Genomic DNA, 113018 nt, shown 5'->3' with positions numbered 1-113018 from the left:
TACATCGCGAGCCGGCGGAGCGGCTCGATCACCTGCTGGTAGCGGTCGAGCTGCGAGTTGAGCTTCGCGTAGACGGGCCGCGCGCGGAAGGCGATCTCGATGCTGAGCCAGACCGGCACCGCCATGCCGGCGAAGCCGACGAGGAACATGACCGCGAGCGCGATCCACTGGGTCGTGAGCACGGGGAGGAAGCCGAGCTGGTCGAACCAGAGCACATCCGTGTACAGGCTCGCGAAGGTGAAGAAGAGGATCACCACCACGGCGAGGATCGCAGCGGAGATGGCGAAGGTCGCCCTCGTCCGGTTGCGCGCGGGGGTGGGTGAGGTGGACGTCACGTGGGAACTCCGGGCTGTGTCGGCTCCGCCGCCGTGCTGAGCGGCACACCCCAATCCTAGGCGGGCCTTCCGGTCAGCCGCCTGGGAGGCGCCCGATCAGCCGGCGCCGCAGCTCGGGAGGGCGTCGAGCCCCTTCCCCGAGGCGACCGCCTCGACGGCCGCGATGGCGTCGTCGAGCGTCTCGACCGCGAAGACCCGGATGCCGTCGGGCACCGCCCCGACGACCTCGTCGCAGTTCGCGGCCGGCGCGAGGAACCAGTCGGCCCCCGCGTCCCGCGCGCCGTGCATCTTCTGGCGGATGCCGCCGATCGGGCCGACGGTGCCGTCCGCGGCGATCGTCCCGGTGCCCGCGATCGACTCGCCGCCCGTCATCTCGCCGGGGGTGAGCTTGTCGATGATCCCGAGCGCGAACATCATGCCGGCGCTCGGGCCGCCGACGTCCTCGAGCTGGATGCGGACGTCGACGGGGAAGTCGTAGTCGGCCGCCGTGTAGACCCCGATCACCGGGGTCCGCCCGTCGTCGTCGCTCGCGACCGGGGTGATCTCCAGCTCCCGCTCGCGGCCGTCGCGGCGGATGCCGAGCACGAGCGGTGTGCCGGCGCCGGACTCGGCGATGAGCTCGCGGAGCCGCGTCACATCCTCGATCGGGGTGCCGCCGACCGAGAGGATCTCGTCGTCCGGCTCGAGGAGCCCCACCGCGGGCGTGTCCTCGACGATGCCCGCGACGCGCACGATGCCCGTGTACTCGTAGTCGAGCTCGCGCAGGGCGGCGGCGACCGCCTCCTGCTGCGAGTTCCGCATCTCGACGGCGCTCTGCTCGGTCGACTGCTCCTCGGTGACGCCCTCCGGGAAGACGGTCTCGACCGCGACGACGGCGCGCGCCGGGTCGAACCAGGAGCTCGCGATCTCGAGCCAGCTGGGCGGGTTCTCGCGCGAGCCGAGGATGTTGACCGTGAGGAGATCGAGCGTGCCGCTCGTCTCGTAGGTCTGCTCGCCGGGGATGTCGATGAGCGGCACCTCCTCGCCGCCCGCCGTCACCTCCCCGAGGGTGTCGAACACCGGCCCCGGCCGCTCGATGACGTACGGCGCCGGCATGAAGCCGAGCACGAGCGTGCCGACGACGCCGAGGCCGAGCAGCGACCAGCCGACGGCCATCCGGCGAGCCTCCCGGCGGTCGAGGTCGCGCCGCCCGGCATCGGGATCGCCGGCGGGCCCGGTCTCGGGCTCGGCGGCGCGCTCGAACAGGGTCACGGTGCTCCTCGGATGTGCGGGTCGGCGGCTCGCGCCGGCGCTGTTCGCTCGCGGCGCACCGTGAGCGGGCTGGAACGGCGTCCTCGGCCGACATGGCCGGCGCCGCTCGGTCTAGCGTAGACAGCATGGCTGAGGATCCCCGGGAGGACCGGGAGAACGAGGACCCGGAGTCGGAGCTGCGCGACATGCTCCGCGGCTTCCTGGAGGGGCGCGGCGACATCGATCCCGCGCAGCTCGCGAGCGCGGCGGGGCTCGGCGCCGACCCCGCGATGGTCCAGGCGCTGATGGCGCAGCTGCAGCAGGCCTTCCAGCGCTCGGAGGACGGCATCGACTGGAGCGCCGCCGGCCAGCAGGCGCAGGCGCTCGCGAGCCGCACCGCGATCCCCTCGACGCCCGGCGAGCGCAGCGCGCTCGAGCAGGCGCTCCACGTCGCGGCCCTCTGGCTCGACGAGGTGACGGAGGTCGCCGCCCTCACGAGCGAGCCGGAGCTCATGACGCGTTCCGAGTGGGCGGTCGCGAGCATGCCGGTCTGGACCCAGCTCGCCGAGCCGGTCGCGTCCTCCTTCTCCGACATGTTCACGCGGGCGCTCGAAGAGCAGCTCGGCGAGCCGGACGAGGCCTCGCGCGGCATGGTCGAGGGCGCCGGCCGCCTGATGCGGAACATGGGCGGCACGATGTACGCCATGCAGCTCGGCCAGGTCGTCGGCCAGCTCGCCGGCGAGGCCGTCTCGGGCGGCGACATCGGCATCCCCCTCCTCGACGGCGAGCGCCACCAGGCCGCCCTCGTCACCCAGAACGTGCGCGACTTCGGGGCCGACCTCGACATCCCCGCCGACCAGGTGGCGATCTACCTCGCGGTGCGCGAGCTCGCGCACGCGCGGCTCTTCCGCCACGCGAAGTGGCTGCGGCTGCACCTGCTCTCGCAGATCACCGAGTCGGCGCGGGGGCTCGGCCTCGACCTCGGCAAGGTCGAGGAGATGGTGGCGGGCCTCGACCCCTCCTCCGACATGCGCGAGCTGCAGGAGGCGCTGCAGCGCGGCGACTTCATCACCGAGAAGAGCGAGGAGCAGCTCGCGGCCCTCGGACGGCTCGAGACGATGCTCGCGCTCATCGAGGGCTGGGTCGACACCGTGACGGCGGCGGCGACGACCCGCCTGCCGAAGGCGGATGCGATCGCGGAGACGGTGCGACGGCGGCGCGCCTCGGGCGGGCCGGCCGAGTCGGCCTTCGCGAAGCTCGTCGGCCTCGAGCTGCGCCCGCGACGGCTCCGCGAGGCGGCGGCCATGTGGCAGGCGGTGACGGATGCCGTCGGCGGCGCCGGCCGGGACGCGCTCTGGGCGCATCCCGACATCGTGCCGACCGCGGCGGACGTCGACGACCCCGGCTTCCTCGTGACGCGGCTCACCGCGGGCGAGGCGCCCCAGGACGACATCGACCGGGCGCTCGAGGAGCTGCTCGGCGACGACTCGGGGGAGCGCCCGAGCGGCTCCTGACATCCGCGGCGCGCGCCGTGAGCTGTGCAGAACTCGCGCGCGCTCGCGGCGATCCACGGCAGGATCCCGGTCATGCTGCTCCGGATCGATCCACGGCTCCCCCGCGTCTGGCGCTCCCCGAGCGCACTCCAGCTCGGCGTCGACCCGCCCCGGGTGGTCCTCGAGCCCCTGACGACGTCGGAGGAGCGGGTCGTCCACGCGCTGCGCATCGGCCTGCCGCCGGCGGCCTTCCCCGCGGCGGCCGAGGCGGCCGGCCTCGAGCAGGAGGGCGCAGGACGTCTGCTCGACGCCGTGGCGCCGGCGCTCGAGCGCGAGCCGGCGCCGGAGACCCGCCGGGTCGCGGTCCGGGGCCGGTCTCCCCTCGCGCGCGCACTCGCGGCCGCGCTCACGGCGCCCGTCGATCACGGCGCCGAGGATGCCGCCGGCGACGCCGTCGAGGCGTCCGCGCCCCAGCTCGTCGTCCTCGTCGCCGACTGGGTCCTGCCGCCGGCGGAGGCGGGTGCCTGGCTGCGCCGCGAGGTGCCGCACCTCCCGGTCGTCGTCGCCGACGGCGCCGTGCGGGTCGGGCCCGTCATCCGCGCCGGCTCCGGCCCCTGCGCGCACTGCCTCGAGCTCGCGCGACGGGATGCCGACCCGGCCTGGCCGATGATCGCCGGCCAGCTCCTCGACCGCGCGGGCGCGGGGCTGCCGCCCTGGGCGGTCCCGGCCGTCGTCGGGATCGTCGGCGAGCTCGTCCACGGAGAGGCGGGGCACCAGGCCGAGGAGCTCCGCCTCGACCTCGCGGATCGGCGGCTCAGCCGGCGTCGCCCCGACGCGCATCCCGAGTGCCGCTGCGGAGCTCGTCGAGGAAGCGGCTGGGCTGACGTCGCTGTCCTCGCAGCCCCTCGCCCGACCACGTCAGCGAGAGCGATCTCCGAGCTCGCGTGATGCCGACGTAGAGCAGTCGCCGCTCCTCGTCGATCGCCTCCAGCCCGCGCGCGTGGCTGATGGGCAGGAGCCCCTCGTTGAGCCCGAGGATGTGGACCGAGTCCCACTCGAGGCCCTTCGAGCTGTGGAGCGTCGAGAGCACGACCGCGGAGACGGAGGGCTCGTGCTGGGACGACTTCCGGGCGAAGAGCTCGTCGGCGAAGGCGCGCAGCGTCGCGCCCTCGGGGGCGCGGTCGGCGAGCTCGACGAGCGCCGTGAGCACCTCCCACCGCTCGCGCTCGGCGCCGGCGCCGGCCGGCGGCTCGAGCGTCCACCCCGCCTGGCGGAGCACATCGCTCACGACCTGGAAGAGCGGCCCGCGCTGCGGCGCCCCCGCGAGGCTGTGGAGCTCGAGCATCGCGCGCTGCACCGCCGGGTGCTCGAAGAAGCGGGCCGACCCGAGCACGCGGGTCGAGATCCCCTTCCGCGCGAAGGCCTGCTCGACGAGCGCGAGCTGCGCGTTGACGCGGCAGAGCACCGCGATCTGCTCGGGGGCCGTGCCCTCGCGCAGCTGCGCCGCGACCGCATCCGCCACGGCATCCGCCTCGCCCGCGTCGTCCGGGTGCCCGGCGCTCGTCGGCTGCGGGCCGGGTGCGGGCGCGGCGGGCCGGAGCTCGAGCGCGCCCGGTCGGCCGCGCATGAGCCGGTTCGCGAGATCGAGGACGGGCTGCGTCGAGCGGTGGTTGCGCTCGAGGCGCACGACCGTCGCATCCTCGTAGCGGGAGCCGAAGCCGAGCAGGTACTCGCTCGTCGCGCCCGTGAAGGAGTAGATGGTCTGGCTGGCGTCGCCGACGACGCAGAGCTCCGAGCGCGACCCCAGCCACAGGTCGAGGAGCCGCTGCTGCAGCGGCGAGACGTCCTGGTACTCGTCGACGACGAAGAAGCGGTAGCTCTCGTGCACCTGCTCCGCGACCCGCGGCTCGGCCTCGATCATGCCCGCCGTGACGAGGAGGACGTCCTCGAAGTCGAGCTGCCGCCGCTCGTCCTTGAGCGACTCGTAGGCGCGATGCAGCTCCACCATCGCCTCGACGCCGAGTCCGCCCGGGAGGGTCCGGGTGCGGGCGGTGCGCTCGTAGGCGTCCATCCCGAGCGCGGTGACCTTCCGCCACTCGATCTCGCCCGCGACATCCCGCAGCGCCGCCGTGTCGAGTCGGAGGCGGAGGCCCTCCGCGGCCTGTGCGAGCGTCGCCGCCTTGCCGGGCAGGACGCGCGGCAGCGGCCCCCCGACGAGCTGCGGCCAGAAGTAGGAGAGCTGCGCGAGCGCCGCCGAGTGGAAGGTCCGCGCCGAGACGCCGCCCGCGCCGAGCTCCCGGAGCCGGGACCGGAGCTCGCCCGCGGCGCGCGTCGTGAAGGTGAGGGCCATGACCCGCTCGGCCGTGTACACGCCGCTCGTCACGCCGTGCGCGATGCGGTGGGTGATGGTCCGCGTCTTGCCGGAGCCGGCGCCGGCGAGCACGCAGACCGGACCGAGGAGGGTCTCGGCCGCGACGCGCTGCTCGGCGTCGAGCCCGTCGAGGATCGACCCGCTCCCGCCGCTCACCGTGAGGGCGCGCCCGCGTCGGGATCCCCGCCGTACCACTCCTCGATGATGGCGCGCGCGATCGAGGTCGGGCCGGGCAGGATGACGTCGTCGGCGGCCACCGCCGCCCGCAGCTCCTCGCGGGAGAACCACCGGAGGTCGAGGATCTCCTCGCCGTCGGGCGTCGGCTCGGTGGTCGTGCCGGGCGCGACCCGGGCCGTGAAGCCGAGCATGAGCGACGCCGGGAAGGGCCAGGGCTGCGAGCCGAGATAGTGCGGCGCCGTGACGCGGATGCCCGACTCCTCGTGCACCTCGCGCACCACCGCGGCCTCGAGGGACTCCCCGGGCTCGACGAAGCCGGCGAGCAGCGAGAAGCGCCGCGACTCCCACATCGCGTTCGAGCCGAGCAGGATGCGGTCCTCCTCGTCGAGGACGCCGACGATGATCGCGGGATCGGTGCGGGGGAAGTGCTCGGTGCCCGACTCCTCGCGGCGGACCCAGCCGGACTGCTCGACCGCCGTCGCGATGCCGGACCGCGGCGAGAACCCGGCGACGCGGTGCCAGTTCGCGAGCGCGAGCGCGGAGGTGAAGAGCCCGGCGTCGATCGGATCGAGCTCGTGGCCGAGGCGGCGGAGGTCGATCCACTCCGTGCCCGGCTCGCGCACGAGCGACTCGGCCGCGGCGTCGTCGAGGATCGCGGCGACGACCGGCGCACCGGCCGGGCTCGAGCCGCGCGGCTCGGCGAGTCGGCCGAGATACAGCACGAGCTCGATGCCGTCGGCGCCCGCCGGGTCGAGGAGCGCGAGGGGGCCGTGCGCCGTCTCGGCGAGCGCGAGACCGTCGTGGAGCGCGAGGACCACGGCGCCCGGCTCGGCGAGCAGGGCGGGGATGCCGGCGGCGCGGCCGAGGTGGTCGCGGTCGATCGCGTGGCGCGAGAGGACGAGCCGCTCGGGGAAGGGTGCGCGCATTCGTGGGTCCGATCGGGGATGTCCGTGCGGGGCGTGGCGTCCGTGTCCGGGGGCGTGCTCGGACCTACCCTGTCGGCATGGCCAGCTCCCCCCTCACTCTAGCCGCGCTGGCGACCGCGGCCGTCCCCGGACTCCGGGTGGCCTCCGCCGGCTCGCTCGACGCCGGCGGCCCCGAGGTCGATGCGGCGCTGCTCGCCGACCGCGACGGCACGTGGCACGTCGTCCGGGTCCCCCGCTCGGATGCGGCGCGCGCGCGCATCACGGCCGATCTCGCGGCGCTCCGGGCGCTCAGCCAGGGCGTGCGTGCACGTCTCCCCTTCCACGTGACCTCGCTCGGCGGGCAGCAGGACGGCCCCTCGGGCCGCGTGGTCGTGACCGAGCACATCGCGGGCGACCGGACGCCGCTGTCCGCCGTCACGACCGAGCTCGGCGCCTCGCTCGGCCGCGCGATCGCCGCCATCCACCTCCTCCCGACCTCGGTCGCGACCGACGCCGGCCTCCCGGCTCTGAGCTCGGTCCACGCCCTCCAGGAGACGAGCGCCCTCATCGACCGGACGCTCGCGACCGGCGTCGTCCCGGCCGCGATCCGCGAGCGCTGGGAGCACGCCCTCGAGGACATGCGGCTCTGGCAGTTCCAGCCGACCGTCGTGCACGGCGAGCTCGGGCCCGACTCGATCCGCAGCCACGCGGGCGAGGTCGTCGGCGTGCTCGACTGGCAGTCGCTCCGCGTCGCGGATCCGGCGCGCGACCTCTCCTGGCTCATCGGGGGGCGCCCCTCGGCGATCGCGGATGCGGTGTTCCAGGCCTACGCGGACACCCGCGGCTCGGTCGACGGGCACCTGCGCTCGCGAGCGTCGCTCTACGCGGAGCTCGAGATCGCGAGATGGCTGCTCCACGGGACCGAGACGCGCAGCACCGACATCGTCGACGACGCGGTGCGGATGCTGCACGGACTCGTCGACGATGTCCACAACGACGTCATGGGGCCGCTCGGGCCGCGCACCGCGCCGGTGCTGGCCGTGCACGAGGTCGAGGCGATGCTCGACCGCGTCGAGCGCGCCGGCTAGCTCGTCGGCCGTCCGGCCGACGGCGAGCTCCCGCCGCGCCAGCGCGCGAGCAGCGCCGCCTCGTCGTCGAGCCGCGCAGGCCGGATGACGCGGTCCTCGGCGACGAAGTAGAACGCGGCGTCGATGCGCTCGAGCTCGAGCCCCGACCAGCGCGCGTAGGCGAGCCGGTAGAGCGCGAGCTGGAGCTGCTTCTCGTCGAGATCCTCGGGGCTGGAGGGCGCCCGGCCGGTCTTCCAGTCGACGATCTCGACCCGGCCGCCGTCGAGCTCGTAGACGGCGTCGATCTTGCACACGACGATCCGCCCGTCGAAGGGGAGGTGGATCTCCCGCTCGACCTCGACGGGCTTCAGCCGGCCCCACGGCGAGGCCTCGAAGGTCGCGCGGAGCCGGGCGAAGGCCTCCGCCTCCTCCCCCGCGCCGAGCCCGTCGGCACCGAACCCGTCGGCACCGAGCCCGTCGGCACCGAGCAGGTCGTCGGCGCCGAGGTCCAGCTCGCTCGCGAGCAGGTCCAGCTCGTCGGCGGGGGCCGCCTGGAGCCCGCGCTGCTCGACCCAGGCGTGGAACAGCGTGCCGAGCCGGGTCGCCCGGTAGGGCCGCTCGGGCATCGGCCGCCGGAGCTCGGCGACGACCGCGCGGCGATCGCGCACGAAGTCCTTGAAGCGGGAGGCTGGGATGCGGGAGGGCAGCTCCGCCTCGACCGCGCGGAGGCGCTCGTCCCGCTCGCGCAGGAGGAGCTCGAGGTCGCGCGCCCACGGTCCCTCGGCGGCGCGCGCGGCGTCGGCGGCCGTGACCGCGGCGGCCGCGGCGAGCACGCGCTCGCGGCGCGCGCCGAGCGGATCGCGAGGCCAGGGCGTCGGATCCGGGTCGAGATCCTCGGGTCGCTCCCCCGCCTCCGTCGGCAGCTCGGCGACGACGCCGGCCGCCTCGAGCTCGCGGAGGAAGGCGCTCGGCTCACGGGCGCTGGCCTGGTGCGACCAGAACGATCCCGTGAGCAGCAGCCGGTGGCGCGCGCGGGTCACGGCGACGTAGGCGAGCCGGCGGTCCTCGCCGAGCTGCCGTGCGCGCATCGCCTCGGCGAAGGCCTTCTTCGCGTCGTCGAACTCCTTGCGGTCGGCGACCTCGCGCCACGGCAGGACGGGGAGCGCGTCGGCGTCGCCGCGGAACTCGAAGGGCAGCTCGCCGAAGCTCAGCCAGCCGCTCGTCTCGCGCGATCGCCCCGGGAGCTCGTCCTTGACGAGCCGCGGCACCGCGACGAGATCCCATTCGAGGCCCTTCGCGCCGTGGATCGTGATGATCTGCACGCAGCCGGGCTCCGCGGGCTCGCTCCGCGGCGCGAGGCGCTCCTTCTCCTGCGCGGCGCGCAGCCACCTGAGGAAGGCGCCGAGGCTCGGCCGGCCCGCGCCGAGCTCGCCGAGCTGCAGGAAGCCGCTCAGCGCATCCCGGAAGGCCTCGATCGCCCGCCAGGCACCGGGACGCGCATCGTTGGCGGCGAGCTCGAGATCGAGGTGGAGCGCCTCCATCACCACCGTCACGAGGTCGAGGAGGTCGAGCCGGCCGCGCGTGCGGAGCTCGGCGAAGAGGCGCCCGGCCTCGCGGAGCCGCGCGAGCCCTTCCTCGCTGAAGCGCTCGAGCCGGCTGTGCCCCTCGCGCGCGGAGCTGAGGAAGTCGAGCGCGTCGACGAGCGAGGCGCCGTCCTCCTCGTCGACGGAGCGGCGGAGCGAGCGGCGGACCTCGTCGTCGAGGCGCTGCTGCGCGAGGTCGCGCTCGTCGAGCCAGCGGCCGAGCTCGCGGAGCTCGACGAGATCGGCCGTGCCGATGCGGAAGCGCGCCCCGACGAGCAGCCGCACGAGCTCGGATCCCGCGGACGGGTCGTCGACGACCGCGAGCGCCGCGACGAGGTCGGCGATGACGGGCTCGGCGAGCAGCTGGTCGACGCCGAGGACGTGCACCGGGACGCCGGCCGCGTCGAGCGCCTCCGCGAAGACCCGGAGGGTCGAGCGCGAGCGCATGATGAGGGCCGCGCTCGGCGGCTCGGGCGGCGCGCCCTCGGCGGGGGCGGACCAGCGGCGGCGATCGGCGAGGTGCTCGCGGAACCAGGCCGCCACCTGGGCGGCCTCTTCGCGGATCGTCGCGGGGTAGCGCAGCTCCACCGGCTCGGCGTCGGCGCCGGGGCGCGGGCCGAGGGGCTCGACCCGGACGCCCGAGCCGCCCGCGAGGGGCTCGATGAGCGCGTTCGCGGCGCGCAGGATCTCGGTGCCGTTGCGCCAGCTCGTCGAGAGCGCGAACTCGGTCGTGCCGGGGAACCAGCGGCCGAACTGGCCGAGGTTCGAGGCGCTCGCCCCGCGCCAGCCGTAGATCGCCTGGTTCGGGTCGCCGACCGCCATGACGGGATGCCCGCGGAAGAGCGTCGCGAGCAGTCGGCTCTGGACGACGCTCGTGTCCTGGTACTCGTCGAGGATGACGATCCGCACGCGCTCGCGCAGCTCCTCGCCGACACGGGGATGCCGCTCCACGATCCGGAGCGCGAGGGCGACCTGGTCGCTGAACTCGATGAAGCCGCGCTCGGCCTTCGCGGCGCGGAAGCGCTCCGCGAGCTCCACAAGCACGGGCAGCGCCCCGACCTTCGCGGCCGCGTCGACGACGCTCTCGCGGGGGAAGCGGTCGGGCGACTCGAGCTCCCGCAGGCGAGCGAACTCGGCCGCCATCGCCGAGACGGCCTCGCCGTCGGCGAGGTTGTCGGCGAGCTTGCCGCTCAGCTCGAGCACGGCGCCCGCGATGGCGTCGACCGAGCGGTCGAGGTCGACGAGGCGGGGATCGGCGGCCGCCGTCGCGATGGAGCGCGCGAGCAGGAAGGCGCCCGCCTCGCCGAGCACCACGGCATCCGCGTCGTAGCCGATGAGGCTGGCGTGGTCGCGGAAGATCGACCCCGCGAAGGCGTTGTAGGTGGAGACGGCGGGCACGTCGAGGAGTGCCTCGCCGTGATCGGCCTGGCCGTCGGCCTCGACGAGCTCCGGCACGAGTCCCGCGGCGCGGAGCTGGGCGATGCGGCGCTGCATGCGCTCCGCCAGCTCGCCCGCGGCCTTGCGCGTGAAGGTCAGCCCGAGGATCTGGGAGGGCCGCGCGTGGCCGTTCGCGACGAGCCAGAGCACGCGCGAGGCCATCGTCTCGGTCTTGCCGCTGCCCGCCCCCGCGACCACGAGCGCCGGCTCGACGGCGGAGGACTCGATCACGGCCTGCTGCTGCGGCGTGGGCGGCGGCATCCCGAGGGCGGCGGCGATCTCGAGGGCGCTCACGCGGCGGGCGGGCTCAGCCATTCGTGATCTCCTCCGGGAGGTGGACGGAGCGCGCCTCCGCGCCGGCGCGACCGCGCGGATCGCTCGTGCCCGGGATCGGGAAGCCCGGCCCCGCCATGCCGCGGGCGGCCTCGCGCACCTGCTCGCGGAAGTCCTCGAGCCGGTCCGGGTCGAGGGGCGGCTGGAGGCGGAGCGTGTAGGGCTCCCCCTGCTTCGCGGTGCGGCGCGAGAACAGCAGCGCCGCGCCGCCCGGCCGATGCCCCTCGGGGAGGTCGGGGATCGCTCCGTCGGCATAGGCGACCTGGTAGGCGGAGAGCTGGGGATGATCGAGCGCGTCCTTCGCGCTCGTCACGGCGCGCCCGGTCTTGAGGTCGACGATGACGACGGCCCCGGCCTCCGACTCGACGCGGTCGATCGTGCCGGCGAGGACCGCGGGCGGGAGGTCGAGCTCGAAGCCGCCCTCCGCCGACAGCAGCTCGACGCCCGCGGCGGCCCGGCCGCGGAGGTAGGCGGCGATCGCCTCGATCGCGTGGCGGGCGTCGCGCAGCTCGCGCTCGCCCTCCCATGCGGACTCCCACCGCAGCTGCGGCCAGCGCTCGAGGAGCGCCGACCAGAGCGACTCGACGTCGGCGTCCTCGGCCTCCTCGAGCACGGCATGGAGCAGCGTGCCCTTCCCCGCGGCGAGCCCCGAGGACCCGGCGACGGTCGCCACGAACCACTCCATGGGCGAGCGCTGGAACTCCTCGAGCCGCGAGGGCGAGACGCGGACGCGGGCCTCCGGGTCCGCGAGGTCGTGGAGCGGCGCGGTCGTGCTCGGCTCGCGGAGCCCCGACCACTCCGCGGGATCCGCGCCCGGCACCCCCGCCGCGGCGAGCGCGGCGAGCGCGGCCGCCGCCTCGCCGTCGGATCGCCCGTGCCGGGCGGCGGCCGCGAGTCGGCGCCGCAGCCAGCCCGTCATGCCGCGGAGCGTCAGGGGCGCCGGCGAGGGCGCGAGCGGCTCGGCGCCCGCGATCGACGGCTCCGCGAGGAGCCGGTGGAAGACGCTCGGCTGCTCGTCCTCGCCGGCGAGGGCCGCGAGCACGACGCCGGTCCGGGCGCGGGAGACCGCGAGCGCGAGGAGGCGGAGCTCATCCGCGAGGACCGCGCGGCGGGGGTCGCCCGACTCGGGCACGCCGCCGACGATCTCGAGCAGCCGCTGCCCGCCGAGGAGCGAGCCGCGGGGTCGCAGGTTCGGCCAGCGCCCCTCCTGGAGCCCCGTGAGGACGACCGTGTCGAACTCGGCGCCCACGACGCCGGCCGGGGTCGTGACGAGCACGGCCTCGCCGACGGAGGCGGGCGCGAGCGTGTCCTCGGGGACCTGCGCATCGAGGACGGCGGCGAGGAACTCGCCCGCCGGCTCGCCGGGCGCCCGCTCGGCGCGCCGACGGGCCGCCGCGAAGAGCGCGACGACGCCGTCGAGCGCGCGGTTCGCCTCCTCCGCCTCGAGGCCGGCGCCGAGCGCCCGGGCGCGCCACGGCTCCGCGACGCCGCTGCCGTCCCAGGCGGCCCAGAGGAGCTCCTCGGCCGTGCCGCCCGCGGCATCCGCGGCGCGGAGCGCGGCGAGGATCCCGGCGAGTCGGCGGGCGTCGCGCCCGACCCGGTGGTCGATGCTCGCGAGGTGTGCGGGGTCGGCGAGCGCCTCCACCAGCAGCTCGTCGACGACACGGTCGACGCCGCCCGCGAGCGACTCGGCGCGCAGCTCGCGCGCGAGCCGGCGCAGGCCCACCCGGTCGAGCCCGCCGAAGGGGCCGGTCAGGAGCTCGCGCGCGGCCGCGCCGTCGAGCGGATCGCGGCCGATGCCCACCGACACGAGGCGGAGGAGCGCGGCGGCCGCCGGCTCGTCGCGCACCGCGACCCCGCCCGAGAGCGTGCGGCACGGGACCTGCGCCGAGGCGAGGGCGCGGAGGACCGGCGCGACGGCGGCGCCGCTGCGCACGACGACCGCGAGCGCCGACCAGGGCACGCCCTCGAGCAGGTGCCGCTCCCGGAGCGCCCGCGCGATGCCCGCGTGGAGCACCGCCGGACTCTCGGCCTCGTGGATGCGGACCGGCGGCACGGCGCCGTCCGCGAGCGCGCTCTCGGCACGGCGCTGGGTGCCGGCGCGCGCCGCGCCGATGCGGCCCGTGATCTCGACGACCGCCCGCCGCAGTCCCGGCCCGTGGCGGTGCACGCGGTCGAGCACGAGTCGGCGCACCGGGCCGACCCGCTCGATCGCCTCGAGGCGCTCGACGGTCTGCGCCACCGCATCCGCCTCCCCGCCCCGGAAGCTGTTGCTCGCGATGTCGGGATCGCCGAAGCCGACGACGGCGGCGCCCCGGCGCGCGAAGGCCGCGACGAGCGCGAGCGCCCCCTCGGTCGCCTCCTGCAGGTCGTCGACGAGCAGGAGGCGGACCCGGGAGAGCCGCTCCCCCGCCTCGCCCTCCTCGACGGCGCGCACCGCGAAGGCGAGCAGCTCGGCCGGGTCGAGCGCGCCCTCGTGCAGCTCGGGAGCGGCGATGATGTCGCGGTAGCGGTCCACGAACTCGGCCGCCGCCCGCCATTCGGGCCGGGACTCGCGCTCGCCGAGCCGGCGCAGCTCGCCCGTGCCGATGCCGAGCTCGGTCAGGCGCGCGATGAGCTCGCGGAGCTCGCCGCGGAAGACCGGGAGCGCGCGGACGCCGGGGTCGAGGTGCGCCGGCCAGTCGGGACCGGGCGCGCCCTCCGCCTGCCCGTCGAGCAGCTCCCGGATGACGAGATCCTGCTCGGCGCCGCTGAGGAGCCGGGGCGCGGGCGCCTCGGCGAGCAGCGCGCTCGAGGCGACCGCCTCGAAGGCCACCGAGGATGCCGTGCGTGCGAGGTCGCCCGTGGTCACCTGCCCGAGGCGGATCGCGAGCCGCTCGCGCATGGCGGCGGCGGCCCGGCGGCTCGAGGCGATCGCGAGGATCTCGTCGGCGGCGAGGTCGCCGGACGCGACCCGCTCCGCCGCGAGCGCCTCGAGCACGGCCGTCTTGCCGCTGCCGGGCGCGCCCAGCACGACGGCCGAGGCGCCCGCGGGCAGCTCGAGGACGGCGCGCTGCGACAGGTCGAGATCCACGCGCTCACGCTATCGGGCGGCCCCGACAACGGCGCCGCCCGCCGGTTCTGCCCAGGGTGAACGCGGACGCGCGCCGGTCGCCGCTGGAATATGTTGTGTTCGTGGACATTCGCATCGGCATCGCCAACTCCGCCCGTGAAATCGCCTTCGAGACCTCGCAGCCCGCGGCCGAGGTCGAGAAGACCGTGTCCGAGGCCCTCGACTCGGACGCGAAGTTCATCAAGCTCTCCGACGACAAGGGACGCGTCTACATCGTCCCGACGGCGAGCTTCACCTACCTCGAGGTCGGCGGCGACCAGTCGCGCCGCGTCGGCTTCGTCGCCTAGGCTCCCCGACATGCAGGGCCTCGAGCTGATCTACGTGACCGTCATCGGGGCCGCCATCGCGGCGCTCGTGCGCTACCTGCTCCCGGGCCGGGGCACCTACGGCGTGCTCCTGCTCCCCGCCGTCGGCGGCGCGGTCACGAGCGCCGTCTGGGTCGGCCTCCTCTGGCTCGGCTGGACGATCGACGGCACCTGGATCTGGGTCGCCTCGCTGGGTGCGGCGGGCGTCGCCGCGATCGCGCTCGCCCTCGTCCTGGCGCGGGTCCGCCCCGCGGCCGACGCGCGGCGGCTCGCGCAGCTCAGCAGCGGCCGCGCCTAGCCCGGCGGGCGCGTCCAGGACGACGGCCGCGTCTCAGGCGGTCAGCCCGAGCGCATCCATCCGGCGCGTGTGCTCGGCCATGAGGCCCGTGAACACGGGCTCGATGCGCTCCTCGCCCGTCGGAGCGCCGTCGATGGCGAGCGCCGCACGCGCGACGAGCATGGTGTCGCCGACGAGCCGTCGACCCCACATCGCGAGCCGGGAGGCGAGCCGGGGGCTGCCGTCGAGCGCCTCGCGCAGCTCGCGCACGAGCACCTCCGAGCCGTCGTCGACCTCGAGGAGGTCGGTCACGCGCTCGCGCAGCTCCTCGGGCAGGCCGCCCGCGAGCGCGTCGAAGAAGTCGACGAGGAAGCCCTGCGTGATGTAGCAGGTCGTGAGGATCTCGTACCAGTCCTGCCCGGCCGTGCGCCGGTGGAACTCGTCGATGTCGCGGCTGAAGGGCTCCATCGCCTCGCTCGGGGTGCGACCGCGCTCGCGCAGCAGGGCGACCATGCCCTCGTGCGCCGCGATCAGCGGCGACGCGACGCCGCTGAGGGCCGTCTTCGCCTCCGTCGTCGGGGCGGCCGCGATCGCGCGGCCCACGTTCTCGAAGAGCGCGAGCACGAGGTAGGCGCAGCGGCCGAGGTAGGCGTCGGGGTCGGGTCGCAGGTCGCCGAGCTCGACGCGGGCGACCTGCACGGCCGCCGGGCGGGCGACGCGGGCGGCCGTCGCGGAGCGCGCGCGGCGGCGTCGGAACCAGGAGGGCACGGTCTCGAGTGTAGGGCCAGGCCCGCGCGTCGACGGCCCCCGGCGTGCACCCCGGTAGGATGGCCGGACCGACATCAGACAGGTTTCACTTCGTGACGTTCAGCGATCTCAACATCGATCAGGACATGGTCGACGCGCTCGGTGCCAAGGGCATCCTCGAGCCGTTCCCCATCCAGTCCCAGACCATCCCCCTCGGCCTCGCCCGCCAGGACATCATCGGCCAGGCGAAGACGGGCACGGGCAAGACCTTCGGCTTCGGCCTCCCCGTCATCCAGCGCCTCGGCCTCGAGCCGGAGCCGGGCGTGCAGGCGCTCGTCGTCGTGCCGACCCGCGAGCTGTGCGTGCAGGTCGCCGAGGACCTCGAGCTCGCGGCCTCGAACCGCGACACCAAGGTCGTCGCGATCTACGGCGGCAAGGCCTACGAGGGCCAGGTCGAGCAGCTCAAGGCCGGCGCGCAGATCGTCGTCGGCACGCCGGGGCGCCTCCTCGACCTCGCGGGCCAGCGGCTGCTGAGCCTCGCGAACGTCAAGGTCATGGTGCTCGACGAGGCCGACAAGATGCTCGACCTCGGCTTCCTGCCCGACGTCGAGCGCCTCTTCGCGCAGACCCCCGCGACACGCCACACGATGCTGTTCTCGGCGACCATGCCGGGGCCGGTCATCGCGCTCGCCCGCCGCTTCATGAACAAGCCCATCCACATCCGGGCCTCCGACCCGGACGAGGGCCTGACGCAGGCGAACATCAAGCACGTCATCTACCGGGCGCACTCGCTCGACAAGGACGAGGTCATCTCGCGCATCCTCCAGGCGGAGGGGCGGGGCAAGACGGTCATCTTCACGCGCACGAAGCGCGCGGCCGCGAAGCTCGTCGAGGAGCTCACCGACCGCGGCTTCTCGGCCGGCGCCGTCCACGGCGACATGAGCCAGGAGGCGCGCGAGCGCTCCATGGCCGGCTTCAAGGCGGGCAAGCGGGACGTCCTCATCGCGACCGACGTCGCGGCGCGCGGCATCGACGTGAACGACGTCACGCACGTCATCAACCACACGGTCCCCGACGACCACGACACCTACCTGCACCGTGCCGGCCGCACCGGCCGCGCGGGCAAGACGGGGATCGCGGTGACCTTCGTCGACTGGGACGACCTCCACAAGTGGGCGCTCATCGACCGCGCCCTCGACATGGGCGTGCCGGAGCCGGTCGAGACCTACTCCTCCTCGCCGCACCTCTACACGGACCTCGACATCCCCCAGGGCGTGAAGGGCCGGCTGAAGCCCACCCCGGCGGCGCCCCACCAGGAGAAGCCCCGCGAGCGGCGCGAGGGCTCCGGCGACGGCCAGCGCCGGCGCCGCTCCCGCGGCGGCTCGGGCGACTCCGGCACCTCGCAGTCGGCGCCCTCGACGGCCGCCGACGAGACGACCCGCTCGGAGGGGGGCGGCACGCACGACGGCGCCGCGCCCTCGCGCCGGCGCCGCACCCGCCGTCGCCGCGGCGGCTCCGGCCAGGGCACGCCGACGCCGCCCGCCGGCGCGTAGTCGGCGCGTCGTCGGCGCACCGCGCCGATCGCACCGCGAGCACGGCAGGAGGGGCCGTCCGGATCATCCGGGCGGCCCCTCCCCGCGTTCGGCGCTAGGCGACCCGCGTGCCCGTGCCCCGGGCGAGGATCGCCTCGTAGACCGCCCGGGAGGTCGTGTGCTCGCCGAGCAGGTTCGGCTTGCCGGCGCCGTGGTAGTCGCTCGAGCCCGTCTCGACGAGCCCGTAGCGCCGCGCGAGCGCGCTCCACTTCTCGCGAGCGGCCGGCGGGTTGTCGCGGTGCTCGATCTCGACGCCGAAGAGCCCCGCGTCCACGAGCTCCTCGAGGCGCCGGCGCGTCAGCACGTGATCGGGCCCGCGCGCACCGGGGTGCGCGATCACCGGGACGCCGCCCGCCTCGACGACGAGCTCGACGCCCGCGAGCGGCGACGGGGCCTCGTGCGGCGCGTAGTAGCCGCCGCGCCAGTGCAGGATGCTCTGGAACGCGGCCGTGCGGTCGGCGACGTGGCCGCGCGCGACGAGCGCATCGGCGATGTGCGGCCGGCCGATCGTGCCGCCGGGCGTCGTCTGGGCGAGGACGTCATCCCAGCTCAGCTCGTAGTCCCGCCCGATGCGCGCGACCATCGACTCGGCGCGGTGGAGCCGCTCCTCGCGGATGCGCGCCGTCTCGGCGACGAGGCGGGGATGCGCGGGATCGACCAGGTAGGCGAGGACGTGCACGCTCGCGAAGTCGAGCTGCGTCGAGAGCTCCATGCCGGGCAGGACCGTCACGCCCATGCCGCTCGCGGCATCCAGCGCCTCGGCCCAGCCCGCGGTCGAGTCGTGATCGGTCAGCGCGACGACCTCGAGGCCCGCCTCGGCCGCCGCGGCGACGAGCTCCGCGGGCGACTGGGTGCCGTCGGAGACGCTGCTGTGCGCATGCAGGTCGATGCGGCCGGTCGCGGGCATCCTCACATGCTAGGCGGTTACGCTCGACCGGCCATGCTCCGACGTCTCCTCGCCGCAGCCTTCGTCCTGCTCGCCGCCGCCGCGCTCCTGCTCATCGCCTGGCCGCAGCTGCTCTCGCTCGAGCGGCTCCCCCTCGTCGCGCAGATCGTGTCGCTCCGCGCCGCGCTCGCGGGCGGCGGGCTGGTGCTCCTCCTGGTCGTCGCGATCCTCGCGATCGCGGTCCGGCGCTCGCGCATCGTCACGGGACCGCTCGCGCTGCTCCTCGCGCTCTTCGTCGCCCTCAACGCCGGCGTCCTCGCGCTCCGCGGCGCCGATCAGTCGCCACTCGCGGCCGAGGAGGAGGGCGATCTCACCGTGATGGTCTGGAACACCCTCGGCGACGAGCCGGGCGCCGAGGCGATCGCGCGCCTCGCGCTCGACTCGGGTGCCGACATCGTGGTGCTGCCCGAGACGAGCCGCGGGACGGCGGAGGAGGCCGCGGCCGTCATGGCGGCCGAGGGGCGCACGATGGACGCCCGCTCGCTCTGGTACGACGAGATCGCGATCGCCCGCACCACCTCCCTCCTCATCAGCACGGAGCTCGGCCCCTACGAGCGCGATGCGGAGGCCGGCGAGACCCGCACCCTGCCGAGCTTCGTGATGCGGCCCGTCGACGGGACCGGCCCCACGATCGTCGCCGCGCATCCCGTCGCGCCCGTGCCCGGCGAGATGTCGGCATGGCGCCAGGGACTGAGCTGGCTCGCAGACCGCTGCGCGGAGCCGGACACGATCGTCGCCGGCGACCTGAACTCGACGCTCGACCACTACACCTCGCTCGGCGAGGGCGGGGGCGATCTCGGCACCTGCCGCGATGCCGCCCGCGCGGCGGGCTCGGGCGCGGTGGGCACCTGGCCGACCGACGCGCCGGCGCTCCTCGGCGCGCCCATCGACCACGTCCTCGTGAGCGAGGGCTGGGAGGTCCGCGACGTCGAGGTCGTCACGAGCCTCGACGGCGCCGGGAGCGACCATCGGCCGGTGCTCGCGCGGCTGCATCCGACCGGCTGAGGTGGCCGAGGTCGGCGGGCGGTGCGAGACTGTCCGCATGGCCGAATCCCCCTCGACGCCCGCCCCGCGCGCGACCGCGAACCGCTCCACCACCCCCGGATCGGACGCCTTCAAGGACTACATCTCGAGCGGCTGGGCCGAGCGCCCGGTCTCGCTCCCGGCGCCGCGCGAGTCGGCGGCCTTCGCGGCCGCGCGCCGCCTGCGCATCTCGGCGCAGCATCCCGGCGAGCGGCTCGTCATCCCGGCGGGGCCCGCGAAGGTCCGCTCGAACGACACCGACTACCCGTACCGCGCGCACTCCGCGTTCTCGCACCTCACGGGCTGGGGGGCGGATGCCGTGCCCGGCTCGGTGCTCGTGCTCGAGCCCGGCGCGGAGGGGCACGAGGCGACCCTGTACTTCCGCGAGGCGGCGGGCCGCCACTCGGACGAGTTCTACGCGAACCCCGAGGTCGGCGAGTTCTGGACCGGCCCCCGCCCGAGCCTCGAGCACGTCGCGGCGGATCTGGGCCTCGCGACCCGCCCGCTCGGCGAGCTGGCCGCCGTGCTGGATGCGACCGACGCCTCGACGCGCATCGTGAGGGAGGCCGACCGCGAGCTCACCGACCGGGTCGACGGCCGGCGTCTCATGGCCGCCGAGATCCCCGGCGACATCGAGCAGGAGGTGGACGCCGAGCTGCTCCGCGACCTCAGCGAGCTGCGTCTCGTGAAGGACGAGTACGAGATCGCGCAGCTGCGCCAAGCGGTCGACGCGACCCGCCTCGGCTTCGACGACGTCATCGCCGAGCTCCCGCGCATCACAGCGCACCGCCGGGGCGAGCGCCTCGTCGAGGGCACCTTCGACCGGCGCGCCCGCGCCGAGGGCAACACGGTCGGCTACGACACGATCGCGGCGAGCGGGCCGCACGCCTGCATCCTGCACTGGACCCGCAACGACGGCCCGGTCGTGGCGGGCGACCTCATCCTCATCGATGCGGGCGTCGAGCTCGACAGCCTCTACACCGCCGACATCACCCGGACGCTCCCCGTCGACGGCTCCTTCTCCCCCGTGCAGCGGCGCGTCTACGAGGCCGTCCTCGAGGCGGCGGATGCGGCGCTCGCGATCGTGCGCCCCGGCATCCGCTTCCGCGAGATCCACCAGACGGCGATGGGCGTCATCGCGGCGCGCACGGCCGAGTGGGGCCTCCTGCCGGTGAGCGCGGAGGAGTCGCTCGAGCCGGAGCGCCAGTACCACCGGCGCTACATGGTGCACGGGACCTCGCATCACCTCGGCCTCGACGTGCACGACTGCGCCCAGGCCCGCCGCGAGCTCTACCTCGACGGGGTCGTGGAGGCCGGCATGGTCTTCACGATCGAGCCGGGCCTCTACTTCCAGCCCGACGACCTGACCGTCCCGGAGGAGCTTCGCGGGATCGGCGTCCGCATCGAGGACGACATCCTCGTGACCGAGTCGGGTGCCGTGAGCCTGTCCGCCGGGATCCCGCGCACGGTCGACGAGGTCGAGGACTGGATGGCGGGCCGCTAGCTCAGCGCTCCCGCGCGAGGACCGCGAGCACCTCGTCGATCGCGGCGAGGCCCTGGCGGACCTCGTCGGCCGTGACGACGCACGGCGGGACGACGTGGATGCGGTTGTCGGCGATGAACGGCAGCACGCCCCGCTCGAGCAGCAGCTGCTTCGCCCGCCCGAGCGCACCCGGTGCGAGCGGCTGGCGCGTCGCGCGGTCCTCGACGAGCTCGATCGCCCAGAAGACGCCGCGGCCGCGGACCTCGCCGATGAGCTCGTGACGCTCGGCGAGCTCCGCGAGGCCGGGACCGAGCACGTCGTGCCCGATCGCGCGGGCGTGGTCGACGATGCCCTCCTGCTCCATGGCGTCGAGCGCGCCGACGACGGAGGCCGCCGCGAGCGGGTGACCCGAGTAGGTGAGGCCGCCGGGGAAGACGCGGTCGTCGAAGCCGGCCGCGATGGGCCGGGAGATGATGACGCCGCCGATCGGGACGTAGCCGGAGTTGACGCCCTTCGCGAAGGTCACGAGGTCGGGGCGCACGCCCTCGGCGTCGAGCGCGAGCCACTCGCCGGTGCGGCCGAAGCCGGCCATGACCTCGTCGAGGATGAAGACGATGCCGTAGCGGTCGGCGATCTCGCGGACCCCCTGGAGGTAGCCGGGCGGGGGCATGAGGACGCCCGCGGTGCCCGGGATGGTCTCGAGGAGGATCGCGGCGACCGAGTCGGGGCCTTCGGCCTGGATGGTGCGCTCGAGGTGGCGGAGGGCCCGGTCGCGCTCCTGCTCGACCGAGTCCGCCCAGAACTCGGAGCGGTAGAGGTACGGCCCGAAGACATGGACATGGCCGCGCGCGTACTCGTTCGGGACGCGGCGCCAGTCGCCGGTCGCGACGACCGCGGCGCCCGTGTTGCCGTGGTACGAGCGGTAGGTCGAGACGACCTTGTCGCGACCGGTGTGGAGGCGGGCCATGCGGATGGCGTTCTCGTTCGCGTCGGCGCCGCCGTTCGTGAAGAAGACCGTGTCGAGTCCCTCGGGGGCCCGGCGGGCGATGCGCGCCGCCGCCTCGCCGCGGACCGCGACGGCATGCGCGGGCGCGGCGGTCGCGAGGATCGCCGCCTGCTCCTGGATCGCACGGACGACGGCGGGGTGCTGGTGTCCGATGTTCGTGTTGACGAGCTGGCTCGAGAGGTCGAGGTAGCGGCGCCCCGCGGCATCCCAGACGGTGCTCCCCTCGCCGCCCGCGATCGCGAGGGGCGAGAGCGCGCCCTGCGCCGACCAGGAGTGGAAGACGTGCCCGCGGTCGAGCTCGAGGACGCGCTCGGCGTCCGCCTCGGCGATCGACTGCAGCGTCGTGGCGACGTCGGTCATGGGTGGGGCTCCTCGGGGTCGGGACGCGCGCGGCACGGTGTCGCGGCGAGCGCGCGCTCTGCCTATCCTGCGCGCACGAGTCTTCCCGAGTCGCTCACCGATTGTCGAGCCCGATAGTCTCGGCTCGACATTCCGACAGACAGGACGCGACGCGAGGAGGCCCTGTGCAGCCGACCATCGACCGCCTGCTCCAGGTGCGCGAGCTGAAGCTCCGCCTCGTGCCCGGGCCCGGCGGGGACGGGGAGCGCGGGGCGGCCCGGCGAGCCCGTCCGATCTCGTGGGTGCACAGCTCCGACCTCGAGGATCCGCGCGGCTTCATCCCGCCCGACGCGCTCCTGCTCACCGACGGCGCCCAGTTCGTCGCCGACCCGGAGGGCGCCGACTTCGCGGGGTACGTCGGCAGGCTCCTCGAGGCGGAGGTCGTGGGGCTCGGCTTCGCGACGCAGTTCCTCCACGCCGGCATGCCGGCGGCGCTCGTCGCGGCCTGCGCCGAGCAGGGGCTGCCGCTCCTCGACGTGCCCGAGCGCGTGCCCTTCGTCTCCATCATCCGCCGGGTCGCCGACGACCTCGCGGCGGAGCGCACGGCATCCCTCGAGCGCTCGATCCAGGCGCAGCGGGCGATCTCGCTCGCGGCGCTCCGCCCCGACGGGATGTCGGCGATCCTCACGGCCCTCGAGACGCGGCTCGACGCGCGGGTCGGGCTCTTCGACGGTGCGGGCCGCGCGGTCCGGACCGCGGGGGCGCGCGGGCTCGACGAGGCGGTCGCGGAGGCGATCGAGCCGGAGGTGCGCGGGATGCTGCGCGCCGCCCGGCGGGCGTCCTCCGGTCTCGAGGCGGCCGGCTCGCGCGTCACGATGCAGAGCCTCGGGCAGGCGGGCGAGCTGCGCGGCGTCCTCGCGATCCAGCACGCGGCGCCGCTGGATCGCGCCGACGCCGGGCTCGTGACGAGCGTCATCGCGCTCGCGAGCCTCGCACTCGAGCAGAACCGGGCGCTCGACGAGTCGCGGGGGGCGCTGCGCCGCGGCATCCTCGAGCTGCTGCTCGCGGGCGCCGAGCCGGTCGCGCGGCAGACGGCGGCGCCCATCTGGGGGCGCCTGCCCGCGGGGCCGCTCGCGGTCGCCGCGCTCGAGACGGGCACCGCCGCGGAGCTCCGCGGCGCGCTCGACCGGCTCGTCGACGACTCGGGCGGGGCCGTCTTCCACGCGGATCGCGCGGACCGCACGATCGTCCTCGCCGAGGTCGAGGGCGTCCCCCCGGTCCTCGAGCTCGCGGCACGGCTCGGCCGCCGCGCCGGGCTCTCCTCCCTCGTGGAGTCGGTGCGGCTGGAGGCGGGGCTCGCCGAGGCGGGCCGGGCGCTCGACCGCGCGACGCGCCTCGGCATCCCCCTCGTCCGCTTCGACGAGCTGCGCGAGGAGGGCGTGCTCGGGGCACTGCGTCGCGGTGGCGGCGAGGAGCTCGCGGAGCGCCTGCTCGGGCCGCTGCGTCAGGCGGATGCGGCGCGCGGCTCCGAGCTCGAGTCGACGCTGCGGGCGTGGCTCGCGGAGGGCTGCTCCTGGGAGCGCGCCTCGGCCGCGCTCGGCATCCACCGCCACACGCTGCGCTCGCGGGTCGCTGCGGCATCCGCGCTGCTCGGACTCGACCTCGAGGACTTCGAGGGGCGGCTCGAGCTCTGGGCGGCCCTCGAGCTCGGCGAGCGGGACGACTGAGCCGTCCCGCTCGCGAGCCGTCAGTTCTGGGGGAAGCCCAGGTTGATGCCGCCGTGGGAGGGGTCGAGCCACCGGCTCGTGACCGCCTTCTCCTGCGTGAAGAAGTCGAAGCCCGCGGGACCGTAGGCCTTGTTCGCGCCGAACAGCGACTGCTTCCACCCGCCGAAGCTGTAATACGCGACGGGCACCGGGATGGGCACGTTGATGCCGATCATGCCGACCTGGACCTCGCTCTGGAAGCGCCGGGCCGCCCCGCCGTCGTTGGTGAAGATCGCGGTCCCGTTCCCGAAGGCGCCCGAGTCGATGAGCTCCACGCCCTCCTCGTAGCAGGCGACGCGGACGACCGAGAGGACGGGTCCGAAGATCTCCTCGGTGTACGCCCTGGAGGTCGTGGGCACCCGGTCGAGGAGGGTCGGCCCGAGCCAGAACCCGTCCGCCTCGCCGTCGACCTCGATGCCGCGCCCGTCGACGACCACCTCGGCCCCGTCGGCGGCGGCGATGTCGATGTAGGACGCGACCTTGTCGCGATGCGCCTCGGTCACGAGCGGGCCCATGTCGGGCTCGCGGCGGCCGTCGCCGACGCGGAGCTGCGCGATGCGGCTCGTGATCTTCTCGATGAGCTCGTCCGCGACGGGCTCGACCGCGAGCAGCACCGACACGGCCATGCAGCGCTCGCCCGCGGAGCCGAAGCCCGCGTTGATCGCGGAGTCGGCGACGAGGTCGAGGTCCGCGTCCGGGAGGACGAGCATGTGGTTCTTCGCCCCGCCGAGCGCCTGGACGCGCTTGCCGTGCTTCGCGGCGGTCTCGTAGATGTACTGCGCGATCGGGGTCGAGCCCACGAAGGAGATCGAGCGGACCTCCGGGTGCTCGAGCAGCCCGTCGACCGCGAGCCGGTCGCCCTGGAGGACGGTGAAGACGCCGTCCGGGAGCCCGGCCTCCTTCCACAGCTCCGCCATCCAGATGGCGGCGCTCGGATCCTTCTCGGAGGGCTTCAGGACGACGGTGTTGCCGGCCGCGATCGCGATGGGGAAGAACCACATCGGCACCATGGCGGGGAAGTTGAAGGGCGAGACGATGCCGACGACGCCGAGGGGCTGCTTGATCGAGTAGACGTCGACGCCCGTCGACACGTTCTCGGAGTGGCCGCCCTTCATGAGGTGCGGGAACCCCGTCGCGAGCTCGACGACCTCGAGACCGCGGGCGACCTCGCCCGCCGCGTCGGAGACGACCTTGCCGTGCTCGGAGGTGATGATCTCCGCGAGCTCGAGCTTGCGCTCGTTGAGCAGCTCGCGGAACCGGAACACGATCTGCTGACGGCGCGCCATCGACGTGCCGGCCCAGCCGGGGAAGGCCGCCGCGGCCGAGGCGATCGCCGCCTGGATCTCGGCCTCGTCCGCGAGCGCGACCGCCTTCGTCTGCCGTCCGAGGGCCGGGTCGTAGACCGGCGCGGTGCGGCCGGAGCCCGACTCCCGGCGGGCGCCGTCGATCCAGTGCGGGACGGTGGGGAGCTGGTGCGACATCGCGGGCCTTTCCGTGGGCGTGCAGGGCTCCCCTCAGGCTAGGCACGGGCGGACGCCGAGCCTCTGCCGATCCGGCGCGCGGTGCCGCGGGAACACGCCGTTCGGGCAGAGCGGCCCATCTCGCCGCTCGGGCGCGGCGCGACCGCTACGGTGCCGCGGGCCGCTCGAGCAGCGTCTGCGCGCGGGCGGCGAGCTCGGGCGAGACGATGATCTGGTAGCTCGAGGCGAGCACCTGCACGCTCGAGACGTAGTCGTGGCTGCGGCGCTGCACCGCGTAGGTGACGAGCCCGAACAGCATCCCGAAGGCGGCGCCGATGAGGATCGCGGCGAGCAGCACCGAGAGGCCCTGCGTCGGCGAGAAGAGGAAGAACAGCAGCCCGAGGAAGAGCCCGAACCACAGGCCGGAGAGCGCGCCGGCGAGCGCCGCGCGCCCGTAGCTGAGGCGGCCGGTGACGCGCTCCACGCTCTTGAGGTCGTTGCCGAGGATTGACACCTTGTCGACCGGGAACTCGGCTTTCGCGAGCCGGTCGACGGCGGCCTGCGCCTCGGGGTAGGTCTCGAAGGTGCCGACGACCTCGCCGCGCGGGACCGTCGGGGCGGTTGGCCTGCGGCCGCGGAACAGCGAGGGGGACGACATGCGCCCATTCTGACAGGCGACCCCCGACACCGCCCGTGCGGGCGCAGTATCGTTGCCGTGTGAGCGCCGCGAGAGTCTTCGTCGCCCGGCTCGCCGGGTGCTCCGTCTTCGACCCCGCGGGCGACCGCGTGGGGAAGGTGCGCGACGTGCTCGTCGTGTACCGCAAGAGCGAGAGCCCCCGCGTCGTCGGGCTGATCGTCGAGGTGCCCGGCAAGCGCCGCGTCTTCGTCTCGATCGGCCGCGTGACGAGCATCGGCTCCGGCCAGGTCATCACGACGGGCCTCATCAACCTCCGCCGCTTCGAGCAGCGCGGCGGCGAGGTGCGCGTCATCGCCGAGCTCCTCGGCCGCCGGATGCTCCTGCTCGACGGCTCGGGCGAGGCCGGGATCGAGGATGTCGCGATCGAGGAGGCGGGACCGGGCGAGTGGGTCGTCGGCGAGCTCTTCCTGCGCCGCCCGCGCAGCGGGCCCTCGCCGCTCGGCCGCGGCAAGACGGTCTTCGCGGACTGGCGCGAGGTGCGCGAGAAGGCCAGCGCGGGCGAGCCGCAGCCGGCCGAGCAGCTCATCGCGACCTACGCCGACCTGCTGCCCGCGGATCTCGCGAACACCCTCCTCGACCTCCCCGAGGAGCGTCGTCTCGAGGTCGCCGGCGAGCTCCCCGACGAGCGCCTCGCGGACGCCCTCGAGGAGATGGCCGAGTCGGAGCAGGTGGAGCTCATCACGCATCTCGACGACGAGCGAGCCGCCGAGGTCCTCGACCGGATGCAGCCCGACGACGCGGCCGACCTCATCGCCCAGCTCCCCGGCGACCGCGGCGAGGCGCTCCTCGGCCTCATGCAGCCGGAGGAGGCGGAGGATGTGCGCTTCCTCCTCAACTACGAGTCCGACACGGCGGGCGGCCTCATGACGACGGAGCCGATCATCGTCTCGGCCGATGCGACCGTCGCGGAGGGGCTCGCGCTCATCCGCCGCCACGAGCTGGCGCCCGCCCTCGGCGCCGCCGTGTGCGTCACGATGCCGCCCTACGAGCCGCCGACCGGCCGCTTCCTCGGGGTGGTGCACTTCCAGCGCATGCTCCGCTACCCGCCGAACGAGCGGCTCGGCACCCTCCTCGACACGAGCCTCGAGCCCGTGCGGGTGGATGCGAGCGCCGCCGAGGTCTCGCGCATCCTCGCGAGCTACAACCTCGTGTCGGTGCCGGTCGTCGACGAGCAGCATCGGCTGGTCGGGGTGGTGACGGTGGACGACGTCCTCGACTACCTGCTCCCCGACGACTGGCGCTCGGCGGCGGCGGAGGACGGCGAGCCCGCCGTGCCGACGACGACCGCGACGATCCCGCGTGCGCGCCTGCGGCGGACGCCGCCGCGCGCACGGTGAGCGGCTCGCCCGCCGAGCGGCTCCGGGCCGCGGTCGGGGCGGTCATGGACCCCGAGATCCGCCGGCCGCTCGCCGAGCTCGACATGATCGGCGCGACCTCCCTCGACGAGACGGGGAGCGCATCCGTCGCCCTCCGCCTCACCATCGTCGGGTGCCCCGCGGCGGAGCGCATCGAGCAGGACGTGCGGGATGCCGCGCTCGGCGTCGCGGGCGTCGAGCGCGTCGAGGTCGACGTCTCGGTCATGACCCCCGCCGAGCGGGAGGCGCTCGTGGCGCGCCTCCGCGGGGCGAAGCGGCAGCAGTTCGGGCCGGACACGCTCACGCGCGTCATCGCGGTGACGAGCGGCAAGGGCGGCGTCGGCAAGTCGACCGTCACCGCGAACCTCGCGGTCGCCCTCGAGCGGCGCGGGCTGCGCACCGGCGTCCTCGACGCCGACGTGTTCGGCTTCTCGATCCCCGGCGTGCTCGGCATCCCCGGGGCGAAGCCGACGCAGGTCGGCGACATGATCCTGCCGCCCGTCGCGCACGGCGTGAAGGTCTGCTCGATCGGCATGTTCGTCGACGGGCAGGCCGCCGTGTCGTGGCGCGGCCCGCTGCTGCACCGCACGATGCAGCAGTTCCTCACCGACGTCTTCTGGGGCGACCTCGACGTGCTGCTGCTCGACCTGCCGCCCGGCACGGGCGATGTCGCGATCTCGCTCGGGCAGCTGCTCCCGAACGCCGAGGTGCTCGTCGTGACCACCCCGCAGGCGGCCGCGGCGGAGGTCGCGGAGCGGAGCGGGATCGTGGCGCGGCAGACCGGTCAGACGGTCGTCGGGGTGGTCGAGAACATGGCCGGTCTCCCGCAGCCGGACGGCAGCGTCCTCGAGCTCTTCGGCTCGGGGGGCGGCGAGGAGCTCGCGCGCAGGCTCGAGGTGCCGGTGCTCGCGAGCGTGCCGCTCAGCGTGCCGCTCCGGGAGGGCGGGGATGCGGGCCGGCCCGTCGTGCTCGCGGCGCCCGAGGACCCGGCGGCGCAGGCGATCGACTCGCTCGCGGGCTCGCTCGCGCGGCTGGGTCGCGGGCTCTCGGGCCGCAGCCTGCCGTTCAGCACCTGAGTCGGGGCGACGGCCCCGGACACGAGAGAGCCCCCGGTCCGTCGGGACCAGGGGCTCTCGTCGCTCGCGTGAGCAGGAGCAGTGCTCAGCGGACGTAGGTGCGCGTCGGGATGGCGCGGTAGCCGTCGCGCGCGACGGCGACGACGGTGCCGGCGATACCGGCGACAGCGAGGGCGATGAGGAAGATCTCGGTAAGCATGTGACCATTTCACCGCGCAAGCACATGAAGCACAATCGAATTCTATTGGACCTATTGTGTAGCCTGACTTCATGGACATCCGCCGTCTCGAGCTCCTCCGCGAGCTCGCCGAGCGCGGCTCCGTGACCGCGGTCGCGCAGGCGACGCACCGCACCGCCTCCGCCGTCTCGCAGCAGCTCAAGCTCCTCGAGCGCGAGGCCGGCATCCCCCTCACCGAGCGCCGCGGCCGCGGCCTCGTCCTCACGGGCGCGGGCCGCGCGCTCGCCCGCACCGCCCAGGACGTCGCGACCGCGATCAGCCGCGCCGAGGCCGCCTGGGAGGACTTCACGAGCCAGCCCCGCGGCGAGGTCACGCTCACGACCTTCCCCACGGGCGGCGAGATGCTGCTCCCCGGACTCCTCTCCCGTCTCCGCGAGGTGCCCGGCCTCGAGCTGCGCTGCACCGACCAGGACCCGCTGCTGCCCGACTTCGCCGACCTCGCCGCCGACCACGACGTCGTCCTCGCGGACGCCCCCGGCGTCCTCCCGAGCTGGCGCGAGCGCGGCCTCGCCGTCGTCGAGCTCATGCGCGAGCAGCTCGACATCGCCCTCCCCGAGGGTCACCCGCTCGGCGAGCGTCACGAGCTCGGCCCCGCCGACGTCATCGACGAGACCTGGATCGGCGTGCCCGCCGGCTTCCCCTACGACCGCATCCTCACGCGGATGGAGGCGATCACGGGGCGCCCCGCGAACGTCGCCCAGCGCTTCCTCGACAACAGCATCATCGAGTCGGTCGTCGCCGCAGGGCACGGCATCGCGATCCTCCCCCGCTACACCACGCGGGACCGCGAGAACGGGCTCATCACGCGACCCATCGTCGGCGTGCGCTCCGAGCGCGTCATCTGGGCGATCCTCCGCCCCGACCGCGCCGAGCGGCCGAGCGTGCGGCTCGTCGTCGAGGCGCTCCGGGCCGAGGCCGCCGAGTTCGTCCGACTCCACGAGGAGCCGGGGCGCGGCACCCGGACGTAGACTCGCGGCATGACGGGCAGGCCCATCCCCACCGAGCTCGCGACTCGGCTCGCGGCCGACCTCACGGCGAGCGGCGCGGGACGCGCGGCCGTCGTCGCGCCCTTCACGGGCGAGGTCTCGCACGAGCTGCCGCGGAGCACGCCCGCCGACGTCGAGGCGGCCGCCGCCGGCGCCCGCGCCGCCCAGCGCGCCTGGGCGGCCCGCTCGCCCGCGGCCCGGCGCCGCATCCTGCTCCGCGCGCACGGGCTGCTGCTCGAGCGGCGCGAGCTCCTGCTGGATGCCGTCCAGACCGAGACCGGCAAGACGCGCGGCCAGGCCTTCGAGGAGATCTTCAACGCGGCCGCCGCGACCCGCTACGCCGCCGTCGCCGCGCCCGGCGTCCTCCGCGAGCGCCCGCGCCGAGCCGGCATCCCCCTCGTGATCCGCACCCGCGTCGGCTTCGAGCCGAAGGGGCTCGTCGGGATCATCACGCCGTGGAACTACCCGCTGAGCCTCGCCGTCATGGATGCGGCCCCGGCCCTCGCGACCGGGAACGCGGTCCTCATGAAGGCCGACGACCAGGGAGCGCTCAGCATCCTGCTCGCGCGCCGCGCCTTCCTCGACGCGGGCGTCCCGGCCGGGCTGTGGCCCGTCGTGGCCGGCCCCGGCGCCGAGATCGGCTCCGCCGTGATCGACGCCGCCGACGCCGTCTGCTTCACCGGGTCGACCGCGACCGGCCGGACCGTCGCGCAGCGCGCGGCAGGCCGCCTCGTCTCCGCCTCGCTCGAGCTGGGCGGCAAGAACCCCGTCATCGTCCTCGACGACGCCGACCCCGAGCGCGCCGCCGCGGATGTCGCGGCCGCCTGCTTCGCCGCCGCGGGACAGCTCTGCGTCTCCGCCGAGCGGGTCATCGTGGAGCGCGGGATCGCGGACGCCTTCGTCCCCGCCTTCGCCGCGCGCGTCGCCTCCCTCCGACTCGGCACCGGCTACGACTACCGGAGCGACGTCGGCTCGCTCGCGACGGCCGCCCAGCTCGAGCGCGTCACCGCGCACATCGACGACGCCGTCGCGAAGGGCGCCGCCGTCCTCGCGGGCGGGCGGCACCGCCCCGAGCTCGGCCCCTACGTCGTCGAGCCGACCGTGCTCGCCGACGTCACCGCCGACATGGCCTGCCACGCCGAGGAGACCTTCGGCCCCGTCGTCGCGGTGACCGTCGTCGCCGACGCGCGCGAGGCGGTGCGCCTCGCCAACGAGGGCGAGTTCGGGCTCAACGCGAGCATCATGAGCGGGTCCCGCGCCCGGGCTCGCCGCGTCGCCCGCGGCCTCCTGGCCGGGAGCGTCAACATCAACGAGGGCTACCGCGCGACCTTCTCGAGCCTGGACGCGCCCATGGGCGGCATGAAGCAGTCGGGCCTCGGGCGGCGCAACGGCCGCGAGGGCCTTCTGCGCTTCGTCGAGAGCCGGACGGTCGCCGAGGCGACCGGGCTCCTCCAGCTGCCGAGGACGGGCGAGGAGTACGCGCGGATGTCCGGGCCGATGCTCCTGCTGCTGCGTGCGCTCGGGACGCTGCGGCGGCGCTAGCAGGCCGGAGGCCGTGCGGCAGCTCCGCCGCTCAGGTCGCCTCGGCGTCGAAGGGCGCGGGCCGGCCGCGGCCCTCCTTGCGGAGGCGCTGCTCGTAGGCCGACTCGACGTACGGCCGGCGCCGGGCGGGCCCGTCCTCCGCGGCCGAGGCGGCGGCACCCGCGACGCCGGCCCCGCCCGCGACCGCCGCCGCACCCGCGGTACCCGCGGGCGAGGGCCGCGACCCCGGAGCGGGAGGGCCGGCCGGGCCGTCCTCGACGAGCGCCTCGCGGATGATGCGGCGCGGGTCGTACTGGCGCGGATCCAGCTTCCGCCAGTCCACCTCGTCGAACTCCGGGCCCATCTCCTCCCGCATGCGCTCCTTCGCGCCGGAGGCCATGTCCCGCATCCCGCGCACGAGGCGCGCCAGCTGCGCCGCGTACTGCGGCAGCCGATCGGGGCCGATGAGGAAGACCGCGATCACCCCGATGATGAGGAGCTTGTCGAAGGTCAACCCGAAGGACACGAGCCCAGAATACCGAGACCCCCGAGGCTCGGGCCGTAGGGTTGCCGAGAGAGGAGGCGCCCGTGTCCGACAGGGACCTCAACTGGAAGTACGCGGAGGACTTCGCACAGGAGACCGCCGCGATCGCGAGCGCCCGGCAGCACTCGCTCGAGCAGGGCGTCGAGCCCGTCAGCCCGGGCGTCGGCGCGCAGCTCGCCGTGCTCGCCGCGGCAGCCGGCGTCCGCACGATCGCCGAGATCGGCACCGGCCTCGGCGTCAGCGCCCTCTGGATGCTGCAGGGGGCCCCCGAGGCGACGCTCACCTCCATCGACTCCGAGCTCGACTTCCAGCAGACCGCGCGCCACGCCCTCGGCGAGGCCGGCCACGCGCCCGCGCGCACGCGCCTCATCACGGGGCGCGCGCTCGAGGTGCTCCCCCGGATGAACGACGGCGCCTACGACCTCGTGCTCGTCGACGCCGACCCCGGGAACGTCCTCGCCTACGCCGAGCACGCGCTCCGGCTCGCGCGCCCGGGCGGCATCGTCGCCATCCCGCACGCGCTCTGGCGCGGGCGCGTCGCGGACCCCGCCCAGCGGGACGCGACCATCGGCGGCTTCCGGGACCTCCTCGACACCGTCCGCGACTCCGCCGTCACGGCGTCCCTCGGGATGCCGGGCGACGGCCTCCTGCAGATCGTCAAGCGCGACGCGGACCCCGCGGGCGCCTCCTGAGCGGTCCCGCAACGACCGGGAGCGGGCCCCCGAGGGGACCCGCTCCGCGAAGGCCGATCGCCTGGCGCGCCGAGGCGCTGACCTCGTTAGGCGCTGACCGCGTTACGCGCTGACGACCTCGGCGAGCGCATCGTGCAGCTCCTTGGCCTCGGCATCGTTGACCGACACCACCAGGCGTCCGCCGCCCTCGAGCGGCACGCGCACGATGATCAGGCGACCTTCCTTCACAGCCTCCATCGGCCCGTCACCGGTCCTCGGCTTCATGGCTGCCATGAATCGTCCCCTTTCACGTGGATGAGACGTCCATTATCCCGCAGAAGATGAACTGAGCGGAAATCCGGGACACCGCGGGTGATCGGCGGGTGAGGATCGCGGACGCGCCCGCTCGGATCCGTCGACCACCCCGCACGGGCGGCGCGAGGGGGCGGCGGAGGCCGGAGGAGGCCGCAGCAGGCTCAGCCGACGGCGACCTGCGCCGTGAGGCAGGCCCGCAGCCCCGCCTCGACCCGCGCGATGTGCTCGAGCGGCACGCGCTCGTCGTCCGCGTGGGCGAGCGACGGGTCGCCGGGGCCGTAGTTCACCGCGGGGACGCCGAGCGCCGAGAAGCGGGCCACATCCGTCCAGCCGTACTTCGGCCGCGCACCGCCGCCGACCGCCTCGACGAAGGCGAGCGCGAAGGGGTCGTCGAGGCCGGGGCGCGCGCCCACCGCGAGATCCGTGATCTCGATCTCGACCTCCAGGCCCGCCAGGACCTCGCGGAGCCGCGCCTCGGCCGCCGCGGCATCCCGGCTCGGTGCGAAGCGGTAGTTCACCTCGACGACGCACTCGTCGGGGATCACGTTGCCCGCGACGCCGCCGCGGATGCCGACCGCGTTGAGCCCCTCGCGGTACACGAGCCCGTCGACCTCGACCTGCTCCGGCTCGTGCTCGGCCAGGCGCGCGAGCACCGCCGCCTGCGCGTGGATCGCGTTCTCGCCCATCCAGGCGCGTGCCGAGTGCGCACGGCGGCCGCGCGTCACGACGTCCGCGCGGAGGGTGCCGTTGCAGCCTCCCTCGACCTCCGCGTTCGAGGGCTCGCCGAGGATCGCGAAGTCGCCCGCGAGCAGCTCGGGGCGCGTGCGCGCGAGACGGCCCAGTCCGTTGAGGTCGGAGGCGACCTCCTCGTGGTCGTACCAGATCCAGGTCACGTCGACGGCCGGCTCCGCGAGCTCGGCCGCGAGCTTCAGCTGGATCGCGCAGCCGCCCTTCATGTCGACCGTGCCGCGGCCCCAGAGCACGCCATCCTCGTCGAGGCGGGTCGGGAGGTTGTCGTTGATCGGCACCGTGTCGATGTGGCCCGCGACGACCACGCGGCGCTCGCGACCGAGACGCGTGCGGGCGACCACCGCATCCCCGTCTCGGATGACCTCGAGGTGCGCGAGCGGCCGCAGCGCCGCCTCGATCGCATCGGCGAGCGCGGCCTCGTCGCCCGAGACGGAGGGGATGTCGCAGATGGCTCGCGTGAGCTCCGCGGTGGACTGGGACAGGTCGAGCGTCGGCACCCACCGAGTCTAGGCGCGGTCCCGGCCGCCGGGTCCGCGCCGATAGCCTTGGAGCCATGACGAACGCCTGGGCCCATGGCCTCGCCACCATCGCAACCGACGGCACCGTGCTCGACGCGTGGTTCCCGGCCCCCGCCCTCGGCTCGGCGCCGAGCCCCGAGGAGGCCTCCGAGGGCCTGCACGCGGCCGGCGTCGCGGCGGGCCTCGCGGAGGCGGTCGGCGCGGATGAGCGTCGCGGCGTCGTCGTCGAGCCCGTCACGGTCGAGATCCTCCTGGATGCCGCCCCCGCCTCCACGGTCGACGCCTACCTGCGCCTCCACCTGCTCTCGCACCGGCTCGTCGCGCCGAACGGCCTGAACCTCGACGGCGTCTTCGCGCACCTGCCCATCGTCGCGTGGACGACCGCGGGCCCCATGCTCCCCGCGGAGCTCCCCCGTCGTCGCGGGATCCTGCAGCGCGCCGGGATCGCCGTGCGCGGCATCGACAAGTTCCCGCAGCTGCTCGACTACGTCGTGCCCGAGCGGGTCCGCATCGCCGACGCCTCGCGGGTGCGCCTCGGCGCGCACCTCGCGCCCGGCACGACCGTCATGCACGAGGGCTTCGTGAACTTCAACGCGGGCACCCTCGGCGCCTCCATGGTCGAGGGCCGCATCTCGCAGGGCGTCGTCGTCGGCGACGGCTCGGATGTCGGGGGCGGCGCCTCCATCATGGGCACCCTGTCCGGCGGCGGCACGCAGCGCGTCGAGATCGGCGAGCGCGCCCTCCTCGGCGCGAACAGCGGCATCGGCATCTCGATCGGGGACGACACGGTCGTCGAGGCGGGCCTCTACGTGACGGCGGGCACCAAGGTGACCGTGTTGCGCGAGGGCGAGGCGCCGGCGGTCGTGAAGGCGCTCGAGCTGAGCGGCGTCCCGGGCCTCCTGTTCCGCCGCAACTCCGTCTCGGGCGCCGTCGAGGTCCTCCCGCGCGCGGGCCGCGGCGTCGAGCTCAACGCGGCGCTGCACGCCTGAGCGCCCCGCGCCCCAGCCCCGCCCCGCATCCCCCACGGCGGCCGCGCTCGCCCCCGGCGCCGCATCCCGCCCCGCGGCCCCCGCTCTCGCCCCGGCGCCCCGCCCCTTCCGAAATGCAGGACGAGCCGCCGTCGGCCCCCGAGCTGCCGCCGCGCTGACGGGCCGACTTCCTCGGCGGTCCTGCATTTCGGAAGATCGAGCGGGGAGGTCGGCCCCTCCTCCACAGCGGCAGGCGCCGGGATCCATCCCCCGTTCACCGATCTGCGCGTCGGAGCGCACGTCCTGCCCGCGAGTATCAGCGGATGGATGCGGCGACGGCGATCGAGCGGCTCGGCGGACTCGCGCCCACGTGGAGGCTTCTCCGGCTGGGTCTGACCTCCCATCGGCTCTCGAACGCCGTCCGCTCCCACGCGATCGTGCGGGTCAGGCAGGGCTGGTACGCGCTCCCGGCGGAGGAGTCGCCGCGACGTCGGGCCTTCCGCGTCGGCGGGCAGCTGTCGTGCGCGACGGCGCTCGTCCTGCACGGCGTGCCGCTCCGACCCGATGCGCTCCTCCATGTCGGCGTGACCGAGACGTCGAGCCGCCTGCGATCTCCGGACGATCGTCGCGCGAGACTGCCCCGCGAGCGCCCGGTCCACGTGCACTGGACCGGTCCGCGCCGAGGCGCACGCGATCTCGCCGATCCGGAGACCGCGCTGGCCGACCTCATCGCGTGCCGCGCTCCCGAGCAGGCGGTCGCGGCCGCCGATGCGGCGCTGCGAGCCCGCGTCGTGTCGCGGGAGTCATGGGATCGGATCGCCGCCGGGCTGCCGCTCCGCCTCCGGACCCTGATGCTCGATGTCGAGCCGAGGTGCGAGTCGTACCTTGAGTCGATCTTCCGATTCCGGCTGCGGCGGCTCGGTTATCACCCGCGTGTCCAGGTCCCGATCCCGGGTGTCGGACGGGTCGACGTCGTCCTCGGGACGCGGGTGGTCATCGAGCTCGACGGCTGGGAGCATCACGCGAGCCGCGAGAGCTTCGAGGAGGATCGCCGACGCGACGCCGAACTCGTCCGGCGCGGCTACATCCCGCTGCGTTTCACCTACCGATCGGTCACCCGCCACTGGCACCGCGTGCTCGCGGCGATCCGAGGCGCCCTCGGGAGAGGCGCCTGAACGCCCATCCCAGCTCGCCGCGGCCCGCCCCCTTCCGAAATGCAGGACCAGCGGCCTCCGGGCCCGGGACCACCGCCGCGGGGACGGCGAAGCCGCCCCGCTGATCCTGCATTTCGGAAGACACGAAAGCGGGGGCGGGGGCGGGGCGGGGGCCGGGATGACGGCGGGGCTCAGTACTCGGGGGCGGCGGCGCGCTCGAGCTCGGCGAGGTCGATGACGACGAGCTGGCGCATGCGGATCTCGCGGTCGCGCCGGTACTTCTCCGAGTCGGCGACGTTCTCGGGGCGAGCATCGAGGCGCGCGAGGAGGGAGCCCTGGATGTCGCCCCAGGCGCTCTCGCGGGCGGCCTCCACGATCTCGGCGACACTGGCCTCGTTGTCGGCGACCTCGCGGAGCCGACGCGCCAGCGTGCGCGAGACCGCGGCGCGGCGGCCGAGCTGCGAGACGTCGCCAGCGCGGTAGTCGGTCTGGTGCTGGGAGCGCCCCGGGCGCACGCGGGCCGTCTCGATCTCGCGGTCGAGGCGGGCCGCATCCTCCTCCTTCTCGACCGCGAGCGCGGCGAGCACCGCGAGGGCGATCTCGCGCGCAACCGACTCGTCATAGGGCTCGCCGTCGCGGAGCGCCCGGATGATGAGCCGGTTCCGCAGGGTCATGCGGACGGCTGAGGCGGCCACGAGCACGCCCTCGTCCGCGACGAGGTCCGTGTGCACCGGGTCGACGGGCGGCGGCGCGACATAGCGCCCGACGTCCACGCGACGCCGGAACGGCAGCAGACGGCGGAGGCGCTTCTTCGTCTCAGCGCCCCGTCGGCCAGGGGCGGGAGGGCGAGCCCGTGTACAGCTGCTGCGGGCGGCCGATCTTCGTCGAGGGGTCGGCGTTCGACTCGCGCCAGTGGGCGATCCAGCCGGGGAGGCGGCCGATCGCGAAGAGGACGGTGAACATCCGCGTCGGGAAGCCCATCGCCTTGTAGATGACGCCGGTGTAGAAGTCGACGTTCGGGTAGAGGCGGCGCTCGCGGAAGTAGTCGTCGCCGAGCGCGATCTCCTCGAGCTGCTTCGCGATGTCGAGGAGCGGGTCCTGGACGCCGAGGTCGGCGAGGACCTCGTCGGCGCTCTCCTTGACGAGCTTCGCGCGCGGGTCGTAGTTCTTGTAGACCCGGTGGCCGAAGCCCATGAGGCGGACGCCGTCCTCCTTCTTCTTGACGCGCTCGACGAACTTCTCGACGCTCTCGCCCGACTCCTGGATCTGGGCGAGCATCGTGAGCACGGCCTCGTTGGCGCCGCCGTGGAGCGGGCCGTAGAGGGCGTTGATGCCGGCCGAGATGGAGGCGAAGAGGTTCGCCTCGGTCGAGCCGACGAGCCGCACGGTCGAGGTGGAGGCGTTCTGCTCGTGGTCCTCGTGGAGGATGAGGAGGCGGTCGAGCGCCTTCGAGAGCACCGGGTTCACCTCGTAGGGCTCGGCGAGGTTGCCGAAGTTGAGCTTGAGGAAGTTGTCGACGAAGCTCAGCGAGTTGTCCGGGTAGAGGAAGGCCTGGCCGAGCGCCTTCTTGTGCGCGTAGGCGGCGATGACGGGCAGCTTCGCGAGGAGGCGGACCGTCGAGAGCTCGACCTTCTCCGGGTCGTGCGGGTCGAGCGAGTCCTCGTAGTAGGTCGAGAGCGCCGAGACCGCGGAGGACAGCACCGACATGGGGTGCGCCGTGTGCGGGAGGGCGGAGAAGAAGCGCTTGAGGTCCTCGTGGAGGAGCGTGTGACGGCGGACCCGCTCGTCGAACTCGGCCAGCTCCGAGGCGGTCGGCAGCTCGCCGTAGATGAGCAACCACGCGACCTCGAGGTAGGTCGCGTTCGCGGCGACGTCCTCGATGGCGTAGCCGCGGTAGCGCAGGATCCCCTCGTCGCCGTCGATGAAGGTGATGGCGCTCTTCGTCGAGGAGGTGTTGACGAAGCCCTGGTCGAGGGTGGTGAGACCGGTCTGCTTCGTGAAGCTCGAGATGTCGACGCTGTCGCGGCCGTCGACGCCCCGCAGGATCGGGAACTCGGCGGACCCCCCGGGATAGGTGAGCGTGACCTTGTCGGAGTTGGCGGCGTCGTCGTTCACGACTACAGCCTACGGTCTCGCGAGCGGAACTGTCGCGCCCGCCAACGCTGCCCCGTCACCCCTTGGAGGTTGCCGACAACTCGCGGAGCCGGCGGGCGGCCTCCGCGATCCGCTCGTCGGACGCCGTGAGCGCGACGCGCACGTGCTGCGCGCCCGCCTCCCCGTAGAACGCGCCCGGGGCGACAAGGATGCCCTGCTCGGCGAGCGCGGCGACGCTCGCCCAGGCGTCCTCCCCGCGGGTCGCCCAGAGGTAGAGCCCGGCCTCGCTGCGGTCGATGCGGAAGCCGGCCGACTCGAGGGCCGGCACGAGCTGCTCGCGGCGGGACCGGTAGCGGGCCTTCTGCTCGGCGACGTGCGCGTCGTCGCCCAGCGCCGTCGTCATCGCCGCCTGCACGGGCGCCGGCACGAGGAGCCCGGCGTGCTTGCGGACCTGCGTGATCGCGCCGATCAGCTCGGCGCAGCCCGCGACGAAGGCGGCGCGGTAGCCGGCCAGGTTCGACTGCTTGCTGAGCGAGTAGACGGCGAGCACGAGCCGCCGGCTGTCGCCGACGACGCGGGGGTCGAGGATGCTGGGGGTCGTGCCCTCGCCGGTCCAGTCGAGCTCGGCATAGCACTCGTCGCTCGCGATGACGGCGCCGAGCTCTCGTGCGCGCTCCACGGCGCGGCGGAGCTCCTCGACGCCGAGGACGCGGCCGTCGGGGTTGCCGGGACTGTTGAGCCAGACCAGGCGCGTGTCCTCGGGCCAGTCGTCGGGGTCGTCGGCGGCGACGGCGCGGGCGCCCGCGAGCGCCGCGCCGACCGAGTAGGTCGGGTACGCGGCGGCCGGCAGGACGACGGCGTCGGCGGGTCCGAGGCCGAGCATGAGCGGGAGCCACGCGATGAGCTCCTTCGAGCCGACCGTCGGCAGCACGTTCTCCGGCTGGAGGGCCGGGACGCCTCGACGTCGCGCGAACCAGGCGGCGATCGCCTCGCGCAGCTCGGGCGTGCCGATCGTCTGCGGGTAGGCGTGCGCGTCGGCGGCCGCCGCGATCGCCTCGCGCACGAGCGCGGGCGTCTCGTCGACGGGCGAGCCGACGGAGAGGTCGACGATGCCGCCGTGATGCTTCCGGGCGAGCTCGGCGTAGGGCACGAGCGAGTCCCAGGGGAAGTCGGGCAGCGCGAGTGCGCGCCCGGGGAGGCCCCGCATCAGCCCTGGGGCGGGAGCGCCGACACGATGGGGTGATCGCCCTCGACGACGCCGATCTTCGCCGCGCCGCCCGGGGAGCCGATGCCGACCTCCTCGAAGAACTCGACGTTGGCCTTGTAGTAGTCGGCCCACTCCTCGGGGAGGTCGTCCTCGTAGTAGATGGCCTCGACGGGGCACACGGGCTCGCAGGCGCCGCAGTCGACGCACTCGTCGGGGTGGATGTAGAGCATCCGGTCGCCCTCGTAGATGCAGTCGACGGGGCATTCGTCGATGCAGGCGCGATCCTTGACATCGACGCAGGGGAGGGCGATCACGTACGTCACCAGAGAATCCTAATCGCTCGGAGCGGAGTCGACCGGCCGCGCGAGCCGAGGCCACGCGAGCACGACGAGCGCGATCACGGTCGGCCCGATGGCCCACACGTAGCCCTCGACGGAGTCGGCGACGAGCACCGAGCCGCCGGCACCGGGCAGCGCGAGCAGTCCGCTCGCGCCGAGCACGCCGAGCGCTGCCGCGCCCGCGACGAGGCGGCTGTCGAACACGACCCGGAATCCGGTGAGGAGGCAGGCGACGACGAGGAGGCCGGCGATGAGCCCGAGGGGCAGCCACTGCCGGTGCACGAAGGTCGCGATCGCGCCGGCCGCGAGCCCGACGAGTGCGGCGGCGACGGCGCCGAGCGCGAGGGCGGCGGCGTTCGCGAGGTCGGGCCGTGGGCGCATGGGATGAGGATATCCGCGCGTTCCTGGGCGGATGGATGGACAGCGGAGCCGTCGAGGAGTATCTTCGGCGTTCGGCGCGATCGACTAAGGCAAGCCTTACCGAACATGCGTCGCGCACGGGTCGACGTCGATCCGCCTCCCATCCCCCACTCCCGAACGGTCCCGCGTGCTCGCGAACTACCTCATCGGCCTCCGCGAAGGCCTCGAAGCCGGCCTCGTCGTCGGCATCCTCGTGGCCGCCCTCGGCAAGCTCGGCCGCCGCGACCTGCTCCCCCGGCTCTGGGCCGGCATCGGGCTCGCGATCGCCGCCTCCCTCGCGACCGGCGCGATCCTCACCTGGGGGCCGTACGGGCTGAGCTTCCAGGCGCAGGAGATCATCGGCGGCTCGCTCTCGATCCTCGCCGTCGGGCTCGTCACCTGGATGATCCTCTGGATGGGCACCCATGCCCGCACCCTGAAGGATCAGCTGGGCGGGCGGATGCGGGACGCGCTCGAGCAGGGCAGCGGCCTCGGCCTCGTGGTGCTCGGCGTCGTGAGCGTCGGCCGCGAGGGCATCGAGACCGCGCTCTTCGTATGGGCGAGCGTGCGCTCCTCGGGCGAGGCGGGCACGGCGGCGCTCGGCGCCGTCCTCGGCATCCTCACGGCGGTCGTCCTCGCCTGGCTCATCTCGCGCGGGATGCTGCGGATCGACCTCGGCCGCTTCTTCACCTGGACGGGTGCCGTGCTCATCCTCGTCGCGGCGGGCGTCCTGCTCTACGGCATCGGCGACCTCCAGGAGGCGGGCGTCATCCCCGGCTGGGGCGAGGCGGCCTTCAGCCTCGCCGCCCTCGTGCCGCCCACGAGCTGGTGGGGCGCGCTCCTCGCCGGCCTCTTCAACGTCACCCCCGAGCCGACCTGGGCGCAGTTCCTCGCCTGGCTCGCGTACCTGATCCTCGTCGGCGCGCTCTTCGCGAGGCAGGTGCGCGGCCGCCGCGCGCCCCGCTCCGCCGAGCCCGCCGCCGCCTGAACCCCACCCCGAGACAGGAGCATCCGCATGCGCATCCGTCCCCTCGCCGGCGCCGCCGCCATCGGCGTCGCCGCACTCGTCCTCGCCGGCTGCGTGCCGAACGCGCCCGCCGGCGCCGCGAGCATCGCCGTCGACATCGCCGACGACCGCTGCGCCGTCGCGACCCCGACCGCGGAGGCCGGGCCCGTGAGCTTCGACCTCGCGAACTCCGGCACCGACGTCAACGAGTTCGAGATCCTCGCGGAGGACAAGCTCCGCATCGTCGGCGAGAAGGAGAACGTGACACCCGGGCAGCACGTCACCTACGTCGCGCAGCTCGAGCCCGGCACGTACTACACGGCGTGCAAGTTCCAGCTCATCGGGGCGCCCATCGGCCTCGCCGAGTTCACGGTGACCGGCGAGGCGAGCGCCGTCTCGGAGGACGAGCAGGCGCTGGCCGACGAGGCGGTCGCCAACTACGTCGCCTACATCAAGAGCCAGGTCGGCGAGCTCCTCCCCCAGGTCGAGGCGCTGGCCGACGCCTATGCGGCCGGCGACGACGAGACGGCGCGCGACCTCTTCGCGAGCACGCGCATCTCCTACGAGCGCATCGAGCCCACGGCGGAGGCCTTCGGCGACCTCGACCCGAAGATCGACTACCGCGAGGTCGACGCCGTCGCCGAGGGCCTCGCGTGGACGGGCTTCCACCGCATCGAGAAGGACCTCTGGCCCCCGGCGGAGGGCGACCTCAACTCGGACGGCACGAGCGCCCTCCTCGACTGGGCGCCCTCCACCGACGCCGAGCGCGCCGAGTACGCCGCGGGCCTCGTCGCGGACGTCGAGGAGCTGCATTCGCTCGTCACCGCCGACGACTTCACGGTCGGGCTCGCCGACATCTCGAACGGCGCGATCGGGCTCCTCGACGAGGTCGCGGTCGGCAAGATCTCGGGCGAGGAGGACTGGTGGTCGCACACCGACCTCACCGACTTCGCCGCGAACGTGCAGGGCGCGGAGGTCGCGTTCGGCAACGTGAAGGAGCTCGCCGCCGCGAAGAGCGACGACGCGGCGGCCCTCATGGACGAGATCCAGGAGGAGTTCGACCGCATGGAGGCGCTGCTCGCCGAGTACGGCTCCCTCGAGGAGGGCTTCACGCCCTACGACGAGGTCTCCGACGCCGAGCGCAAGGAGCTCAGCGACCAGGTGAACGCCCTCGCCGAGCCGCTCTCGCAGCTGACCTCGACGGTGCTCGGCCTCTAGGAGACGCATGGACGACGAGCGCACGCCCGACGGGGCCGACGGCCGACCGGTCCTGAGCCGGCGGGGCCTTCTCGGCCTCGCCGGCGCGGGTGCCGCGGGGCTCGCGCTCGGCGGCACCGCCGGGGCCGCCGTCACGGCGGCCGCGCTCGGCGCGGGGGCTGCGGGCGGCTCGGGAGCCGCCGCGTCCTACCCGTTCTACGGCGAGCACCAGGCGGGCATCACGACACCGGCGCAGGACCGCCTGCACTTCGCTGCCTTCGATCTGGCGTCCTCGGCCACGCGCGAGGACCTCGTCGAGCTGCTCGAGGACTGGACGACCGCCGCCGCCCTCCTCGCGCAGGGGCTCGAGGTCGGCGCCGGCGGCGCCGTCGACGGCTCCCCGCTCGCCCCGCCCGGCGACACGGGCGAGGCGCTCGGCCTCCCGCCCTCGGGCCTCACGATCACCTTCGGCTTCGGCCCCTCGCTCTTCGAGACCGCGGAGGGCGAGGACCGCTTCGGCCTCGCCGCCCGCCGGCCGGCGGCGCTCCAGCCGCTGCCCCGCTTCACCGGCGACGCGCTCGAGCCGCGGCGCTCCGGCGGCGACCTCGCCATCCAGGCCTGCGCCGACGATCCGCAGGTCGCGGTGCACGCGATCCGCAACCTCAGCCGCATCGCGTTCGGACGCGCGGCGCTGCGCTGGTCGCAGCTCGGATTCGGCCGCACCGCCTCCACCTCCACGAGCCAGACGACGCCGCGCAACCTGTTCGGGTTCAAGGACGGCACCGCGAACGTCAAGGCGGAGGAGGGCGCGGCCGTCGCGGAGCACGTCTGGGTGCAGCGCGGCGACGGGGCCGGCTGGATGACGGGCGGCACCTACCTGGTCGCCCGCCGCATCCGGATGGTCATCGAGTCCTGGGATCGCGTGCGCCTCGAGGAGCAGGAGCGGGTCATCGGCAGGTCGAAGGGCGAGGGCGCCCCGCTCTCGGGCGGCACCGAGTTCACGGAGCCCGACTTCGGGGCGACCGGCGCGACCGGCGCACCGCTCGTCGACGAGGCCGCGCACGTCCGGCTCTCGCACCCCGGCGTCAACGACGGCGTGCGGCTGCTCCGCCGCGGCTACAACTTCGTCGACGGCAACGACGCGCTCGGCCGCCTCGATGCCGGGCTCTTCTTCCTGTCGTTCCAGCGCGATCCCGCGCACTTCGCGACCGTGCAGCGGAGCCTCGCGCGCGACGCCCTCAACGAGTACATCAAGCACGTCGGCTCGGCGGTGTTCGCGGTGCCGCCCGGCGCGCGCGAGGGCGAGCACATCGGGCAGGCGCTGTTCCGCTAGAGGGGCGCGACGACGTAGGTCACGGTCGTGCCGTCCTGCGTCAGGACGACGCGGTAGGTGTCGTCCGTGAAGGTGCCGAAGCCGCTTCTCGCGTCGGAGTTCTGGATGTCGGCGCGGTAGCCGCCGTCCTGGAGGAGCGTCGCGGCCGCGCTGAAGGCGCCCTCCCCCTCGACTGCGAGCTGCACGGCCCAGCCGCCGCCCTCGGGTGCGCTGCCGCCGCCGATGACGTCGCCGTCGATCATCGGCACCGCGTCCGTCGGGAAGCCGGGAGGCACCTCCCCGTTCCGGGAGATGCCGGCGCCGCCGAGCGTCTCCGAGATCGCGTCGTCGACCGCCTGGTCGAGCTGCTCCTGCGCGCCGTCGACGGCACCCTGGACGGCGTTGTCGACGACCGAGCAGCCCGCGAGCGCGAGCGCGGCGGCGAGCGCCGGGACGAGCAGGAGGGCGGGACGACGGCGGGTCATGCCGCCATCATCCCGCATCCCCCTGGACGCGATCTCTAGGCGTTGGCGCGCTTGAGCCGCGAGGTCGCGCGGGCGCGCTCCTGCGCCGAGAGGATGACCTTGCGGATGCGGACGACCTCGGGGGTCACCTCGACGCACTCGTCCTCGCGGGCGAACTCGAGGCACTCCTCGAGCGTGAGCCGGCGCGAGGGGGTCATCCGCTCGAAGGAGTCGGCGGTCGACGAGCGCATGTTCGTCAGCTGCTTCTCCTTCGTGATGTTGACGTCCATGTCGTCGGCGCGCGAGTTCTCGCCGACGACCATGCCCTCGTAGACCTCCTGCGTCGGCTCGACGAAGAAGGACATGCGCTCCTGGAGCGCCACCATCGCGAACGGCGTCGCGACGCCCGCGCGGTCGGCGACGATGGAGCCGTTGACGCGGGTCGTGATGGTGCCCGCCCACGGCTCGTAGCCGTGCGCGATCGCGTTGGCGATGCCGGAGCCGCGGGTGATCGTGAGGAACTCGGTGCGGAACCCGATGAGGCCGCGCGACGGGACCACGAACTCCATGCGGACCCAGCCGGTGCCGTGGTTCGACATCGAGTCCATGCGGCCCTTGCGCGCCGCGAGCAGCTGCGTGATCGCGCCGAGGTGCTCCTCGGGCGCGTCGATCGTGAGGTGCTCGAAGGGCTCGTGGAGCTTGCCGTCGACCTGCTTCGTGACCACCTGCGGCTTGCCGACGGTGAGCTCGAAGCCCTCGCGGCGCATGTTCTCGACGAGGATCGCGAGGGCGAGCTCGCCGCGACCCTGCACCTCCCACGCGTCGGGGCGGCCGATGTCGACGACCTTGAGCGAGACGTTGCCGATGAGCTCCCGGTCGAGGCGGTCCTTGACCATGCGCGCGGTGAGCTTGTGGCCCTTCACCTTGCCGATGATGGGCGAGGTGTTCGTGCCGATCGTCATCGAGATCGCGGGGTCGTCGACCGTGATCGCCGGCAGCGGACGGACGTCCTCCGGGTCGGCGATCGTCTCGCCGATCGTGATGTCCTCGATGCCCGCGACCGCGACGATGTCGCCCGCGCGCGCCTTCTCGGCGGGGATGCGCTCGAGCGCCTTCGTGATGAGCAGCTCCGTGATGCGCACGTTCGAGTGGGTGCCGTCGTGGCGGACCCAGGCGACCGTCTGCCCCTTGCGCAGCTCGCCCGCGAAGATGCGGAGCAGGGCGATGCGGCCGAGGAAGGGGCTCGCATCGAGGTTCGTGACCCAGGCCTGGAGCGGCGCCTCGTCGTCGAAGGTCGGGGCCGGGATGTGGGTGAGGATCGCCTCGAAGAGCGGCTCGAGGTCGTCGTTGTCCGGCAGCGTGCCGTTCTCGGGCTTGTTCGCGCTCGCGGCGCCCGCACGGCCGGAGGCGTAGACCACCGGGACGTCGAGGATCGCGTCGAGATCGAGGTCGGGGACGTCGTCCGCGAGATCCGAGGCGAGGCCGAGGAGCAGATCCTGGCTCTCGCCGACGACCTCGTCGATGCGCGCGTCGGGGCGGTCCGTCTTGTTGACGAGCAGGATGACGGGCAGCTTCGCCTCGAGCGCCTTGCGGAGCACGAAGCGCGTCTGCGGGAGCGGGCCCTCGCTCGCGTCGACGAGGAGCACGACGCCGTCGACCATGCTGAGGCCGCGCTCGACCTCGCCGCCGAAGTCGGCGTGGCCCGGGGTGTCGATCACGTTGATCGTGATGGGGCCGTCCGTCGCGTGCTGGCCCGCGTAGGACACGGCGGTGTTCTTCGCGAGGATCGTGATGCCCTTCTCGCGCTCGAGGTCGTTCGAGTCCATCGCGCGCTCCTCGACGTGCGCGTGCGCGTCGAAGGAGTTCGTCTGACGGAGCATCGCGTCGACGAGCGTCGTCTTGCCGTGGTCGACGTGGGCGACGATCGCGACGTTGCGCAGATCGGAGCGGCGGGCGTTCGCCATGCGGAAGCACCTCTGGAGGAGAAGGGAAAAGGATGTCGGACACCGGACGGAGCCGGGGACCGGTCGATTCTACCCGCTTTGCCCGTCGTCGCCGCTCGGGGCCCACATCCAGGCGTTCCAGAAGACCCCGCGGGCGAGCGGCGAGCGCGTCACGCCGTCGACGCGGGGGCCGATCGCGGTGAGCACGCGCTGCTCGGCGATGGGGAGACTCGAAGCGGAGGCCCAGACGCGCTCGTCGATCTCGCCCAGGAGCTCGGCCTGGCGCGCGGGGTCGGCGAGCGGGAGCTCCTCGGCCGCCGCGTCGACGCGCGCGTCGGCGAAGCCGGTGAGGTTCGCGCGCCGCGAGTCGCTGCGGTAGACGGCGCTCACGGCGGCGGGACCGAGCCGGCTCGTGTCCCAGGCGAAGAGGGCCGCGTCGTAGGCCCCGGGCACGCCGAGGAGCTCCGACCACTCGCGGCTCGCGCAGCTCGTGACGCGGAATCCAGCCTCGGCCGCCGCGTCCCGGATCAGCTCGAAGCCGGCCGAGCGGCGCGGCTGCGCGGGATCGAAGAGCAGGCACACCTCGGGCGCGGTCGCCCCCGCCTCGGCGAGGAGGGCGCGGGCCGCCGCCGGGTCGGGCGAGGCGTACCCGGCGGCGCCGGCCGAGTCCGCCGCCGCCTCGTACGCCGGATCGCCCGAGCGGAGCGCGAAGGAGTCGAGCACGGGCGCCTCGTCGCCGACGCCGAGGGCCTGCAGGGCGGCCAGCTCGGCGCGGGGCACGGTGAGGAGGAAGGCGCGACGCACCCGCTCGTCGCCGAAGGCGCCCGAGCGGGAGCCCTCCAGCTGGAGGTCGAGGTGCTCGAAGGAGGCCGACGGGGAGGCGACCACGCGCGCACCGGACCCCTCCTCGAGGCTCGCCGCGGCCTCCACGTCGTCCGCCTCGCCGCCGAGGGGCGCGAGGTCGAGCTCCCCGGCCTCCACCGCGTCGACCGCGGACTGCGGATCGGCGACGACGCGGAGCGCGATCCGCTCGACGAGCGGACGCCGGACGCCCCGGTACTCCGGGCTCGCCTCGAGGACCGCGCCGCCCTCGCCGTCGAGCTCGGCGAGGCGGTAGGGCCCCGAGGAGACCGTGAGCCGCTCGTCCTCCGGCATCGCGTCGCCCAGGGAGTAGGCGCTGTTCCAGGCCCGCGACAGCGCGGCGAGCGCCTCGCGGTCGTCCTCGAGCACGGCGTCGGCGACGAGGGTCTTCGCCGCCGCCGCGTCCTCGCCGCCGTCGAGCGGGGCGTCGAGGGCGAGCGAGGCGAGCACGTGCGCCGGCACGGCCGGCCTGAGCAGCAGCGGCCAGCCCGGCACCGCGCGATCGAAGTGCACGACGAGCGCGCGGCCGTCCTGCTCGACGACCGGGTCCTGCACCGCCTGCTCGAGGCCGCTCCCGACCGCGCCGTCGAACCACACCGCATCCCGAGGGAAGTCCGCCGTGTAGCGGCCCGTCTCCGCGTCGATGAAGGGCGCGTCGTCGAAATCCGGCTCGTCGCGGGCGCCCGAGTCCGCGACCCAGGCGAGGAGGAGGTCGGCCGCGTCGATCGGCGTGCCGTCGGACCACCTGGCGTCGCCCGAGAGCGAGTAGCGGACGGTGAGCGGGTCCTCGGCCACGAGCTCGGTGCGGCCGAAGGACTCGTCCGCGACGAACTGCCCGGCGTCGTCGTACCAGCCGAAGCCGGAGCTCAGGAGGGAGGCGGCGTCCGCATCCGTCGCGGTGCTCCCGCCCGTGCCGGCGTTGAGGGTCGTGAGCGGATCGGGCACGCCGACGCGCACCTCGCTGCCCTCGACGAGCACGGGGCCGGTGCAGCCGGCGAGGACGAGCGCGGCCGCGGCCGTCGCGGCGGCCGCGGCGAGTCGGAGGGCGGGGCCGAGCACCTCAGCCCTCGGCCGGGGAGCCGCTCGGCGACGGGGACGGCGCGGCCGGACGCCAGGCCCACGCGTTCCAGAGCACGCTCGTCGCCAGCGGGCTGCGGCTCACGCCGTCGACGCCCGGGCCGACCGCGACGATCGACGGGGGCGCGTAGAGCGGCGCCCCGACCGCGAGATCCCAGAGCCGGCGGTCCACCTCGGTGAGGAGCTCGGTCTGCCGGGAGGGGTCGCCGTCGGCGGCGCGGACGCGGTCCAGCAGGGCGTCGAGCTCGGGGTCGGAGATGCCGGCGATGTTGTCCGCGGCGTCGGTCCGGAACTCGGCCGCGACCGGTGCGCGGCCGTCCGCGCCGATCTCGACGTCGACGAGCGCCGCATCCCAGGTGCCGGGCTCGGCGAGCTGCGCCTCCCAGTCCTTCGTCGCGCAGCTCTCGACCCGGATGCCGACCTCCTCCGCCGAGGCGCGCATGAGCTCGAACTGGGCGGCGCGGGCGCGGTCGTCGGGGTCGAAGAGCACGCAGACCCGGTGGACGCGGTCGGCGGCGCCCTGGAGGAACTCCTCGGCGCGCGCGGTGTCGACGACGTCGTAGGCGACCGAGCCGTTCTTCGCGATCGCGGGCGCGTAGTCGTCGGAGAGCGGGTGGAAGACGAAGGAGTCCGCGACGCCGGCGGCGGGGTCGACGGGCGTCACGAGGTCGCGGACCATCTGCTCGCGCGGCACGGTGCGCAGCAGCGCCCGCCGCACCAGCGGATCCTCGATGCTCACGTTGAGGCCGTCGCGCACCTTGAGCACGAGCTGGAGCATGCGGTTCTGCTGCCCGGTCTCGATCGTGAGCCCGTCGACCCCCTGGAGCGCCCGGACGGTCGCGGCGGTCGGAGAGGCGCTCGCGACATCCACCTCGCCCGCCGCGAGCAGGTCCGCGAGGTCGTCGGAGCGGTCGAGCGTGCGGATCGCGATGCGCTCGTAGATCGGCTGGCGCAGGCCCCGGTAGCCGGGGTTCGCGACGAGCTCGACGCGCTCGCCCGGCTCGATCGACGCGATCCGGTAGGGCCCCGAGGCGACGAGCAGGCCGGTGTCCTCCGGCATCTCGGTGAAGCGCCAGTCGCGGGTCCACGCGAGCGAGAGCGGCGCGAGGGCCGCGCGGTCCCGGGACTCGATCGCGGCGACGACGGCGCGCTTCGCGGCGCCCGGATCCCGGAGGTCGAGGGCGCGCCGGGCGAGCACGTGCGCCGGGATGCCGGGACGCAGCGCATCCTCCCAGCTCGCCGTCGACTCGGGGAACTGCACCGTGATCCCGCGCCCGTCCGGGTCGGCGCGCGCGATCGTGCCGGAGAGCCCGCTGTCGACCGCGTCGAACACGATCGCGTCGGGGTCGACGCCCTCCGCGAGCTCGCCCGTCTCCTCGTCGACGGGCTGCGCGACCTCGAGCTCGTCGTCGAGCCCGTGCGAGCCGGCCGCCCACGCGAGCAGGAGGTCGGCCTGGTCGACCGGGACGCCATCCGACCACGCGCTGTCGTCGGCCATCGTGTACCGCACCCGGAAGGGCTCCTGGCTGACGATCTCCGCACGGCCGTACGCGGTGTCCTCGACCGGCTGCGCGTCCGCGTCGAGGGTCGTGAAGCCCGAGGTCGTGAGCGCCGCGATGTCCTCGTCGACCACGCCGCCGCCCGCCCCGGCGGCGGGGTTCGCGGTGGTGAATCCGCCGCGGATGCCGACGGTCACGACGGTGCCCGCGTCGACGCGCGGCGCGGTCGCACAGCCCGCGAGGAGGGCGGTCGCGGCGAGGACCGCGACGGCCGAGCCGATGGCGCGGCGCACGCTCCCCCGCATCCCGATCGACCTCACCGGATCAGCGTAACCGACTCCCGCCCGGCTCCCGCCGGGGTGCCGGACGGCGTGCGCGGACGCCCCGCTCACTCCCCGCCGTCGGCGAGGATGCGCTTGCGGATCTCGCGGCGCTCGCGCTGCTCGGCCGGATCCGGCACGGGGATCGCGGCGATGAGGCGCTGCGTGTAGGCGTGCTGCGGCGCCCGCAGGATCTGGTCGCGCGGCCCCTGCTCGACGATGCGCCCGCGGCTCATCACCGCGATGCGATCCGCCATGATGTCGACGACCGCGAGGTCGTGGCTGATGAAGAGGCAGGCGAAGCCGTACTCCGCCTGCAGCGACTTCAGCAGCTCGAGCACGGTCGCCTGGACGGAGACGTCGAGCGCGGAGGTCGGCTCGTCGGCCACGAGGAGCCGCGGCTTCAGCGCGAGCGCGCGGGCGATGCCCACCCGCTGCTTCTGCCCGCCCGAGAGCTCGTGCGGGTAGCGGTTGCGGTAGTCGCGCGGCAGGCGGACGCTGTCGAGCAGCGCCTCGACGCGGCGATCGAGCTCGGCGCCGCGGGCCTCGCCCGCGAGCAGCAGCGGCTCGCCGATGCTCTCGCCGATCGGGAGGCGGGGGTTGAGCGAGGAGGACGGGTCCTGGAAGACGATCCCGACCTTGCGGCGGAGCGTCTTGATGAGCGCCCGATCCGCCGTGCTGATGTCGGTGTCGGCGACGACCAGGCGGCCGTCGGCGATCGGCTGGAGGCCGATCGCGGCGCGGCCGATCGTCGACTTGCCGGAGCCCGACTCGCCCACGAGGCCCAGGATCTCGCCCTCGGCGATGTCGAGGCTGACGCCGTCGACCGCGCGGAAGGCCTGCACCCGGCCGCGCTTGCCGTACTCGATCGCCACCTCGTCGAGGACGAGGACCTTCGGCCGCTCGGCGTCGAGCGCGTGCGCGCGAGCCGCCTGGGCCGCCTCCGCCTGCACCTCCTCGGCGCGGTGGACCAGCTCCGCCTCGAGCTCCATGTCGCCCTCGACGACCGTCGCGAGCGCGGCCGACAGATCGATCTCCTGCTCGCCGGCGCCGCCGCTGCCGAGTCGGGGCACGGCGTCCAGCAGCGCCCGCGTGTACGGGTGCTTCGGGTCCGCGAAGACCTCCTCGACCGTGCCCGTCTCGACGATCTCGCCCTGGCGCATGACGATCATGCGGTCGGCGAGGTCCGCGACGACGCCCATGTCGTGGGTGATGAGGAGGATCGCCGAGTCGAAGCGGTCGCGGAGGTCGCGCATGAGCTCGAGGATCTCCGCCTGGACGGTGACGTCGAGCGCCGTCGTCGGCTCGTCCGCGATGAGCAGCGAGGGGTCGCAGCTCAGCGCCTGCGCGATCATCGCGCGCTGCCGCTGACCGCCCGAGAGCTGGTGCGGGTAGGAGTCGAAGGCCTTCTTCGGGTCGGGGAGGCCGACGAGCGTCAACAGCTCGATCGCGCGGCCGCGCGCCGCGCTCGGCGTCATCGGCCGGTGCGCCCGCAGCGCCTCGACCACCTGGAACCCGACCGTGTAGACCGGGTTGAGCGCCGTCATCGGCTCCTGGAAGATCGCGGCGACCTGATCGCCGCGGACCGCGCGGAGATCCTTCGGCGAGAGGCCGATGAGCTCGCGGCCGTCGAGCTCGACGCTGCCCCGCACGCGGGCGTTCCGCGGGAGGAGGTCGAGGATCGACATCGAGCTGACGCTCTTGCCGGAGCCGGACTCGCCGACGATCGCGAGGACCTCGCCCGGCTGCACCGTGTACGAGAGCGACTTCGCGGCCGGGACCCACACGTCGTCGACGGCGAAGTCGACGCTGAGCCCCTCCACCTTGAGAGCGGGCGTGCCTGCGGTTCGGGTGCGGTCGGTCACCGGTCTGTCCTTCCCTGGACGGCGGGATGCGGGAGCATGGAGTCATGGCGCCCGGCACCGAGACCTTCCGATCCCGCTTCAATCACGTGCTGTCGTGCGTCATCTGGGCCGTGTGCGCGGCCATCGCGGCGGTCGTCGTCCTCACGCCGGGCGAGCACGTGCCCGTCGTCGCGGCGCTGCCGCTGCTCGGCATCGCCGGCGCGACCTGGATCCTGCTGTGGCGTCCGCACGTGGCGGTCGACGACGCGGCCGTGACGATCGCGAACGCGACCCATGCCGTCCGCATCCCCTGGGAGGCGGTGATCCACGTCGACACGAAGTACTCGCTCGCGGTGCACGTGCCCGGCCGCCGCTACACGGCGATCGCCGCGCCCGCGCCCGGCCGCATGACGGGCTTCGCGGCCCGACGCGGCGAGGATGTCGCGGCGGAGCCCGGCGACCGGGTGCGTCCCGGCGACCTCGCCTCCACCGACTCCGGTCGGGCGGCGCAGCTGGTGCGCGGACGCTGGGAGGCGCTGCGCGATGCCGGCCGCATCGAGTCGGGGCTCGCCGACCGCACGCGGACGGGGCGCCGGCCCGACCTGCTGGCGATCGCGGTCCTCGCGGGCTCGCTCGCCGCCGTCCTCCTGCCGCTGGCCCTCGGCCGCGGCTGAGCGCACGCGCTCGCGGATCACGCCTGCTCCTTCGTGCGGCGGATCGAGAAGCGCTTCTGGCGCGGGTCGAAGGCGTCGCGGAGGCCGTCGCCGACGAAGTTGACGAGCAGCGCGAGGAGCACGATGAAGGAGCCCGGCCACCAGAACAGCCAGGGCCGCGTCTGGAACGCCGACTGGTTGTCCGAGATGAGCCGGCCGAGCGAGATGTCGGGCGTGCGGATGCCGTAGCCGAGGTAGCTCAGCGCGGTCTCGAGCAGCACCGCGGCCGCCGCGAGCAGCGTCGCGCTCACGATGATGACGCCGATCGCGTTCGGGAGGATGTGCTTGAAGATGATGCGCAGATCGCTCGCCCCGGCCACGCGCGCCGCCTCCACGAACTCCCGCTCCCGCAGGCTCAGGAACTCGGCGCGCACGAGTCGGGCGACGCCCATCCACGAGAACAGCGCGAGGAAGAAGGCCAGGAGCCAGACGCCGAGGCCGCCCGTCGCGCGACCGACGATCGCGCCGATGACGAGGGCGGGGATGACGATGAAGATGTCGGTGACGCGCATGAGGATCGCGTCGACGATGCCGCGGTAGTAGCCGGCGATCGCGCCGACGACCGTGCCGATCACGGTGCCGAGGCCGCCGATGATGATCATCACGACGATCGAGTTCTGGATGCCGCGCATCGTCATGGCGAAGTAGTCGACGCCGATGCGGTTCTGGCCGAAGGGGTGCTCGCCGAAGGAGATCCCGGCGCCGCCGAGCCACTCCGGGACGAGCGAGAGCGTCGGGGCGCCGCCCGCGACGTTGGGGTTGAGGGCGATGTAGCCGTACTTCCACCAGCCGGGGATCGGCCCCAGGCCGATCGCGGAGACGGCGAAGGCCAGGATCGCGATGAAGACGAAGATCGAGACGACCGCGATGCGGTTCTGGAGGAAGCGCTTGAGGATCAGCCGCCCCTGGCTCTCGCCCTTCGTCTCGTCGGGACGGTCGGGCTCGTGCTCGTGCGGGGTCGACGGCTCGGTCATGAGGCTCATCGGGCGCTCCTAACGGGGGATGCGGCGGCGGCCGCCGGGCGGACGCGGCGGATCACGCGCGCACCCGCACTCTCGGGTCGAGCGCCGCGTAGGCCAGGTCGGCCAGGAAGTTGAAGAGGATCGCGGTGAACGCGATCACGAGGAAGTAGCCCATGATCGGGTTCAGGTCGACGCGCTGCAGCGAGGCGTTGAACAGTCGGCCCATGCCGCTGATGGCGAAGACCTGCTCCGTGATGACGGCGCCGCCGAGCAGCGCGCCGATGTCGGCGGCGACGAGCGTCGCGATCGGGATGAGCATGTTCCGCAGCGCGTGGCGGACGACGACGACGCGCTCCGGGAGGCCCTTGGCGCGCGCGGTGCGGATGTAGTCCTGGTTGAGCACCTCGAGGAGGCCGGCGCGGGCGTAGCGCGTGTACCCGGCGAAGCTGATGAGCAGGAGCGCGATCGTCGGCAGCAGCAGGTGGGTGAAGGTGTCGATCCCGGTCACCCACACGTCGCCGCTGTAGCCCGGGGTGGAGGCGCCGACGGTCGCGATCGGGCGCCCGTTGATGCGGGGCGAGCCGATGTAGTCGGGCCAGGACTGCATGAAGCGGTCGAGCAGGACGACGGCGCCCGAGAGGACGGCGACGATCGCGCCGACCCGCATCGCCTGGCCCCGGTCGTGCCCGCCGAGGACGGCGCCCGAGATGAGCCCGACCGCGAGGGTCGCGATTGCGAGGATGACGAGGGTGCCGGAGCTGGAGATGTCGAACAGGCCCTGGAGCGCGAAGAACGCGATGTAGGCGATCAGGGCGTTGAGGCCCGCGACGATGAGCGCGCGCCGATTGGAGAGGCCGGCCGCCACGGCGACCGTGACGAGCGCGATCCCGACGACGAGCACGAGCACGCCGACCGGCCCGAGCCCGGGGGTCTTGAACCAGTCGGTGGCCGTCATCCAGCCGAGCACGCCGCCGGTCGCGAGGGCGGAGACGCCGAACACGATGAGCCGGCGCCGGAGCGGGCCGCCGACGAGGACCTGCCAGATGAGGCCGGCGACGATCGCGATCCCGATGAGCGCCGGCACGGAGATCGCCTCGTCGGCTTGCAGGAAGTCGTTGAACCCGAGCGCGATGAACTCCTTGAGGAGCACCGCGACGAGGAAGGAGGGCAGCGAGTAGAGGAAGAAGCTGAGGAAGGTGATCGCGAGGTCGAAGCCGCTGTACTGCCGCAGCGCCGTCACGATGCCGACCACGACGCCGAGGATCAGCGCGAGCACGAACGACCCCGAGACGAGCTGGATCGTGGAGCCCATCGCCGTCGGGAGGATCGTGAGCACGTCGGCGTTGGCGATCGTGAGGCCGAGGTCGCAGCCGCCGGTGAACGGCACGAGGCACTGCGCGGCGCCGCCGAGCCAGATGAACCAGCGGAGCGGCGGCGGCACGTCGAGGTCGAGCGCGTCGACGCGCGCCGCGATGAGCTGGGCCTTGTTGGGCGCATTCGAGCCCTCGAGGTCCTGCAGGGGGTTGCCCGAGCTCGCCGCCAGCACGTACATGATGAACGATGCCGCGACGAGGATGAGGATCGAGACCGCGATGCGTCTCAGGATGAAGCCGACCAAGATTCGCCTAACTCTGTCGTGCGTGCCGGGTGGCGATCGCCGTCGAACGCCGGGAGGCCCGGGCAAGCCTAACCGCTGGAGCCCGCCCGCCATGACGGATGCGGGCGGGAGCGGGCAGAGAGCGGGGCGTCGGAGTGGATACTCCGACGCCCCGCCTCGAAGGGGGCGCGGTGCGCCCTGCGGACTACTCCGTGAGGGTCCACTCCTGCGCGTTCCAGACGATGCCCGTCTGTCCGCCGAAGTAGGCCAGCCCCTCGACGGAGCCGTTGTCGGCGAAGAGGCCCGGCAGCTGGAACAGCGGGAGGCCGTAGGCGTCCTCCGCGGTCAGCGCGTCGATCTGGATCTTCTTCTCCTCGAGGGCAGCCGGGTCGAGCTCGGTCTGCGTCTCGTCGATCAGCTTGTCCGCCTCGGCGTTGCTGTACTCGTTGTAGTTGCCGCCGCCGCCGGTGCGGAGGATCTGCGGGAGGCCCGCGGATCCGGCGCCGGGCGAGATCCAGCCGAAGATGGAGGCGTCGTAGTCGCCGCCCTCGAGCAGGCTGGACCAGTCGGGCGAGCCCGCGTCCTCGATCTTGAAGCCGGCCTCCTCAGCGGACTGGCGGATCGCGTTGAACGAGTCGACGCGGTTCGGGTTGTCCGTGTTGTAGAGGATGCGGACGGTCGGGGTCGCGCCGTCGAGGAGCTCCTTGGCGCCCTCGATGTCCGGCTCGGCCCACTCGTCGTAGCCGCTCGCCTCGACCGCGGCCTCGTAGTCCGCGTTCTGCGGCACGTAGATCTGCGAGTTGAGCACCTCGGCCTCGGGGTTGATCGGGGTGATGATTGACTCGAGGATCTGCTGGCGCGGGACCGTCTTGAGGAAGGCCTCGCGAACGTCCTTGTCCTTGAACACGTCGCTGCCGAACTTGAGGTCGAGGTGGTCGTAGGAGACCTGGTCGCCCTCGTGGACGGTCGCGTTGGCGCTCTCGAGCGCGGTGAGCGTGTCGGCGCTGGGCTGCGGGTAGATCGCGTTCACCTCGCCGTTCTGGAGGGCCGTGACCTGCGCGTTGGCGTCGCCGATGAACCGGATGATCAGCTTGTCGTACGACGGGGAGAGGTCGCCCTGGTACTCGGGGTTCTTCTCGAGCGTGATGTCGTTCTCCGGGTTGAAGCCCGTGACGACGAAGGGACCGCTGCCCACGAGGAGCGACTCGTCGTCCGGCATCGACGTGACGTCGTAGCCCGTGTTCCAGAAGTCGGCCGCGGCCTTGAGGATCTCGTTGGGCTCACCCGGGTTCTCCGGGTCGCCCTCCGGCGAGTCGAGCAGGTTCTGCGTGAACTCCTCGAGCGTGACGCCGGCCTTCTCCGCCATGACGTGCGCGGGCTTGCCGATGAGGTTCACGAGCTCCCAGTCCACGTACGGCTTGTCGTAGACGAGGGTGAGCGAGAGGTTGTCCTCGCCGATCTCGGGCAGCGCGGTCGTGTCGAGACCCGTCGTGCTGCCGGCGAGGCTGAAGTACTGCGTGCCGGAGGTCGCCTCGCCCGTGGCCGGGTCGAGCGTCGCGTCGTCGTAGTAGCCGGAGCTCTGGGCCCACGCGAAGAGCATGTCGTCGGCCGTGATGGGCTCGCCGTCGGACCAGGTGAGGCCCTCGTTGAGCTTGTACTCGACCGTGAGCGGGTCGTCGCTGAGCTTCTCGTAGGTGCCGAAGCTCTCGTCCTTGAGGATGCTGAAGTCCGCATCGAGGCGCTGGAAGCCGCCGAGCCCGAGACCGCCGCTGACGCCGGTCAGGTAGCCGACCATGCCGTTGGTGTCGAGATTCGCCTGGGGGGTGTCCCCGTTGAACGACGTGAAGGCGTTGGTGGTCGCGACGGTGATGGTGCCGCCGGTGGGGGCCCCCTCATCGCCGCCATCGGTCGTGCAGCCCGCGAGCACGAGCGCCGACGCGCCTGCTGCGATGGCGACCGCCGCCACGCGCCGGAAGCGCGGTGCAGAGATTGGCATTGTTCCTCCTGTGCAAGTTGGCGAGACAGGCAGGACGGTTCGCCCGGCATGCCACGCTGGATACCTTGACCCTAAGTAGAGGGCCAGGGCCCCGGCAAACCCTAGGCGGAAACGTTACGCGGTGGAAACCCGAATGCCGATTCATTGCGTGGCATTGGGATCTGTTGCGCCGTGGTGGCGCGTCCTGCAAGAAAACGCCGTGTGACGTGCACTCACTCCGGCTTGTTGTGCCTCGGGGCGCGTAGCATCGACCCGATGACCCTCTTCATCTACGACGGAGCGTGCGCCGTCTGTCGCGCCACCGTCCGCACCCTGCGACACCGCCTCTCGCGCTTCCCCGAGGCCGTGCCGTACCAGGATCTCGACCTCGACGCCTACGCGCTGAGCCGCGAGGAGGTCGACGGCCGCGTCTGGATCCTCACCCCGTCGCGGCAGATCGCCGGTGTCGGCGCCTGGTCATGGATCCTGCGGGCCCAGCCCGACGCCCGACTGCGCTTCGCGGGGCACCTCCTGCGGACTCCCCCGTTCCGGCAGCTCGCCGAGCTCGCGTACCTCGGCTTCGCCCGCATCCGCCACCGCATCCCCGTCCGGGGCTGAGCGCGTGAGCGGCATCGACGGCGGGCTGCCCGCCTCGCGTCGACGCATCGGGGCCGAGATCCTGCTCGTCCTCGGCGTCTCGCTCGGCGCCTCCGCCGTCTACGCGGTCGTGCAGCTCGCCGACCGGCTCAGCCGCGAGCAGTCGATCTCCTCGCAGACGGCGACGCTCAACCCCTCGCGGAGCGACCGCGAGATCTTCGACCTGCTGTACCAGCTGCTCTCCGTCTTCTTCGACCTCGTGCCCGTCGTGCTCGTGTGCTGGCTGCTCTGGTCGAGCGCCAGACCGCACCTCGGCCGGCTCGGCATCGACCTCGCACGACCCGGGCGGGATGCGCTGTGGGGCGCGGGTCTCGCCCTCGCGATCGGCGTGCCCGGCATCGTCGTCTACCTCGCGGGTCGCGCCGCCGGTGTCGCGGTCGCGGTCGACCCGGCCGGCCTCGACGAGCACTGGTGGACGGCGCCCGTGCTGCTGCTCTCGGCCTTCCGCGCGGGCGCGACGGAGGAGATCATCGTGATCGGGTACCTCTTCGCGCGCCTCGGCGATCTGCGCTGGAATAGCTGGACGATCATCGCGTCGACCGCCGTGCTCCGGGCGACCTACCACCTGTACCAGGGGGTCGGCGCGTTCGCCGGCAACCTGCTCATGGGCCTGCTCTTCGGCTGGCTCTACTCGAGGACGAAGCGCGTCCTGCCCTTCGTCATCGCGCACACGATCATCGACGCGGCGATCTTCATCGGCTACCCCTGGGCCGCCGCCGCCTTCCCCGAGCTCTTCGGCCTCCCCCCGGCCTCCTGAGATCGCAATAGACACGTCTCCTGCTCGACGGACCGCGCTGTTGCGGCGTCCACGGGGCGAGAGACGTGTCTATTGCGAACGGGAGCTAGGCGAAGGCCTCGATGGGCGGGCAGGCGCAGACGAGGTTGCGGTCGCCGTAGGCCTGGTCGATGCGGCGCACCGGCGGCCAGTACTTCGCGCGGACCTGACCCGGCGCCGGGTACACCGCCAGCTCGCGGGAGTAGGGATGCGTCCACTCCCCCGCGATCGCCGACTCGGCGGTGTGCGGCGCGTTCACGAGCGGGTTGTCGCCGGCCGGCCACTCCCCCGCCGCGACGGCGTCCGCCTCCGCCTTGATCGCGATCATCGCGTCGATGAAGCGGTCGAGCTCCGGCAGGTCCTCCGACTCGGTCGGCTCGACCATGAGCGTGCCCGCGACCGGGAACGACATGGTCGGCGCGTGGAAGCCGTGGTCGATGAGCCGCTTCGCGACGTCGTCGACCGTGATCCCGGTCGCCTCCTTGAGGGGGCGGAGGTCGAGGATGCACTCGTGCGCGACGAGGCCGCCCTCGCCCGCGTAGAGCACCGGGAAGTGCTCGCGCAGTCGCGCCGCCACGTAGTTCGCCGCGAGCACCGCCGCGCCCGTCGCCTGCGTGAGCCCCTCGAGGCCCATCATCCGGACGTACGACCACGAGATCGGCAGGATCGACGGCGAGCCGTATGGCGCCGCGCTGACGGGCGCGCCGTCGTGCGACACGCCGCCCGCGTGCTCGGAGGACTGCGCCATCGGGTGGCCGGGCAGGAAGGGCGCGAGGTGCGCCTTCGCCGCGACCGGGCCGACGCCGGGGCCGCCGCCGCCGTGCGGGATGCAGAAGGTCTTGTGCAGGTTGAGGTGCGAGACGTCGCCGCCGAAGTCGCCGAAGCGCGCGTAGCCGAGCAGCGCGTTGAGGTTCGCGCCGTCGACGTAGACCTGCCCGCCCGCCGCGTGGACGGCGTCCGCCACCTCGCGGATCTCGTGCTCGTAGACCCCGTGCGTCGAGGGGTAGGTGACCATGAGCGCCGCGAGCGCGTCCGCGTTCGCGGCGATCTTCGCACGCAGATCGGCCAGGTCGACATCCCCGTCGACGCCCGTCGCGACCACGACGACCCGCATCCCCGCGAGCACCGCGCTCGCCGCGTTCGTGCCGTGCGCGGAGGCGGGGATGAGGCACACCGTGCGCTGCGCGTCCCCGTTCGCGAGGTGGTAGCCGCGGATCGCGAGGAGGCCGGCGAGCTCGCCCTGGCTGCCCGCGTTCGGCTGCAGCGAGACGGTGTCGTAGCCCGTCACCTCGGCGAGCCAGTCCTCGAGCTGGCGGACCAGCGCGAGCGAGCCCTCGACGTCGTCCCGCGGGGCGAAGGGGTGGAGCTCGGCGAACTCGGGCCAGGTCACCGCCGCCATCTCGGTCGCCGCGTTGAGCTTCATGGTGCAGGAGCCGAGCGGGATCATGCCGCGGTCGAGCGCGTAGTCCTTGTCGGCGAGCCACTTCAGGTACCGCATCATGCCGGTCTCGGAGTGGTGCGTGTTGAAGACCGGGTGCTCGAGGAAGGTCGAGGATCGGGTGCCGAGACCGGCGCCCCGGATGGGCTCCGGCGCGTCCGGCTCGTTCCAGCCGAAGACGCCCGCGACGGCGACGAGGTCGGCATCCGTCGTCGTCTCGTCGACCGTGATGCCGACACGGTCGGCGTCGACGAGCCGGAGGAGGTAGCCGCGCTCGCCGGCCTCCGCGACGAGCGCCGCGGCGCGTCCCGGTGCCACGACCTCGAGCGTGTCGAAGAAGTCCTCGCCGCCGAGCTCGCCGCCGGCCGCGATGACCATGGAGCCGAGCTGGATGGCGCGGCGGCGGACCTCGGTCGCGATCCGCGTCAGCCCGCCCGGCCCGTGGTACACGGCGTACATGGACGCCATGACGGCGAGCAGGACCTGCGCCGTGCAGATGTTCGAGGTGGCCTTCTCGCGGCGGATGTGCTGCTCGCGCGTCTGGAGCGAGAGCCGGTAGGCGGGGTGGCCGTCGGCATCCTGCGAGACGCCGACGAGGCGCCCGGGCAGCTGTCGTTCGAGGCCCTTCCGGACGGCCATGAAGCCCGCGTGCGGGCCGCCGAATCCCATGGGCACGCCGAATCGCTGGCTCGTGCCGACCGCGACATCGGCGCCGAGCTCGCCCGGCGGGGTCAGGAGCGTCATCGCGAGCAGGTCGGCCGCGCCGATCGCGACGCCGCCGCCCGCCTTGACCGCCGCGAAGACCGCGCTCGGATCCCAGATGCGGCCCGAGGCGCCCGGATACTGCACGAAGATCCCGAAGGCCTCCGGGAGGGATGCCGCCTCCGCGCCCGCGAGGTCGAGGACCCGGATCTCGATGCCGACCGCCTCGGCGCGCCCCTCGAGGAGCGCGATCGTCTGCGGGAGCGCATCCGCATCCACGAGGAAGACGCGGGAGGCCGCGCCCGAGGCGCGCCGCGCGAGGAGCATCGCCTCGACGACCGCCGTGCCCTCGTCGAGCATGGAGGAGTTCGCGGTGTCGAGGCCGGTGAGCTCCGAGACCATCGTCTGGAAGTTGAGGAGCGCCTCGAGCCGGCCCTGCGAGATCTCCGGCTGGTACGGCGTGTAGGCCGTGTACCAGCTCGGGTTCTCGAGCACGTTCCGCTGGATCACGGCCGGCGTGATCGTGCCGTGGTAGCCGAGCCCGATCATCGAGCGGCGGACGCGGTTGCGGCCCGCGAGCGCGCGCAGCTCCGCGAGCGCCTCCCGCTCGGAGACGGCGGCCGGGATGCCGCTCTGCTCGGCCGCGGCGGCCGCGACCCGGATGCCGGAGGGCACCGCCGCATCCATGAGCTCGTCGATGGTCCCGTAGCCGACGGTCTGCAGCATGTGGAGCTGCTCGACCGAGTCGGTGCCGATGTGGCGGTCGGCGAAGCGCTCCGTCATCAGGCTCCCGTGATCGCGGCGTACTCGTCCGCCGAGAGGAGCTCGGGGAGGGCGGTGAAACGGACCTTGATGAGCCAGGCGCCGTCGAAGGGCTCGGCGTTGACGAGGTCGGGGCTGTCGACGACGGCCTGGTTCACCTCGACGACCTCGCCGTCGATCGGCGCGAAGAGCTCGCCGACCGACTTCGTCGACTCGATCTCGCCGACGACCGCGCCGCCCGAGATCTGCGTGCCGACGGCCGGGAGGTCGACGTAGACGACATCCCCGAGCTGCTGCGCGGCGTAGGCGGTGACGCCGATCGTCGCGACGTCGCCGTCGACGGCGACCCACTCGTGCTCGGCGGTGTACTTGAGGGCGCTGAGGTCGGCCATGTCAGGACTTCTTTCTCGAGTAGAACGGGAGGGCGACGACGGTCGCGGGGATGCGGGTGCCCCGCACGTCGAGGTCGAGGACGGTGCCGGGCTCGCGGTGCGCGGGATCGACGAAGGCCATCGCGACGGGGAAGCCGAGCGTCGGCGACAGCGCCCCGCTCGTGACCTCGCCGACGACCTCCTCGCCCGCGAGCACGGGGTAGCCGGCGCGTGCGGCGCGGCGGCCCTCCGCCCGGAGGCCGACGAGCACGCGGGCGTCGTCGCCGGGGCCCCGCTCGACGGCGGCGCGGCCGGTGAAGTCGGCGGTCTTCGTCTTCGGCGGCGCGATCCGGCCGAGCCCCGCCTGCGCCGGCTGGGTCTCGCGCGAGAGCTCGTGGCCGTAGAGCGGCATCCCCGCCTCCAGACGGAGGGTGTCGCGCGCGGCGAGCCCGCAGGGGACGAGGCCCAGCGGCTCGCCCGCGGCGAGGAGCGCCTGCCAGAGTGCGGCCGCGTGCGCCGTGTCGACCGCGAGCTCGAAGCCGTCCTCGCCCGTGTAGCCGGTGCGCGAGACGAGCACGGCCGAGTCGCGGCCGCCGGAGGAGAAGCGCATGCCCATCACGGCGTAGTACGGCAGCTCCTCGAGGTCGTGCCCCATCGCCCATTCGGGCGCCTGCACGAGCCCCGCCGTCGCCTCGAGGATGCGCTGCGCGGCGGGGCCCTGCACGGCGATGAGCGCGAGGTGGCCCCGGAGGTCGGTGAGCGTCGCCTCGAAGCCCTCGATGCGCGCGGTGAGCGCCTCGACGACGGCGTCGTGATTGCCCGCGTTCGCGACGACGAGGTACTCGCCGGGCGCGTTCTGGGAGACGATGAGGTCGTCGATGATCCCGCCGTCCTCGGCGAGGAGCATCGCGTAGCGGGCGCGGGAGACGGGGATCGCGCTCACGTCGGCGGTGATCGCCGCATCCAGGAACGCCGCCGCGTCCGGCCCGGCGATCATGAGCTGCGCCATGTGCGAGATGTCGAAGAGGCCTGCGGCCTCGCGCACCGCGTGGTGCTCGGCGAGATCGGAGCTGTAGCGGACCGGCATCTGCCAGCCGCCGAAGTCGGTGAAGGACGCTCCGCCTGCGGCGTGCAGGTCGTGGAGCGGTGTGCGGAGCTCGGTCATCGCGGGTCCTGTCCTCGTGATCCCCGGACGACGGCGCCGCCGGGCGTGGACTCCCCCTCTGTACCTGGGCCTGAGAGTTTCGCGCCGGGTGGGCGCTTTCACCGTGGGCGGCCCCCGCCGGCAAGCCGTGGGGACGCTCTTCAGAGTGGCCTCGTCGCTGCGGTACTGGTGACCTGAGAGATTGGCGGGGAGGCTTGCTCCTTCGGTGTCCTCCCGCCTCGGCGGTCGGACTCTCCCGCAGCGCGTGCGGCCGTGTTCGGTTGTGCGGCCAGCGTAGCAAGCCTGTGTTTCGACCGGGTGACATCCGGCGGTTCGGAGGAGGAGGATGTCGGCATGCAGTGCGGAGTCCCGGCATCCACACCCGAGGAGTACCTCGCGGCCCTCGCGGACGAGGATGCCGCGGCACTCGCGGCCGTCCGCCGCGTCATCGAGGCGGCCGCCCCCGGCGCCGTCGGCGTCATCTCCTACGGCATCATCGTGATGAAGCTGGAGGGCCGGGGCCTCGTCGGCCTCTCGAAGGCCGCGCGGCATCTGAGCCTCCACGTCATGAGCGCGCCCGCCGCGGCCGCGCTCGCGGGCGAGCTGGGCAGCGGGCGCCTCGTCGGCGCGACCCTGCAGTTCACCGCCGCGTCCCCGCTCGGGGAGGGCGACATCCGCCGGGTCGTCGCCGTCCGGCAGGGCGAGCTCGCCGCCTCGCGCTAGGAGGTCGCGTAGAGGACCGCGGCGGCGATGACCGGCGCAGCGATGAGGACGCCGAGCCCGAGCCCCACGAGGGAGACGATGCGGTGCCGACGGCCGGCGTCGATCCGGAAGCCGATGACGCTGAAGACCACCCCGAGCACCCAGAGCACGCCGAAGAAGAACACGCCGCCGACGTTGCTGAGGTACTTGGGCGTCTCGTTGAGCGCGATCGCCGCCAGGATCGGGATGCCGCTGAAGAGGGTCCAGACGACCATGGTCGCGGAGGTGAAGAGCGCGCCGATGACGGCCGGCATCTGCACGAGCGGGTTCGTCGGGGCCTCTTCCACGCGGCCGCCGCGGAGGATGACGGGACCGGTCGGCGCGGTCTTCGGGAGCCGGGACCGCTTGACGCGGACCACCGTGACGATCCCGAGGACGACCGCGATCGCGAGGAAGTCGAGCGTCAGGCCGAAGCTCCAGAGCAGCTCCCACCCGGAGCCGCGGCCGAAGCCGACGGAGAGGGCGGAGTTGAGGATCCCGAGCACGAGGAAGAGCGCGGCGATCACGCCGCTGAACCAGGGACCTCGGGACATCGGGACCATTCTCGCGGCGGTGCCTGGATGTCGGCTCAGCGCGGCTCGTGCGGCGGCTGACCGCCGGGGCCGGGACGGTGCTCGTCGTCCTCGCGGTGCTCGCGGACGTACCGCACCGCCTGCCAGATGAGGACCGCGAGGGTCGCGAGCCCCATGAGCGCGAAGGCGATCGCCGCGAGCGGGCCGGCACCGGGCGGGACCGGCACGGGGAAGGCGGGCAGCATCCCGATCACGGCTCGACCGGCCCGCCGGGCTCCCCATCGCCGGCCTCGGCGGCGTCGGCGTCGTCATCCCAGCTGAACGCGATCTGCTCGACCGCGGCCGTCGTCGCCTCGGCGGTGCGCTCGAGGAGCTCCTGGACGCTCGTGCTGCCGAGCAGGCGCACCTGGTCGAGCTGGCCCAGCGGCGCGATCGCGGCGAGCTGCCAGGCCGCCGCGACGGGCTCGTCGGCGATCGGGATGTCGGGCGCGAAGGGCAGCTCTCGGTACTCGCTCGCGACCGCGAGCGCCGCGCGCACCGTCCGCTCGGTCGCGACGAGCAGCTCGCGGTGCGCCTCGTCCCACGCGAGCGGGCCGAGCTCGCGCACCACGGCACGCGGGTAGGGGTCGTCCACCAGCCAGTCCACGACCTCCACGCGGCGCGTGCCGACGCCGAGCAGCGCGACGAAGCCCTCGCCCGTCTCGAGCTCGCTGATCCGGGCGACCGTGCCGACGCCGAATCGCGCATCCCCGCCCCCGACCTCGCGGCCGCGCTCGATGAGCACGACGCCGAACTCGGGCGGGTCGAGCGGGAGCACCTCGGCGAGCATCGCGAGGTAGCGCTCCTCGAAGACGCGCACCGCGAGCGGCATCGACGGGAACAGGACCGCGCCGAGCGGGAACATCGCGATCGGCTCGGTCATGCCTCCACGCTATCGAAGAGGGGGGTCAGCCGCTCAGCGCTTCTCGCAGGCGATGCCGTCCTTGTCGCGGTCGGACTTCGAGTTGAGCTTGTAGGTCGCCGAGTCGACCGTGAAGTTCGTGACGCGCTTCGTGCTGCCGCGGACCTTGTCCTTCGCGCCCTTCTTGCCGACGCCGTGCGGGTACACCTTGTTGATCGCGGTGCAGTTCGCGTACTTCTTCGGCTTCGGCTTCGCGGCCGTGCGGAGCACCGTCGAGGGACCGGACGAGGAGGCGGCGGCCGCGGCGGGCGCGGAGACCGCCGGCGCGAGCGGCGCGGCGCCCGCGAGCTGCGGGGTCAGGAGCCCCGCGATCACGACGCCGGTCGCGGCGACGACGGTGAGCGAGATGCGGGCGGCACGGTCGGTGCGGATCATGACGCGAGGCTAGATCCGCGCGCCTCCTCGCCGCGTGCCCCAGTCCGGGGCTCCCCAGTCCGGGGCTCCCCCGTCCGGGCGGCACGCTGCGGGCCCGCCCGGACGGGCGGCGGCCGGCGGCGGCGGCGGGCGGTCCCGCTCAGGCGTGCCCGTCGGGCACGGCCTCGTCGCCGTGCGCGTGGGCGGCCTCGTCGCGACGGGCGAGGTCCTCGGCAGCGCGCTCCTCGGTGACGTCGTGCGCGAATCCGCCGGCGTCCTTCTCGACGATGCGACCGCGCTGCTCGACGAGCACCCCGTCGACCTCCATCGTCGTCTCGTGGTCCATGTCGGCCTTGCCGGCGTGCCGGGGGTCCTGCTGCTCCGTCATGCACCGAGTGTGCTCCAGCAGCAGCCGCGGGCCGCCGGATCGGAGCGAACCCCCAGGCGGGGCCGGGAGGCGGTTCAGGTGCCGCGCGGCGGCTCGGCGAGGAGCGCGGCGCGGTCGCGGAGGTAGCCCTCGACCGGTGCGAGCGCGGCGTCGCCGGCGTGCGGCGCCCAGCGCACGAGCACCTCGCCGTCGCGGAGCACGAGCGGACCCGTGCGCTCGGCCGTCGCCGCGGCGAGCGCCGCCTCGTCGAGCGGGATGGGGTCCGCGTCGAAGACGACCGTCTCCCCGAGCGGGAAGCCGGCACGGCGAGCCGCCTGCCGCTGGAGGATCCGCTCCTCCTGCGTCGCCGACTGGATGCTGCGCCGCGGGGTCTCCTCGACCCGGATGATGCGGCCCGTCTCGCGGAGGCCGCCCTCCGCATCCAGGAGCAGGGCGCCGAGCCGCCACACCCGCCCGAGCGCGCGCATCGACGGCCCGCGTGACACGAGCATCACGCGCCGTGGCGGCACCCATTCCGCGAGCTGCTCGTCCCGCGCGGCGATCGAGCGCAGCATCCCCGCGAGCTCGCGGGCGAGCGCCGCCGTCTGCGCGGGGTCCACGTCAGGAGTCGAGCAGGTGCTCGAGGCGGTCCTCGAGGTACTCGCCGAAGGGCATGAGCGTGCCCGCGCCGGCGCCCCACCGCACGACGAGCTCCTCGTCGAGCAGCAGCACCGGGTGCGCGCCCTTGCGGAGCGCCTCCGACTCCCACGGGATCCGGGTGGCGCCGACGTCGACCGTCTCACCCTCGCCGGCACCCGCCCGCCGTGCGGCGGCGCGGAACTCGCGGCGCACCTCCTGCGCGCGGGAGGGCACGCGCGCCCGCTGCGGCTCCCCCACCCGCACGACGCTGCCCGTCGAGAAGAGCTCGCCGTCGGGGGCCAGGAGCAGCTCGCCGAGCCGCCACACGCGGGTGTCGCCGCGGAGGGTCGACTTGCGCGGGATCACCCAGAGCAGCCGGTGCGCGGGCACGTACTCGGCGAGGGTCTCGGTGCGGGCGCCGTTCGCGCGGAGGCGGGCGATCGCGGCATCGACCCGCTGACGACCCTCGATGAGGATGCGGAGGTCGCGGTGCGCCTGCGTGGCCGTGATCGGCTCGGTCGGGGCTCGGTGCCGCCGGGCGCCGACGGCCGCCTCGGATCGGGCGGCGTCCCGCCGCTGCTGCGCCGCATCCACGCCCTCGAGCATCACCACGCTCGCACGGTATCGCGCGGGCCGTCCCCCGCTCGGGGGGCGCGCCGTGCAACGGCGAGCGTGCCGCGCCGCCTCGCGCCGACCGTGCCTCCCGTGCGCCGAGCGAGGCGGCATCCGCACCTCGTTCGGCAGAAACGCGCCTCGCTCGGCGAGGACGCCGGGCGTAGCGTCGGGGCATGGACGCCGAGGAGTGGGTCGCGCGGTACGTGCGGGCCTGGAGGAGCAACGACGCCGACGACATCCGCGGACTCTTCACGGAGGACGCCGAGGTGCGCACCGACCCGTGGAAGCCGCCGACCGTCGGCCACGACGCGATCGTCGCCGAGTGGCTCGGGCGCCGCGACGAGCCCGGCAGCTGGGGCTTCGAGGTGGGGCGCATCGACCGCGCCGGCGATCGGGCCTTCATCGAGGCCGAGACCCGCTACCCCGAGAAGGGGACCGTCTACTCGAACCTGTGGGTCGTCGACCTCGCGCCGGACGGCCGCGCGGTCGCCTTCACGGAGTGGTGGATGGACCAGGCCGACCCGTCCTGATCCGGTCCGCCCACTCGGCGAGCAGGGCGCGCACCCGTTCGGGCTGGTCGAGGTGGATGTTGTGTCCGGCCCGGTCGAGGACCGCCAGCCGGGCGGCCGGGAACATGGAGGCCACCCGCTCCTGATCCTCGAAGCCGACGACGGCGTCCTGGCGTCCCGCGACGATCAGGACGGGTCGCGCGAATCCGCCCCACCCCGCATCGGGCAGCGGAGCGAGTTCGTAGTGCTCGCCGAGGCGGCGCATCGCGCCCTCGTCGGCGGCGCGCACGCCCGGGAGCACGGCGCGGGCGAACCGCTCCCATCCCTCGCGCGACTGCTCGACCGCCATCTCGGCGTACTCGGCGGCATCCTCGGGGTCGAGCGAGGCGAGCAGCTCGGGATCGGCGCGCAGCACGACCGGCGGCGGCAGGGTCCGCCGCGCGCGCACGGCGTCGACCACGGGGACCAGCAGCGCCATCCCCAGGCAACGGCCCGGGTCGCGCGCCACGAGATCCCGCGCCAGCAGTCCGCCCAGCGAGCTGCCCAGCACCGCGTACTCGGCATCTCCGACCAGCTCGGGCAGCGCCGCCGCGAGCCAGTCGGCCAGCTCGGGGAGGCCGCCCGGCTCGCCGAGGGCCGGCGTCCGGCCGAAGCCGGGCAGGTCGACGTGGATGCGCTCCCAACCGCCGAGCTCCTCGAAGAGCTCGTCGAGCTCGAGGTGCACGCGGTGGTCGACCCCGTTCCCGTGGACGAACAGCAGGGGCGTGCCCCGCCCGCGGCGGACGAGGTACGGCTCGGGATCGATCACCGGGCCAGCCTAGGGACGGCGTCCGACAGCGGGGTCGAGCGGTGCGGCGGCGCGGTCGCCTCACCCACTCGCCGAGTGGTGTCGCCGGGGCGCACCGAGATTCAGACGAGATGCTCGAAGACGTCCTCGCCGGGCCGCCACGTCATCCACGCACCGTCGGCGAACCCCATGAGCTCCGCGATCTCCACGACGACCTCCTCGAGGCCCGGGTCGATCACGATCGCCTCGGCGCCGAGCTCGATGCGCAGTCCGACACCGTCAGCCTCCGTCGTCGCCGTGACGGTCGCGGGGATGAGACGTCGGAGGACGTCGGCGTATCCCAGGTCCGATTCTCTCCACTCGCGACCGCCGGACTCCACTCGCGGCCAGACGTAGCAGTTCAGGACGGCCGGACCGCCGTCGATGCCGCCGCCGTCGAACCGGAGCTGCATGTAGTCGACGACGAACTCCACGGAGTACAGCCGAGCTCCCTCGAGCCGCGCGAGGAGTCCTCGGGGGGTGTGCGGAGCGACGCCCTGCCGCCTCACGACGACTCTCGGTCTGCGCCTCCACATGACGCGAGACTATCGGCGACCCCCGGATGCCGGCGAGGGAAGGTCGCGGGAGGTCGCCGTCCGGGATCGCGGCGTGACATGGGCACGGCCGTGACGGACGGGCACCCTCCAGGCATTTGGGCATTCCAGGACGAGCTGATCCAGCCGGGACGGACCTCCATGGGGAGGTCTGCCGGTCCTAGGCGGAGCCGGGCCAGTCGTGCCCTGATTCCGTCGTGCGTGACGACGGAGAGTGGAAGCACCGACTCCGAGAGGAACCTTCCATGACCTACCCCACCGATCGCCCCGCCGTGTGGTTCGTGACCGGCGCATCCCGCGGCCTCGGCCTCAACCTCGTCAAGCACCTTCTCGAGCGCGGTGATCATGTGGCCGCCACGACCCGCTCGGCAGATCGCCTGCTGACCGCGCTCGCCGGCGCAGACACCACGAATCTGCGCGCATTGGAGGTGTCGCTGACGGACGAGGCGCAGGTGGCCCACGCGATCACGGAGGCGACCGAGCGATTCGGCGGGATCGACGTCGTGGTCAACAACGCGGGCTACGGCATCCTCGGGGCCGTCGAGGAGACGAGCACCGAGGACATCCGCGCGATGTTCGAGGTCCAGCTGATCGGCACCTGGAACGTCATCCGATCCGTCCTCCCCCAGATGCGTGCGGCGGGACGCGGGCACATCATCAACCTGTCCTCCATCGTCGGCCTTCTCGCCTTCCCCGGCTGGGGACTGTACAGCGCCGCGAAGTTCGCGGTCGAAGGCCTTTCCGAGGCGCTGGCGAGCGAGGTCGCGGACTTCGGGATCCGTGTCACCGTCGTCGAGCCGGGCTACTTCGACACGGCCTTCCTGACTGACGACTCGCTGGCGCTCACCGAAGCATCCTCGGACGCGTACCCGGCGATTCGCGAGATGATCGCGGCGCATCAGGCGATGCCGGGCACTCAGCCGGGCGACCCGGCCATGGCCGCCGCGGCCTTCGTCGAGATCGCCCGGCGCGAGGGCGGCCCGCTGCATCAGCAGCTCGGTTCGGACTCCTCCGGCCTCGCCGAGACCAAGGTCGACTCGTTGAAGGCGGAGATCCTCGCCGGACGCGACCTCGCGCACAGCACCGACTACGTGCGCTGATCGCATCGGGGGCGGGCCCGTCGGAGCCGACTTCGGCGGGCCCGATCGCCCTCTTGAGAGGATGGCCCGATGAGCAACCCGCGACGCGAGCTCGGCGAGTTCCTGCGCAGCGCTCGCGCGAGGCGCGACCCAGACCAGTCCGGGCTCTTTCCCGACGGCCGCGTCCGCCGCGTGGCGGGGCTTCGACGCGAGGAGGTCGCGCTGCTCGCCGGTGTCTCCACCGACTACTACACACGCCTCGAGCAGGGCCGCGACATCACGCCGTCACCACAGGTGCTCAATGCCCTCGTGCGGGCGCTCGACCTCGACGAGGCCGGTCAGGCGTACCTCCGCACGCTCGCCGACTCGGCACCCGCATCGCACTCCCGCCCCGTGGTGCAGCGCGTCCGTCCCGGCGTCCACCGGCTGCTCGACACGTTCCGCACGCAGCCCGCCCTGATCCTGGGGCGACGGACGGACGTCCTGGCGAGCAACCGCCTCGCTCGGGCACTCTTCACCGACTTCGAGGCGATGCCCGCGAAAGATCGCAACTACGCCCGCTGGATGCTCCTCGACGCCCAGGCTCGCCGGGTGTTCGCCGACTGGGAGGATCAGGCTCGCAACGCCGTCGAGGCCCTCCGCCTGGACGCTGCCGGGAACGCGGCCGATGCGGGTCTTCAGCGGCTCGTCGGCGAACTCACCCTCGAAAGCCCCGAGTTCCGGCACTGGTGGTCGGCGCATCGGGTGCACCAGCGGACGCACGGCACGAAGCACCTGAATCACCCGGTCGTCGGAGAGCTCAGCGTGGAGTTCGAGACCTTCACCCTGCCCGGCGACCCCAGTCAGGTGCTGTACCTCTACACGACCGAGCCGGGGAGCGACTCCGACGAGAGGCTCTCCCTGCTCGCCAGCTGGACACGCAACGTGGCGGACATGGACGACAAGCGCGACGTCGACGCCTGAGAGATCGGCACCCGGGTCGTGCTCCCGGTCGAACAGGTCGCGTCGGCGACGAGAGACTCAGCTCTCGGCCACGGCACTCACTCGAGGTCGATGGCGATCTTGCCGAGGACTCGTTCCCGTTCCGCCTGCTCGTGCGCCGCGACGATGTCTCGGAGGTCGTGCACGCTGTGGACGACCGGCCTGATCGCGCCGCGCGCGGCGAGCTCGGCGACATCGGTGAAGAGCGGTCGATCAGGATGCCCGAGGAACAGCCCGAGCGGACGCGAGCGACGAAGCCGTGACCATTGCAGCGCGGCGAGACTGCGAAGCGGACGTCGCAGGTCGAACGCGATCGTCACCATCCGTCCGTCGGGAGCGAGCAGGCGCCGATACTGTCCGAGCGATGTGCCCCGCGTGTCGAAGATGACGTCGTATTCTCCGAGCTCAGCGGGAGAGGTGGCGTAGTCCAGGACACGGTCGGCCCCCTGCTCTCGGACGAAGCCGAATGCGTCGGGGTGGGCGAGACCGGTGACGCGCGCGCCGAGTGCAGCGCCGATCTGAACCGCGACGCTGCCGACGCCACCGGATGCCCCGCGAACGAGGAGTCGTTCCCCGGAGCGCAGCCGGGCGACATCCCGGAGGGCTGACAGGGCCGTCGTGCCTCCCGCGAGCAGCGCGACCGCCTCCACAGCGGTCAGACCAGCCGGGGCAGTGCTGAATCGGTGCGGCTCGACCGCGATGTACTCGGCGAGCGATCCCTGCATGCCGCGCTCGTCGACGGTGCCCCACACCCGGGTCCCGACGGGCGCGTACTCAGCGTCGGCGCCGGTCTCGACGACCGTGCCGACGAAGTCGATGCCGATGCGCTTCGGGAACTTTCGGCCGGTGACGAACTTCAGGTCCCCGCGTCGCCCCGCGAGCTCACCGCCGTTGACGCTGGATGCCTGCACGCGGATCAGCACGTCGCCGGAACCGGTCCGAGGAGCAGGGACCTCCGCGATGCGCAGCACGTCTGGGCCGCCGTACCGGTCGAACAGCGCGGCTCGCATCGTCGGGTCGGCGTGGTCAGGGTGGTCGGCGCTCGTCATGTCATCGACGCTAGGGTCGAAACGAGAGCAGGCATACGTTTCGACGTCAACCGAGAGCAGATACCGCAGCAGATGTCGCAGATCGAGAATCCGAGCACACCACGTCGCGCAGATCGGACACGCAACCGCGCACGCCTGGTCACGGCAGCGCGAGACGTGCTGCACGAGCAGGGCATCGACGCACCGCTGTCGACGATCGCCCGGCAGGCGGGCCTGTCCGCGGCCACGCTCTACCGGCACTTCCCCGATCGAGGCGCGCTGCTCGCGGCCGTCTACGAACGCGAGCTCGATCACTGTCGCGAGGTCGTGCATCGTGCCGTCGATGGCGACGCCGGCGACGCCGGCGCGAGCCTGTTCCGCGCCGTCCGCGAGTTCGCCGTGATCGAAGCGGAACAGCCCGGGGTCATGACGGCGCTCACGGGGCGACTGGATGTCTCGAGCGAGCTCGCGCAGTTCCGGCGTGAAGCCTTCGCGCGACTTGACGACCTGATTGCGCGTGCTCGTCGGGAGCGCTCGATTCGCGAGGATCTCAGCCTCGACGATATCCGGATCGTCCTCACCAGCATCCGCGCCGTCGTGCACACGACCCCGGCTGACGCGCGAACCCAGGCTCTGCGGGTGGTGGAACTCTTCGAGCGCGGTTGCCGAACCGTGGATCGGCGCCGCCCCTCCTGACGCGCGCATCGCGGCGACGAGCAAGGTGCCGACGACGACGGACTAGTACGCGAGGCGGTGGATTCCGTTGTCTGCCACTCGCCCCGTACGGGCCCGTCTTCCCATCGCTACACGTTGAACCGGAACTCGACGACGTCGCCGTCCTGCATCGTGTAGTCCTTGCCCTCCATGCGCGCCTTGCCGCGCGAGCGGGCCTCGGCGACCGAGCCGGCATCCAGGAGGTCCTCGAAGGAGATGACCTCCGCCTTGATGAAGCCCTTCTCGAAGTCGGTGTGGATGACGCCGGCCGCCTGCGGGGCCTTGGATCCCTTCGGGATGGTCCAGGCGCGCGACTCTTTCGGGCCGGCGGTCAGGTAGGTCTGGAGGCCGAGCGTGTCGAAGCCGACGCGCGCGAGCTGGTCGAGGCCGGACTCGTCCTGGCCGGTGGAGGCGAGGAGCTCGGCGGCGTCCTCGGGGTCGAGGTCGATGAGCTCGGACTCGATCTTCGCGTCGAGGAAGACCGCCTTCGCGGGGGCGACGAGCGCGGCGAGCTCCGCCTTGCGGGCGTCGTCGGTGAGCACGCCCTCGTCGACGTTGAAGACGAAGATGACCGGCTTCGCGGTGAGGAGGCCGAGCTCGCGCAGCAGCCCCAGCTCGACGCCCGTCGCACTCGAGAGCGGGGTGCCGGCCTCGAGCGCGGCGACGGCGGCGTTCGCGGCATCCAGGACGGCCGCATCCAGCTTCTTGCCGCGCACCTCCTTCTCGTAGCGGGCGACCGCCTTCTCGAGCGTCTGGAGGTCGGCGAGCATGAGCTCGGTGTTGATGGTCTCCATGTCGGAGGCCGGGTCGACCTGGCCGTCGACGTGGACCACATCCGCGTCGGCGAAGCCGCGCACGACCTGCGCGATCGCGTCGGCCTCGCGGATGTTCGCCAGGAACTGGTTGCCGAGTCCCTCGCCCTCGCTCGCGCCCTTCACGATGCCGGCGATGTCGACGAAGGACACCGTGGCGGGCACGGTGCGCTCGCTCGAGAACACCCCGGCGAGCTGTCCGAGGCGGGGGTCGGGGAGGTTCACGACGCCGACGTTCGGCTCGATCGTCGCGAAGGGGTAGTTCGCGGCGAGGACCGTGTTCTTGGTCAGTGCGTTGAAGAGGGTCGACTTGCCGACGTTCGGGAGGCCGACGATTCCGATGGTGAGCGCCACGGGGGTCGAGTCTATCCGCGAGCCCGGCGACCGAGCGCCGCGCCCCCGCCCTCCGGGAGGGGATCCCGGCGACATGCCGTGGCCGGCGGAGCGACACGCCGGCCGGCCGCCCAAGACCCTCCCGAAGCGCAGCGCGATCCGATCGAGCGGGCGGCCCGCCGTGTCTCGGCCCGACGCGGCGCGTCAGCGCCCCGGTGTCGGCGGGGCGTGCGACTCTGCACTCGTGCCCCTGGACTTCACCGCGATCGACTTCGAGACCGCCAACGGCTCGAGCGCGAGCGCCTGCAGCGTCGGCCTCGTGAAGGTGCGCGACGGGCAGATCGTGGAGCGCGCGGGGTGGCTGATCCGCCCGCCCGCCGGGCACGACCACTTCGTGGAGTGGAACGTCCGCATCCACGGGATCATGGCGGCCGACGTCGCCGACGCCCCGCTCTGGAGCGAGCAGCTCGGGCGCCTCATGGCCTTCGCCGACGGCGACCTCATGGTCGCCCACAACGCGGGCTTCGACATGGGCGTCATCCGCGGCGCCTGCCAGGCGAGCTACCTGCCGACGCCCGCGATCGGCTACGCCTGCAGCCTGCAGCTCGCCCGCCGCGTCTACCAGCTCGACAGCTACCGCCTCCCCTCGGTCGCGACGGCGGCCGGCTTCGCCGACTTCCGGCACCACGACGCCGTCGCCGATGCCGAGGCCTGCGCCGCGATCATGGTGCACGCGGCCGGGATGCTGGGGGCGGCCGACCTGCCCGCCCTCGCCGAGCTCGCGGGCATCCGCATCAGCCAGGTGCTCGCGGCGCCCGCCCCCGAGGCGACCGTCGCCCCGGTCGTGCCGGCGGCCTTCGCCTGAGCTGCGGCCCGCCGCCCCGGTCGGCATCCGCGCGCGTAGCGTGGGACGGGTGACCTCCTTCACCGCCCCCGACCCGCACCGCAGCCGTCCGGAGCTGCGCGGCACCTTCGGCGCGAGCGCCTCGACCCACTGGCTCGCGACCGCGACCGCGCAGCGGGTGCTCGAGCTCGACGGCACCGCGGTCGACGCCGCCGTGTCGGCCGCCTTCGTGCTCCATGTCGTCGAGCCGCACCTCAACGGCCCGGGCGGCGACCTCACGGCGCTCGTGGCGCCCGCGGGCGGCGAGCCCTTCGTCCTGGCGGGGCAGGGTGCGGCGCCGGCCGGCGCGACGATCGAGCACTACCTCGCCGAGGGCCTCGAGGAGGTGCCGGGTGCGGGTCCGCTCGCGGCGGCGGTGCCGGGCTCGGTCGTCGCCTGGCTCGACCTGCTCGCGACGCACGGCTCCTGGGAGCTCGACCGCATCCTCGCCCCCGCCATCGGGTACGCGCGCGACGGGCACCCGGTGCATGCGAACGTGGTGCGGACGATCGCCTCCGTGCGGCCGCTGTTCGAGGCGCACTGGCCGAGCTCGGCCGAGCTGTGGATGCCGGAGGGCCGCCTCCCCGAGGAGGGCGAGCTCGTGCGCAACCCGGCGTGGGCGGGGGTGCTCGAGCGGCTGCTCGCGGAGGCGGAGGCCGGGGCCGAGGCGGAGGCCGGGGCTGAGTCGGGCGACGTCGACCCGCGCGTGCGCCGCATCCGCGCCGCCATCCGCAGCTGGAGCGAGGGCTTCGTCGCCGACGCGATCGAGCGGGCCGCCGCCGTGCCGGCACGGCATTCGAGCGGGACCGATCACGCGGGGGTCATCCGCGCGGCCGATCTCGCCGCGTTCCGTCCGGCGCGCGAGACGCCGATCGCGCTCGACTTCCGCGGCACGACCGTCCTCAAGGCCGGCCCGTGGACGCAGGGCGCGGTGCTCCTCCAGTCGCTCGGGATGCTCGACGCGCTCGGCCGCGAGCAGGGCGACGAGCTCCTCGACCCCTCGACCGAACTCGGCGCGCACACGGTCGCCGAGGTGCTGAAGCTCGCCTTCGCCGATCGCGACGCCTGGCTCGCCGACCCCGACGGCGCCGAGGTGCCGATCGCCGAGCTGCTGGATGCCGGGTACCTGCGCGAGCGGGCCGCGCTCGTCGGCGACACGGCCTCCCGCGAGTTCCGTCCCGGGCGCCCCGGCGGCCGCGAGCCGTGGATCCCGCCCCTGCGCGAGCCGGGGGCGGAGGGCGCCGGCGACGGGCTCGCGGGGACGGGCGAGCCGACCGTGCGCGCCGACGGCGGCACCCGCGGCGACACCTGCCACCTGGATGTCGTGGATCGGCACGGCACGATCGTCTCGGCGACGCCGTCGGGCGGCTGGCTGCAGTCCTCCCCCGCCATCGCGGAGCTCGGCTTCTGCCTCGGGACGCGCCTGCAGATGACCTGGCTGGACGAGGCCTCCCCGTCGGCGCTGCGGCCGGGCGTGCGCCCGCGCTCCACGCTCTCGCCGACGCTCCTCGCCGAGGGCGGCCGCGTCGTCGAGGCGCTCGGCACCCCCGGCGGCGACCAGCAGGACCAGTGGCAGCTGCTCTACCTGCTGCGGCGGCTCGTCGGCGGCTGGGATCCGCAGCAGGCGATCGACGCGCCCATGCTGCACACGACCTCCCACGTCTCGAGCTTCCAGCCGCGCACCTTCACCCCCGGCGGCCTCGTCGTCGAGTCGCGGATCGGCGAGGAGGTCGCGGCCGGCCTGCGGGATCGCGGTCACCTCGTGACCGTGGCGGGCCCGTGGACGCTCGGCCGGCTCTCGGCCGCGGGCGTCGACCCGCGCCGGGGCTGGTGCTTCGCCGCCTCGAACCCGCGGGGCGCCCAGGGCTACGCGGCCGCGCGCTGAGCCGCCGTGACCGAATCGTGCTCTCGGGTGCATTGGATTCTCGAGGGCCGAGCGGGGATGATGCATCCATGGGGATCGCACGTCTCGGCGCCGCCGCGCTCGTCCTGCTCGCACTCACCTCGTGCCAGTCGGCCGCGCCCGAACCCACCAGCTCACCGACGACCGTGCCCGAGGCGCCGTCCCCATCCCCGACGCCGGAGGGCTCCGGCATCGCGACGATCGTCCTCGCCGCCGACGGGCTCGACCTGCTCGACGACGGGGGCTCGACGGTCGAGGAGCTGGGCTGGTTCGACGACTCGGCGACGACGATCGCGACCCTGACGGACGCCTTCGGCGAGGAGCCCGCGGAGTTCGACTACGAGGGGAACATCGAGTCCGCGCCCGGGGTCGACTACACCTGGGGCGATGACGCCTTCGTGCTGCGCGTGCAGGACTTCGAGGCGGAGGCGCCGCTCACGAGCAACCAGACCGTCATCGTGAAGGCCGCCGCGGTCGGCGAGGTCGCGATCGAGGGCCCCGAGGGCGTGGCGGTCGGCGACCCCGCCTCGGACGCCGCCTCGGCCCCGGCCTGGGGCGAGCCCTTCGAGGGCGACGACGGCCACACGGTGCAGTGGGTGAAGCTCGACACCGTGAGCCCCGGCGACGGTCCCGAGGAGAACTACACGACGGGGATCATCGACCTCGACGACGACGTGGTCGTGCAGCTCCAGGCGCCCGCCGCGAACTACGGGGTCTGAGCCGGCCGGGTCCGCGCGCGCCGCGACGCCGATGTCGGCGGCCCGCCGCATCATGGCCGCATGGATCTCCTCCTCCCGCTGCTCCTCGGCCTCCTCCTCGGCGCCCTCCTCGGTGCGGCGGGGGTCGTGCTGCTCCGCGGCCGCGGGCGCGGCGAGGAGCGGGATGCGCGCCACGAGCTCGCGGGTCGGCTCGCCGCCGCGGAGGCGCGCGAGGCGGGCCTGCGAGAGCAGCTGGAGTCGGCGCATTTCCAGCACCGCGAGCTCCTCGAGCGCGGCCGGGAGGAGGGCCGGGTGCTCACCGCCCTCGCCCCCGTGCAGGAGTCGCTCCGCGTCATGCAGCGCCAGGTGGCGGAGCTCGAGCATCAGCGGCAGCGGCAGCACGGCGAGCTGAGCGAGCAGCTGCGCGCCGCGAGCGAGTCGGAGGAGCGCCTCCGGGCGACGACGGAGTCGCTCGCCTCGGCGCTGCGCAACAACGCGACGCGCGGCGTCTGGGGCGAGACGCAGCTGCGCAACGTGGTCGAGGCGGCGGGGCTCGCGAACCGCGTCGACTTCCACCTGCAGTCCTCGATCGACTCGGATGCGGGCCGCGGCCGACCGGACATGGTCGTCCGGCTCCCCGGCGGCAAGTCGATCGCGGTCGACGCGAAGGTGCCCTACCGCGCCTACCTCGAGGCCTCGAGCATCCCTGCCACGGCGACCGGCGAGGAGGAGGCGCGGCGACGCGCGCTGCTCGCCTCGCACGCCGCCCAGGTGCGTGCGCACGTCGACGCCCTCTCGCGGAAGACCTACTGGGCGGGGCTCGAGGCGAGCCCCGAGTTCACGGTCGCCTTCATCCCGAGCGAGTCGCTGCTCTCGGCGGCGCTCGAGCAGGAGCCGGCGCTGCTCGACTACGCCTTCGGCAAGCGGATCGCGCTGGCGAGCCCCGTGAACCTCTGGGCGGTGCTCAAGACGGTCGCCTTCACCTGGCAGCAGGATGTCCTCACGGAGGACGCGAAGCGCCTCTTCGACCTCGGGCGCGAGCTCTACTCGCGCATCGGGACGCTCGCCGAGCACGCGGACAAGCTGGGGCGCTCGCTCGAGTCGACGGTGCGCAGCTACAACCAGTTCGCGAGCTCGCTCGAGTCGCGCGTGCTCGTGACGGCGCGCAAGCTCGACGCCCTCGACGAGTCGAGGGTCATCGGCGAGCCCCCGCACGTCGAGGGCCGCCCCCGCCCCCTCACCCAGCCCGAGCTCGCCCCCGACACCCCCGCCGTCGAGGGCCAGGCCGCGAGCTGACGAGGGGCTGCAGGCCCCTGCACCTCCGGCAGCCCCGAGGCGCGAGTCAGCGACGTCACCAGCGTGGCGGCGGGCCGAGTCATCCGGCCCGCTGGCTCGGGTCTGGCGGGCGGCGCGACGGAGGAGCACCGCGGGACGCGGGCCGGCTGACTCGGCCCGCCGCCGCGCACCCCCGAGATCACGAGCCGGACGAGGTCAGATCCCCGCGAGCTGCTCCTCGCCCAGCCACTTCTCCACCAGATGCTCCGCCGAGATCCGCCGGATGGTCCCGGAGCGCGCCCGCAGCACGATCGACTCGGTGCGGATGATGGGTCCCTTCCGCTGCACGCCGGCGACGAGGTTGCCGTCGGTGACGCCGGTGGCGACGAAGAAGGTGTTGTCGCCCTTGACGAGCTCGTCGGCCTCGTAGACGTGGTCGAACCGCAGCCCGGCGTCGAGGCCGCGCTGGCGCTCGTCGTCGTCCTTCGGGGCGAGCCTCGTCTGGATGAGGCCGCCGAGCGCCTTGATGGCGCAGGCCGTGGCGACGCCTTCGGGGCTGCCGCCGATGCCGTAGCAGAGGTCGAGCCGTCCGCTGTAGCTGGCGGCGTCGATGCCGCCGGCGACGTCGCCGTCGAGGAGCAGCCGCGTGCCGGCGCCGGCGTCGCGGATCTGGCGGATGAGGTCGTCGTGGCGCGGCCGGTCGAGGATGCCGACGGAGATCTCGGAGACGTCTTTGCCTTTCGCCTTCGCGATGGCGCGGATGTTCTCGCCGATGGGCTGGCGGATGTCGACGACGCCGACGCCTTCGGGGCCGGCGACGAGCTTCTCCATGTAGAACACGGTGGAGGCGTCGAGCATGGCGCCGCGGTCGGCGGCGGCGATCATGGAGATCGCGTTCCGCCGGCCGGCGGCGGTGAGCGAGGTGCCGTCGATGGGGTCGACGGCGATGTCGCATTCCGGGCCCTGCCCGTTGCCGACGACCTCGCCGTTGTAGAGCATGGGCGCCTGGTCCTTCTCGCCTTCGCCGATGACGACGGTCCCGCGGAAGTTGACGGTGCCGAGGAACTTGCGCATGGCGTCGACGGCGGCGCCGTCGGCGCCGTTCTTGTCGCCGTGGCCGATGAAGGGCGCCGAGCGGATGGCGGCGGCCTCGGTGGCTCGGACGAGCTCGAGCGCGAGGTTGCGGTCGGGGTGCAGGTACAGGGTTCCGGTCTCGTCGCTCACCATGGCGGCATCCTCCAGATCGTCGGGGTCGGTGATCGTCCCGGCTCGCGCGGTCGCGATCGGGTGCGGATGCGCCGTGAGGTGGCGTCGGGCGCGGTCCAAGCCTACTGCGGGAGCGGCAGGCGGAGGGCGTCGAGGACGCGTTCGAGCGTGTCCTCGTCGCCGACGTTGCCGGGCACGACGATGTAGAGGATCTGCCGGCCGGTGTGGTCGTCCATCTGCCAGACGGACACGCCGGGGAGCACCTGGCCGAGCACGAGGGCGCTGCGCGCGCCGATGCCGGTCCGGGCGACCTCGGCGGAGGTGATCCCGCCCTTCGCGACGACGACGTCGACGGCGGGCAGGATGCCGCGCACCGCGGTGGTGAGCGCGGCCATGACGCGCTCGCCGTGGTCGAGGGTGCCGTGGGCGCCGGAGCGCTCGCGGGCGGTCATGAGGAGCGCGAGCGGGCGCGAGCCCAGCTGCTCGACGCCGCCGGCGGCGGCCGCGGCTCCGGCGATGGCCGGATCGGCGAGCGCGGCCTCGGTGTCGACCTCGGCGGGCTCGCCCCAGGCGGCGCGCACGGGCGCGAGCTGTCGGGTGGCGCCGATGGTGTGGGAGCCGCAGACGAGCAGGGTCGGCAGCGGCGAGGGGATGAGGGGGGTGGTCAGGAGGCCGGCGGAGGCGGCGCCGGCGAGCTCGGCCGCGAGGGGCGCGGCGCTGCGCACGACAATCGAGGTGCCGGCCGCGCCCGCCTTGTCGACGGCGGCGGCGATGCGGCGGATGTCGTCCGCGGTCTCGGCGTCGGGCAGCACGACGGCGCCGGCGGGTGCAGCGCGGAGCGCTGCGGCCAGGCCTCCGGCGCGCACGGTGTCGAGGTCGACGGCGACGGCATCCCGGTCGGACTTCTCGGCGACGTAGTCGACGAGCACGCCGCTGCGGAACGGGAAGACGGGGTCGTCGGCGTACTCGCTCTCGTGCGCCGGCAGGTCCTCGCCGTCCACGCGGACGTAGTGCACCCCGCCGCGCGTGGTGCGTCCGCCGTCGGGGAAGGCGGGCACGAAGAGCATGACGGCGTCGGGGTCGGCGTCGAGCAGCACCTCGGTCTCGGCGAAGACGTGGCCGCGCAGGGTCGAGTCGCCGCGGAGCACGAAGCGCACGGGCGACTGGAGCCGGCGTCCGGCTTCGAGCCCCTCCTCGCGGATGCGCCGCACGAGCGCGACGGCGTCGGCCTCGTGGAGTGCGCGGCTGTTCGTCTGCACGTAGACGCTGTCGGCATCCTGCAGCGCCTCGGTCACGAGCTCGGCGTCGTGCTCGAGGAGCACGCGCACCCCGGTCGCGGACTGGGTGCCGGTGGGGTCGTCGTCGAGGACGATCGTCTTCATGGTGCTTCTCCGGGAAGGTGTCGTGAGGTGCTCGGTGCGGGGCGGGCGCTGCGGGCGCCCGCCCCGCCGGCCGGTCAGCCCTTGCGGGCGATCTCGTCCTGTCGGGCGATGACCGCGTCGACCTCGGCGCGCTGCGCGCGGCCCCACGTCTCGCGGGTGAGGAGCGTCGCCACGAGGCCGATGACGCCGACGCCCATGTAGACGAGGGCGACGCCGCCCCAGCCGAGCGCGAGCGCGACGGCCGTGGCGATGAGCGGGATGAAGCCGGAGAGCGAGGCCGAGAACTGGTAGCCGATCGACGCGCCCGAGGATCGGGTGTTGGTCGAGAACAGCTCCGCGAACCACGGGCCCTGGGTCCCCGCGAGCATGTCGTGGATGACCGCCATGCCGAAGATGTAGATGAACACGATGAGGTACGGCAGGCCGGTGTTGGCGAGCAGGAACATCGGGAAGCCGAAGGCGATGATGAGGAGCGTGCCGACGAGGTAGACGGGCTTGCGGCCCACCCGGTCGGTCAGGGCGCCGAACAGGATCGTGGTGGCGACGCCGAGCGCCGCCGCGACGCAGAGGCCGGTGAGGGCGACCGCGCGGTCGGTGATGGGGTCGTCGCCCGAGGTGAGGTACGAGATCATGTACGTCACGATGATGTAGAAGCCGCCCGACTCCGCGAGGCGGAGGCCGATGACGCGGAGGATCGTGCGCCAGTCGTTCTTGATGACCTCCTTGAGCGGGTTCTTGACGACGTTGCCCTGGGTCTTCGTCTCCTCGAACTCGGGGCTCTCGGAGACCTTCGCGCGGATGATGAGGCCGGCGATGATGAGGACCGAGCTCATGAGGAACGGCATGCGCCAGGCGAGCTCGGAGTCGAGGTTGACCGAGAAGAGGAACACGACGTTCGCGAGCAGCACGCCGAGCGGGACGCCGGCCTGCGGGATGCCGGTGTACTTGCCGCGCTTGCGCCACGGGGCGTGCTCGTAGGTCATGAGGATCGCGCCGCCCCACTCCGCGCCGAAGGCGAGGCCCTGGATGATGCGGATGAGCGTGAGCAGCAGCGGCGCCGCGACGCCGATCTGGGCGTAGGTCGGCAGCGCGCCGATGAGGATGGTGGCGGCGCCCATGACGATGAGGGCGCCGACGAGCACCGGCTTGCGGCCGATCTTGTCGCCCAGGTAGCCGCCGATGAGGCCGCCGATGGGGCGGACGGCGAAGCCGATGCCGAAGGTCAGGAAGCCGAGCAGCGCGCCGACGACGGGGTCGTCCTGGTGGAAGAAGACGTCGTTGAAGTAGAGCGCCGCGGCGGTGCCGTAGGCGAGGAAGTCGTAGTTCTCGATGGTCGTGCCGACGCCGGAGCCGATGGCGGTCTTCAGCTTGTCGCGCGATCCGTGCTTGGCGCGCTCGGCGCCCGCGGGGGTGATGGTGGTCATGGTCGGGTCGTATCTCCCTTGATAGTCGGGAGCCCGGTGCGTCCGGCTGCTCCCCCGTGTCGGGGAGCGGCCGGCGGAGCCTCAGCTCGCGCCGGTCGTCGCCTCCCCGGCGACGTGTCCGATCTTGTAGAAGTTCGTGATGTGCTCGTTGACGAGTCGGCCCGCGAGGGCCGCATCCTGCGCGACGATCGCCGCGAGGATCCCGCGGTGCTCGGCTCGCACGATGGTGGCGGTGCGCCGCCAGTCGTCGAGCTCGGCGTACATCTCGATCATCTGGCGGTGGATGGCGACGCGGAGCGAGCCCATGAGGTGGGCCAGCAGCGCGTTGCCGGTCGATTCCGCGATCCGCAGGTGGAAGGCGGCGTCGAGGCGGTTGAACTCCCCGGTCTCGATCCCCTCGGCCTCCATGAGGTCGAGGATCGCGGCGAGCTCGCGGTGGTCGTCGTCACTCGATCGATAGGCGGCCTCCGTGACGGACCAGGCCTCGAGCGCGAGCCGCGTCTCGAGGACGTCGTTCCAGCTGAAGTGCGCCAGCGAGAGCTGCAGCTTGAGCAGGTTGACGAGGCCGGGGCCGGGCGAGTCGAGCAGCAGGGCGCCGCCCTCCGCTCCCCCGCCGCGCCGGATGTCCACGATCCCGAGCGCCTCGAGCACCCGGAGCGATTCCCGCAGCGAGGGCCGCGAGACCCCGAGCAGGGCGGCCAGGTCGCGCTCGCTCGGCAGGTGGTCCCCCGCTTTGAGCCGGCCGTCGAGGATCCGCTCCTCGATCTGCGCCATGACCTGCTCGTAGGTGCGCATCCGCTGCACCGGCTCCCAGCCGCCGTCCGTCACGCCGCGTCAACTCCTCGAGTCGCTCGTCGGCGCGGAAGGTGCGCTCGACTGCTTCCATGGTAGTTTCCCTCGGCTCGGGGCTCGGACGGCGGCGGGCGCTCAGACGGCGGCGTGCTCGGCGCGGAACTCGGCCTCGAGCTCGCGGCGGATGCGGGTGGCGAACTGGGTCTCGTCGACCTCGACGTCGTCCCACGAGACCGTGCGGTCCTTGGGGACGTCGCGGATGAGCTTCGCGCCGTGCGCGAGGCCGAGCGGGAGGGCGTTGCCGGCGAGCGAGGTGGCGGCGGGGGCGAGCTTGCCGAAGACGGTGTAGCCGCCCTCGCCGTCGAGGGTCTCGCCGGCCTTGAGGTCCTTCTTCGCGGTCGTCACGACATCCCCCCGGAAGCCCGTGGGGGCGCCGGTGGCCTCGCCCCGGAGGACGGCGGCCGCGATCGAGACCCCGAGCTCGAGGCCGATCATGTGGTACGGCCGGTAGAGCTCGCCGTAGCGGCCCGAGGGGTCGGTCTGGACGCCGTACTCGGCGAAGCACTGGACCGCGTAGTCGGTCTTGGCCTCGAAGGTGACGTAGACGCCCCAGCGGAGGTCGCGGAAGACGTCGGTGCCGTCGCGGTTGAGCGAGGAGACGATCTCGACCGTGCCGGAGCGCGAGAGGGTGCCGCCGGCGCTCTTCGGGATGATGAGGGTCGAGAGGTCGTCGACGCCGGAGGGCGTGAAGTTGAGGCCCTCGTCCTGCGGGATGAGGCCGGTGCCGTTCGCGACGGCCGCCATCTCGATCGCCGACTTCGTGCCGTCGAGGAAGGAGTTGAACATCTTCGGGTTGTAGTCGCCCGAGGCGAGCTGCTCGTCGCTGAAGCCGTAGTAGTTCCACACGGTGTCGGGCGTCGAGTAGTTGTACTCGGGCAGGTACTTGGTGCCCTTGCCGGCGGCGACGGGCTCGAAGCCGACGGTGCGGCACCAGTCGACGAGCTCGCAGATGAGGGCGGGCTGGTCGCCGTAGGCCATCGTGTAGATGACGCCGGCCGCCTGGGCGCGGCGCTGGAGGAGCGGGCCGACCATGCAGTCGGCCTCGACGTTGACCATGACGACGTGCTTGCCGTTGTCGATCGCGGTGACCGCGTGGTACGTGCCGACGAGCGGGTTGCCGGTGATCTCGAGGATGACCTCGACCGCGGGGTGCGTGAGGAGCTTGTCCGAGCTGTCGATGACGGCGGTGCCGCCGGTGCGGACGGCCTCGTCGAGGTTCGCGGCGGCGTAGCGCTCGGCCGGCCATCCGGTGCGCGCGAGGGCGCCCTTCGCCTTCTGCGTGTCGATGTCGGCGACGCCCACGACGTGGATGTTGTCGCTGTTCACGGCCTGCGTGAGGAACATCGATGCGAACTTGCCGGCGCCGATGACGCCGACCCGGATCGGGCCGGATTCGGCGGTGCGCGCCTGCATGAGCGAGAAGAGATTCATCTCGGATCTACCCCTTTGTAGACGGGCGATCCCGCCTTCGGAACTGAGTGTTCGTTGGTTCGGCTAGATGGTCTGACCATCTGCGTGACAGACATCGTGCGCCGAATCGGATCGAATGTCAAGCCCGCGACGCCGAGGCCTCCGCCAGGCCAGCCCAGCTGGCGACCGCATCCGCGCGCCCCGTCGGATCAATAGACTCAGGGGACGCGGGCTGACCCATCGCGCCCGCGGTCATGCACCGGAGCCGGCACGGCTCCGCCGATGAGAGGACGCCATGCCCGTCGCAACCCCCGATCAGTACGCCGAGATGCTCGACAAGGCGAAGCAGGGCGGCTACGCCTTCCCCGCCATCAACGTGTCCTCCTCGTCGACCATCAACTCCGTGCTGCAGGGCCTCACGGAGGCCGGCTCCGACGGCATCATCCAGGTGACCACCGGCGGCGCCGACTACTTCGCCGGCCAGTCCGTCAAGGCCCGCGCGTCCGGTGCCCTCGCCTTCGCGAGGTTCGCGACCGAGGTCGCCAAGAACTACCCCGTCACGGTCGCGCTGCACACCGATCACTGCCCGAAGGACGCCCTCCCCGGCTTCGTGCTCCCCCTCATCGAGGCGAGCGAGGCGGAGGTCAAGGCCGGCCGGGAGCCGATCTTCCAGTCGCACATGTGGGACGGCTCGGCCGTGCCGCTGTCGGAGAACCTCGAGATCGCGAAGGACCTCCTCCCCCGCATGAAGGCGATCCGCGCGATCCTCGAGGTCGAGATCGGCGTCGTCGGCGGCGAGGAGGACGGCGTCGCGCACGAGGGCTCGAACGAGGCCCTCTACACGACCATCGGGGATGTCACGGAGGCCGTCGAGGCCCTCGGGCTCGGCGAGCAGGGCCGCTACATCGCGGCGCTCACCTTCGGCAACGTGCACGGGGTCTACAAGCCGGGCGGCGTCAAGCTCCGCCCCGAGCTCCTCGGCGAGATCCAGGCCGGCATCCAGGCGAAGTACGGCACGGGCGAGAAGCCGCTCGACCTCGTCTTCCACGGCGGCTCGGGGTCGACCGACGAGGAGATCGCGCTCGCCGTCGCGAACGGCGTCATCAAGATGAACATCGACACCGACACGCAGTACGCGTACAGCCGCTCCATCGCCGACACCGTGCTCAAGAACTACGACGGGTTCCTCAAGATCGACGGCGAGGTCGGCAACAAGAAGACCTACGACCCGCGCGCCTGGGGGAAGGTCGCCGAGACCGCGATGGCACAGCGCGTGGTCGCGTCGACCCGCCAGCTCGGCTCGCACGGCCACTCCATCTCGGCCTGATCCGATCTGCCCGTCGAGGAGCGCGCGACGCAGGAGCCCGCGTCTCGCGACGCGTCCGGCTCCGCCGCGCGCTCCTCGACCGGCGAGCGGCTCAGGCGCTCGGGCCCGAGGGGAACTCGAACGACACCCTGAGGAACTGCTCGTCGTCCCAGACGAGGCCGTCCGCCGTGGTGCGCAGCGTCAGCAGGTAGGGGGCGAGGTGCATGATCCGCCTCCCCTCCGGCAGCTCCACGTCGAGGCTCACGCCGACCGCCGTCGAGCCGTCCGGCCGGGTGCGGAGCTCGACGAGCAGTGAGGTCGGGTCGATCCCCGGCGTCCCGAGGATCGCGCGCACGAGGCCGCGGAGCGCCGTCCGCTGGGAGGCGCGCATGCGATCCGCCCGGCCGTCGGGATCGATGACCGCGATGTGGGTCTCGGCCGCGATCGTCTCGAGCCAGCTGCGGTTCGCCTGCGCGACGAGGTCATCGCGCACCCGGCGCGCGAGCTGACCCGCGAGCGCGCGGTCCGCATCCTGGATCTCGCCTCGCTCGATGAGCTCCTCGAGGAACGGCACCGCCCGCGCCGTGAGCTGCGCGAGGCGGATGCGCTCGAGGCGCTCGGCCTCGTCGTCCCGCACGACGTCGGTCGAGACGACCAGCTGCGAGCGCCGCTCGAGCAGCACCCGCATCCGCCCGACCACGTGGTGCGAGAACACGCCCGTCACGCAGATGCCGGCGAGGAGCGGGAAGGCGATGATCACGACCGTCGCGATCGGCCCCCAGTCGGTCACGGTGTCCGCGACGATCGCCCAGCAGATCGGCACGGTGACGAGGGTCGTCGCGCCGCCGAGCAGCACGATCTCGCGCGTCGAGAGGTACGGCCCCAGTGCGCCGAGCGTCAGCGCGACCCCGAACGGCGCCCACCACAGCTGCACCTGGAAGCCCTCCTGGCCGGCGTAGCCGATGGCCGAGAGGACGAAGCCGAGGGAGGCCGTGGCGAGCGCGGCAGCGCCCATGACGCCGTCGAAGGCGCGCTGCTGGGGTCGCGTCATGAACTGCACGAACAGGGTCGCGGAGGTCATGAGCACGAGGGCGGCCGCCTGCCAGACGAGCCGTGTGCCGCTCGTCGTGAGCAGGCCCGCCGCGAGCCCCCAGCTGAAGACCACCCCGGTCAGCACGAGCGGGAGGTTCGGCCCGGTGAACCAGCTCAGCGGGTCGATGCGCTGCGCCGAGAGCGCGAGGGCGCGCTCACCGGGCGGCATCGTCGCCCCGCTCCGCCTCGGCATCCCGCGCGGTCGGCCCGCCCGCCTGCTGCGGCCCGTCGCGCTCCGGGTCGAGCCCCGGCACGAGCTCGGCGTCGAGCGGGTCGCGATGGCGCGATGGCTCGTGGGCGACGACCGTCTCGAGGATCGGCGCCGTCATGACGATCGAGGTGCCCTCCCCGGGCGTCGACCAGATGGAGACGCGGCCGCCGACGCCCTCGATGCGCTCGACGATCGAGCTCCGGACGCCGAGCCGGTCCTCGGGCACGCCGCGCGGGTCGAATCCACGCCCCTGGTCGATGACCATGACCGTCAGCCGGTCGTCCTCGTAGGCGATGACGATCTGCGCGACGTCCGCGCCGGAGTGCCGCAGCGCGTTCTCGAGCGCGGCGCGCAGGGCGCCGAGCACGGCCTCCATGACGCCGTCCTCGAGCCGGTAGATGCCCGATCCCGAGCCGGTCACCTGCACGGAGAGGCCGCGCCACTGGAAGTCGCTCACCATCCGCATGATGCGGTTGCGGATCTCGGCCCCCTGGTGGTCGGCGGGCACGACCGCGTCGGCGGTGCTGAGCCACTCGGCGCTCGTGAGCGTGTCGAGGTCCTCGCGCAGCCGCTGCCGGGCGGCCTCGTCGAGCCGATCCGGGCCGTTCATGATGATGGACAGGTCGTTGAGGAGCGTGTCGTGCACCGCGGCCGTCGTGCGCCGCGCGAGGTCCTCGCCGTGCTGCAGCCGCTGCGTCTCCGCCTCGAGCTCGTCGAAGTTCGGCACGCGCCGCCGCTGCACCCGCTGCACGGCCGCGAAGGTCAGGTACGCGACGAGGCCCAGCCCCAGCACCACCTGCGGCCCCAGGCCCGGCGAGAACTCCCTCCCGTGGATGAGCGCCGTGATCGCGTGCACGCTGATGGCGACACCCGAGCCGACGAGCAGCCACCCGATCCCCGCGATCGTCGAGGTCGAGGTGATGCCGACGAGCACGAGCGCGACGAGGGGCCGGTTGAGCATGAAGGTGTGCACGTCGTGCGCCTCCGGGATGCTGTTCATCACCTCGAGCTGGAAGCCGACCGCGACCGCGCCGCCGGCGAGGAGGTAGAAGACGACGGCGAGCGGCCGCGCCCACCAGGCCGCGAAGCCGAGGAGGCCGAGCTGCAGGAGGAGGAGCGTGACCGGCAGCGGCAGGAAGTCGCCCTGCCCCGCGGCGAGGTAGACCTCGACGACGACGGGGATGTCGAGCACGAGGCTCACGGCGCCGACCGCCCAGCCGATGCGGGAGAGGGATCCCGTGATCACCCCGGCGGCGACATCGCGAGGGAGGACGGCGACCCGCATGCGCATCCCCCCGGTCCTCGCGTGCGCCCCGGGCACGGGTCGCACGCTCGAATGATGCCACCTGCGGGCGGGCGGCGCGACGTGCCGCGCACCCTCAGCCTCAGCCGGCCGGCCGCTCCTGCACGTACTCGAGGTAGGCGGGGTCGCCGAGGAGGAGCGCGCCGAGCGCGACCAGGAGGATCACCGCCGCGAGCACACCGGCCGCGAGCGGGACCCAGAAGGCGGTGCGGCCGCGGCGCAGACGGCGCACGGCCCAGAGCGCGCCGAGGACCGCGAGCACGATCCACGCCGCGAGGACGGCCCAGCCGGTCGCGTCGGCGGCCTGCGTCGCGGACCATGCCGGAATCCCCATGTCGGCGAGGAGGCGGTCGAGCTGGATGCCGAAGTCGGTGAGGAGGGGCGCGTTCGTGACGATCTGGAAGACGCCGAGCGCGATGAGGAAGACGGTCGCGGGGCGATCCCAGCGGCGCGGCCCGGATGCGGCGCGGGCCCGGTCGCCGGCGGCGGCCCCGGCGGGCACGGGTGCCGCGACCCGAGCGGGGTCGGCGCGCTCCTCGGGCGCGGGGATGCGGCTCGCGGGGTCCGGCGGCGGCGGATCGCCGCGCAGGGCGGCCACCTCCTCGGGCGTCGCGTACTCGCCGTACCGCGGCCGGGGCCGCGCCCCGGGCGCCCGCTCCTCGCTCACCGCTCGCGCCGCCCGCCGAGGCCGCGCGCGTCGGCGTCGCCGGTGGGCGCCGTCCTGAGCTCCTTGGGAAGCGAGAACATGAGGTCCTCGTGCGCCGTGCGCACCTCCTCGACCTCGCCGTAGCCGGCATCCGCGAGGTCCTGCAGCACCTCGGCCACGAGCACCTCGGGCACGCTCGCGCCGCTCGTCACGCCGACCGTCTCGACGCCGTCGAGCCACGACTGGCGGATCTCGTCGGCGTAGTCGACGCGGTAGGCGGCCTTCGCGCCGTACTCGAGCGCGACCTCGACGAGGCGCACGCTGTTCGAGGAGTTCGCGGAGCCGACGACGATCACGAGATCGGCGTCCTTCGCGACCTTCTTGATGGCGACCTGGCGGTTCTGGGTCGCGTAGCAGATGTCGTCGCTCGGCGGGTCCTGGAGGTTCGGGAAGCGCTCGCGGAGGCGGCGCACGGTCTCCATCGTCTCGTCGACCGACAGCGTGGTCTGCGAGATCCAGACGAGGTTGTCGGGGTCGCGCACGACGATCGAGTCGACGTCCTCCGGGCTGTTCACGAGCGTGGTGCGCTCGGGCGCGTGGCCCATCGTGCCCTCGACCTCCTCGTGGCCGGCGTGGCCGATGAGGAGGATCTCCATGTCCTGCTTCGCGAAGCGGACGGCCTCGCGGTGGACCTTCGTCACGAGCGGGCAGGTCGCGTCGATCGCGTGGAGCTCGCGCTCGGCCGCCGAGGCGACGACGGCGGGGCTCACGCCGTGCGCGCTGAAGACGATGTGCGAGCCGAGCGGCACCTCGTCGGTCTCGTCGACGAAGATCGCCCCGCGCTGCTCGAGCTCGGAGACGACGTGCACGTTGTGGACGATCTGCTTGCGGACGTAGACGGGGGCGCCGTAGTGCTCGAGCGCCTTCTCGACCGCGACGACCGCGCGGTCGACGCCGGCGCAGTAGCCGCGGGGCGCGGCGAGGAGGACCCGCTTGGAGCCCGCGACGGGCTCGTCGCGGAGGCGCTCGCGCCGCTGGGGCGTCCGCGGGGTCTCGAGGGCCACGCCGAGGGCCCCGTTCGTGATCGTCATAGCGTGATCGATCCTACGCGGGCCGCCTGTGGAGCAGCCGGGCCGGGGTCGGCGGCATCCCGTAGCCTGTCCGGCATGAGCGAGCAGGCGGACGCGGCGGCCCCGACCCCGGAGTCCCCGTGGCCGGTCGGCACCCTCTCGCAGAAGATCCGCGGCTACATCGACCGGCTCGGCTCGGTCTGGGTCGAGGGCGAGCTCGCCCAGTGGAACGTCCGCGGCGCGAACGTCTACGGCAAGCTCAAGGACCTCGAGCAGGACGCGACGGTCTCCATCAGCCTGTGGTCGAGCGTGCGCTCGAGGCTCACGGAGGAGTTCGCGCAGGGCGACCGCGTCGTCGCCCTCGTGAAGCCCGACTACTGGGTCAAGGGCGGCACGCTCACGATGCAGGTGCACGACCTCCGGCACGTCGGCCTCGGCGACCTCCTCGAGCGCCTCGAGCGGCTGCGGCGCAAGCTCCAGGAGGAGGGGCTCTTCGACCCGGAGCGCAAGCGCCCCCTCCCCTTCCTCCCCGGCGTCGTCGGGCTCGTCACGGGCCGCGACTCCGACGCCGAGAAGGACGTGCTGCGGAACGCGCAGCTGCGCTGGCCCGGCGTCCGCTTCCGCGTCCGCTACGCGGCCGTCCAGGGCGATCGGGCAGCGACGGAGGTCGCGGCCGGCATCCGCGAGCTGGATGCCGACCCCGAGGTCGAGGTCATCATCGTCGCCCGTGGCGGCGGCGACTTCCAGAACCTGCTCCCCTTCAGCGACGAGGAGCTGCTGCGCACCGCGGCCGCCGCGCGCACGCCCATCGTGAGCGCCATCGGCCACGAGGCCGACCGCCCCCTCCTCGACGAGGTCGCCGACCTCCGCGCCTCGACCCCGACGGATGCCGCGAAGCGCGTCGTGCCCGACGTCGCCGACGAGCTCGCCCGCGTGCAGCAGGCGCGCGCCCGCATCGGGCTGCGGGTCACGGGACTCGTCGCGCAGGAGATCGACCGGCTCGGCCAGCTCCGCTCGCGCCCCGTGCTGGCGGAGCCGGGCACGCTCGTCGAGCGCCGCGCCGAGGAGGTCGTGCGCTGGGTGGAGCGCGGCTCGACCCTCGTCGACCACCAGCTCGAGCGCGCGGGCGCCCGCGTCGCCGAGCTCGCGAGCGGCCTCCGGGCCCTCTCGCCGCAGCGCACCCTCGACCGCGGCTACGCGATCGCCCAGCTGCCGGACGGCCGGGCGCTCCGCAGCGCGGCGGATGCGCCGGCGGGCACGACCCTCCTCCTCACCCTCGCCGACGGCGGGCTCTCCACGAGCGTCGAGGGCCCCGCCGAGACGATCGCCGGTCGCGGCTAGACTCGTGGCCGTGTCCGACTCCCCCCAGACCGACGTCGCATCCCTGAGCTACGAGGCCGCCCGCGACGAGCTCGTCCAGGTCGTCCAGCGGCTCGAGCAGGGCGCCGCGACGCTCGAGGAGTCGATCTCGCTCTGGGAGCGCGGGGAGGCGCTCGCGCAGCGCTGCGAGGAGTGGCTGCTCGGCGCCAAGGAGCGACTCGATCGTGCGCGCGCCGCGGCGACGGCGACCGGCGCCGAGGGCGCCGACCGCTCGTGAGCGGCGAGCGCGGCCCGCGCATCGTCGCGGAGCTCGGCCGCCCCGAGACCCCGCAGGAGACGGCCGACCGCAAGGCCGCGGCGAGCGCGAAGCGGCGCGCGAACCAGACGGCGCTCAACCTCGTCATCGCGCTCGTCGCCTCCCTCGCGATCGTCGCGTTCCTGATCCTCGTGGTCGTGCGACCGGATCCCGCCCCGCGCGAGAGCGTCGACTTCGCACGGATCGGCGCGAGCGCGCAGGACGACGCCGGCGGCCGGCTCGTGATCCCCGAGCTGCCCGCGGGCTGGAGCTCGAACCGGGCCGAGTACCGGGCCGTGGGCGACGTCCCCTCCTGGCGCATCGGCCTCCTGACGCCGCGCGTCGAGGGCCAGACGGGCTACATCGGCTTCGTGCAGGGCCTCGAGGGCAACGCGAGCTGGGTCTCGACCGAGCTGCGGGGCGCGATCCCGAGCGGCACCGTCGAGCTCGGCGGCGCGAGCTGGACGGTGTACGACCAGCGCGAGGCGAGGGATGCGGGCAACCGCGCGTACGCGCTGGTCAGCGAGCTCGGCGGGTCCACCTTCGTGCTCGCGGGGACGGCGGGCGATGCCGAGTTCGCGGCGCTCGCCGAGGCGGTCGCCGCGGGCGCCGCCCAGATCGAGGATGCCGGGCAGCCCGGCGAGGAGGAGGCGCCGTGAGCGCGGACAGCACCGCGGCCGAGGGCCGGACGACGCCGGCGCAGGCCTGGCACGAGATGGCGCGCGGCAACGCCCGCTTCGTCGCGAGCGAGCCGAGCCACCCCCGCCAGGACGTCGAGCGCCGCGCCGAGACCGAGGGCTCGCAGGCGCCGCACGCCGCGCTCTTCGGCTGCGCCGACTCCCGCCTCGCGGCCGAGATCATCTTCGACAAGGGCCTCGGCGACCTGTTCGTCGTCCGCAACGCGGGCCAGGTCATCTCCGACTCGGTCGTCGGCTCGCTCGAGTACGCCGTCGCCGTCCTCGACGTCCCGCTCATCGTCGTGCTCGGCCACGACTCCTGCGGCGCCGTCCGCGCCGCGATCGAGCAGGAGATGCCCGAGGCCGCGCCCCTCCCGCCGCACATCGCCCAGCTCATCGCGCCCATCCGCCCCGCGGTGCGCCGCGTGCGCGTCACGGGCGACTGGCTGACGGAGCCCGACGCGACCGTCGTCGGCCGCGAGCACCTGCGCGACACCGTCGGGGAGCTCCTGCAGTCGAGCGAGCTCATCAGCGACGCGGTCGCGGCGGGCACCCTCGCGATCGTCGGCGCGAACTACCGGCTGCGCGAGGGCCGGGTCGTGCCGGATGTCGTGATCGGCGCCGTCGACGCCGCCGACCTCCCCTGATCCACCCGGAACGCGCGAGACCCACGACACACCGCACGCACGAGAGACACGAGAGACAAGGGGCGCAACACGTGAGCACCGAGACCGAGTACCGCATCGAGCACGACACGATGGGCGAGGTGCGGGTGCCCGCATCCGCGCTCTACCGCGCGCAGACGCAGCGCGCCGTCGAGAACTTCCCGATCTCGGGCACGGGTCTCGAGTCCGCGCAGATCGTCGCCCTCGCGCGCATCAAGCGCGCCGCGGCGATCGTGAACGCCCGGATCGGGATCCTCGACGCCGGCATCTCGGACGCGATCGTCGCCGCGGCCGACGAGATCATCGGCGGGGAGCACCACGAGCACTTCCCCGTCGACACCTACCAGACGGGCTCGGGCACGAGCTCGAACATGAACATGAACGAGGTGCTCGCGACGCTCGCGACGGACAAGCTCGGGGCGGACGTCCACCCGAACGACCACGTCAACATGTCGCAGTCCTCGAACGACGTGTTCCCGACCTCCGTCCACGTCGCCGTGACGGCGGCCCTCATCCACGACCTGGAGCCCGCGCTCGAGCACCTCGCGAGCGCGCTCGAGGCGAAGGCCGAGCTCTGGAAGGACGCCGTCAAGGCGGGTCGCACCCACCTCATGGATGCGACCCCCGTGACACTCGGGCAGGAGTTCGGCGGCTATGCGCGCCAGATCCGCCTCGGCGTCGAGCGCGTCCGCACCGCGCTCCCCCGCGTCGCGGAGGTCCCGCTCGGGGGCACCGCGACCGGCACCGGCATCAACACGCCGAAGGGCTTCCCGCAGCAGGTCATCGCGGAGCTCGCGAGCGACTCCGGCCTCCCCGTGACGGAGGCGCTCGACCACTTCGAGGCGCAGGGCGCGCGCGACGGCCTCGTCGACGCCTCGGGCGCGCTCCGCGTCATCGCCGTCTCGCTCACGAAGATCTGCAACGACCTCCGCTGGATGGGCTCCGGCCCCAACACGGGTCTCGGCGAGCTCGCGATCCCCGACCTCCAGCCCGGCTCCTCGATCATGCCCGGCAAGGTCAACCCGGTCGTCCCGGAGGCCGTGCTCATGGTCGCGGCGCGCGTCATCGGCAACGACGCGACGATCGCCTGGGCGGGCGCCTCGGGCTCCTTCGAGCTCAACGTCGCGATCCCCGTCATGGGCACCTCGCTCCTCGAGTCGATCCGCCTCCTCGCGAACTCGAGCCGCGTGCTCGCCGACAAGACGGTCGCCGGGCTCGAGGCGAACCTCGACCGCGCCCGCGCGCTCGCCGAGTCCTCGCCCTCGATCGTCACCCCGCTCAACAAGCTCATCGGCTACGAGGCGGCGGCGAAGATCGCGAAGCACTCCGTCGCGAACGGGCTCACCGTGCGCGAGGCGGTCGTCGATCTCGGCTTCGTCGAGCGCGGCGAGGTGACCGAGGCGCAGCTCGACACCGCCCTCGACGTCCTCTCGATGACCCACCCGGGCTGATCGTGCCACGGGGTCGTCGCATCCTCGCCGCCGTCCTCATCGGGGCCGGTGCGATCGCCTACGGGCTCTCGCCGATCGACGTCATCCCCGAGCTCCTGACGGGGCCCATCGGGCTCCTCGACGACGCGGGCGTGCTCATCGGCGCCGCCTACGGGATCTGGCGCCTGCTCTCGGGCGGTCGCGGCGCCCCGGGGCGCCCGGGCGGGCCGGCGGCTCCGGGCGGTCCGGCCCCCCGGCCCTGATCAGGCGGAGGTCGGTGCCGGGCGCGGCATCACCGGGCCCGGCGTGAGCGCGAGCCACAGGGCAGGGATGCCGGTCGCGGCGCCGAGCAGCGCGAGGACGAGCCCCGTCGGCGCGGCATCGCCGCCATCGGTCATGAAGGTGTCCGCGAGCCCCATGCCCATCGTGAAGCCCGCCATCCAGACGCCGAACGCGGTCGCCGAGAGCGCGCCGAGCCCCGCGATCGCCGCCCGTCTCGGCGAGCGGGAGGCGCGGAGCCGCCGCAGCGGCAGCGTGCTCGTGGCGAGGATCGCGAGCACGGAGAGCACCGCGCCGGCGGCCCAGAGCCCGGGCGCGAGGGGCGCGCCGAGCTCGCCGGCGGCCTCCAGCCGTGCGTAGATCGCCTCGAGCGGGAGGCCGGGCACCTTCGCGAGCGGGTTCCACACGAAGACGTGGAGCAGCCCGAGCGCGGTCGTCCCGAGCACGGCGAGCGCCCCGCCGAGGGCGACGAGCGCCGTCGCGATCGGGCGCTCCGCCTCCGCCGCCGCACGCGGGCGGAGCGCGAGCACGACCGCGAGCGGCACGCCGACCGCCGAGCCGAGCACGAGCATCGCGACGAGGAGCACGGGGCCGATGACGAGGAGGCCGACGGCGCCGAGGACGAGGCACAGCGCGACGGCGAGCATCGCCGAGCGACCCGAGCCGGGGAGCACGAGCACGATCGCGGAGGCCAGGAAGCCCAGACCGGCGATGCCGGCCGCGAGGGCGAGCGCGGTCGCCGCCCCCTCCGCCGCGGCCAGCCACGGCATCCCCTCGCTGCGGCCGGCGGCGAGGAAGCACAGCATGGCGACGAGGAGCCCGCTGCCGACGAGCGCGGCGCCCCACCGGCCTCGGCGGAGGGCGAGCGAGCGGACGTCGAGGCCGCTCGCCCGGGGGTCGGCGCGGTCGATGGACACCGCGGTGGCGAGGGCGCCGAGGAGGACCTCGGCGGGGCGGCGGCCGAGCTCCGCGGCGCCGGCGGCATCGGCGGCCCACTCTTCGCGATACCGCTCGCGGACACCGGCGGGCATGGTCGCGGCGAGGATCCGCAGCAGTCGGGCGATCACGCGGTGGCTTCCGTCGCGCGCGCCCCGCGGGCGGCCGATCGGGCGCGACTCGTGAGCTCGGCGGCCGCGACGGCGCCGTCGGCGGTGAGCCGGTAGAGCCGGCGCCGGGGGCCGCTGCGCCCGGGCTCGTCCTCCCATCGGGATTCGAGCCAGCCGAGCCGCTCGAGCCGCTCGAGGATCGGATACACGCTGCCGGCGGGCCGCCCGCTGCGCTTGACGACGAGGAGCCCCCACACGGGTGCGGGCTCGGCGAGGAGCGCGTCGAGGGCGTCGAGGGTCGCGGGCGTCACACGGGCGAGCGGCTGCATGCGCTTACTCTAGCTATATAGAGATAGCGGGTCCACTCCGACCGCCCCCGCCCAGCCGAGCAGCAGCGCGGGCCCGAAGGGCTGCCGCTCGCGACGGCGCCCCGCGAGGAGCGCCGGCACGGCCGCGAGACCGCCGATGAGCACGGCCAGCATGGGCGTCGCGATCGCCGCGGTCGCGGTCGGCGAGGCGAGCCCCAGACCGAGCACGAGCTTCGCGTCGCCCATGCCGATCCCGCCCGTCGCCGCGAGCGCGGCGAGCACGCCCGCGACGAGGAGCGCGGGGACGAGCACGCCGACTCGCGCGCCCGCCGCCGCATCGAGCGCGAGACCGGCGACGCCGAGGGCCGCGAGCGGCGCCGTCACCGAGTTCGGGATGCGATGCTGCCGCAGATCCGTCCAGACGAGCCGCGCGCCGGCGAGCGCGAGGAGCGCGGCCGGCGCGAGCCACCAGCCGCCCGCGGGCTCCGCGAGGTGTCGGAGCGCGACGAGCGCCACGAGAAGCGCCGCGATCCCCGCCTCGATCCGCGCCCCCGGCGACTCGACGTCGGGCGGCAGCGGCGACGCGAGCGCCGGATCAGCGCGACGCGCTCCGAGACGGCTCCTCGCGGCGGTCGGCATCGTGCCACGGTAGCGAGCGCGCCGCTGTCGCGAGCGGGTTCTCCACATCCCGGATCCGGCCCTCGACGAGGTGGATGCGATGATCGGCGTCGCGCGCCGCCCGGCGGTCGTGGGTCGCGAGCACGACCGCCGCCCCCTCCCCCGCCGCCTCGCGGAGCACGCGCCCGAGGACCTCCCGGGATGCGGCATCCAGCCCCGCGTCGGGTTCGTCGAGCAGCAGCAGGCGGGCGCGGCGGACGAGCGCCTGGCCGAGGAGCGCGCGCTGGCGCTGGCCGCCGGAGAGCTCGCCGAGCCGACGCCGACGGAGCTCGCCGAGGCCGAGGCGGTCGATCGCCTGGGCGACGGCGGCGCGGTCGGCGCGCCGGAGCGGGCGCCAGAGCCCGAGGGCGGCCCAGCGGCCCATCGCGACGACGTCCTCCACGGTGAGGGGGAGCCGGTCGTCCGCCTCGCTCCGCTGCACGACGAGCGCCGTGGGCGGCGGTGAGCCGGCGGCCCACTCGAGCGAGCCCGTCGATGGGCGCGCGATCCCGGCGAGGAGCTCGAGCAGGGTCGACTTGCCGGCGCCGTTGCCGCCGAGCACCGCGACGACCCCGTGGGCGGGCAGCTCGACGTCGATCCGGTCGAGGGCGCGGGTGCTCCCGCGGAGGACGGCGACCCCGCGGAGCCGGACGAGGGTGGACATCCGGACACTCTATACGAAATGATAACCGTTCTCGTTTGGCTACCATGATCGTCGTGGACCATCTCCTCGAGCCGCTCCAGACGGCCTTCCTCCAGCGAGCGCTCCTCGGCGGCATCCTCACGGCCGCGCTCTGCGGCGTCGTCGGCACCTGGGTCGTCATCCGCGGCATGGCCTTCCTCGGCGAGGCGCTCGCGCACGGGATGCTGCCCGGCATCGCGATCGCCCTCCTCCTCGGCGCGCCGCCGGTGCTCGGCGCCGCCCTCAGCGCGAGCGCCATGAGCCTCGCCGTCGGCGCCCTCACCCGCCGACGCCGCCTCGCCGCCGACACGAGCATCGGCCTCGTCTTCGCGGGCATGCTCGCGGCGGGCGTCGCGATCGCCTCGGCGTCGCGGAGCTTCGCGGGCGACATCACCGCGATCCTCTTCGGCGACATCCTCGCGATCCGAGGCGAGGAGCTGGCCCTCCTCGCGGGCGGTCTCGCACTCGCGATCCTCGTCGCCGCGCTCGGCCGCCGCCCCTTCGCCCTCCTCGCGCTCGACGAGCGCATCGCCCACACGATGGGGATGCGGCCCCGGGTCGCGGAGATCGCGCTCACCGGGCTCGTGACCCTCGCCGTGGTCGTCGCCTACCAGGCGGTGGGCGCGCTCCTCGTCGTCGCGCTCCTCCTCGCGCCGGCCGTCGCGGCGGGCGCCTGGACGCGGCGGGTGCCGACGACGATGCTCCTCGCGGCCGCGCTCGGCTCGCTCGCGGTCCTGCTCGGGCTGCTCGCCTCCTGGCACCTCGGCACGGCGGGCGGCGCCTCGATCGCGCTCGCAGCGGTGCTCGTCGCGGGAGCCTCGCACGGTGTCCGGGCCGCGCTGGCGCGTCTGCGCGGCCGGTCGGCCGGGCCGCCGGCCGAGCCCGAGGACGATCCCGGCCACGACGACCGCATCCACCATCCCGACCACGACGACCACCCGATCCCCACCACCGAGAGGACCGCATGACCCCGCGCCCCGACCGGCCCCGCCTCCCCCGGGGCGCCACGACATCGCTCACCGCCCTGATCGCGGCATCCCTGCTCCTCGCAGGCTGCGCCGCCCCGACCTCCCCCGTCACGGACGGGCCGACCGGCGACGACGATCACGGGCACGTGGAGGGCGCCGCCGAGCTCGACGAGCCGCACCCCGCGCTCCTCGTGCTCGGCGAGGACGGCGCCCTCGAGCTCCTCGACCTCCTCGACGAGTCGCGGGTCGACCTCGGCACGACCGCCGCGCCCGAGGCGACGTGGACGGACGGCCGATTCGCCGCCTCCCTCGCCCCGGGTCGCGTCGCGCTCGTCGACAGCGGCCGGTGGACGCGCCCCCACGGCGACCACTCGCACTACTACGAGGCGCCGCCGCGGCTCCTCGAGGCGGTGACCGCCTCGGAGGCGGCGGCCGAGACCGAGCCGCCCCGCCTGCAGTCGAGCGAGGGGCGCACGAGCGTGCTGTTCCCGGGCTCCGGCGAGCTCGTCGTGCTCGATCGCGAGTCCCTCGGACAGGGCGAGATCGCCGAGCTCACGCGCGCGGTGCATCCCGGATCGAGCGCCGCGATCCCCGTCGGGGAGGCCGTCCTCCTCGGGGATGCGGGGGCGGGGCGCGCGCGGCTCCTCGACGACGACGGCGAGGAGCTCGCCTCCGAGGCGTGCCCGGACCCCGCAGGCGCACGGCTCACCCGCGTCGGCGCCGTCCTGGGCTGCGCCGACGGCGCCGTGCTCGCGGTGAGCGGATCGGACGGCGTCGAGCTCGAGCGCATCCCGTTCGGCGAGGCGGGGGCCGGTGATCCGCCACCCGCGGCCACCGCCTTCGCCTCCCGCCTCGACCGCCCCGCGACGGCGGGCGTCGCGGGCGACCGCGGCGCCTGGGTGCTCGACTCCCGGGCGCGCACGTGGTCGCTCGTGGAGACCGAGCGGCCGCTCGCGCTCGTCGCGGCGATCGACGACGACGAGGACCGCGTGGTCGCGATCGACCGGACGGGCCGGCTGCTCGTGCTCGACCCGGCATCCGGCGACACCGTCTCGGCGAGCGAGCCGCTCGCCGACGCCGCGGGACTCGAGGGCGCCGCGCTCACGGTCGACGCCGATCGCGCCTATCTCGCGCTGCCGCACGCGGGCCGGGTGCTCGAGCTCGACTACCGCGACGGCGGCACGGTGGCGCGCGAGTTCGAGGTGCCGCGCGGCGCCGTGGCGCTGGAGACGGGCCGATGAGGCGCGCGCTCCGCTCCGGAGGCGCGCGGGCCGGCGCCGCGGCGCTCGCGCTCGCGCTCTCGGCGAGCGCCCTCGCCGGGTGCGCGGCGCTCGGCGGCGACGACGGCCGCCCGCTCGTGGTCGTGACGACCGACATCCTCGGCGACGTCGTCGCGGGCGTCGTCGGCGAGGAGGCGGAGGTCGTGACCCTCATGCCGCCCGGCTCGGATCCGCACGCCTTCCAGCCGTCGGCCCGGGAGGCGGCCCGCGTCGCCGATGCCGATCTCATGGTCGCGAGCGGGCTCGGGCTCGAGGAGGGCGCCTGGCAGCTGGTCGAGTCGGCGGAGGCGGACGGCGTGCCGGTGCTCGTCGCCGGCGAGCTCGTGCCGACGCTCGAGGTCGCGGACGTCGACGGCGAGACCTCGCTCGACCCGCACTTCTGGAACGATCCCGCGCGCATGCGGCTCGTCGTCGACGGGATCGAGGCGGCGCTGCTCGAGCACGTGCCGGGGATCGACGGGGATGCCGTCGCGGCCTCCGCGGACGGCTCGCGCGCCGAGCTCGCGGAGGTCGACGCGGAGCTCGAGGCGGCCTTCGCCGCGATCCCGGCGGAGCGTCGACGGCTCGTGACCGACCACCACGTGCTCGGCTACCTCGCGGATCGCTACGGCTTCGAGGTCGTCGGGGCGATCGTGCCCGGCGGCACGACGCTCGCCTCGCCGAGCGCCGCGGACCTCCGCGGCCTCGCGACGACGATCCGGGAGGCCGGCGTGCCGGCGATCTTCGTGCAGGCCTCCCAGCCGGATCGACTCGCCCGGGTGCTCGCCGAGGAGGCCGGCGTCGAGGTCGCGGTGGTGCCGCTCCACGCGGAGACCCTGTCGGCGCAGGGCGAGGCCTCGAGCTATCTCGGCCTCCTGCGGGCGAACGCGGAGCTCATCGCGACCGCGCTCTCGGCGTGATTTTGTATTGAGAATGGTTATCAATAGGATGCTCGACATGAGACGACACCGCATCATCACGGCCGCCGGGGCACTCGCCGCCGCCGGCCTCCTCCTCAGCGGCTGCGCGACGAGCGCCGCCCCCGACGCCGCCCCCGACGAGACCGACGGGCAGGCCGCCGGAGCGCGCATCGCCGTCACCTACGAGGGCGGCATCGCCGTCCTCGACGCCGCCACCCTCGAGCAGGTCGCCGAGCTGCCCATCGAGGGCTTCACCCGCGTCAACCCCGTCGGCGACGGGCGCCACGTCATGGTCACGACCGCCGAGGGCTTCCAGCTGCTCGACACGGCGGCCGGCACCACGGGCGAGCCCGAGCTGACCGAGCTCGTGATCCCCGCGGACGCCGCCGGCCACGTGGTCCCCCACGCCGGCACGACCGTGCTCTTCGACGACGCGACCGGCGACGCCACCCTCTTCGACACGGATGCCTTCCTCGGCTCGCACGAGGCCCCCGAGTCCGAGGTGGTCGAGTCCGAGGACGCGCACCACGGCGTCGCCCTGCAGCTCGAGGACGGCACCCTCCTCACGACGATCGGCGACAGCGAGTCGCGCAGCGGCGTCCGCGCGCTCGGGGCCGGCCGGAAGGAGATCACCCGGAACGAGGAGTGCCCCGGCGTCCACGGCGAGGGCACGGCGGCCGGCGAGGTCGCCGTCTTCGGCTGCGAGGACGGCGTGCTCGTCTACGCGGCGGGCGCGTTCGAGAAGCTCGCCGCCCCCGACGAGTTCGGCCGCATCGGCAACCAGTTCACGACGCACGACTCGCCCGTCGCGCTCGGCGACTACAACGACGACCCCGACGCCGAGGGCTACGTGCTCTCGTCGTTCTCGCTCATCGACACCGCGGCGGGCGAGCTGAGCGTGCACGAGGCGCCGGCCGGATACACCTTCCGCGACCTCGCGCGCGGCCCGCACGACGAGGCGCTGCTCCTCGGCACCGACGGCGCCCTCCACGTCATCGACCCGGCGACGGGCGAGACCACCGCCTCCTTCCCGCTCATCGACGCGTGGGAGGGCCCCGCCGAGTGGCAGGACGCGCACCCGGCGCTCAAGGTCTGGGAGCACAGCGCGCTCGTGACCGACCCCGCCTCGGACCGCCTCCTCGCGGTGGACGTCGACTCGGGCGAGATCACCGCGACGGCGCAGCTCGCCGCGGCGCCCGTCGAGCTCGCGGTCGCCGGCTAGTCCCCCTTCGACGCCCCCGGGTCGCGACGACGTCCCCTGCCCGAGCAGGCGGGATCGTCGCGACCCGGGGGAATCGTGCGTCTACGCCAGCTCGTTCCCCTCCAGCAGCTCCGTCACGAGCGCCGCCACCGCCGAGCGCTCGGAGCGCGTCAGCGTGATGTGCGCGAACAGCGGGTGGCCCTTCAGCGTCTCGATGACGCTCGCGACGCCGTCGTGGCGCCCCACCCGGAGGTTGTCGCGCTGCGCGACGTCGTGCGTGAGCACGACCCGCGAGTTCTGCCCGATGCGCGAGAGCACCGTGAGCAGGACGTTCCGCTCGAGCGACTGCGCCTCGTCCACGATCACGAAGGCGTCGTGCAGCGAGCGGCCGCGGATGTGGGTGAGGGGCAGGACCTCGAGCATCCCCCGCTCCGTGACCTCCTCGAGCACGTTGTCGCTCACGAGGGCGCCGAGCGTGTCGAAGACCGCCTGCCCCCACGGGTTCATCTTCTCGTCCTTGTCGCCGGGCAGGTAGCCGAGCTCCTGCCCGCCGACCGCGTAGAGCGGGCGGAAGACCATGATCTTGCGGTGCTGCTGCTTCTCCAGCACCGCCTCCAGCCCCGCGCACAGGGCGAGGGCGCTCTTGCCGGTGCCGGCGCGCCCGCCGAGCGACACGATCCCGATCTCCGGGTCGAGGAGGAGGTCGATCGCGAGCCGCTGCTCGGCGCTGCGGCCGTGCAGGCCGAAGACGTCGCGGTCGCCGCGCACCAGCCTGAAGCGGCCGCGCGCGCTGACGCGCCCGAGCGCCGAGCCGCGCTCCGAGGTGATGACGAGGCTCGTGTTGATCGGCAGATCCTGCACCCGGCGCGAGGAGCCCTCCTCGGCGTCGTAGAGCGCCGCCATCTCCTCGGCCGAGAGCGGCAGCTCGGCCATGCCGGTGTAGCCGGAGTCGACGGCGAGCTCGGCGCGGTACTCCTCGGCCTGGAGGCCGATCGAGGCCGCCTTGACGCGCAGCGGCAGATCCTTCGACACGACCGTCACGGCGAGCCCCTCGTTCGCGAGGTTCATCGCGACGGCGAGGATGCGGGAGTCGTTGTCGTTCAGCTGCAGCCCCGAGGGCAGCACCGACATGTTCGAGTGGTTGAGCTCGACGCGCAGCGTGCCGCCCGCCTCCCCCACCTGGATCGGGAAGTCGAGGCGCTCATGCTCGACGCGCAGCTCGTCGAGGAGCCGCAGCGCCTGGCGCGCGAAGTAGCCGATCTCCGGGTCGTGCCGCTTCGCCTCGAGCTCGGTCACCACGACGACGGGCAGCACGACGGCATGCTCCGCGAAGCGGTAGACGGCTCTCGGATCGCTCAGCAGGACGGACGTGTCGAGCACGTAGGTCCGCTCCTGCTGGGCGGCGCCCGACGCCGCGGCGGCGTCCGGCTTCCGGCGGGTGGTGGAGCTCGACTGGGGCTGGTCGATTGCGGGCACTGCCACTCCTCGCCCGGATGCGAGGCGCATCCGGCTCTCAAATGGCGGAACGGCCGAAGTGCTCCACGGAGGCGAACTTGTGTGGCCGCTCCGATCAGACGCCATGCCTGATGGGTCTGAACCTACGCTCGGGTTCCGACACGGCTCGCCGCGACACGCGCGGGCATGTGACGATCTGGTGAACTGCGGTCAGCTCGTCGCCCAGGACAGCAGCGCGGCCCGGAGCATCGCGAGGGTCTCCGTGTCCGTCGAGGCGTGCGCGGACAGCCGCGCCGTCCCCGCGCGCACGGTCGCGCTGACGCCGTGGTTGACGAGGGATGCGGCGAGCGCCGTCAGCCGCTCGGGTTCCGGCTCGAGGACGACGATGCCCGCGCGCTCGTGCTCGGCCCGCGGCGAGACCACCGGCAGCGCGAACTCGTCGGCGAGGTCGATGATCTCGGAGACCCGCTCCGCGATCCGCCCGTTGACGGCCGCCACCCCGACCTCGGCGAGCTGCTCGAGGGCGCCGGCGAGCCGCGCCTGCGCGAGGGGGTCGGGGTTCGAGACCTGGAACGCGGCCGCGCTGCGCGAGGGCTCGGGGACCCCGTCCATGGGCGTGCCCTCGACATCCGTGCCGTTGATGCCCGACCAGACCGGGGTGAGGTGCTCGAGCGCGCGCTCGCCGAGCGCGAGGAAGCCCGTGCCCCAGCCGGCCCGCACCCACTTCTGGCCGCCCGCCGCGACGACGTCCGCGACCTCCCAGGGGGCGTCGACGACGCCGAAGCCCTGCATCGCGTCGACGATGAGGAGCCGGTCGCCGATGACCTGGCGGATGCCCTCGAGGTCGGCGAGGTAGCCGGTGCGGAAGTCGACGAGACTCACCCCGACCGCGACGACCGAGGGCGTGAGCTGCTCGCGGATGTCGCCCGGCGTCACGCGCCCGTGCTCGGTACGCAGCCAGACCGGCTGGACGGCGCCGAGCGCGGCGCGGGCGCGCTCGGCGGCGAAGGGGAGGCTCGGGAACTCGGCCGGCGAGATGAGCACCCCGCCCGTCAGCCCGAAGACGGCGTGCATGAGGCCCTGCGTGGTGTTCGGCTGGAACACGATCTGCGAGGCGTCGAAGCCGGTGAGCGCCGAGACCGCCCGGAGGACGCGGGGCCGCTGCTCGAAGAGCGCGCCCGCCGCGCCGGGACGCGCGTGCTCGAGCACGTGGGTGAGGCTCGCCAGCTCGCCCGCGACGGCCGTGCCCGTCGGCCCGAAGGCCGCGAAGTCGAGGAAGCCGGGCTCCTCGGAGAAGGAGGCCGCGTAGTCGTCGATCCCCGTCATTGGCCAAACCGCCGATGCCGCTTCGCGTAGTCGCGGAGCGCGCGCAGGAAGTCGACCTCGCGGAGGTCGGGCCCGAGCGCCTCCACGAAGTAGAACTCGCTGTGCGCGCTCTGCCAGAGCATGAAGTCGCTGAGGCGCTGCTCGCCCGAGGTGCGGATGATGAGGTCCGGGTCGGGCTGCCCCTGGGTGTAGAGGTGCTCGCCCACCATCTCGGGCGTCAGGTACTCGGCGAGATCGACGATCGTCCCGCCGCGCTCGCCGTGCGCGCGCACGATGCTGCGCATCGCATCCGTGATCTCCCGGCGTCCCCCGTAACCGACCGCGAGGTTCACGTGCAGGCCGCGGTTGCGGGCGGTGCGCGCCTCGGCCGCGCGGAGCACCTGCACGAGCGCATCCGGGAGCCCGTCGGCGGCGCCCACGTGCTGGATGCGCCAGTCGGCCGCGCGTGAGAGGTCGTCGGCGAGGTCGGCGATGATCTCGACGAGCTCGCGCAGCTCCTCCTCGGGGCGCGCACCGAGGTTGTCGGTCGAGAGCAGGTAGAGCGTCACGACGCCGATGCCGGCGTCGTCGCACCAGCCGAGGAACTCGCGCATCTTCTCGGCGCCCGCCCGATGCCCGTGCGCGGCCGTCTCCAGCGCCCGCTCGCGCGCCCATCGGCGGTTGCCGTCGATGATCATCGCCACGTGCGCGGGATGCGCGCGCCCCTGCAGCTGCCGACGGAGTCGCGCCTGGTAGAGGCCGTAGAGGAGGCCGCCGCCACCTCGCCTGCTCCGCTCGCGCACATCGCTACGGTAGTCCACCGCGGCTCCCAGCGGACCCGCCCGTGCGCGGGCCTATCATCGGGGCATGCCCCGCCGGACGAGACACGACGCCCCCGCTGCAGCCGAGCGCGCCGCGGCCGACCCCTCGGGCGATCTCCCCAACATCCCGCTCCTCCACGACGAGCTCACGCACGGCCAGGTGGAGCTCAAGCCGACCTGGCGCGGCTGGATCCACGCGGTCACCTTCCCCCTCGCGATCGCGGCGGGCGTCGTGCTCATCGTCCTCGCCGACGGCGGCCCCGCGAAGGCGGCCTCGGCGATCTTCATGGCCTCCTCGCTGCTGCTCTTCGGCGTCTCGGCGACCTACCACCGCTTCAACTGGAGCCCGAGGGTCAAGGCGATCTTCCGCCGGATCGACCACTCCAACATCTTCCTGCTGATCGCCGGCACCTACACGCCGCTCGCGGTGTGCGCGCTCCCGGTCGACAAGGCGACGCTGCTGCTCGCGATGGTGTGGGGCGGAGCGCTGCTCGGCATCGGCTTCCGCATCTTCTGGCTCTCGGCGCCGCGCTGGCTCTACGTCGCGCTCTACATCCTGCTCGGCTGGGCGGCGATGCTCTACATCGTCGACCTGTTCCAGGCGAACGTGGCGACCATGGTCCTCGTGGTCGCGGGCGGCCTGTCGTACACGGTGGGCGCCGTGTTCTACGGCCTCAAGCGGCCGAACCCCGTGCCGGGCGTCTTCGGCTTCCACGAGATCTTCCACTCGTGCACCGTGATCGCGTTCCTCGCGCAGTGGACCGGGATCCTGCTCATCGCGCTCGACCCGGTCGCGGTCTAGCGGGCGCCGGGCTGCTCGGGCTCGGCGGGATCCGTCGTCGGCGCGTCCGACGCGGGCGTCGCGCCCTCGGCCTCCGCGGCCTCGCGCTCGGCGCGCTCCGCATCGAGCTGCTCGCGGATCTGCGCGCGGTAGGTGAGGCGGCGCACGCGGCGCACCATGTCGATGATGAGCAGGACCGCCGCGATCGCGATGCCGGCCGTCGCGATGAAGCCCCAGACGCCCGGGAAGACGAGCTCGTCGGGCACGCCCGACGGCGGCACGAGCGGATCGGGGGTGGCGGCGGCGAGCCAGTGGAGCACGGGTGCCTCTCGGTCGAGAGCGAATAGCCTGGAGCCAGTTTAGACGCCGCACCACCACCTCAGATCCGGACGCCACGTGACCCAGCCCGCCGCCCACGACCTCGATGCCCGCTACGGGCGCACCCCCGGCCGCCGCCGTCGCCGCACCGTGCTCGCGATCGTCGCGGGCACCGCCGCCGTGGCCCTGTCGGTCGCCTGGGTGGTCTGGGTCGGGCTCTTCGGCGCGGACTCCAGCCTCGAGGTCCGCGACCTCGGCTACACGCAGCTGGAGGGGGAGGTGACGGTGCGCTGGGAGCTCACCGCCGAGCCCGGCAGGACGGCATCCTGCGCGGTCGAGGCGCTCAACGCGACGCACGCGATCGTCGGCTGGCGCATCGTCGACATCCCCGCCTCGGAGGCCCGCACGAGGCCCTTCCGCGAGACGATCCGGGTCACCGAGCCCGCCGTCACCGGATTGATCTCCGAATGCTGGCTGACCTAGACTGGGCGATCACCTCGCACCACCTGACCCGGAGACCGGCCGATCCTGGCCGGTCTTGATCTTTGAGGAGGACATCATGTCCGACGCCCCCACCACCTGGCTGACCCAGGAGTCGTACGACCGTCTCGCCGCCGAGCTCGAGGAGCTCAGCGGGCCGGCGCGCGCCGACATCGCGAAGAAGATCGAGATCGCGCGCGAGGAGGGCGACCTCAAGGAGAACGGCGGGTACCACGCTGCGAAGGACGAGCAGGGCAAGATCGAGGCCCGCATCCGATCGCTCACCGCGCTCCTGCGCAGCGCCGTCGTCGGCGAGGCGCCCGAGAGCCACGGCGTGGTCGAGGTCGGCACCGTCGTCACCGCGAAGATCGCGGGCGACGATACCCGCTTCCTGCTCGGCAGCCGCGAGATCGCGGACGACAGCTCGGACCTCGACGTCTACCCGGCCACGAGCCCGCTCGGCCAGGCGATCCTCGACCTCAAGATCGGCGACACGACGAGCTACGCGGCCCCCAGCGGCAAGGAGATCGCCGTCGAGATCGTCGACGTGCAGACCTACACCGGCTGAGGTCGCCCACGGCTCGTCGAGGGGCGCGCGCTACTCCAGGTCGACGCGCGGCTGGTAGCCGGCCCCGCGCAGGACCTCGAGCACGTGCTCGGCGTGCTCCGAGCCGCGCGTCTCCATGTGGATCTCGATCTGCACCTGGCTGATGTGCAGACCCACCCCGTGGCGCGTGTGCAGCACCTCGACGACGTTGGCGTTCGCCTCGGCGATGAGGTCGGCGATGCGCGCGAGCTGCCCCGGCCGGTCGGGCAGCGGGATCGTCACCTTGAGATAGCGCGAGGAGGCCGAGAGGCCGCGGCTGATGACGCGCTCCATGACCATGGGGTCGATGTTCGCGCCCGAGAGGATCACGACGGTCGGACCCTGCGGCTGCACGGCGCCCGTGAGCAGCGCCGCGACGCCGACCGCGCCGGCCGGCTCGACGACGAGCTTCGCGCGCTCGAGGAGCACGAGGATCGCGCGGGCCGTGTCGTCCTCGTCGACCGTCACGACCTCGTCGACGGCGCGGCGGATGATCTCGAAGTTGAGGGCGCCCGGCTTCCCGACCGCGATGCCGTCGGAGAGCGTCGAGGTGATCGGCGTCAGCGTCGGCTCGCCGGCCGCGAGCGAGGGCGGGTAGGCCGCCGCGTTCGCCGCCTGCACGCCCGTGACCCGCACGCGCCGGCCGAGTTCGGCCTCCAGCCACTCCACCGCGACCGCGACGCCCGAGGCGAGGCCGCCTCCCCCGACGGGGACGACGATGTGCTCGACATCCGGCGCCTGCTCGAGGATCTCGAGCCCCAGCGTCGCCTGGCCGGTGACGATGTCGTGATGGTCGAAGGGCGGCACGATGACGGCGCCGGTGCGCTCGGCGAAGTCGCGGGCGGCCTGGAGCGTCTCGTCGACGATCGCGCCGTGCAGGACGACCTCGGCGCCGTAGCCGCGCGTGGCCTGCAGCTTCGGGAGCGCGACGCCGAGCGGCATGAAGATGGTCGCGCTGATCCCGAGCTCGCGCGCCGCGAGCGCGACGCCCTGCGCGTGGTTGCCGGCGGAGGCCGCGACGACGCCGCGCGCGCGCTGCTCGGCGCTGAGCTGCGCGATGAAGTTGTAGGCGCCGCGGATCTTGTACGAGCCGGTGCGCTGGAGGCTCTCGGCCTTGAGGAGCACCTGGTGCCCCGCGAGCCCCGAGAGGAAGCGCGAGGAGAGCATGGGCGTGACCTCGATGACCTCGGCGACGCGCTCGCGCGCCTCCTCGATCTCGGCCAGCGTGGGGCCGGCGGCGGTCGTGAATTCAGCGGACACGTCAGGTCACGTCCTCGGCACTCGGGTGGGGATTGGACCTCCATTCTCCCCTGGCGATGTACCCGACGACGACATTGAGCACCGCGACCACGGGCACCGCGAAGAACGCGCCCGGGATCCCCGCGATGAAGCCCCCGGCGGCGACCGCGAGGACCACCGCGAGGGGGTGGATCTTCACGGCGGTGCCCATGACGAGCGGCTGCAGCACGTGCCCCTCGATCTGCTGCACGAGGATCACGATGCCGAGCATGATGAGCGCCGGGATGGGCCCGAAGTAGACGAGCGCGACGAACACGGCGAGCGCCCCGGTGAGGACCGCGCCGACGACGGGGATGAAGGCGCCCAGGAAGACGGCGACGGCGATCGGGATGACGAGCGGGAACCCGCCGAAGAAGAGGCCCAGGATCCACGCGCCCAGGCCGATGCCGACGGCATCCACGAAGGCGACGAAGATCTGCACCTTCACGAAGGTCGTGAGGGTCGCCCAGCCGGCCTCCCCGCCGCCGATCACCGCGCGCTGCGCGCGCCGCGGGAAGAGCCGGGTCACCCAGCGGAAGATCCGGCGGCCGTCGAGGAGCAGGAAGAGGGTCGAGAAGAGCACGAGCAGGATGCCGGCGAGCACGTGCCCGGCGGTCGAGCCGACGTCGAGCGCCCCCGTGACGAGGGCGGAGGTGTCGGCCTGCACGGCCTTCACGAGCTCCGCGACGTACTCGTTGATGTCCTGCTCGGTGAGGTGGAGGGGCGAGTCGAGCAGGAGGGCCTTGAGGTCGTCGTAGCGCTCGATCGACTTCGCCTGCAGGGCGGGAGCGCCCGAGCGCACCTGCTGCACCACCAGGGTGATGAGGCCGGCGACCACCGCGATGACCCCGAGCTCGGTCACCGCGACGGCGAGCCCGCGCGGCCAGCGGTGCCGCTGCAGCCAGTTGCAGAAGGGCACGAGGAGCGCCGAGAGCACCACCGCGATGAGGAAGGGGATGACGATGAGCCGCAGCTGCACGATGAGGAAGCCGAGGAGGGCGATGAGCCCGGCGACGACGAGCAGCCGCCACGACCAGGCCGCGGCGATGCGCATGCCCGGCGGGACGCCGTCGGACACCCGGTTGTCGGTCGCCGCGCGAGCGCGGTCCTCGCGGGATCGGAACACCATCCGCCAAGCCTAGGCCGACCAGCTCCCCCGCGGTCGCCGGAACGGGCGGCGCCCAGCTGATCCGCCGCCGACGGTGTCGGCGGGCGGCGCTAGGGTCGGGGCGATGGTGGAGAAGCTCTCGCTGGCCCGCGCCCGCCGCCTCGCGCTCGGGGCGCAGGGCTTCGCGCGGCCGCGCCCCGCCTCCGTCGGCACCCGCCAGCTCGCCCTCGGGATCGACCGCCTCCGCCTCCTCCAGCTCGACAGCGTCAACGTCTTCGAGCGCAGCCACTACCTGCCGCTGCTCGCGCGCCTCGGCCCCTACGACACGGCGGCACTCGACGCCCTCACCTTCGAGCGCACCGGCAGCCGCGCCCGCTACTTCGAGTTCTGGGGCCACGAGGCGGCGCTCATGCCGCTCGAGCTCCTGCCCGAGATGCGCTGGAAGATGCAGCGGCTCCGCGAGCGCGACGACGCCCGCGATCAGCTCTGGGCCCGCGATCCCGCCAATGCGCGGATGATGCAGTGGGTCCGCGCGCACATCGCCGAGCACGGGCCGATGGCGGCGAGCGAGATCGAGCACGAGGAGAACCGCCGGACGGGCCCGTGGTGGGGCTGGTCGGATGTGAAGATGGCGCTCGAGGTCCTGTTCCGCTGGGGCGAGCTCGTCTCCGCCGGCCGCCGCCGCTTCGAGCGCCGCTACGGCCTCCCCGAGCAGGTGCTGCCTGCGGGGGCGTTCGACGCGCCCGTCCCGAGCGCCGAGGACGCGACCCGCTCGCTCGTCCGCCAGGCGGTCGTCGCGCACGGGGTCGGCACCGTCGGCCACCTCGCCGACTACTTCCGCCTCCGAATCGACCGCACGACGCAGGCCCTCCAGGAGCTCGTCGAGGAGGGCGCCGTGCTGCCGGTGCAGGTCGAGGGCTGGGCCCGGCCCGCCTTCATGGATGCCGGGGCCGTGATCCCGCGCCGGATCGAGACCGCGGCGCTCCTCTCGCCCTTCGACCCGGTCGTCTGGGAGCGGGATCGCGCGCTGAGGCTCTTCGGCTTCCACTACCGGATCGAGATCTACACGCCGCCACCCAAGCGGGTCTTCGGCTACTACACGCTGCCGGTGCTCGTCGACGATCGCGTCGTCGGGCGGATCGATCTCAAGCGGGACCGGAAGGCGGGCGCGCTGCGCGTGCAGTCGGCGTGGTGGGAGCACGCGGTGCCGCCCGGGCTCGAGGAGCGCGTCGCGCCCGCGTTGCGCGAGGCGGCCGCCTGGCAGGGGCTCGACGACATCCGCGTCTTCGACTGGGGCACCGCCGCCGCCGACCTCGCCCGGGCGCTCGGCGTGCCGCTCGAGCCGAGCGATGCCCCGACGGCCGGCGACCGCTCGGCGGCGATGGATGTGCTCGAGGGGCGCGTCACGGCCCCGCCGACCGGCGCCGCCCGGCTCTGAGCCGTTCAGCGCAGAAGCGGCTAGAAGCGGTCGAGGCTGCCGCGGAGGCGGGCGACGCGATCCTCGATGGGCGGATGCGTCGAGAACAGTCGGGCCATGAAGCCGGGCTTGTTCGGGTCGCTGATCCAGAGGTGCGACATCGAGGTGTTCGTGCGCGTCACGGGGCGGCCATACGTCTGCAGCTTGAGCAGCGCGCTCGCGAGCGCCTCGGGGTGCCGTGTCGTCAGGGCGCCCGTGGCATCCGCGAGGTACTCGCGCTGGCGCGAGACGGCCGCCTGCACGGCGCCCGCGACGAGCGGCGCGACGAGGGCGGCCACGACGCCGATCACGAGGAACACGATCATGAGCGGGCCGGCGTTGCTGTTGTTCGAGCGCCCCCGCCCGCCGAAGACCAGGAAGCGGAGGAAGAAGTCGGCGATGAGGCCGATCGCGACGACGAGACCGAAGACGATGAGCGAGACCCGGATGTCGTAGTTCTTGACGTGGCCGAGCTCGTGGGCCATGACGCCCTCGAGCTCCGCATCGTCCATGAGCTCGAGGAGGCCGGTCGTCGCGGCGACGACCGCGTGCTCCGGGTCCCGACCGGTCGCGAAGGCGTTGGGCGCGGGATCCGCGATGACGTAGACCTTCGGCATCGGCATGCCCTCGGTGATCGCGAGGTTCTCGACGATCCGATACAGCCGGGGGTGGTCCTGCTTCTGCACCTCGTGCGCGTGCGCCATCGAGAGCGTCTGGCGGGTCGCCATGAAGTACTGGAACACCGCGTAGCCGATCGCGATCACGAAGACGATGACCGTGATCGACCAGTCCTGGTAGACGAGGCTGAAGATCGAGGCGAGCCCCGCCATGAGGACGACGAACAGCACGATGATGAGCACCGTGTTGCGCTTGTTGCGCGCGATCGCGCTGTACATCCCCGGCCCGCGTCAGGTCAGAACTGGACGCGCGGCGGCTCGGCGATCGCCGCCGGCTCGTCGACCTCGAAGAAGTCGCGCTCGGTGAAGCCGAGCTGACGGGCGAAGAGCGTGTTCGGGAAGATCTTGATCTTGGTGTTCAGCTCGCGGACGCCGCCGTTGTAGAAGCGGCGCGAGGCCTGGATCTTGTCCTCGGTGTCGACGAGCTCGCCCTGCAGCGCGAGGAAGTTCTGGTTCGCCTGCAGCTGCGGGTACGCCTCGGCGACCGCGAAGATCGACTTCAGCGCCTGCTGCATGTGGTTCTCGGCGGCGGAGGCCTCGGCGGGGGTGCCCGCGTTCACGGTCTCCGCGCGCGCCTGCGTCACGTTCTCGAAGACCTGCTTCTCGTGCGCCGCATAGCCCTTGACCGTGTCGATGAGGTTCGGGATGAGGTCGGCGCGGCGCTTGAGCTGCACCGTGATGTCGCTCCAGGCCTCGTCGACGCGGACGTTGAGCGTCACGAGCGAGTTGTAGGTGGCCCAGAGGTAGATGCCGACGATGACGGCGAGCACCACGACGATGCCGACGACGATGAGGATCTCCATGCCTGAATCATACTCGCGCCCCGCTGGGAGCGTCCCGCCGACCCGGACGCAGGCCCGGGGTGGGAGGATTCCGGGGTGACCCGCGCGACCGACGCCATC

At 73.6% G+C, this 113018-nt stretch carries 108 protein-coding genes and 1 riboswitch (2 of these 109 cut by a window edge); of the genes, 46 read left to right on the top strand and 62 right to left on the bottom strand.

The window, feature by feature from the left end; all coding sequences use genetic code 11:
• Together OF852_RS00820 and OF852_RS00815 are read right to left on the bottom strand one after the other, a co-directional pair.
• Positions 1 to 335, bottom strand: the 5' end (the start) of a protein-coding gene (locus OF852_RS00820) for a UPF0182 family membrane protein (RefSeq protein WP_271119921.1). The gene continues 2581 nt to the left of window position 1, outside the view; the window shows 335 of its 2916 coding nt (coding positions 1–335); the start codon lies at positions 333 to 335; its stop codon lies beyond the left edge, outside the window.
• A gap of 96 nt (positions 336 to 431) precedes the next feature.
• Positions 432 to 1586 carry a YlbL family protein gene (locus OF852_RS00815; protein WP_271119920.1) on the bottom strand — a complete coding sequence of 385 codons (1155 nt, stop codon included), beginning with the start codon at positions 1584 to 1586 and terminating at the stop codon, positions 432 to 434.
• Between the two features lie 125 nt (positions 1587 to 1711).
• On the opposite strand from OF852_RS00815, the gene OF852_RS00810 reads away from it, so the two are divergent.
• Positions 1712 to 3079 carry a zinc-dependent metalloprotease gene (locus OF852_RS00810; RefSeq protein ID WP_271119919.1) on the top strand — a complete coding sequence of 456 codons (1368 nt, stop codon included), beginning with the start codon at positions 1712 to 1714 and terminating at the stop codon, positions 3077 to 3079.
• A gap of 793 nt (positions 3080 to 3872) precedes the next feature.
• Here OF852_RS00810 and OF852_RS00805 read toward each other — a convergent pair.
• Positions 3873 to 5585, bottom strand: a complete 1713-nt coding sequence (locus tag OF852_RS00805; RefSeq protein ID WP_271119918.1) for an ATP-dependent helicase — start codon at positions 5583 to 5585, stop codon at positions 3873 to 3875.
• A complete protein-coding gene (gene nudC / locus OF852_RS00800) occupies positions 5582 to 6532 on the bottom strand; it encodes an NAD(+) diphosphatase (RefSeq protein ID WP_271119917.1) in 951 nt (316 codons plus the stop codon). The genes OF852_RS00805 and nudC overlap by 4 nt, the downstream gene beginning before the upstream one ends.
• A 77-nt stretch (positions 6533 to 6609) precedes the next feature.
• Here nudC and OF852_RS00795 point away from each other — a divergent pair, with 77 nt between their 5' ends.
• Entirely contained in the window at positions 6610 to 7599 is a 990-nt protein-coding gene (locus tag OF852_RS00795) for a phosphotransferase (RefSeq protein ID WP_271119916.1), read from the top strand.
• On the opposite strand, the gene OF852_RS00790 is transcribed toward OF852_RS00795, so the two are convergent.
• Positions 7596 to 10913, bottom strand: a complete 3318-nt coding sequence (locus tag OF852_RS00790) for an ATP-dependent helicase (protein WP_271119915.1) — start codon at positions 10911 to 10913, stop codon at positions 7596 to 7598. The two genes, OF852_RS00795 and OF852_RS00790, sit on opposite strands and share 4 nt — an antisense overlap.
• Positions 10906 to 14004, bottom strand: coding sequence for a UrvD/REP family ATP-dependent DNA helicase (locus OF852_RS00785; protein WP_271119914.1), 3099 nt, complete (start codon positions 14002 to 14004; stop codon positions 10906 to 10908). The genes OF852_RS00790 and OF852_RS00785 overlap by 8 nt, the downstream gene beginning before the upstream one ends.
• Before the next feature lie 101 nt (positions 14005 to 14105).
• On the opposite strand from OF852_RS00785, the gene OF852_RS00780 reads away from it, so the two are divergent.
• On the top strand, positions 14106 to 14330 hold the full coding sequence (locus OF852_RS00780) for a DUF3107 domain-containing protein (RefSeq protein ID WP_271119913.1): 225 nt from the start codon (positions 14106 to 14108) through the stop codon (positions 14328 to 14330).
• A 10-nt stretch (positions 14331 to 14340) separates the two neighbouring features.
• Positions 14341 to 14646 carry a hypothetical protein gene (locus tag OF852_RS00775; RefSeq protein ID WP_271119912.1) on the top strand — a complete coding sequence of 102 codons (306 nt, stop codon included), beginning with the start codon at positions 14341 to 14343 and terminating at the stop codon, positions 14644 to 14646.
• A gap of 33 nt (positions 14647 to 14679) precedes the next feature.
• Here the strand turns inward: OF852_RS00775 and OF852_RS00770 are convergent, their stop codons facing one another.
• On the bottom strand, positions 14680 to 15393 hold the full coding sequence (locus OF852_RS00770; protein WP_271119911.1) for a ferritin-like fold-containing protein: 714 nt from the start codon (positions 15391 to 15393) through the stop codon (positions 14680 to 14682).
• 92 nt (positions 15394 to 15485) lie between these two features.
• Here OF852_RS00770 and OF852_RS00765 point away from each other — a divergent pair, with 92 nt between their 5' ends.
• Entirely contained in the window at positions 15486 to 16925 is a 1440-nt protein-coding gene (locus OF852_RS00765) for a DEAD/DEAH box helicase (RefSeq protein ID WP_271119910.1), read from the top strand.
• 94 nt (positions 16926 to 17019) lie between these two features.
• Here OF852_RS00765 and OF852_RS00760 read toward each other — a convergent pair whose 3' ends face one another.
• Positions 17020 to 17871 (bottom strand): PHP domain-containing protein, encoded by an 852-nt coding sequence (locus tag OF852_RS00760; protein ID WP_271119909.1) that lies wholly within the window; start codon positions 17869 to 17871, stop codon positions 17020 to 17022.
• A gap of 33 nt (positions 17872 to 17904) precedes the next feature.
• Here OF852_RS00760 and OF852_RS00755 point away from each other — a divergent pair, with 33 nt between their 5' ends.
• Both OF852_RS00755 and OF852_RS00750 read left to right on the top strand, forming a co-directional pair.
• Positions 17905 to 18915: an endonuclease/exonuclease/phosphatase family protein gene (locus OF852_RS00755; protein ID WP_271119908.1), complete on the top strand. Its 1011-nt coding sequence runs from the start codon at positions 17905 to 17907 to the stop codon at positions 18913 to 18915.
• A gap of 37 nt (positions 18916 to 18952) precedes the next feature.
• Entirely contained in the window at positions 18953 to 20437 is a 1485-nt protein-coding gene (locus OF852_RS00750) for an aminopeptidase P family protein (protein WP_271119907.1), read from the top strand.
• A gap of 1 nt (position 20438) precedes the next feature.
• Here the strand turns inward: OF852_RS00750 and OF852_RS00745 are convergent, their stop codons facing one another.
• Positions 20439 to 21782 (bottom strand): aspartate aminotransferase family protein, encoded by a 1344-nt coding sequence (locus OF852_RS00745; RefSeq protein ID WP_271119906.1) that lies wholly within the window; start codon positions 21780 to 21782, stop codon positions 20439 to 20441.
• A 164-nt stretch (positions 21783 to 21946) separates the two neighbouring features.
• On the opposite strand from OF852_RS00745, the gene OF852_RS00740 reads away from it, so the two are divergent.
• Positions 21947 to 23488 (top strand): PucR family transcriptional regulator, encoded by a 1542-nt coding sequence (locus tag OF852_RS00740; protein WP_271119905.1) that lies wholly within the window; start codon positions 21947 to 21949, stop codon positions 23486 to 23488.
• Positions 23489 to 23508: 20 nt separating this feature from the next.
• Here the strand turns inward: OF852_RS00740 and OF852_RS00735 are convergent, their stop codons facing one another.
• Both OF852_RS00735 and OF852_RS00730 read right to left on the bottom strand, forming a co-directional pair.
• Complete coding sequence (locus tag OF852_RS00735) at positions 23509 to 25008, bottom strand: CoA-acylating methylmalonate-semialdehyde dehydrogenase (RefSeq protein WP_271119904.1); 1500 nt, start codon at positions 25006 to 25008, stop codon at positions 23509 to 23511.
• 145 nt (positions 25009 to 25153) lie between these two features.
• A complete protein-coding gene (locus OF852_RS00730; RefSeq protein WP_271119903.1) occupies positions 25154 to 25645 on the bottom strand; it encodes a general stress protein in 492 nt (163 codons plus the stop codon).
• Between the two features lie 59 nt (positions 25646 to 25704).
• Here OF852_RS00730 and OF852_RS00725 point away from each other — a divergent pair, with 59 nt between their 5' ends.
• The 4 genes from OF852_RS00725 (at position 25705) to OF852_RS00710 (ending at position 30881) form a co-directional block, all read left to right on the top strand.
• A complete protein-coding gene (locus OF852_RS00725; RefSeq protein WP_271119902.1) occupies positions 25705 to 27021 on the top strand; it encodes a magnesium transporter MgtE N-terminal domain-containing protein in 1317 nt (438 codons plus the stop codon).
• Positions 27022 to 27065: 44 nt separating this feature from the next.
• The gene (locus tag OF852_RS00720) at positions 27066 to 28115 is read left to right on the top strand and encodes an Mrp/NBP35 family ATP-binding protein (RefSeq protein ID WP_271121085.1); all 1050 of its coding nucleotides are present in this window, start codon (positions 27066 to 27068) and stop codon (positions 28113 to 28115) included.
• 270 nt (positions 28116 to 28385) lie between these two features.
• Positions 28386 to 29321: a LysR family transcriptional regulator gene (locus OF852_RS00715; protein ID WP_271119901.1), complete on the top strand. Its 936-nt coding sequence runs from the start codon at positions 28386 to 28388 to the stop codon at positions 29319 to 29321.
• A gap of 9 nt (positions 29322 to 29330) precedes the next feature.
• Positions 29331 to 30881, top strand: coding sequence for a succinic semialdehyde dehydrogenase (locus tag OF852_RS00710; protein WP_271119900.1), 1551 nt, complete (start codon positions 29331 to 29333; stop codon positions 30879 to 30881).
• A 31-nt stretch (positions 30882 to 30912) separates the two neighbouring features.
• Here OF852_RS00710 and OF852_RS00705 read toward each other — a convergent pair whose 3' ends face one another.
• Complete coding sequence (locus tag OF852_RS00705) at positions 30913 to 31386, bottom strand: Sec-independent protein translocase TatB (RefSeq protein WP_271119899.1); 474 nt, start codon at positions 31384 to 31386, stop codon at positions 30913 to 30915.
• Positions 31387 to 31448: 62 nt separating this feature from the next.
• Here OF852_RS00705 and OF852_RS00700 point away from each other — a divergent pair, with 62 nt between their 5' ends.
• Entirely contained in the window at positions 31449 to 32096 is a 648-nt protein-coding gene (locus tag OF852_RS00700) for an O-methyltransferase (protein ID WP_271119898.1), read from the top strand.
• A 102-nt stretch (positions 32097 to 32198) separates the two neighbouring features.
• On the opposite strand, the gene OF852_RS00695 is transcribed toward OF852_RS00700, so the two are convergent.
• The gene (locus tag OF852_RS00695; protein ID WP_017887054.1) at positions 32199 to 32369 is read right to left on the bottom strand and encodes a DUF3117 domain-containing protein; all 171 of its coding nucleotides are present in this window, start codon (positions 32367 to 32369) and stop codon (positions 32199 to 32201) included.
• Between the two features lie 182 nt (positions 32370 to 32551).
• Positions 32552 to 33637, bottom strand: a complete 1086-nt coding sequence (gene dapE / locus OF852_RS00690) for a succinyl-diaminopimelate desuccinylase (protein ID WP_271119897.1) — start codon at positions 33635 to 33637, stop codon at positions 32552 to 32554.
• Between the two features lie 56 nt (positions 33638 to 33693).
• Between dapE and dapD the strand changes: the two genes are divergently transcribed.
• Together dapD and OF852_RS00680 are read left to right on the top strand one after the other, a co-directional pair.
• Positions 33694 to 34647 (top strand): 2,3,4,5-tetrahydropyridine-2,6-dicarboxylate N-succinyltransferase, encoded by a 954-nt coding sequence (dapD, locus tag OF852_RS00685; RefSeq protein ID WP_271119896.1) that lies wholly within the window; start codon positions 33694 to 33696, stop codon positions 34645 to 34647.
• 302 nt (positions 34648 to 34949) lie between these two features.
• Positions 34950 to 35801, top strand: a complete 852-nt coding sequence (locus OF852_RS00680; RefSeq protein WP_271119895.1) for an endonuclease domain-containing protein — start codon at positions 34950 to 34952, stop codon at positions 35799 to 35801.
• Positions 35802 to 35971: 170 nt separating this feature from the next.
• Here OF852_RS00680 and OF852_RS00675 read toward each other — a convergent pair whose 3' ends face one another.
• Genes OF852_RS00675 through OF852_RS00655 form a run of 5 tightly spaced genes read right to left on the bottom strand, consistent with a single transcriptional unit; the run spans position 35972 to position 39800 of the window.
• Complete coding sequence (locus OF852_RS00675; RefSeq protein ID WP_271119894.1) at positions 35972 to 36553, bottom strand: hypothetical protein; 582 nt, start codon at positions 36551 to 36553, stop codon at positions 35972 to 35974.
• 43 nt (positions 36554 to 36596) lie between these two features.
• A complete protein-coding gene (locus OF852_RS00670; RefSeq protein WP_271119893.1) occupies positions 36597 to 37895 on the bottom strand; it encodes a citrate synthase in 1299 nt (432 codons plus the stop codon).
• Between the two features lie 55 nt (positions 37896 to 37950).
• Positions 37951 to 39081 (bottom strand): succinyldiaminopimelate transaminase, encoded by a 1131-nt coding sequence (gene dapC, locus OF852_RS00665; RefSeq protein ID WP_271119892.1) that lies wholly within the window; start codon positions 39079 to 39081, stop codon positions 37951 to 37953.
• A complete protein-coding gene (gene fdxA, locus OF852_RS00660) occupies positions 39081 to 39404 on the bottom strand; it encodes a ferredoxin (protein ID WP_271119891.1) in 324 nt (107 codons plus the stop codon). Before fdxA ends, dapC begins: the two co-directional genes overlap by 1 nt.
• A 9-nt stretch (positions 39405 to 39413) precedes the next feature.
• Positions 39414 to 39800: a hypothetical protein gene (locus OF852_RS00655; RefSeq protein WP_271119890.1), complete on the bottom strand. Its 387-nt coding sequence runs from the start codon at positions 39798 to 39800 to the stop codon at positions 39414 to 39416.
• Between the two features lie 166 nt (positions 39801 to 39966).
• Here OF852_RS00655 and efeU point away from each other — a divergent pair, with 166 nt between their 5' ends.
• From efeU to efeB, 3 genes are read left to right on the top strand one after another with little or no spacing between them, the layout of a single operon-like run.
• Positions 39967 to 40806 carry an iron uptake transporter permease EfeU gene (efeU, locus tag OF852_RS00650; RefSeq protein ID WP_271119889.1) on the top strand — a complete coding sequence of 280 codons (840 nt, stop codon included), beginning with the start codon at positions 39967 to 39969 and terminating at the stop codon, positions 40804 to 40806.
• A 27-nt stretch (positions 40807 to 40833) separates the two neighbouring features.
• Positions 40834 to 42042 carry an iron uptake system protein EfeO gene (gene efeO, locus OF852_RS00645; protein ID WP_271119888.1) on the top strand — a complete coding sequence of 403 codons (1209 nt, stop codon included), beginning with the start codon at positions 40834 to 40836 and terminating at the stop codon, positions 42040 to 42042.
• A 7-nt stretch (positions 42043 to 42049) separates the two neighbouring features.
• Positions 42050 to 43354, top strand: coding sequence for an iron uptake transporter deferrochelatase/peroxidase subunit (gene efeB, locus OF852_RS00640; protein WP_271119887.1), 1305 nt, complete (start codon positions 42050 to 42052; stop codon positions 43352 to 43354).
• On the opposite strand, the gene OF852_RS00635 is transcribed toward efeB, so the two are convergent.
• The 5 genes from OF852_RS00635 to OF852_RS00615 form a co-directional block, all read right to left on the bottom strand.
• A complete protein-coding gene (locus tag OF852_RS00635) occupies positions 43351 to 43818 on the bottom strand; it encodes a hypothetical protein (RefSeq protein WP_271119886.1) in 468 nt (155 codons plus the stop codon). The genes efeB and OF852_RS00635 overlap by 4 nt on opposite strands.
• Positions 43819 to 43853: 35 nt before the next feature.
• A complete protein-coding gene (gene typA, locus OF852_RS00630; protein ID WP_271119885.1) occupies positions 43854 to 45761 on the bottom strand; it encodes a translational GTPase TypA in 1908 nt (635 codons plus the stop codon).
• Positions 45762 to 45830: 69 nt separating this feature from the next.
• Entirely contained in the window at positions 45831 to 47660 is a 1830-nt protein-coding gene (locus OF852_RS00625; RefSeq protein WP_271119884.1) for an ABC transporter substrate-binding protein, read from the bottom strand.
• Between the two features lies 1 nt (position 47661).
• Positions 47662 to 49497, bottom strand: coding sequence for an ABC transporter substrate-binding protein (locus tag OF852_RS00620; RefSeq protein ID WP_271119883.1), 1836 nt, complete (start codon positions 49495 to 49497; stop codon positions 47662 to 47664).
• A gap of 68 nt (positions 49498 to 49565) precedes the next feature.
• Positions 49566 to 51362 (bottom strand): ABC transporter ATP-binding protein, encoded by a 1797-nt coding sequence (locus OF852_RS00615; protein WP_271119882.1) that lies wholly within the window; start codon positions 51360 to 51362, stop codon positions 49566 to 49568.
• 44 nt (positions 51363 to 51406) lie between these two features.
• Here OF852_RS00615 and OF852_RS00610 point away from each other — a divergent pair, with 44 nt between their 5' ends.
• Positions 51407 to 52015 carry a PH domain-containing protein gene (locus OF852_RS00610; protein WP_271119881.1) on the top strand — a complete coding sequence of 203 codons (609 nt, stop codon included), beginning with the start codon at positions 51407 to 51409 and terminating at the stop codon, positions 52013 to 52015.
• A 17-nt stretch (positions 52016 to 52032) separates the two neighbouring features.
• Here OF852_RS00610 and OF852_RS00605 read toward each other — a convergent pair whose 3' ends face one another.
• The 3 genes from OF852_RS00605 to OF852_RS00595 form a co-directional block, all read right to left on the bottom strand.
• Positions 52033 to 53037: an ABC transporter permease gene (locus OF852_RS00605; protein ID WP_442908636.1), complete on the bottom strand. Its 1005-nt coding sequence runs from the start codon at positions 53035 to 53037 to the stop codon at positions 52033 to 52035.
• Positions 53038 to 53089: 52 nt separating this feature from the next.
• Complete coding sequence (locus tag OF852_RS00600; RefSeq protein WP_271119880.1) at positions 53090 to 54634, bottom strand: ABC transporter permease; 1545 nt, start codon at positions 54632 to 54634, stop codon at positions 53090 to 53092.
• A 184-nt stretch (positions 54635 to 54818) separates the two neighbouring features.
• Positions 54819 to 56609, bottom strand: coding sequence for an ABC transporter family substrate-binding protein (locus tag OF852_RS00595; protein WP_271119879.1), 1791 nt, complete (start codon positions 56607 to 56609; stop codon positions 54819 to 54821).
• 255 nt (positions 56610 to 56864) lie between these two features.
• On the opposite strand from OF852_RS00595, the gene OF852_RS00590 reads away from it, so the two are divergent.
• Entirely contained in the window at positions 56865 to 57206 is a 342-nt protein-coding gene (locus OF852_RS00590; RefSeq protein ID WP_271119878.1) for a thiol-disulfide oxidoreductase DCC family protein, read from the top strand.
• Positions 57207 to 57210: 4 nt separating this feature from the next.
• On the top strand, positions 57211 to 58002 hold the full coding sequence (locus OF852_RS00585; protein ID WP_271119877.1) for a CPBP family intramembrane glutamic endopeptidase: 792 nt from the start codon (positions 57211 to 57213) through the stop codon (positions 58000 to 58002).
• A gap of 85 nt (positions 58003 to 58087) precedes the next feature.
• On the opposite strand, the gene gcvP is transcribed toward OF852_RS00585, so the two are convergent.
• From gcvP to gcvT, 3 genes are read right to left on the bottom strand one after another with little or no spacing between them, the layout of a single operon-like run.
• Positions 58088 to 60943, bottom strand: coding sequence for an aminomethyl-transferring glycine dehydrogenase (gene gcvP / locus OF852_RS00580; protein ID WP_271119876.1), 2856 nt, complete (start codon positions 60941 to 60943; stop codon positions 58088 to 58090).
• Positions 60943 to 61314, bottom strand: coding sequence for a glycine cleavage system protein GcvH (gene gcvH / locus OF852_RS00575; RefSeq protein WP_271119875.1), 372 nt, complete (start codon positions 61312 to 61314; stop codon positions 60943 to 60945). Before gcvH ends, gcvP begins: the two co-directional genes overlap by 1 nt.
• Before the next feature lies 1 nt (position 61315).
• Positions 61316 to 62458, bottom strand: coding sequence for a glycine cleavage system aminomethyltransferase GcvT (gene gcvT / locus OF852_RS00570; RefSeq protein ID WP_271119874.1), 1143 nt, complete (start codon positions 62456 to 62458; stop codon positions 61316 to 61318).
• 150 nt (positions 62459 to 62608) lie between these two features.
• A riboswitch (glycine riboswitch) is annotated at positions 62609 to 62706 on the bottom strand.
• A gap of 85 nt (positions 62707 to 62791) precedes the next feature.
• Here gcvT and OF852_RS00565 point away from each other — a divergent pair.
• On the top strand, positions 62792 to 63160 hold the full coding sequence (locus OF852_RS00565) for a DUF1801 domain-containing protein (protein ID WP_271119873.1): 369 nt from the start codon (positions 62792 to 62794) through the stop codon (positions 63158 to 63160).
• On the opposite strand, the gene OF852_RS00560 is transcribed toward OF852_RS00565, so the two are convergent.
• From OF852_RS00560 to OF852_RS00530, 7 genes are all read right to left on the bottom strand, one after another.
• Positions 63157 to 63732, bottom strand: a complete 576-nt coding sequence (locus OF852_RS00560) for a hypothetical protein (RefSeq protein WP_271119872.1) — start codon at positions 63730 to 63732, stop codon at positions 63157 to 63159. The genes OF852_RS00565 and OF852_RS00560 overlap by 4 nt on opposite strands.
• Before the next feature lie 35 nt (positions 63733 to 63767).
• On the bottom strand, positions 63768 to 63956 hold the full coding sequence (locus OF852_RS00555; protein ID WP_271119871.1) for a hypothetical protein: 189 nt from the start codon (positions 63954 to 63956) through the stop codon (positions 63768 to 63770).
• Positions 63957 to 63961: 5 nt separating this feature from the next.
• Positions 63962 to 64633 (bottom strand): LON peptidase substrate-binding domain-containing protein, encoded by a 672-nt coding sequence (locus OF852_RS00550; protein WP_271119870.1) that lies wholly within the window; start codon positions 64631 to 64633, stop codon positions 63962 to 63964.
• A gap of 33 nt (positions 64634 to 64666) precedes the next feature.
• The gene (locus OF852_RS00545) at positions 64667 to 65047 is read right to left on the bottom strand and encodes an excalibur calcium-binding domain-containing protein (protein WP_271119869.1); all 381 of its coding nucleotides are present in this window, start codon (positions 65045 to 65047) and stop codon (positions 64667 to 64669) included.
• A gap of 139 nt (positions 65048 to 65186) precedes the next feature.
• Complete coding sequence (locus OF852_RS00540; RefSeq protein WP_271119868.1) at positions 65187 to 65414, bottom strand: hypothetical protein; 228 nt, start codon at positions 65412 to 65414, stop codon at positions 65187 to 65189.
• A 74-nt stretch (positions 65415 to 65488) separates the two neighbouring features.
• A complete protein-coding gene (locus OF852_RS00535; protein ID WP_271119867.1) occupies positions 65489 to 66013 on the bottom strand; it encodes a hypothetical protein in 525 nt (174 codons plus the stop codon).
• A gap of 1 nt (position 66014) precedes the next feature.
• The gene (locus OF852_RS00530; RefSeq protein ID WP_271119866.1) at positions 66015 to 66644 is read right to left on the bottom strand and encodes a hypothetical protein; all 630 of its coding nucleotides are present in this window, start codon (positions 66642 to 66644) and stop codon (positions 66015 to 66017) included.
• Between the two features lie 176 nt (positions 66645 to 66820).
• On the opposite strand from OF852_RS00530, the gene OF852_RS00525 reads away from it, so the two are divergent.
• Positions 66821 to 67177 carry a nuclear transport factor 2 family protein gene (locus tag OF852_RS00525; protein WP_271119865.1) on the top strand — a complete coding sequence of 119 codons (357 nt, stop codon included), beginning with the start codon at positions 66821 to 66823 and terminating at the stop codon, positions 67175 to 67177.
• On the opposite strand, the gene OF852_RS00520 is transcribed toward OF852_RS00525, so the two are convergent.
• Positions 67140 to 67964, bottom strand: coding sequence for an alpha/beta fold hydrolase (locus OF852_RS00520; protein ID WP_271119864.1), 825 nt, complete (start codon positions 67962 to 67964; stop codon positions 67140 to 67142). The genes OF852_RS00525 and OF852_RS00520 overlap by 38 nt on opposite strands.
• A 101-nt stretch (positions 67965 to 68065) precedes the next feature.
• The gene (locus tag OF852_RS00515) at positions 68066 to 68416 is read right to left on the bottom strand and encodes a hypothetical protein (protein WP_271119863.1); all 351 of its coding nucleotides are present in this window, start codon (positions 68414 to 68416) and stop codon (positions 68066 to 68068) included.
• A 365-nt stretch (positions 68417 to 68781) separates the two neighbouring features.
• Here OF852_RS00515 and OF852_RS00510 point away from each other — a divergent pair, with 365 nt between their 5' ends.
• Together OF852_RS00510 and OF852_RS00505 are read left to right on the top strand one after the other, a co-directional pair.
• Positions 68782 to 69636 (top strand): SDR family oxidoreductase, encoded by an 855-nt coding sequence (locus OF852_RS00510; RefSeq protein ID WP_271119862.1) that lies wholly within the window; start codon positions 68782 to 68784, stop codon positions 69634 to 69636.
• Positions 69637 to 69705: 69 nt separating this feature from the next.
• Entirely contained in the window at positions 69706 to 70578 is an 873-nt protein-coding gene (locus OF852_RS00505) for a helix-turn-helix domain-containing protein (protein WP_271119861.1), read from the top strand.
• 77 nt (positions 70579 to 70655) lie between these two features.
• Here OF852_RS00505 and OF852_RS00500 read toward each other — a convergent pair whose 3' ends face one another.
• Entirely contained in the window at positions 70656 to 71645 is a 990-nt protein-coding gene (locus OF852_RS00500) for an NAD(P)-dependent alcohol dehydrogenase (protein ID WP_271119860.1), read from the bottom strand.
• A 72-nt stretch (positions 71646 to 71717) separates the two neighbouring features.
• Between OF852_RS00500 and OF852_RS00495 the strand changes: the two genes are divergently transcribed.
• Complete coding sequence (locus OF852_RS00495) at positions 71718 to 72320, top strand: TetR/AcrR family transcriptional regulator (RefSeq protein WP_271119859.1); 603 nt, start codon at positions 71718 to 71720, stop codon at positions 72318 to 72320.
• A gap of 107 nt (positions 72321 to 72427) precedes the next feature.
• Here OF852_RS00495 and ychF read toward each other — a convergent pair whose 3' ends face one another.
• Positions 72428 to 73504: a redox-regulated ATPase YchF gene (gene ychF, locus OF852_RS00490; protein WP_271119858.1), complete on the bottom strand. Its 1077-nt coding sequence runs from the start codon at positions 73502 to 73504 to the stop codon at positions 72428 to 72430.
• Positions 73505 to 73727: 223 nt separating this feature from the next.
• Here ychF and OF852_RS00485 point away from each other — a divergent pair, with 223 nt between their 5' ends.
• The 4 genes from OF852_RS00485 to OF852_RS00470 all read left to right on the top strand — a co-directional run bounded on the left by OF852_RS00485 (position 73728) and on the right by OF852_RS00470 (position 78263).
• Positions 73728 to 74348 (top strand): 3'-5' exonuclease, encoded by a 621-nt coding sequence (locus OF852_RS00485; RefSeq protein WP_271119857.1) that lies wholly within the window; start codon positions 73728 to 73730, stop codon positions 74346 to 74348.
• A 49-nt stretch (positions 74349 to 74397) separates the two neighbouring features.
• Positions 74398 to 76251 (top strand): gamma-glutamyltransferase family protein, encoded by a 1854-nt coding sequence (locus OF852_RS00480; RefSeq protein ID WP_271119856.1) that lies wholly within the window; start codon positions 74398 to 74400, stop codon positions 76249 to 76251.
• A 68-nt stretch (positions 76252 to 76319) separates the two neighbouring features.
• Positions 76320 to 76988 carry a hypothetical protein gene (locus OF852_RS00475; protein ID WP_271119855.1) on the top strand — a complete coding sequence of 223 codons (669 nt, stop codon included), beginning with the start codon at positions 76320 to 76322 and terminating at the stop codon, positions 76986 to 76988.
• A 60-nt stretch (positions 76989 to 77048) separates the two neighbouring features.
• Entirely contained in the window at positions 77049 to 78263 is a 1215-nt protein-coding gene (locus tag OF852_RS00470; protein ID WP_271119854.1) for a DNA recombination protein RmuC, read from the top strand.
• A gap of 195 nt (positions 78264 to 78458) precedes the next feature.
• On the opposite strand, the gene glpX is transcribed toward OF852_RS00470, so the two are convergent.
• The 5 genes from glpX to OF852_RS00445 all read right to left on the bottom strand — a co-directional run bounded on the left by glpX (position 78459) and on the right by OF852_RS00445 (position 84537).
• A complete protein-coding gene (gene glpX / locus OF852_RS00465) occupies positions 78459 to 79469 on the bottom strand; it encodes a class II fructose-bisphosphatase (protein ID WP_271119853.1) in 1011 nt (336 codons plus the stop codon).
• 101 nt (positions 79470 to 79570) lie between these two features.
• Complete coding sequence (locus OF852_RS00460) at positions 79571 to 80830, bottom strand: four-carbon acid sugar kinase family protein (protein WP_271119852.1); 1260 nt, start codon at positions 80828 to 80830, stop codon at positions 79571 to 79573.
• 74 nt (positions 80831 to 80904) lie between these two features.
• Positions 80905 to 82254 (bottom strand): MFS transporter, encoded by a 1350-nt coding sequence (locus tag OF852_RS00455; protein WP_271119851.1) that lies wholly within the window; start codon positions 82252 to 82254, stop codon positions 80905 to 80907.
• 81 nt (positions 82255 to 82335) lie between these two features.
• Positions 82336 to 83082 carry a FadR/GntR family transcriptional regulator gene (locus tag OF852_RS00450; protein WP_271119850.1) on the bottom strand — a complete coding sequence of 249 codons (747 nt, stop codon included), beginning with the start codon at positions 83080 to 83082 and terminating at the stop codon, positions 82336 to 82338.
• Between the two features lie 99 nt (positions 83083 to 83181).
• Positions 83182 to 84537: an NAD(P)H-dependent oxidoreductase gene (locus tag OF852_RS00445; protein ID WP_271119849.1), complete on the bottom strand. Its 1356-nt coding sequence runs from the start codon at positions 84535 to 84537 to the stop codon at positions 83182 to 83184.
• Positions 84538 to 84811: 274 nt separating this feature from the next.
• On the opposite strand from OF852_RS00445, the gene fbaA reads away from it, so the two are divergent.
• Positions 84812 to 85843, top strand: coding sequence for a class II fructose-bisphosphate aldolase (fbaA, locus tag OF852_RS00440; protein ID WP_271119848.1), 1032 nt, complete (start codon positions 84812 to 84814; stop codon positions 85841 to 85843).
• A gap of 91 nt (positions 85844 to 85934) precedes the next feature.
• On the opposite strand, the gene OF852_RS00435 is transcribed toward fbaA, so the two are convergent.
• From OF852_RS00435 to OF852_RS00420, 4 genes are all read right to left on the bottom strand, one after another.
• Positions 85935 to 87083 (bottom strand): hypothetical protein, encoded by a 1149-nt coding sequence (locus OF852_RS00435; RefSeq protein WP_271119847.1) that lies wholly within the window; start codon positions 87081 to 87083, stop codon positions 85935 to 85937.
• Positions 87070 to 88416 carry a sensor histidine kinase gene (locus OF852_RS00430; protein WP_271119846.1) on the bottom strand — a complete coding sequence of 449 codons (1347 nt, stop codon included), beginning with the start codon at positions 88414 to 88416 and terminating at the stop codon, positions 87070 to 87072. The genes OF852_RS00435 and OF852_RS00430 overlap by 14 nt, the downstream gene beginning before the upstream one ends.
• Before the next feature lie 94 nt (positions 88417 to 88510).
• A complete protein-coding gene (locus OF852_RS00425) occupies positions 88511 to 89095 on the bottom strand; it encodes a DUF6264 family protein (protein WP_271119845.1) in 585 nt (194 codons plus the stop codon).
• On the bottom strand, positions 89092 to 90165 hold the full coding sequence (locus OF852_RS00420) for a 4-hydroxy-3-methylbut-2-enyl diphosphate reductase (protein ID WP_271119844.1): 1074 nt from the start codon (positions 90163 to 90165) through the stop codon (positions 89092 to 89094). The genes OF852_RS00425 and OF852_RS00420 overlap by 4 nt, the downstream gene beginning before the upstream one ends.
• Before the next feature lie 75 nt (positions 90166 to 90240).
• Between OF852_RS00420 and xseA the strand changes: the two genes are divergently transcribed.
• From xseA to OF852_RS00390, 6 genes are all read left to right on the top strand, one after another.
• Positions 90241 to 91485, top strand: coding sequence for an exodeoxyribonuclease VII large subunit (gene xseA, locus OF852_RS00415; RefSeq protein ID WP_271119843.1), 1245 nt, complete (start codon positions 90241 to 90243; stop codon positions 91483 to 91485).
• Positions 91486 to 91495: 10 nt separating this feature from the next.
• Positions 91496 to 91741 (top strand): exodeoxyribonuclease VII small subunit, encoded by a 246-nt coding sequence (locus OF852_RS00410; protein ID WP_271119842.1) that lies wholly within the window; start codon positions 91496 to 91498, stop codon positions 91739 to 91741.
• Positions 91738 to 92418: a DUF4245 domain-containing protein gene (locus OF852_RS00405; protein ID WP_271119841.1), complete on the top strand. Its 681-nt coding sequence runs from the start codon at positions 91738 to 91740 to the stop codon at positions 92416 to 92418. The genes OF852_RS00410 and OF852_RS00405 overlap by 4 nt, the downstream gene beginning before the upstream one ends.
• Before the next feature lie 56 nt (positions 92419 to 92474).
• Positions 92475 to 93083: a carbonic anhydrase gene (locus tag OF852_RS00400; protein ID WP_271121191.1), complete on the top strand. Its 609-nt coding sequence runs from the start codon at positions 92475 to 92477 to the stop codon at positions 93081 to 93083.
• 110 nt (positions 93084 to 93193) lie between these two features.
• Positions 93194 to 94552: a class II fumarate hydratase gene (locus OF852_RS00395; RefSeq protein ID WP_271121190.1), complete on the top strand. Its 1359-nt coding sequence runs from the start codon at positions 93194 to 93196 to the stop codon at positions 94550 to 94552.
• A gap of 2 nt (positions 94553 to 94554) precedes the next feature.
• Positions 94555 to 94794, top strand: a complete 240-nt coding sequence (locus OF852_RS00390; RefSeq protein WP_271119840.1) for a DUF1232 domain-containing protein — start codon at positions 94555 to 94557, stop codon at positions 94792 to 94794.
• On the opposite strand, the gene OF852_RS00385 is transcribed toward OF852_RS00390, so the two are convergent.
• Genes OF852_RS00385 through aztA form a run of 4 tightly spaced genes read right to left on the bottom strand, consistent with a single transcriptional unit; the run spans position 94795 to position 97485 of the window.
• On the bottom strand, positions 94795 to 95877 hold the full coding sequence (locus OF852_RS00385; protein WP_271119839.1) for a hypothetical protein: 1083 nt from the start codon (positions 95875 to 95877) through the stop codon (positions 94795 to 94797). It lies immediately after the preceding gene.
• Complete coding sequence (locus tag OF852_RS00380) at positions 95874 to 96185, bottom strand: PadR family transcriptional regulator (protein WP_271119838.1); 312 nt, start codon at positions 96183 to 96185, stop codon at positions 95874 to 95876. Before OF852_RS00380 ends, OF852_RS00385 begins: the two co-directional genes overlap by 4 nt.
• Positions 96186 to 96194: 9 nt before the next feature.
• A complete protein-coding gene (locus OF852_RS00375; RefSeq protein WP_271119837.1) occupies positions 96195 to 96803 on the bottom strand; it encodes a prepilin peptidase in 609 nt (202 codons plus the stop codon).
• A complete protein-coding gene (aztA, locus tag OF852_RS00370) occupies positions 96760 to 97485 on the bottom strand; it encodes a zinc ABC transporter ATP-binding protein AztA (RefSeq protein WP_271119836.1) in 726 nt (241 codons plus the stop codon). Before aztA ends, OF852_RS00375 begins: the two co-directional genes overlap by 44 nt.
• A 53-nt stretch (positions 97486 to 97538) precedes the next feature.
• Here aztA and aztB point away from each other — a divergent pair, with 53 nt between their 5' ends.
• Genes aztB through aztD form a run of 4 tightly spaced genes read left to right on the top strand, consistent with a single transcriptional unit; the run spans position 97539 to position 101872 of the window.
• Positions 97539 to 98471, top strand: a complete 933-nt coding sequence (gene aztB / locus OF852_RS00365) for a zinc ABC transporter permease AztB (protein WP_271119835.1) — start codon at positions 97539 to 97541, stop codon at positions 98469 to 98471.
• Complete coding sequence (locus OF852_RS00360) at positions 98468 to 99712, top strand: ABC transporter (protein WP_271119834.1); 1245 nt, start codon at positions 98468 to 98470, stop codon at positions 99710 to 99712. Before aztB ends, OF852_RS00360 begins: the two co-directional genes overlap by 4 nt.
• Complete coding sequence (locus tag OF852_RS00355) at positions 99709 to 100650, top strand: metal ABC transporter substrate-binding protein (RefSeq protein ID WP_271119833.1); 942 nt, start codon at positions 99709 to 99711, stop codon at positions 100648 to 100650. The genes OF852_RS00360 and OF852_RS00355 overlap by 4 nt, the downstream gene beginning before the upstream one ends.
• A 37-nt stretch (positions 100651 to 100687) precedes the next feature.
• Positions 100688 to 101872 carry a zinc metallochaperone AztD gene (aztD, locus tag OF852_RS00350; protein ID WP_271119832.1) on the top strand — a complete coding sequence of 395 codons (1185 nt, stop codon included), beginning with the start codon at positions 100688 to 100690 and terminating at the stop codon, positions 101870 to 101872.
• Positions 101873 to 101953: 81 nt separating this feature from the next.
• Here the strand turns inward: aztD and OF852_RS00345 are convergent, their stop codons facing one another.
• From OF852_RS00345 to OF852_RS00335, 3 genes are all read right to left on the bottom strand, one after another.
• Positions 101954 to 103231 (bottom strand): PhoH family protein, encoded by a 1278-nt coding sequence (locus OF852_RS00345; RefSeq protein WP_271121189.1) that lies wholly within the window; start codon positions 103229 to 103231, stop codon positions 101954 to 101956.
• Between the two features lie 285 nt (positions 103232 to 103516).
• Positions 103517 to 104632: an aminotransferase class V-fold PLP-dependent enzyme gene (locus OF852_RS00340; protein WP_271119831.1), complete on the bottom strand. Its 1116-nt coding sequence runs from the start codon at positions 104630 to 104632 to the stop codon at positions 103517 to 103519.
• The gene (locus OF852_RS00335) at positions 104629 to 105414 is read right to left on the bottom strand and encodes an isoprenyl transferase (protein ID WP_271119830.1); all 786 of its coding nucleotides are present in this window, start codon (positions 105412 to 105414) and stop codon (positions 104629 to 104631) included. Before OF852_RS00335 ends, OF852_RS00340 begins: the two co-directional genes overlap by 4 nt.
• A gap of 64 nt (positions 105415 to 105478) precedes the next feature.
• Here OF852_RS00335 and trhA point away from each other — a divergent pair, with 64 nt between their 5' ends.
• The gene (gene trhA / locus OF852_RS00330; protein WP_271119829.1) at positions 105479 to 106234 is read left to right on the top strand and encodes a PAQR family membrane homeostasis protein TrhA; all 756 of its coding nucleotides are present in this window, start codon (positions 105479 to 105481) and stop codon (positions 106232 to 106234) included.
• Here trhA and OF852_RS00325 read toward each other — a convergent pair.
• Positions 106231 to 106533 (bottom strand): hypothetical protein, encoded by a 303-nt coding sequence (locus tag OF852_RS00325; protein ID WP_271119828.1) that lies wholly within the window; start codon positions 106531 to 106533, stop codon positions 106231 to 106233. The two genes, trhA and OF852_RS00325, sit on opposite strands and share 4 nt — an antisense overlap.
• 76 nt (positions 106534 to 106609) lie before the next feature.
• Between OF852_RS00325 and OF852_RS00320 the strand changes: the two genes are divergently transcribed.
• Positions 106610 to 107014 (top strand): DUF4307 domain-containing protein, encoded by a 405-nt coding sequence (locus OF852_RS00320; protein WP_271119827.1) that lies wholly within the window; start codon positions 106610 to 106612, stop codon positions 107012 to 107014.
• Between the two features lie 76 nt (positions 107015 to 107090).
• Entirely contained in the window at positions 107091 to 107579 is a 489-nt protein-coding gene (gene greA / locus OF852_RS00315; protein ID WP_271119826.1) for a transcription elongation factor GreA, read from the top strand.
• 30 nt (positions 107580 to 107609) lie between these two features.
• Here greA and ilvA read toward each other — a convergent pair whose 3' ends face one another.
• The gene (gene ilvA, locus OF852_RS00310; RefSeq protein WP_271119825.1) at positions 107610 to 108857 is read right to left on the bottom strand and encodes a threonine ammonia-lyase; all 1248 of its coding nucleotides are present in this window, start codon (positions 108855 to 108857) and stop codon (positions 107610 to 107612) included.
• 1 nt (position 108858) lies between these two features.
• On the bottom strand, positions 108859 to 110004 hold the full coding sequence (locus OF852_RS00305; RefSeq protein WP_271119824.1) for an AI-2E family transporter: 1146 nt from the start codon (positions 110002 to 110004) through the stop codon (positions 108859 to 108861).
• Between the two features lie 103 nt (positions 110005 to 110107).
• On the opposite strand from OF852_RS00305, the gene OF852_RS00300 reads away from it, so the two are divergent.
• Positions 110108 to 111421 carry a winged helix-turn-helix domain-containing protein gene (locus tag OF852_RS00300; RefSeq protein ID WP_271119823.1) on the top strand — a complete coding sequence of 438 codons (1314 nt, stop codon included), beginning with the start codon at positions 110108 to 110110 and terminating at the stop codon, positions 111419 to 111421.
• A 20-nt stretch (positions 111422 to 111441) separates the two neighbouring features.
• On the opposite strand, the gene OF852_RS00295 is transcribed toward OF852_RS00300, so the two are convergent.
• Positions 111442 to 112335, bottom strand: coding sequence for a M48 family metalloprotease (locus OF852_RS00295; protein WP_271119822.1), 894 nt, complete (start codon positions 112333 to 112335; stop codon positions 111442 to 111444).
• Positions 112336 to 112352: 17 nt separating this feature from the next.
• Positions 112353 to 112919 carry a LemA family protein gene (locus tag OF852_RS00290; RefSeq protein ID WP_271119821.1) on the bottom strand — a complete coding sequence of 189 codons (567 nt, stop codon included), beginning with the start codon at positions 112917 to 112919 and terminating at the stop codon, positions 112353 to 112355.
• A gap of 75 nt (positions 112920 to 112994) precedes the next feature.
• Here OF852_RS00290 and OF852_RS00285 point away from each other — a divergent pair, with 75 nt between their 5' ends.
• Positions 112995 to 113018 carry the 5' portion of an adenine phosphoribosyltransferase gene (locus OF852_RS00285; RefSeq protein ID WP_271119820.1) on the top strand. The gene runs 498 nt beyond the window's last position, so 24 of the gene's 522 nt are visible here — the first part of the coding sequence; the start codon lies at positions 112995 to 112997; its stop codon lies off the right edge, out of view.

Source organism: Homoserinibacter sp. YIM 151385, from assembly GCF_027912415.1.
Classification (GTDB): Bacteria; Actinomycetota; Actinomycetes; order Actinomycetales; family Microbacteriaceae; genus Schumannella.
The sequence above is the reverse complement of the archived record's forward strand: the minus strand, read 5'-3'. Positions and strand labels throughout refer to the sequence as shown.

Coding starts and splice junctions, on each gene's coding strand:
- OF852_RS00810 (WP_271119919.1), top strand. CDS start 1,712: ATGGCTGAGGATCCCCGGGAGGACCGGGAGAACGAGGACCCGGAGTCG.
- nudC (WP_271119917.1), bottom strand. CDS start 6,532: ATGCGCGCACCCTTCCCCGAGCGGCTCGTCCTCTCGCGCCACGCGATC.
- OF852_RS00795 (WP_271119916.1), top strand. CDS start 6,610: ATGGCCAGCTCCCCCCTCACTCTAGCCGCGCTGGCGACCGCGGCCGTC.
- OF852_RS00790 (WP_271119915.1), bottom strand. CDS start 10,913: ATGGCTGAGCCCGCCCGCCGCGTGAGCGCCCTCGAGATCGCCGCCGCC.
- OF852_RS00775 (WP_271119912.1), top strand. CDS start 14,341: ATGCAGGGCCTCGAGCTGATCTACGTGACCGTCATCGGGGCCGCCATC.
- OF852_RS00760 (WP_271119909.1), bottom strand. CDS start 17,871: ATGCCCGCGACCGGCCGCATCGACCTGCATGCGCACAGCAGCGTCTCC.
- OF852_RS00755 (WP_271119908.1), top strand. CDS start 17,905: ATGCTCCGACGTCTCCTCGCCGCAGCCTTCGTCCTGCTCGCCGCCGCC.
- OF852_RS00750 (WP_271119907.1), top strand. CDS start 18,953: ATGGCCGAATCCCCCTCGACGCCCGCCCCGCGCGCGACCGCGAACCGC.
- OF852_RS00745 (WP_271119906.1), bottom strand. CDS start 21,782: ATGACCGACGTCGCCACGACGCTGCAGTCGATCGCCGAGGCGGACGCC.
- OF852_RS00735 (WP_271119904.1), bottom strand. CDS start 25,008: ATGTCGCACCAGCTCCCCACCGTCCCGCACTGGATCGACGGCGCCCGC.
- OF852_RS00730 (WP_271119903.1), bottom strand. CDS start 25,645: ATGTCGTCCCCCTCGCTGTTCCGCGGCCGCAGGCCAACCGCCCCGACG.
- OF852_RS00720 (WP_271121085.1), top strand. CDS start 27,066: ATGGACCCCGAGATCCGCCGGCCGCTCGCCGAGCTCGACATGATCGGC.
- OF852_RS00715 (WP_271119901.1), top strand. CDS start 28,386: ATGGACATCCGCCGTCTCGAGCTCCTCCGCGAGCTCGCCGAGCGCGGC.
- OF852_RS00710 (WP_271119900.1), top strand. CDS start 29,331: ATGACGGGCAGGCCCATCCCCACCGAGCTCGCGACTCGGCTCGCGGCC.
- OF852_RS00695 (WP_017887054.1), bottom strand. CDS start 32,369: ATGGCAGCCATGAAGCCGAGGACCGGTGACGGGCCGATGGAGGCTGTG.
- dapD (WP_271119896.1), top strand. CDS start 33,694: ATGACGAACGCCTGGGCCCATGGCCTCGCCACCATCGCAACCGACGGC.
- OF852_RS00680 (WP_271119895.1), top strand. CDS start 34,950: ATGGATGCGGCGACGGCGATCGAGCGGCTCGGCGGACTCGCGCCCACG.
- dapC (WP_271119892.1), bottom strand. CDS start 39,081: ATGCGGGGCCTCCCCGGGCGCGCACTCGCGCTGCCCGACTTCCCCTGG.
- OF852_RS00655 (WP_271119890.1), bottom strand. CDS start 39,800: ATGCGCCCACGGCCCGACCTCGCGAACGCCGCCGCCCTCGCGCTCGGC.
- efeO (WP_271119888.1), top strand. CDS start 40,834: ATGCGCATCCGTCCCCTCGCCGGCGCCGCCGCCATCGGCGTCGCCGCA.
- efeB (WP_271119887.1), top strand. CDS start 42,050: ATGGACGACGAGCGCACGCCCGACGGGGCCGACGGCCGACCGGTCCTG.
- OF852_RS00635 (WP_271119886.1), bottom strand. CDS start 43,818: ATGACCCGCCGTCGTCCCGCCCTCCTGCTCGTCCCGGCGCTCGCCGCC.
- typA (WP_271119885.1), bottom strand. CDS start 45,761: ATGGCGAACGCCCGCCGCTCCGATCTGCGCAACGTCGCGATCGTCGCC.
- OF852_RS00610 (WP_271119881.1), top strand. CDS start 51,407: ATGGCGCCCGGCACCGAGACCTTCCGATCCCGCTTCAATCACGTGCTG.
- OF852_RS00605 (WP_442908636.1), bottom strand. CDS start 53,037: ATGAGCCTCATGACCGAGCCGTCGACCCCGCACGAGCACGAGCCCGAC.
- OF852_RS00595 (WP_271119879.1), bottom strand. CDS start 56,609: ATGCCAATCTCTGCACCGCGCTTCCGGCGCGTGGCGGCGGTCGCCATC.
- OF852_RS00590 (WP_271119878.1), top strand. CDS start 56,865: ATGACCCTCTTCATCTACGACGGAGCGTGCGCCGTCTGTCGCGCCACC.
- gcvP (WP_271119876.1), bottom strand. CDS start 60,943: ATGACGGAGCGCTTCGCCGACCGCCACATCGGCACCGACTCGGTCGAG.
- gcvH (WP_271119875.1), bottom strand. CDS start 61,314: ATGGCCGACCTCAGCGCCCTCAAGTACACCGCCGAGCACGAGTGGGTC.
- gcvT (WP_271119874.1), bottom strand. CDS start 62,458: ATGACCGAGCTCCGCACACCGCTCCACGACCTGCACGCCGCAGGCGGA.
- OF852_RS00565 (WP_271119873.1), top strand. CDS start 62,792: ATGCAGTGCGGAGTCCCGGCATCCACACCCGAGGAGTACCTCGCGGCC.
- OF852_RS00560 (WP_271119872.1), bottom strand. CDS start 63,732: ATGTCCCGAGGTCCCTGGTTCAGCGGCGTGATCGCCGCGCTCTTCCTC.
- OF852_RS00555 (WP_271119871.1), bottom strand. CDS start 63,956: ATGCTGCCCGCCTTCCCCGTGCCGGTCCCGCCCGGTGCCGGCCCGCTC.
- OF852_RS00550 (WP_271119870.1), bottom strand. CDS start 64,633: ATGACCGAGCCGATCGCGATGTTCCCGCTCGGCGCGGTCCTGTTCCCG.
- OF852_RS00545 (WP_271119869.1), bottom strand. CDS start 65,047: ATGATCCGCACCGACCGTGCCGCCCGCATCTCGCTCACCGTCGTCGCC.
- OF852_RS00540 (WP_271119868.1), bottom strand. CDS start 65,414: ATGACGGAGCAGCAGGACCCCCGGCACGCCGGCAAGGCCGACATGGAC.
- OF852_RS00525 (WP_271119865.1), top strand. CDS start 66,821: ATGGACGCCGAGGAGTGGGTCGCGCGGTACGTGCGGGCCTGGAGGAGC.
- OF852_RS00510 (WP_271119862.1), top strand. CDS start 68,782: ATGACCTACCCCACCGATCGCCCCGCCGTGTGGTTCGTGACCGGCGCA.
- OF852_RS00505 (WP_271119861.1), top strand. CDS start 69,706: ATGAGCAACCCGCGACGCGAGCTCGGCGAGTTCCTGCGCAGCGCTCGC.
- OF852_RS00500 (WP_271119860.1), bottom strand. CDS start 71,645: ATGACGAGCGCCGACCACCCTGACCACGCCGACCCGACGATGCGAGCC.
- OF852_RS00495 (WP_271119859.1), top strand. CDS start 71,718: ATGTCGCAGATCGAGAATCCGAGCACACCACGTCGCGCAGATCGGACA.
- OF852_RS00475 (WP_271119855.1), top strand. CDS start 76,320: ATGGGGATCGCACGTCTCGGCGCCGCCGCGCTCGTCCTGCTCGCACTC.
- OF852_RS00470 (WP_271119854.1), top strand. CDS start 77,049: ATGGATCTCCTCCTCCCGCTGCTCCTCGGCCTCCTCCTCGGCGCCCTC.
- glpX (WP_271119853.1), bottom strand. CDS start 79,469: ATGGTGAGCGACGAGACCGGAACCCTGTACCTGCACCCCGACCGCAAC.
- OF852_RS00460 (WP_271119852.1), bottom strand. CDS start 80,830: ATGAAGACGATCGTCCTCGACGACGACCCCACCGGCACCCAGTCCGCG.
- OF852_RS00455 (WP_271119851.1), bottom strand. CDS start 82,254: ATGACCACCATCACCCCCGCGGGCGCCGAGCGCGCCAAGCACGGATCG.
- OF852_RS00445 (WP_271119849.1), bottom strand. CDS start 84,537: ATGAATCTCTTCTCGCTCATGCAGGCGCGCACCGCCGAATCCGGCCCG.
- fbaA (WP_271119848.1), top strand. CDS start 84,812: ATGCCCGTCGCAACCCCCGATCAGTACGCCGAGATGCTCGACAAGGCG.
- OF852_RS00435 (WP_271119847.1), bottom strand. CDS start 87,083: ATGCCGCCCGGTGAGCGCGCCCTCGCGCTCTCGGCGCAGCGCATCGAC.
- OF852_RS00430 (WP_271119846.1), bottom strand. CDS start 88,416: ATGCGCATGCGGGTCGCCGTCCTCCCTCGCGATGTCGCCGCCGGGGTG.
- OF852_RS00420 (WP_271119844.1), bottom strand. CDS start 90,165: ATGACGATCACGAACGGGGCCCTCGGCGTGGCCCTCGAGACCCCGCGG.
- xseA (WP_271119843.1), top strand. CDS start 90,241: ATGAGCGAGCAGGCGGACGCGGCGGCCCCGACCCCGGAGTCCCCGTGG.
- OF852_RS00400 (WP_271121191.1), top strand. CDS start 92,475: ATGGCGCGCGGCAACGCCCGCTTCGTCGCGAGCGAGCCGAGCCACCCC.
- OF852_RS00395 (WP_271121190.1), top strand. CDS start 93,194: ATGGGCGAGGTGCGGGTGCCCGCATCCGCGCTCTACCGCGCGCAGACG.
- OF852_RS00380 (WP_271119838.1), bottom strand. CDS start 96,185: ATGCAGCCGCTCGCCCGTGTGACGCCCGCGACCCTCGACGCCCTCGAC.
- OF852_RS00375 (WP_271119837.1), bottom strand. CDS start 96,803: ATGCCGACCGCCGCGAGGAGCCGTCTCGGAGCGCGTCGCGCTGATCCG.
- aztA (WP_271119836.1), bottom strand. CDS start 97,485: ATGTCCACCCTCGTCCGGCTCCGCGGGGTCGCCGTCCTCCGCGGGAGC.
- OF852_RS00360 (WP_271119834.1), top strand. CDS start 98,468: ATGACCCCGCGCCCCGACCGGCCCCGCCTCCCCCGGGGCGCCACGACA.
- OF852_RS00355 (WP_271119833.1), top strand. CDS start 99,709: ATGAGGCGCGCGCTCCGCTCCGGAGGCGCGCGGGCCGGCGCCGCGGCG.
- aztD (WP_271119832.1), top strand. CDS start 100,688: ATGAGACGACACCGCATCATCACGGCCGCCGGGGCACTCGCCGCCGCC.
- OF852_RS00340 (WP_271119831.1), bottom strand. CDS start 104,632: ATGACGGGGATCGACGACTACGCGGCCTCCTTCTCCGAGGAGCCCGGC.
- trhA (WP_271119829.1), top strand. CDS start 105,479: ATGCCCCGCCGGACGAGACACGACGCCCCCGCTGCAGCCGAGCGCGCC.
- greA (WP_271119826.1), top strand. CDS start 107,091: ATGTCCGACGCCCCCACCACCTGGCTGACCCAGGAGTCGTACGACCGT.
- OF852_RS00305 (WP_271119824.1), bottom strand. CDS start 110,004: ATGGTGTTCCGATCCCGCGAGGACCGCGCTCGCGCGGCGACCGACAAC.
- OF852_RS00300 (WP_271119823.1), top strand. CDS start 110,108: ATGGTGGAGAAGCTCTCGCTGGCCCGCGCCCGCCGCCTCGCGCTCGGG.
- OF852_RS00295 (WP_271119822.1), bottom strand. CDS start 112,335: ATGTACAGCGCGATCGCGCGCAACAAGCGCAACACGGTGCTCATCATC.
- OF852_RS00290 (WP_271119821.1), bottom strand. CDS start 112,919: ATGGAGATCCTCATCGTCGTCGGCATCGTCGTGGTGCTCGCCGTCATC.